This is a genomic window from Nocardia sp. NPDC047038 (assembly GCF_040644075.1).
GTDB lineage: Bacteria > Actinomycetota > Actinomycetes > Mycobacteriales > Mycobacteriaceae > Nocardia > Nocardia sichangensis.
Window position 1 is genome coordinate 1,325,270 of record NZ_JBEYVQ010000001.1, and the last position, 113,200, is coordinate 1,438,469.

Genomic DNA, 113,200 nt, shown 5'->3' on the forward strand with positions numbered 1-113,200 from the left:
TGTCCACTATCCGCGCGGGTGGGGCCAGGCGTCCAATACGCCGTTCCGCTTCTACAAGGGCCAGACCTTCGCGGGCGGCGTACGCGTGCCGTTCGTGATCTCCTGGCCCAAGGGGCTGCCGCGCGGCGCGGGCGACAACGGCATCCGGCACGAGTACACCTACGTCACCGATCTCGCGCCGACCTTGCTGGAACTGGCCGGATTGCGGCGGCCGGGCGTACGCAACGGGCTGCCCGCCAAGGAGTTCGACGGCGTCTCGGCCGTGCGGACGCTGCGTGACCCCCATGCGGTGTCCGAGCACACCGAGCAGTACTCGGAGATGGTCGGCAATCGCGGCTTCTATCGCGACGGATGGAAACTGCTGTCGCTGTACGAGCCCGGGACCGATATCGATGAGCCGAGATGGCAGCTGTTCGACGTTCGCGCCGATCCGACGGAGCTGCACGATCTTTCCGAGCGGTTCCCGGAGAAGGTCGCGGAACTGGCCGCCGCATGGGACGAATCCGCCTGGGCGAATACCGTGTTCCCCTTGCTCACGCGCCAGGATCTGGCACGGCGGCGGCCGGAGGAGGACCGATTCTCCGCGCCTGTCCGGCTGCTGCCGGGCACCCCGACCCTGGAGCGGTATCGCTCGCAGCGACTGATCGCCTATCGGGACTTCGTCATCGAGGCGGAACTCGCCGGGTACGCGTCCGGCGACGAAGGGGTTCTCGTCGCGCACGGCGACCCGCTGGGCGGCTATGTGCTCTACCTCGAGAACGGCCGGGTGACGTTCGGTGTCAACAGTTACGGCCGCTACGACAGCGTCACCACGCGCACCCTCGCGGAAGGAACGCGGCACATCACCGTGCACGCCACGGTGCGGCCCCGGCTGCGGTGGGATTTCGTCATCGAGCTCGATGGCGTCCAGGTCGCGCGGCTGGTGGATCGAGTCCAGCTGGTCGGTATGTCGCCGTGGACCGGGATTTCCGTCGGCGTCGACGCTCGCGGTCCTGTGGCGTGGGAACTGCGCGAACGCCGCGGCACTTTCCGCTACACCGGCGCGCTGCGAGCTGTCACCTACACGCCCGGTCCGATCCAGGTGCCGCGCCGGACCATCGAGGCGGTGGAGCGCGAGGCGGAGTTCGTCGCCGAATGAACCTTTGTGGCCGGGCGTTGGGGCACCGGTTCGATCAACTGGCAGCGGCGAGCATGTGCTCGGGGAAGGTGGGTGCATTCGGAGGGGATCGAGCGCACCCACCCTCGCGCCTCGGCGACAGCTGAGCAGCGGGCACAGCCGACGCGGGCAGCGTCGGGACTGACCGACGGAAACGAATGCGAAAACCCCCGGAAACCCCGACCCGTCACCGACCTTAACGCCGTCGGCCCGACAATGACAGAGAAACGCTTGCCTGAAACGGTTTTCAGGCGACTTCAGGCTGTCTTAAGCCTTCGCTTGCGAAGGTGATCTTCGTCTTCGAGATCACTACTCCCGCAGGAGGTTTTCCTATGAAAGTCGCTATTCGCCGCGTACTTCCCGGTCGGCGCGGGCTGCTCGCGGCGGCCGCCGTCGACGCGAACAGCGGGGCCGTGCTGGGCACGGTGCGGCAGGACTGACGGACATGGTTGTGCGCAAGATCGCCACGATATCGACGCTCGCTGTCGCGATTGCCTGCGTTCCGGCCGGAAACGTAGGCGCCGCACCACCGGAAGCCGGTGGGCAAGCCGTGAACTACACCGCGACCGCTTCCGCCGAGAGCGTGGTCGTCCGGATCGACTCCGGCTCGCTGCAGGCCGAGAACGGAGTGTTCGCGATCGCGGCGAACGACGGCACCGTGCTCGCGGGCACGCCGCTGGAATTCCGGGTCGACGACTTCGTTTTCCCGATCGCGGCCGACATCGGCGGCCGGACCGCCACGCTCACACCGTTGTTCGACCTCGAGCACGCGGCGTACCGCCCGGTCGCCCTGCCGTTCGAGGACTCGGCGCGTTGGCGCACGCCGTATGAGCGGGAGGTCGCGGCATTCACCCGGCTGAAGGACACCATCGCGACGGGCGCCGCGATCGGCACCGTCGCCGGTGGCCTCGGTGGCGGCCTGGTCGGCTGCGTGCTCGGCGGCATCGCGGGAGCGACCGTCGCGGCCGCGACGATCGTCGGCATGTTCGGCCCGTTCATCCCGGCCGCCGCCGTCGGCTGTCTGGGCGGAATCCTGGCCGTGGGGGCTCTGGGCACACTCGCCGGTCAGCTCTTCGTCACCGCGCCGATCGCCGTCGCCGCTCTGGTGCAGTACTTCACCACCGTCAACCAGCCCTTCGTCCCGCCGGCCCCGTAACTCTCCCGGCTGGATCACCGAACACGTGCCGCGCCGGGTCGTCCTGCCGGGTCCCGGCGCCTCGAACTGTTTCGCCCGTCCAGGACAGGGCAGCTATGTGATGTGAGCATGCGATTGCGTCGTAGCCGACCGTACGACGGCGGACTCCGACGCGTCCGGCGTGGACGCGGGTTCGGCTATCGCACCGTGCACGGTGAACCGGTGCGGGACGACGCGACACTGGAGCGCGTCCGCGGGTTGGCGATTCCGCCGGCCTGGCGAAAGGTGTGGATCTGCGCGCAGGAGAACGGTCACATCCAAGCCGTCGGCGTCGATGCCGCGGGCCGCCGCCAGTACCTGTACCACGAGCAGTGGCGCAAGGAGCGAGACGAGGAGAAGTTCGACCGGGTCCTGGCCTTGGCGGGTCGCTTGCCGGAGGTCCGCGCGCAGGTCCGGGAGGATCTCGCCCTGCGCGGCTCGGCCCGGCGGCGGGTGGAAGCGGTGGCCATCGATCTGGTGGATCGCGGAGTGTTCCGGGTCGGGGGCGAGGAGTACGCCGAGGAGCACGGCACCAGGGGAGTCGCGACATTGCTGCGCGAGCAGGTCCGGGTGTCGGGGGAGCAGATGCTCTTCGACTATCGCGCCAAGGGCGGTATCCGGCGACGAGTGAGCGTCCGAGACCCATTGCTGGCCAAAGCCGTTCGATCACTGCAGCGCGGCAGGACGGGATCCGATCGGCTCTTGGTGTACCGGGACGGCGACCGCTACGGCGAACTGCGCGCCGACGACATCAACGCGCGCTTCCAAGAACTCGCCGCCTGCGAGTGCAGCGTCAAAGACCTGCGCACCTGGCAGGCGACCGTCCTGGCCGCGGCCGCGCTCGGTTCGATCGAACGGCCGTCGAACCTCCGTGCGCGCAAGCGTGCGGTCCGGGAGGTCATGGACGAGGTCGCAGCCGCACTCGGCAATACCCCGGCCGTCGCCCAGGCGTCCTATGTCGATCCACGGGTGGTGACCGCCTTCGAGAACGGTACGACTGTCGCCGCGGCGCTGCGGCGCGCGAAGCGGGCCGGATCCGCCGACGCGGAGCGGGCGGTCATCGACAGCGCCGTCATCCGCATGCTGCGCCGGACACGGTGATACCGAGGTACCGGGAATGTGGCCGCCACCCGGTCTCGCTCATCGCTCGTCGAGTGAGGGCAGGACGGTCTCGCGCATGATCAACAGGACGGCCGCGGCGACGGGGATGGCCAGCAACGCCCCGATGATCCCGAGCAACGCGCCACCGAGCAGCACCGCCACCACGGTCACGAGCGCGGGTACGTGCACCGCGCGGCCGATGATGCGTGGCACCAGAACGTAGTCCTCGAACAGGCGCAACGCGATGAAGAACGCGACGGTCGCCACCGCGACCGGCAGGGAGACGGTCAACGCGACCAGCGCGACGATCACCCCGGCGAGCGTCGAACCGACGATCGGGATCAGGTCGAGCACAGCTACCAGCACCGCCAGCAGCAGTGGGTACGGCACGTCGAAGATGAGCAGCCAGATGCCGGTCAGGACGGCGGTGATCAGCGAGATGACCAGGTTGCCCAGGATGTAGCCGCCGACCTTGGCGAAGATCTCGTCGCCGATCAGAATGGCGCGGGAGCGGCGCGAGTGGGGGAAGAGCCGGTAGACCGAAGCGCGCACGCGGGTGAAGTTCGCCATGAAGTAGGCGGTCAGCACCGCGATGACGACCGTGCTGCTGACGATCGAGAACACCGCGCGCCCGGCGTCCAGCACCCCGGTGGTCAAGCCGGAGGAGTCCGATTCGAGTGTTCGACGCAGCCGGTCTTGCAGGTGGAATCGCTGGTCGAGGCCGGCGATGTAGGGATAGCGGTCGGCCAGATGAGTGACGTAATCGGGCGCATTGTGCGCGAGCGCCTCACCCTGCGTGACCAGCGGTGGTATCGCCGCGGCGAGGAATCCGGCGAACAGGCCGAGCCCGACCAGGTAGACGGTCGTCACCGCGGCCCAGCGCGGGAACCGGGGCCGTACCAGCCGGGACACCAACGGCTCCATCCCGACGGCCAGGAACAACGCCACCACGATCAGGATCAGCGTCTGGCCCGCCGCGAGCACGGTGCGAATGGCGGCGTAGGTCACCGCGACACCGGCGGCTCCGGTCATCCCGATCATGAACGGCGAGCGCCGATCGAAGGGACGCCCGGGTCGGCCCAGGGGGAACTCCGCACTGCGCGCACGGGCGGCTTCGGCCTCGGCGGCGACGATCGGACCGGATTCGTCGGTGCCGTGGGGTTGTGCGATGTCGCCGCTGTGTCCGCTGTCCGCGGCATCGGGGGCGGGATGTTCTTCGTCGGGGGTGTCTCTTTCGGACATACCTTCCGTCCGATCCGTGGGTGTGCTGGCCCGGTATGGCAGTGCGCGATTTACCCGCTGTGCGGCCGCCCAAACACGGCGTCCGGAGCGGTGATGGCCGGTCTACGCGCCGAGGGTGTCGCACCGGCGCGGAATCGCACCGCGGCGAAGGCACGTCCGCACGTCATCGGGGGTCCGCGGCCCGATGGAATCGACACCGTCGGATCGTTCGATCGGCACCGGCTGATCCCGCGCGTTCCCAGCCGTGGGCGAACACCGTGCACATCCGAAGCGGCACCCGAAAAGCGGCCTAAGCCACCGCTATAGGGCGGCCTGTCACCGCATCGAGCTGCCGGAATACAAGCTGCACAGTCGGTTTCCGCATTCTCGCGTGCCCTCGTCCGCCCGAATCAGCAACGTCGCAGCCATCGGCAGCCGATACTGGTGTACAGCCCGTGCACACTCGCGGTGATCCCTACGAGCCGATCCATCAGCGACGCTCCGAGAACCGACAGGATCCGGCGATGCCCAAGATCGCAAACCTGAACCCGCTGCCGATGGCCGACATCGGAGGCTCGGATCTGTTCATCCCCTTCCGCATGCCGAGCGGTGAGATCGGGTACCTGCTCGGTGACACGTTCTCCGGCGCCGAACCCGCGGTGGGAGGGCCGAATTGGCGTTCCCCGATGCTGTTGCGCAGCGGCACCCACGACATGTCCGCACCGATCGAATTCCGATCGGCGGCGCGGGATGCCCGGCAACTCTGGGACTACCCGCACGACAATCCCCAGTACTCCACGGTTCTGCCCTGCGACGCCATCACCATCGGCAGCCGGATCTATCTGTGGGTGATGGTCACCCAGGGATTGGCGAACGAGCGGTGGTGCGAGATCCGGTATTCCGACGACAACGGCGAGAGCTGGACCGATACCGCCGTGCGGTGGTCGACCAGCGCCTACGGCGGCAAACGCACGATGATCTCGTGGGAACGCGGTGGCGACGGCTACGTCTACGTCATCTCCACCGGCGGACTGGCCAGGAACAAGAACATGCTGCTGTGGCGAGTACGCGAGAGCCATGCCGCGCTCATCGACCCGGCGGCCTGGCAAGGATGGGGCTGGAACGGACAGGATTGGGGCTGGGGCCGGGATCCGGGCGGCGATCCGCGTTTCGGCATCCTGGCCGACGACACGAAACTAGGCGAGATCGGACTGCGGCGGATCCAAGGGAATTGGGTGATGTCGGGATTCGACGCCGGGGCCTACGGTGCCTTCGTCAAGGTGGCCAGGAGGATCACCGACAACTGGCGCACAGCCTGGACCTACCGCCCGGTGAAGGGATCTTTCTGGGCGCCGGGCGGTCCCGATATCGTGCCGCGCCTCTATGGTTGTTATGTCCACCCGGACAGCAGGTTCGACGGCGCGTTCTGCATGATCGTCAGCGAATGGGCGGAATCCGGTAACCCGTATCGGGGCATGCAATACCGGATCTACGGAGTTCGGCCCGCCGCTGCGCTCAGCGCAAGGCGGGTCCTCAGCCGGGAACGCGCCGGTTCGTCCCGCGCAACGGATTGGCCACCGGGAAGGTGATCGCGGGCAGCGTCACCGACATCCGCACGGTCGTCCCCGATTCCGAGTGGTCGATGTCGAGTTCCTCGGTCAGGGCGCGCATCATGTCGATACCGCGGCCGCGATACCCGGGATCGGATGCCCGTGGCTTCCAGCCGCCCGCGTCGGCGACCACGATGACGACGGTGTCGATGTCGCAGGTGGCCGACATCCGCACCCGGCCGGTGGCGTCGTTGCGGTAGGCGTGCTCGATGCTGTTGCTACACGCCTCGTTGGCCGCCGCGACCAGGTCGGCGGCCAGGTCGTGCGGCACCGCCGCGGCGGCCAGCCAGCCCTTCAGCGTGCGCCGCAGGGCCGCGAGCTCGTCCGCGCGCGCGGGCACGTCCAGCCGCAGCGGCGCGGGCGGCTGGCGGTAGACCACCATGGCGACGTCGTCGTCGTACCCCGCGGACGGCCGCAGGCGCGACAGCACCGCGTCGGCCACTTCGCGCGGCAGCCGTCCCGAGGTGTCGGCGAGGACCGCAGCGATCTTGGCGAACCCCTCGTCGATGTCGACGCCGCGCTGTTCGACCAAACCGTCGGTGAACAGCACCAGGGTCGAACCGGGTGTGAGCGCCGTGGTGGCCTCCGGCCTGCGCGGCGGATCGAAGGTCGCCAGCGGCACCGAGCGCCCGCCTTCCAGCAGCCTGCCGGTCCTGGCGACGTCCGCGAGGATCGGTGGCATGTGACCGGCGCTGCTGTAGCGGACCAGACCGCGCACCGGGTCCAGCACGGCGGCGCAGACGGTGGTGCACATGGCGCCGGGGATGCGCGCGGCGACGGTGTCGAGTTCGGCGAGCAGCTGCGCAGGTCCCGCGCCGCGCAGCAGCAGCGCACGGGCGGCGGTTCGCAACTGTCCCATCACGACCGCGGCGGACAAGCCACGACCCACGCAGTCGCCGACCACGACGCCGATGGTGCCGTCGCGCAGCGGCACCACGTCGTACCAGTCGCCGCCGATCTCCAGCGGCGGCAGCGCCGGCTCGTAGTGCACCGAGAAACGCGGCGGCAGATCGATCGGGCCGAGCATGGCGCGCTGGAGGGTCAGCGAGGTGGCGCGGGCCTGGTCGAAGTTGCGCGCCCGCTGCACGGCGAGACTGAGATGACCGATCAACAAGGAGAACAGCGTCCAGTCCGCGGCACTGATCGCCCGGGGTGCGGCGAAGCGCAACCACACCGCCGCGTCGCCGGTCTCGCCGAGCGGAGCGACGATGCCCTCGGAGCTCTCGGCTCCATCCGGAATGGCCAGCAGGCTGCGTGGCGGCCTGCGTCTGGCCCGCTCCAGCAGGGCGCGCGACCCGTCGTCGAGGGACGCGGCGCCGTCGTGCGAAGTGCGGTCGGCGCCTGTGCCGGAGACGTACACCTCCGGCACGGCGTTGCGGCTGGGCCACACCGCCACCACCGCCGTTTCCGCGCCCACGGTACGGCGCAGCTCGTCGAGCCCGACGGCGAGCACTTCGACCACACTGGTGGCCGCGCCGACAGCCGTGGCGAGCCGGGACGCGGCCTGGTCGCGCGCCTGCGCGTCGTGTTCGGCGGTGATGTCGCGGAGCGTGCCGACGAAGATCCGCTCGTTGTCCTCCGGCTTGATCAGGGCGCTGGTGCTCACCGCGAGCCATACATTGCGCCCGTCGCGGTGCCGGATCGGGATGACGAAGCGCTGTGCCTCGGTACCGAGGTCGGGATAGCGCGGACCGTCCGGGCTCGACCACGGATGCGGCAGCGGATAGGGGATGCCCGCGGCGCCGTAGCCGGTCAAGGCGCCGAAGGCGGTGTTGACCTCGATGATGGTGCCCTGCGCGTCGGCGACGAAGAAGCCGTCCTGCAGCGATTCCACCAGCGCCGTGCGGAACGCGTCGCGTCCGGCGAGATCGTCGGCGCGGGTGCGCTGCTGCTCGTAGCGGCGGGTGCCGTCCAGATAGCCGCGGGTCGCGATGTCCAGCGGAACCAGGGTCTGCAACAGGAATTCCAGCGCGGTTTCCGGTAGGCGTGCCGCGAGTTCGCCGCCCTCGGTGGCCGCGTCCTTCTGCCGCTGTTCCTCCGCTTCCTGGACCACGCGGAAGTGGTTCTCCGTGAGGTCGAGCAGGCTGATGCCTTCGACCAGGGCCCGCCTGCCCAGCTCGTAGCCCTCGGCGAGACCGGCCTGGGTCGGCGAATCCATGTGCCGCCGTAGCGCATCGCCATAGTCGTCCAGGAAGTCGGCCAGCAGGGCGCTCATTTGGCCGTCCCTCCCGCACCGCGGTGCCGCGCCGCGAGCACCAGCGCGTCGTCGGTGTCCTTGGCGTGCCGGGCGAGCATGTCGGCGGTGATGTCGGCGGTGGACTTGGAAAGGTCGATGGCCGAGGCGGATTCGGTGACGATACCGTCGGTGGACATCAACAGCAGGTCACCGGGACGGACCGCGACCGACTGCGGCTGGAGGTTGGCCGGAAGGCGATAGCCGACGATGCCCGCGGTCAGCAGGACGGTGGCGTGCACCTTCAGGCTGCCCGCCGGACCCGCGGTGAGCACCTGCGATTCGACATTGCCGACGCCGAGCCAGCGCACCGTGTCGCCCTCGTCGAACAGGGCCAGCGAGATCGCCGCCCCCCGGGTGTCGGCCATCGCCCGATGGCACAACACCATCAGCACGTCCAGCGGTTCGGCGCGGTTCTCCGACAGCACCCGCGCGGCGCGATCGGCCGCGTCCGCCGCGGCGGCGCCGTGCCCGAGCCCGTCGAGGACCGCGAAGAGGACGGTGCCGCCACCGGCGTCGAGGACGACACCGCGGTCACCGGAGACCTGTTGACCCGGCAGTGCGCGTCCGGCCACCGCCCACTCGATCCGGCCGATGAACCCGTCCTCATGCACCGTTCGGTACCCACTTCCACATCTCCACCAGCGTGCCGCGACCCGGCGCGGAATCCACGGTCAGCCGGTCCATCAACCGCCGGGCGCCGGGCAGACCGAGCCCGAGCCCGCGTCCGGTGGAGTAGCCGTCCTCCAATGCTCTGGCGATGTCGATGATGCCGGGCCCCTGGTCCTCGGCCTGCACCACCAGGGCCTGACGGCCCTCCCGGTCGTCGACGAGCAGACGGATCTCGCCGCTGCCCGCGTAACTGGTGATGTTGCGGGCGATCTCGGAGATCGCCGTGGAGATCATCGTGCGGTCGGTGAGGGTGAATCCGAGTTTCGCTGCCAGTTCGCGTCCGGCTTGACGTGCGGTCACGATGTCTCCGGACACCCTGACCGCGATCACCACGTTCTCAGCGGCCACTGTCACGACCGTCTCGCTGGCGACGGGCTGGGATCTTGCGGTCCAACCAGGCGAGTCCCTCTTCCAGATCGAGGGCGGTGTGCATGTCCTCGAAGGTGAGACCGAGCTGCACCATGGCGAACGCGACTTCCGGTTGCAGACCGACGATCACCGTTTCGGCGCCGCGCAGCTGCGTCATGTGCGCGATGGTACGCAACGATCTCGCGGCGAACGAATCCATCACGTCGATCGCGGTGACATCGACGATGATGCCGTGTGCCCGGTATTTGCTGACCTGTTTCATCAGGTCGTCCTGCAGGCGCTCGGTATCGGCGTCCGTCAGCGCCGACTGCACCGACGCGATGAGATACGTCCCTTGTTTGAGAATCGGAACCGGCATGTGGCGCGCCCGATCAGCGGCCGTCGCGTTCGGTGACCCGTTCGGTCACGCGGGAAACCTCGTAGCCCAGCAGCCGTTCCGCTTCTTCGATACCGCCCTGCAGGTCGCCGACCGCGTTCATCTTCGACAGATCCAGGCCGATGGTGACCAGGGTGAGCGCGATCTCCGAGGACAACCCGGTGATGATCACGTTCGCGCCCATCAGGCCGGACGCGTCGACGGTCTGCACCAGATGGTTGGCCACGGTGGAGTCGATCTGGGGGACACCGGTGATGTCGATGACGACGACCTTCGCGCGGTTGGCCCGGATGGCGCGCAGCAACTGCTCGGTGAGCTGGCGGGCGCGCTGACTGTCCAGCACGCCGATGATGGGCAGGATCAACAGCTGTTCGCGCACCTGCAGCACCGGCGTGGACAGCTCGCGAATGGCTTCCTGCTGCTGCCGGATGACGCGCTCGCGCTCCTGGACGAAGGACACGGTCACGGTGTTGGCGATGCGGTTGGCGGCCGGTTCGTAGGCGTCGAGCACCTTGTTGAGGAGTTCGAAGTCCGACTGGTACTTCTCGAAAAGGCTGCGTGCGAGCACGTCGCGCAGCAGAAGCACGATGCCGATGACCTCGTCGGTCTCGACGCCTCTCGGGATGATGCGTTCGGACAGGTCCCGCGCGTACGCCTGCAGCGCTTCGACGCTACCGGTCTCGAGCACGTCGACGTAGCCGTCGTAGATCGAGGTCGCCTCGGAGAAGATCTCCTCCGGGGTCATGGCGGTGAGCAGTTGGGCGTCGGCGATGCGGCGGGCCCACTCTTCGCGCAGCGCGGTGCGGTTCTGGCGCAGGTGCTCGACGAGTTGCGGGAGCAATTGATCGATCGGTCCCGCGGTCAGGGAATCCGCCGAAAGGCTCATGGACACCTCGGACATGGACTCCTGCCCCTTTCGACGGTTCAGTCGGGATCTCTGTGCATTCGGCGCGTGCCGATTCCGAGCCTAGTCATACCCCACCCGAGTCGCCGACGAAACCTGCCGGTTGTTCGCCTGATGTTCGAGTGCGGGAGTGCCTCACGGCACCGTAGCGAATCCGCGTTCCAGCGCTGCGAGCGCCTCGTCCAAATACACCGTGAGGTCCGCGTCCGCGCGGGTCAGCCAGGCGTCGAACGCGGCGCGCGCCGCCGCCAGCGTGGTCCGGCCGACGGCGAGCGGGATGAGCCCGTCCTCGGGTTCGCCGAGCCGGCTCGCAGCGAACGCGCTCACGGCGCGCTCCCAGGCGTCGTAGTGCGCGCCCGCGGTGGCGGCCAGCGCGGGGATGTTCGCGACCAACTGCATCCGGGTGCGCAGTTCCGGAACGTCCTCGGCGCGATAGTTGTTGGCTTCGACCACGACTCGGCGCACCGCGGTCATCATCGGAACGTCGTCAGGCACCGTCGCGAACGCGGCGCGCAGTGCGGCGACCTCATCATCGAACTGCGACCAGAGCACCTCCGCCTTGGTGGGGAAGTACCGGAAGAAAGTGCGTCCGCTGATGCCGGCGGCGACGGCGATCTGCTCGACGGTGGTCTCGTCGAAGCCCTGTTCGCTGAACAGTCGCATCGCGATCAGTTCGAGTTCGCGTTTGGTGGTGCCGCGTGGGCGGCCGCGCCTGGCCCGGTTCTCCAGCATTGTTCGATTGTGCTCGGCCGCCACGGCCCTTGATTTTGTCAGTGACTGACGATAATCTCGCCGCATGTTGGCGGATCTCACCTGGCCCGAGGCGGGCGTGCGCGCCACCGCGGGTGCGATCCTTGCCGTCGCGGTCGGCGCGACCGAGCAACACGGCCCGCATCTGCCGCTGTCCACCGACACCGACATCGCCGCGGCATTGTGCGCCCGGCTGGCCGCGGCGCGCGCGGACGTGCTCGCCGCACCGGCGATCCCGTACGGCGCAAGCGGCGAGCACGCGGGCTTTCCCGGCACGCTGTCGATCGGGCAGGCGGCGCTGGAACTGCTGGTGGTCGAGCTGTGCCGCTCGGCGACCGAAACCTTCGAGCGGATCCTGCTGGTCAACTGGCACGGCGGCAACATCGAACCGCTGCGCCGGGCCGAGGATCTGCTGCGCGCCGAATCGCGTGACGTGCGCGTGTACCTGCCGCGCTTCGACGGCGACCCGCACGCGGGCCGGTCGGAGACGGCGCTGCAACTGGCCCTCGCGCCCGAGCGAGTGCACGCCGACCGCGCCGCGGCCGGGGACACCCGCCCGCTGGCCGAACTGCTGCCGCTGCTGCGTAGCGGCGGAGTGCGCGCGGTCAGCGCCAACGGCGTGCTCGGCGACCCGGCGGGCGCGACCGCCGCCGAGGGCGCGGCACTGCTCGATCACCTGAGCACCGACCTGCTCGACCGAACCCGGCACTGGTGGCCGGAGAACTCCCCGGAAAGGACCGCAACATGAACCCGTGGTTCGAGACCGTCGCCGAAGCACAGCGGCGGGCGAAGAAGCGCCTGCCGAAATCGGTGTACGGCGCGTTGATCGCAGGCTCCGAGCGCGGCCAGACCATCGAGGACAATCAGCGGGCGTTCACCGAACTGGGTTTCGCGCCGCACGTGGCCGGGCCGATCGGCGCGCGCGACCAGTCCACGAACGTACTGGGGCAACAGCTTTCGATGCCGGTGCTGATCTCGCCGACCGGTGTGCAGGCGGTGCATCCCGACGGTGAGGTCGCCGTCGCCAGGGCGGCCGCGGCGCGCGGCATCGCCATGGGCCTGAGTTCGTTCGCCAGCAAGCCGATCGAAGAAGTGATCGCGGCCAACCCGACGACCTTCTTCCAGTTGTACTGGTGTGGCGGCAAGGACGCGATCCAGCAGCGGATGGACCGGGCGAAGCGGGCCGGCGCGGTCGGGTTGATCCTGACGCTGGACTGGTCGTTCTCGCACGGGCGGGACTGGGGCAGCCCGGTCATCCCGGAGAAGCTGGACCTGCGCACGATGCTGAAGTTCGCGCCGCAGACCCTGGCGCGTCCCCGGTGGCTGGCGACCTATGCGCGGTCGGGCAGCATTCCGGATCTCACCGCGCCCAACATGGCCATCGGCGACGCGCCCGCGCCGGGTTTCTTCGGCGCCTACGGCGAATGGATGGGCACGCCCGCGCCGGACTGGGCCGACGTGCGCTGGGTCTGCGAGCAGTGGGAAGGCCCGGTGCTGCTCAAGGGCGTCATGCGGGTGGACGACGCGCTGCGTGCGGTCGACGCGGGTGTGGCGGCGATCTCGGTGTCCAACCACGGCGGCAACAATCTCGACGGCACCCCCGCCGCGATCCGCGCGCTGCCGGTGCTGGCGGACGCGGTGGGCGCGCAGATCGAGGTGCTGCTCGACGGCGGCATCCGGCGCGGCAGCGACGTGGTGAAGGCCGTGGCGCTGGGTGCGCGGGCGGTCATGATCGGGCGCGCCTATCTCTGGGGCCTGGCCGCGAACGGGCAGGCCGGCGTGGAGAACGTGCTGGACATCCTGCGCGGCGGCATCGATTCCGCGCTGCTGGGTCTGCGCAAGACGAGCGTCGGCGATCTGGACCGCTCGGACGTGGTGGTGCCCGCCGGGTTCGAGCGAGCGCTCGGGCTGCCCGAAAACCGCTCCGCGGCAAGCGGTCCGGCGGACCACGCGGCCACGCCCGCCTGAGCGGTCAGTTCTCGGCCGCCGCCCGCCGGTGGTGCGCGAGCAAGGTGTCGTAGATGTCGGCCAGGGCGGCGAGCTGCTGGCGATCGAGGATGTCGATCATGTGCCTGCGCACGCTCTGCACGTGCGCGGGCGCGGCGTCGGTGAGCACATCGGCGCCGAACGGGGTGAGCTTGGCGGCGGTGCGGCGGGCGTCGTCGGGGATCGGCTCACGGACGACCAGCTCCCGTTTCTCCATCCGGGTGATCTGGTGGGAGAGCCTGCTCTGCGACCACTCGAGCTTGGCCGCCAGATCGGCGAAGGTGAGCCGGTGGTCCGGTGACTCGGCCAGATAGGCCAGCACCGAGTATTCGACGTAGGTGAGGTTGGACTCCTTGGTGGAATCCCGCCCGACCGCCGCGGCGATGAGGTCGCGGGTGCGCACGAAACCCAGCCAGGCGCGCATCTCGACGTCATCGAGCCATTGGGGATCGGTCACGACAGCGCTCCAAACTCCGATTTGTCCCAAGATCGTTCCGTGTCGCGATGTGCGGCGCGGAACGGTCCGCGCGCGGCCGGACTCGGCCGCCCGAACGCTTTCTCAGAGATGAGAGGTAGCATCACCGGGGTTGAACGTGCAACCTTTGCTGGCCAACTGTCCGAGATAGGGTTGCCTAACCAGCAGGGGCGTGCGCGGCGGTGACTAGGCTCGCTGTGCTCGTGACCAGCCCGGCCGTTCGCGGTGTTCGGGCCCGTTCGAAGGAGTGCGACTGGTGACCGCGCCGGAGTTCCGTTATTCAGACCTGCTGCCCATCGGCGCGGACGATACCCCCTACCGGTTGCTCACGACGGAGGGCGTCAGCACGTTCGAGCACAACGGGCGCACCTTCTTGCAGGTCGCCCCGGAGGCGCTGCGGCTGCTCACCGAAACGGCGATGCACGACATCAGTCACTTCCTGCGTCCGGCGCATCTGGGCCAGTTGCGCAAGATCATCGACGACCCCGAGTCCAGCGGCAACGACCGCTTCGTCGCGCTGGATCTGCTCAAGAACGTCAACATCTCCGCGGGCGGCGTCCTGCCGATGTGCCAGGACACCGGCACCGCGATCGTGATGGGCAAGAAGTCCGAGGGCGTGCTGACCGGCGCCGACGACGCGGAATGGATCAGCAGGGGCGTGTTCGACGCCTACACCAAGTTGAATCTGCGGTACTCGCAGCTGGCGCCGATCACCATGTGGGAGGAGAAGAACACCGGTTCGAACCTGCCTGCGCAGATCGAGCTGTACTCCACCGCGGGCGATCCGGCGAACCCCGCCTACAAGTTCCTGTTCATGGCCAAGGGCGGCGGGTCGGCGAACAAGTCGTTCCTGTACCAAGAGACCAAAGCCGTCCTGAACCCCGCGCGGATGCTGGAGTTCCTCGACGAGAAGATCCGCTCGCTCGGCACCGCGGCTTGCCCGCCGTACCACCTCGCTGTCGTGATCGGCGGCACCAGCGCCGAGTTCGCTTTGAAGACGGCGAAATACGCCTCCGCGCACTACCTCGACAACCTGCCCACCGAGGGCTCGCTGTCGGCGCACGCCTTCCGTGATCTGGAACTGGAGGAAGAGGTCTTCAAGCTGACCCAGTCCTTCGGTATCGGCGCCCAGTTCGGCGGCAAGTACTTCTGCCACGACGTGCGGGTCGTGCGGCTGCCCCGGCACGGCGCCAGCTGCCCGGTCGCCATCGCGGTGTCCTGCTCGGCCGACCGGCAGGCGCTGGCCAAGATCACCGCCGAGGGTGTGTTCCTGGAGCAGCTCGAGCGCGAGCCCGCGCAGTACCTGCCCGAGCAGACCGACGCGATCCTCGGTGGCGACGTGGTGCGCGTGGACCTGAACCGGCCGATGGACGAGATCCGTGCCGAATTGTCCAAATATCCGGTGAAGACCAGGCTTTCGCTGACCGGTCCGCTGGTCGTCGCCCGGGACATCGCGCACGCCAAGATCAAGGAGCGGCTCGACGCGGGCGAGCCGATGCCGGACTATCTGCGCGACATGGCCGTCTACTACGCGGGCCCGGCCAAGACGCCGGAGGGTTACGCGTCCGGCTCGTTCGGCCCGACCACCGCGGGCCGGATGGACTCCTACGTCGACCAGTTCCAGGCGGCGGGCGGCTCGTTCGTCATGCTCGCCAAGGGCAACCGTTCCGCGCAGGTCACCAAGGCGTGCAAGGAACACGGCGGCTTCTATCTCGGTTCGATCGGCGGGCCCGCGGCGCGGCTGGCGCTGGACTGCATCAAGTCGGTCGAGGTGCTCGAATACCCCGAACTGGGCATGGAAGCCGTCTGGAAGATCGAGGTCGAGGACTTCCCGGCGTTCATCGTCGTCGACGACAAGGGCAACGACTTCTTCGCCGAAACGCAGAAGCCGATCGCGCTGCGCGTGCGTACCCGCTCCAAAGAGCGCGTCTGAGTCGTGCTCCGGGCCTGCCTCGGCAGGCCCGGACACGACGATGTCACCCCGATCACCGGGGCGGTGGTGCGGTCGCAGCGGGCACGCTTAGCGAAGAACTTCGTCGATTTCCGCACCGATGCAGGTCGAGGAGAGCTATGAGCACGTCCAGGCCAGTACCGACGGCGTTGTGTATCACCGAGTCGGCCGCCTCCCGGTTGGCCGATCGCGCTGCCCGTGAGGGAACCAGCTGTACCACACTGCTCGATCGGCTGATCCACGAAGGCGTCGACCAACTCGACCACCCCGGAATCGTCTTCCGCGGCCCGCTGCACGACCGGCGCGCCGCGCTGACGGCCGGTCCGGAGGTTTGGGAAGTCGTTGCGCGCCTGCGCGAATTGGACGGACCGCTGGAACGCCGGATCGCCGTGCTCAGCGCCAAATCGGACCTGCACGCGAGCAAGATCAGGCTGGCGCTCGCGTATGCCCGCGCGCACGGCGGCGAGATCCTGGAGCGGATCGCGCGCAACAGGGAAGCGGCGGAGTCGATTCGCCGGGCAGGTGCGCGGATGACCGCGCCGCCGTCGCGTCCGAGCGCGCTGGGCGGCCCGCCGGGAGTGTGACCGGTCCGTATCGTCTGATGCGGCCGATCTTCACATGACTGGGGAGGGAATGTGAAATTCCCGACATCTGTGGATGATTCACCCGATTCACGGGCGGCTGGCGGCGCGAGCCACGGCCGCCCGCGGTGTGTCTACGGCTCGAAATGGTTCGTCGCGCCCGGATCGCGGGGATTCGCGGAATATGTCCGTACTGATGCCTTGGTCCGGGTATGCCTGACATACCGGCCGAAAGGGACACATCGCCTCGCGAAAGTTTCTCGCGGAGGCTCGATCTCATCCCTCCGGTTGTCCGCGACAGGGCACAAATCACCCAAAAGTCGCTTATCGGCGGCCAATTCGCGATTGGTAGCAGGTTGACTGCCGTAGTGATCCACAACACATCCACAGATTGTGGACATCACTCGTTCCAGGATGGGCGAAATGTTTGCCGCAAGAGGACAATTGGTCGCATAACGGACATAGCAGATGGGCATTATCCCAAGTTGTGGAGTTTTCTGTGGAATTCGCTGACTGTTGTCCACACGTGCAGTGCGCTGCATGTGGAGTAGTGCGCCAGTTGGATGCCCCGGCTGAAGTCGATCTTGTGTCTCACAACACGCCGAGGCGGAAGCGGACGATTTGTCCGCCCACGCACCGTTCGAAGCCGGAATGACCTTGTCCGCCTACTCTGAACCGTACGACTATGGCAGTAGATCGATATCTGCTTCATCGGTCGGACACAGGGGGGTGAAGTGTCGGAATTGCGGCGCGAAGACCGAGTCCGGTACCGCGATCTGGTCGCTCTACTGCGGCGGCACGCAAGGGAAGTCGGTGCCGGTGCCGTGCTGCTGCTGGCGGGTACCGGCGCGGGCCTCGTGCAGCCTTGGGTGACCATGCGGATCATCGACGCGGTAGCCGGTCGGCACGCGATAGCCGGGCTCGTGGCATCGCTCATCGTGGTGTTCGTCGCACAGGCGCTGTTCGAGACCTGCGGCGACTTTCTCGTATCGCGCACCAGCGAACGAGTGGTATTCGATCTGCGGGCGCGTGTCGTCGAGCGCTTGCTGCGGGTGCGAATGCCGGCACTGGACCGTATGCGGATCGGGGATCTGACATCCAGACTGGGCGCCGATACCTCGGCGATGCGCGAGCACGCGGTGACGAGCGTGGTGCAGTTGGGAATATCGGTGGTCTCGGCGATCACGGCGTTGGCGGCCATGGTCTGGCTCAGTCCGTTCATGACCGTGGTGACCCTGGTCACCATCGCCACGGCAGGATTGCTGGTGGCGGCTGCTCTGGCGGGGATCAGAACCGCCTCGGAGAGCGCACAGACCGGTGTCGGAGAACTCGCCGCCGACACCGAACGAGCCCTGAGTTCACTGCGAACGGTGCGCGCCAGTTCGGCTGCGGACCGGGAAGCGGCTCGCCTCACCGCGAAGGCGGCCGAGGCGTTGCACAGCGGTGTCCGCGCCGCGCGCATGGAGGCGATCATCCGCCCGGCGAGTTCGGCGGCGGTCAATGGGTCGTTTCTCGCTCTGCTGCTGATCGGTGGTATTCGCGTGGCAGGCGACCGGATGGAAGTCGGTGAACTGGTCGGGTTCTTGCTGTACGCCACATTTCTGGCCACACCGCTCGCCGGCGCCATCTCGCTGCTGGGATCGATACAGAAAGGGATGGGTGCGTTCCAGCGCGTCGCCGAAGCGCTTCGGGTCGCCATCGAAGACGACACCGGTACCGAGGGTCCCGCCACGCTGACCGGTCTCGGGAAAGTGGTGCACGATGGGCGGCGCAGACCGGCCACGGTAGAACTCCGTACGCTCACCTTTTCCTATGAGTCGTCCCGCCGGGCGCTCGACGAAGTGTCTTTCACGGTGCCGGGTGGCGAACAAGTCGCGTTGGTCGGTCGATCCGGCAGTGGTAAAAGCACGGTGTTGTCCCTGATCGAGCGTTTCTATGAGCCCGATGGTGGCGTGATCCTCCTCGATGGTCACGACGTGTCTCGCCTCCATCTGCCTCCCTATCGGCGTCGCATCGCCTTCGTGGAGCAAGGCGCTCCGATCCTGCACGGTTCGGTGCGGGAGAACCTCACCTACGCCCATCCGCACGCCACCCAGCGGCAGGTCGAGCGCGCGGTTGAGCTCGCCGGTTTCGAGGATGTCCTCGCCCGGCTCGACGGCGGCATGAACGCGCAGGTCGGCGAGCACGGACAGTCCTTGTCGGGCGGCGAGCGGCAGCGTTTGGCGATCGCACGCGCGTTGCTGACCGAGCCCGACCTGCTTCTGCTGGACGAACCGACGTCGAACCTGGACCCGATCAGCGAGGCGGCTGTCTTGCGGACGTTGCGCGAACTGCGCGGACGTTGCACCGTTCTCGTGGCCGCCCATCGGTATTCGACGATTCGGGATGTGGACAGTGTCGTGGTGCTCGACGGCGGACGTGTGGAAGCGATCGGAACCCATGACGAACTGATGGCCTCGAGCGAGTACTACCGCGAGCTCGCGAAGGACACGATCACCGCATCCGCGTGAAGCTTCCGCACCGCCCGTGCTGCCGAGCCGGCTCCGGTGCGGCGGCGACCTGCCTCCTGCCGTGCGCCGGTCACCGCGAGTCCTGCACCGGTAGCGCGGGAGCGGGTTGCGATCGGGGCATATCCGGCATAGGTGATCGCAAGCGATAGCATCGGCGCATGGTGTTCGGGAATGCTGGGCGGAGTCGGGTGGCGGCGGGACTATCGGTGGCAGTGCTTCCGGCGCTGGTCGCGGTAGGTTTTTCGGCGGGGGAGGCGCAGGCCGACATGGCAGTCGCCATCGAGCAGCGCGAGTCGGTGGGCTCGGCGACGGGGACCGAAGGGCTCGATCCCAAGCTGGCGCTGGCCTACACCTTGGCCGAACGCGAGGCGCACGCGCAGGGGGTGCCGCTGTCCATCACGTCCGGGTACCGGACGCCCGCCGAGCAGCAGGCGCTGTGGGAGGACGGTGTGGCGACCTACGGGCCGGACAACGCGCGCCGCTGGGTCCTGCCGCCGGAGGAGTCCACCCACGTGTCCGGAGACGCCATCGATGTCGGTCCGCAGCAGGGCGCGCGGTGGCTCGAGACGAACGGCTACCGATGGGGGCTCTGCCGCTCGTTCGAGAACGAGTACTGGCATTTCGAGTTGCAGACCGCGCCGGGCACACCGTGCCCGCCCATGCTCCCCGACGCCAGCGTGCGGTGATCGGGTCGGTTCGGCAGAATACGGCCACTTCGAAAACCATTGGCGGCGCTGCGAATCGCCCCATCCCGTACGCGAGCTGACCGGCGTGGGAACCAGCCGCGCACGCTGCCTGCCGCTGCGGCGGCGCGCCGGGTCGGGAACGGCGGTGAGCAGACTGCCGTCGATGAGCAGATCCCGACCGTAGTCGTTCCTTGCCCGACGCGGCCCGCTGCGACCTCCCGGACCGAGCCGTCGATCAACCCGGCCCGGAGGCGATCAGCTCACCGGCGTGAGTTCCAGCCCGCCCTCGATCGTGGTGGGAAGCCTGCGCCGATCGGGGGAGCCGAGCGCGGCGGTGAGATCCGTTCCGTCGTGTTCGGCGAGCAGGTCGCCGCTGTCCCACACCAGCAGTGTCGCGCTGACGGTGTTCTCGGCCGCCGAGTGCGCCAAGTCGTAGTGCGCGCACGCCGGGACGTGCGGATAGGTGATCCACAGGTCGTAGCCGGTCATGAACAGATCGAGGTCGAATTGCACACTCAGTCCGAGCAATTCGCTGCGGCCGTTGTCGTCGACGCCCGCGAACGCCTCGTCCAGGGCCAGTAGGCGCGGGGCCTGCGGGTCGGCGGAATCGAGCATGACGTGCGCCGCGGCGAACAGCGGCAGGTGCAGCGACACCGACTGCTCGCCGCCGGACAGCGCGCTGTGCCTGGCCACGGTGAGCTTGTCCTCGCTGCCGTCGGCGGAGATCAAAGTGAACGAGAACACCCGCCAGGTGCGATAATCCAGGGTCGCGGCCAGGATCTCGGGGTAGGAGCGTTCCGGGTGCGCCGCCCGCGCCGCCCTGATCTCGGAGGCGAAGTGCGCCCGGATCGCCGCGAGATCCTCCGCCGTCAGCGCCGACGCGTCCCGGTCGAGCAGCTTGCACATCGCCCGCGCCGCGTCGGACAGGCTGTCGGCCAGCACCCAGTGCACGCCGATGGTGTTGCCCGAGGACATCCGCCGCTGCTTCATCTCCGCGCCCATCCTGGCGATGAGATCGCGCGCGTCGCTGGTGCGTTCGTGGATCTGCTGAGCCAGGCCGGTCAACAGGGCATCCTCCAGGATGCGGCGCTCGGCGTCGGTCAGCAGCAGTTCCTGATCCCGCCGGGCGGCGTCGACGCGGGCGGCGAAGTCGGCCAGCGCGGAAACCCCGTGTTCGTCGTGCACCTGGACGACGGTGAGGCCGTCGGCGGCGTCCCATTGCAACCGGTAATCGCGGCCCGAGCCGGCCAACGCCGCGTCGAACTCCTGCAACGCCCCGGTCACCGCCGTGCGGGTGGACTTGCGCGTCGCCTCGCTCGCGCGCACCGCTGCCGTGGCCGCCGAGAGGCTGTCGAACAGCGCGGCGACTTCGTCCGGCAGCACCCGCGGTGATGCCTCCGGCCCCGCCGTCGCGATCCGGTACAGCAGTTGCTCGGGCGTCGACCACGCGGCGTCGCTGCTGGGCCAGCGTCCGTCGGCGGGAGCGCCGAGCAGCGTGAGCAGATCCGGCTGGGCGTACGGCGCGAGGGCTTTCACCTCCGCCAGCACCTCGGTCAGCGCGGTGGCCAGCGACTCGTGCGCGGTACGGTAGGCGGCTTCGGCGTCGCCGACCGCCTCGATGGCCTGGTTGGCGGCCTTGCGCGCGGCCTTCTGCTCGACCTTGGTCGCCTCGATCCGCTGCCGGGCCTGCTCCAATTCGCGGTCGATGTCGGCCGCGCCGGCGCCGAGGGCAGCGCGCAGGGTCTCGAGTTTGCGCAATTGCTCCTGGTATCCAGTGCGCGCGGCCTCGGCCTCTTCCGCGAACGCCTCGGCCAGGTCGGTGGCTTCGGTCAAGCGGTCGTCGGCTTCGCGTTCGCGCTCTCGTTCCCGCTCGTGGTCGCCGCGCAACCGCAACAATCCCGTGCCGGTGTTCTCGAAGTGCCGGATGGCGGCGGCGAGGGCGTCGATCTCGCGCGCCGTGCGCGGTGCGCGGTGTGCGGTGGCGGCGGCGCGTAGATTCTTCTCCGCGGCGGACACGTCCGCGACCGCCTGGTCGAGTTCGCGCTCGGCGTGGGCGGCGGCCTCCGCACGCGACCGCAGCACGCCCGCGGCCTCGGACACCGCGCGCAGCGCCGTGGTCACCGCGGTCGGACGCGGAAGCGCCTTGGCGGCGGCGGAGATTCGCGAGAGTTCGGCGGTGGCGGCGGCCTCCCGCTGTCCGGCGGCGCTCCGGTCCGCCTCGGCGGCCGCCACGGCCGCGGTCAACTCGGCCGAGCGGAGCTCGCGGCGTCTGGCTCGCGCGGTGGCGCCGATGAATTCCGCGTCGGTCTTGCGGTGGCGGCCGATCTGCACGCCTTGCCGGAACGCGCCGTTCGCTCCGATCGTCACCGCGCCGCTCGGCTCGCCCGCGTCCTCGTGCAGGGCGATGGAAGCGAGCACATCGGCCACGACCTGCCGCGGCACCGTCAGCGTGTCCGAATCGTCTTCCACGATGAGCACGTCGGCGAGCGTGCGACCGGCCGGGCGGTCCGATGCGGGCAGCGGCAGCAGGAACTGATCGGATTCGTAGTCCGGCGGCAGCTCGCCTTCCGGGCACACCCAGGCGTCCAGCAGATTCGCGGCGTGCAGCGCGGCCTCGATGCCCGCGGCGGTCTCGGGCGGCACGTCGTCGGCGAAGCGGACCAGCCGCCACAGTGCGGCGCCGGACCGGTCACCGGTCCGGCCGGAGCGGCCCGCGAATACCGGTGGCGCGTCGTCGCGCCGGGCCGCGACCCGCTCGAGTTCGGCGGTCAGCTCCTCGACGTGTGCCGTGGCCGAGGCCACCTGGGCGCGTGCCTCTTGGCGGCGGGTGCGGATCTCCTCGAGCAGGGGTTCCGTGCGATCGGCCAGCACCTCGGCCACGGTGGGCGCATCCGAACCGGCCTCGGCCAGCGCCGAGTTCAGCGCTTCCAACAGGCCGGTGCGCACCGGGGTGTAGACCGCGCGGTGCTCGTCCCACCAGGTCCGCAACGCGGCCGCGGCCTCGGAACGGGTCAAGGCGACCGTCGCTTCGGCATGCGCGACCTCCGCCGCGGCGGCATCACGCAGTTCCCGCGCGCGCTCGGCCAGTCGCTCGGCCCTGGTGCGTTCGGCGGCGGCGGTGTCCACCGCGCCCACCGCCTTGCGCACCGCGCGCACATCGACGTCGCGCTCCTCGGCGTGCCCGCGCACCGCCGCGGTGAGCTGCTCGGCCCGCGTCGACTCCGGCAGCGGCGTCCATGCGATCCCCGCCTCCTCGGCGGCGGCACGCAGATCGTCCTCGCCGCGGGCGAGCGCGGCGGCGGCGGTGCGCACCGCGGTGCGTGCGCGCTCGGCCTCCTGGGTCCGCTGGTCCAGGGTCTGGCGGGACTTGAGCGCCTTGTCGGCGTGCACGCCCGCCGAGGTCTCCAGGCGACGCACCGCGTCGGCCAGGTCGTCGAGCTGCTGTTTGCCCTCGTAGGCGCTGGAACGCTGGAGATTCTCCCGGTCGGCGATGGCCTGCTCGTAGGCGCGGTCGGCGTCCTCGGCCCGAGCCTCGGCCGTGGCACGCTCGGTCTCCCTGCGCTCGCGCAGCGCGGTGGCGGCGAACAGCGCGGTGCTCGCGTGGGTCACCGCGTCGAGCCGCGCCCGCACCTGGTCGACATCCGTCTTCGCTTGAACCGCAAGGTATTTGCGATACACCTCGACGAAAGCCCTGGTCGCCGTGTCGGCGTGCACCAAACCCTCCAGGGTCCTGCCGACCTCCTCCATATCGCTGAACGAGCGAGCGGCGTCCAGGATCAGTTGCTCGTCGAGCGGGCGCAGGCCGTCGGTGAGCGCCTGCGACAAACCGCGCGGGTCGAGGTTCTTGGCCAGCTGCGGGCGGCGCAGCGTGAGGATCAGATTGATCAGCTGGTCGTAGCGCTGCGTCCCGAGGCCGAACATGCGCGCGTCGATCGCGTTGCGATAGTCCACCGGCCGGTCGACGATCGAGTCGGTGCCGATCTGCTCGGCCAGCTGCTTGCGGGTGAACGGCCGATCGTCGGGGCCGATCAGGGAGAAGTCGATCCCGACCCGGCCGTCGGCGACGAAATACCAGCGGGTCACCTTGTCCGAGGAACGGGTGGCGCGCATGCCGATGCCGACGGTGACCGCCTCGGGGTCTTCCCAGCGACCGCGCGCGAACTCCATCCAGACATAGGAGTAGGCCGAGTCCTGCTTACGGTAGAGGAGGTTCGACTTCATCGTGCGTTCCTCGCCCGCGAACGGGTTCAGCCTGCGCGGCTCGATCCGTCCGTCCAGAACGAAGGGGAACAGCACCTCCAGCGCTTTGGTCTTGCCCGACCCGTTCGGCCCGCGCAGGACCAATCTGCCGTCCGCGAAACAGAACTCCTGGTCGCGGTAGTCCCAGAGGTTGACGATCCCGGCGCGGGTGGGGGTGAACCGCACTCCGCCGTGAATGAGCGACATTCGTCAGTTCCCTTCCGTCCCGGTGCCGCCGGGCCCGTAGGTGTCGGCCGCGGTGACGAACAGCTCCGCGGCCCGCTTGGTGCGGACCGTGACGACCGCGCCACGGTAGCGGGCCAGTGCGGGCAGCACGAGCAGTCCGTCCTCGACCATCCGGATCAGCCGCAGCCGTTCCAGCAGCGCCACCACCTCGGTGGTGAGGCGAGGAACGTCGGCCTGCCATTGCGCGGCGAACGTCGTGCCGTAGCGATCGGCCAGCGCCTGCACCGTCTCATACAGCCAGGCCCGGGCGATCAGCGGATAGCCTGTCGCGACAGACCGGTCTGTCTGCTCCGCTGCATCCGTCGCCGAATCCGGTTCGGGGGCGGACGGATCCGGCGAACGCGGCTCCGCGAGCGGCACGAACAGCGTGGATTCGGGAATGGCTTCATCGAGCTGGTCGGCCAGTGCCGCATCCGTGTCCGGGCCGGCGTGGCGCCGCGGCAGCGGGTGATCGATGTCCAGCACGCGGTCGGCGATCTCACCGGCCAGCAGCAAGGCGACCTGCGCGAGCGTCCCGGTCCCCGGAAAGCGGACGTCCGACAGCCGCCCCGAGGTGTCGATCAGCGCCACGCCCTCCGCGCGGCGTTCGGCGCGCAGCCCGGTGAACAGTTCGACCTCCGCGACGATCCGCTCCTGGGCGAGAACAGGACGCTCTTCGGGTGCGAGATCCTCTGCGTACACCACCGGCTGCTCCACCAGCGCCCTGCGTACCCGGCGGGCGATTTCGGCGGTGGTCGTCGCGTGCGCGGAAACACCGCCGACCATGGGCTCTTCGGTGAGCAACCCGCGCACGCCGTGCAGATGTTGCAGGGCCCGCGGCGGCCGGAACAGCGCGAAGACGACCGGCCGGTCGATGTCGTAGAGCGCCTCACCGGCCTCCGGATCGCTGGCCCAGCCGCCCGCGTCACCGTCGGCCAGGCCCAGCGCGCCGCGCACGGTCAGCCAGCCCACCGCGTCGACGAACGCGTCGCGGTCGGCGGCCCGGTCGGTGGCGAGTTCCAGTCCCTCCACCCGGTTCGCGTAGGCGGCGACCTGATCGGCCAGCTCCGACAGCGTGATCTGGTCCCCGGCGCGCCCCAGCGCGGCCAGCGCGAGAGCCAGGTAGGCGTAGCGGCGGCGGTCGAAGACGCGCTCGGCGGCGGTACGCGCGGGCCTGCCCGAGTCCAGGCGGTCGACGACCGGGAAGACCCGCGCGGTGGTCTCGGTGACTTCCAGGCGGTACCCGAACAATTCGGCGAGGTCCTCGCGCAGCTCGGTGGCCCAGCGCCGGATCAGCGGCAGTGCGATCCGGTCCGGATAGGCGCGGGTCACCAGGTGGTTGGCCAGGACGACTCGGGCGGCGCGTTGGTAGTTGTCCAGCGCGAGCGCATCGATGGTGCGTGCGTGCATCAGCCGTGCTCCCCGCGCGGGCGGGACCGTGTTCCGGCGGTCTGCTCGATCTTCAGTGACCGGTTGTTCAACCGCAGCAGTCCCCGGGTGGTGCGCACGACGGTCGGACCGTCGTGCTCGGACACCGTCAGGGTGACGCCGCTGTCGGAGCCGGTGGTGCCGGCCACCCGGCCGCGCACCGGAACCCACGCGGTGGACGCGGCGTCCAGCAGCCGCAGCAGCACCTCGGTCTCCCGGTCGTCCAGCACTCGTTCGTGCACGTCGCCGGAAGCCAGCGACCTGGCGGCCTCCGCGCGGGCCCGCTGCGCGTCCAACTGTGCCTCGCGCAGACGCCGGATACCCGCGTCGTTGCGGTGGATACGGGCGGGCGCACCCGCGGAGGGCGGGCGTCCGGTCTCGGCGAGCGTGCGCGAGATCTCCAACGGCGGTGCGTCCCACCAAGATCGAATCGCCGGAATCACGTCGGCGTCCGGGTGCTCCATCGCCAGGTGCCGCGGCTTGCCCAGCCCGAACACCGCGTCGAACAGCGCGTGGGCGCTGTCCACGGTCGGCGCCGCGGTGAACCAGCCGGCCAGATGCCGCAGCGCCGACTCCCGGCTGACCCCGCCGCGCCGCGTCTCGGTGACCCGCCGCAGCAGCGACAGCACCGCGGCGATCGCGCTCATGGTGGCCTCACGCAACCGCTCGGCCTCCGTCGTCCCCGTCTGTTCACCGCCGGACGCGACGAACCAGGTCCGCAGTCCGTCCCACCTGGCCTGCCAATCCGACCGGCGTTCCTCGACACTCAGCAGCACCCGCTCGTCGCAGCGCGCCGCCCGGCCGATCAGGTCGTCGACGCCGGTCTCCTCGATCTCGGCGATCGCGGCCGCCAGCCGCGGGGTGAACCGGGCCAGGTCGAGGCTGAACTCCCGCATGTGCGCCAGCAGCGCGTCCTTGTGCGCGAGAAACGATTCCGGGGTGATCTCGGTGGTGCGAACCAGGTCGCCGAGCCCTAGGTAGAAGTGCGCGGCGCGGGCGGCCAGGTCGGATAACGCGATGTCGAGACGGCGCAGCGTGCGGTAGACGCGTTCGGCGTCACCCGCCCGGTTGGCCTCGGCCAGGGTGTGCAGATCGGCCAGCAGTTCCGGCAGCACCAGGCGCGACAACGAAGCTTCGTCGAGGCGGGCGCTGAGCACACCGGCGACTGCCTGGTAGGCCTGGAAACCAGCCTGGGAGAACTGGTAAACGTAGTGCCGATTACGATATTCGGCCAGCGTCGCGGCGCGGGTTCCGTCGTAACTGCGCTCCAGCATGCCCCACTGGTGCAACTGGTCGAGCAACGGGCCGATCTCGGCCGCGGTCAGCGGTGGTGCCGGGGGTCGGCCGGGTGTCTCCGGGGACCGGTCCGGCGCACCGGTTTCCGGCTGGCCCCCGGGTGGATCCGACGGACGCGTGCGCGCTTGCGCCGGATCCACGCCGGCATTCGTGACCGGTTGGTTCGCAGTGCCCGGATCGGGCGTGTGCGGCGTGTTCCCGTTGCGGTCGATCCACTCCGCGACGTCGTCCGCGTGCAGCAGCACCACGTATGCTGCCCGCGCGCCGTCGAACGCGCGCAGCACCCGGAGGTAATCGGCGCGCCGCTCGGCGGTGGCGAAAGAGAACAGCCGCAGCCGGTCGTCCCAGTGGGCGTCGGCCCAGCCGTCATCGGAGTCGGTCACCGGGAACAGGGTAGTAGCGGGCCGATCGCCACCCGCACGACGTTCCGGTGTTCGGCGTGGCCGCGTCCGGTTCGTCACCGTTCGCCGCTGCCGCGGCGCAGGTCGGCTCACTCGACGGACAGTGAACGCAACTGGTCCAGATAAGCGCGGGTGCGCGGATCGCCGGGGAACCGCTCGATGATCTCGCGCGCGACTTCCCCCGCGATCCACATCAGCGAGGGCAACGACCGCCTGCTGCCCGCGAACGCGCGCATGCCCTCGGCGACCGCGAGTTCCAGGTCACGGTCGCGCACCGCGACCACGGCCAAGGTCAGGTGCGCCTCGGAGACCCGCATCGGATTGCGCACGCTGCCGTCCGGGCGGGTGGCGTTGCGGATCACTTCCCGCGCGTAGGTTTCGGCGAGCCGATCCTCGCCCGCGACCCGGCAGCAGTCCATCGCGTAGAAGTCGAACTTGTTCGCATCGATGACGAAATGGTTGTCCAGATTGGCCGGATGATCGAGTCGCTCCAAGATAGCTCGGCCTTCGTCGAGCGCCGCCTCCACCTCGCGCGGGTTGCCCAGCCTGGCCCAGGCTTTGGCGCGCTGGGCGGCGAGCTGGACACCGACGCGCAGGTGCTGGCTTACTTCCAGCGTCGGCTGCACGGTCTCGATGACACCGCGGTAGTTACCCTGGGTCAGCGCGAACCACGCGGTCATTTCCGCTGCCCATGCCGCGATCTCGATGTTCTCCGCCTCCTGCGCCAGCGACTGGGCGGCGCGGCGGGTCGCCTCCGCGGCGGTGCGCCTGCCGAGGTCGTAGTCGACGCAGCCGACCAGCAACGCCACCCATCCGGCGAGAACGAGTATTTCGCGGTGCTGCGCCAGGGTCAGGCGACCGTCCAGCAACGAGGTGATCCTGCGCAGCCACGCGGTGCCGTCGGCGTGCAGGTCGTGCGGGTCGGCGTAGGAGTATTCGCAGCACAGGCGTTCTGCGGTGATGCGGACGGCCTCCAGTGTCACGGAGGACACATCGGACATACGGAGTCGTCCGATGAACTCGAGCGTGTCCATGCCGGTGGCCGAGAGCAATTCGTCGTCCCGGTTCGGTCTGGCCTTGGGAAAGAACGCCGCGGTCACCGTGTCGAAGGTGGCGGCGATGATCGGCGCGTAGAAGTCGTCGGGGCGTGATTCGCCCGATTCCCAACGGCGCCAGTTGCGTAGGAGAGTACTGTCGGTCGGCAGGTTGTGCGAAGACTTTCCACGCATCACGCGAACAGCGTCGGCTTGCGACCACCCCCTCGCGTCACGCTCGGAACGCATTCGGACTGCCCAGACGGGTCGATCGTCGGTAGCGGCCACGTCTGTAGTATCGCACCAGTTAACGTTTGGTGGCCTTAAGAGGGCAGGCAGATGTCCGTGTGTTGACAGCTACTTTCGCGCCGCCGCGTTGTGCATGCTGAACATGGCGCCAGAAGTTAGCCAGCCCCTCCTGTAAGAGCAATTGCAAGTACATCTGCTCTTGCACGAAGCGCAAATACCCCGTAAAACGGGTGGATCCACATAAGAGAACAGCGATCCCAATCCAACGGAGGTTCGGGTGGAAGCGTTGATCTATGGATACTTGCGTGACGATCTGGCCGATGGCCATAGCAAGGAGCTCGAGGCCGCGATGAGCAGCCTCGCCCGCGAGGAAGGGCTGTGCTTCGCCGCAACGTTCCATGAATCGACCGGCGGTGACGGTGCGGCTTTCGCCGAGCTCACGGCGGAACTCAAGCGCGCGGACGCGCACCATGTTGTGGTTCCCTCACTCGATCACTTTGCCGGCCAGACGATTCCGCGCGACATCTTGATCGCCAAGCTGGCTCAGGAGGCGGCGGCGCGGGTGTGGACCGTGGAGAGTTGATCGCCGCGACCGAACTGCCCGGTACCGCCCCGAACCCCAGCGTCGCAGCCCGGTCACCGCGCCGGTGACGAGTACACCCGCTGCCAGGGAAGCGAGCAGCCCCGCGAGCCGGTGCTGTTCGAACAGCGGGTATACCTGCCAATGCAGCAGATAGACGAACAACGAGCCGTCAGCCAGCACCGCGGCGCAGACGGCGACGACGGCGGGAACGCGGACCGCGGACAACCACACCAGTGCGAGCAAGCCCGCCATGATCAAACGTTCCCGTTCGGGAACGCCGAAATAACCAGGCACCGTGATCAGTACGACGGCACTCACCGTCATCCGCTGCCACATCGACGTCGCCTTCGCCGCCGCCCAGCCGAGCGCGAAGAGCCACACCGCCAGCGGAGAGAACGGGATGTCCTTCGCCGAATACAGACCGAACGCTTGGTATCGAAAGACGAGGCTCAGCCCGACCAGCGCCATCGCGAACCAGAACGGCTCGGCACGTTGCCACCGGTCCACCACGGGGATCCGGATCAACAGCGCGGCGGCCAGCATGAAATACACGAGCACCTCGAGAAACCACAGGTGCCCGGCGGTGGCGCTGTCGTGCGGGCCGAGAATCTTGTTCAGTAACAGGACATTCTGCCAGCCGTAGTAGTCGGTGCGAGTCATGGTCAGCGCGACCCAGAGCGCCGTCGGCACCGCGATGTATGCCACGGTGCGTAACGTGTGGCGCAGTCGCTCGGCGGCTGGGGCCGTGGACACCCCGAACCGCGCGAAGTTGAAGCCGGCCACGCCGAGCAGCATGTGCGCCGCGCCCCAGAGCACGTACACTCCGGCGTGCGAGCTGACGATGAGCACGATGCCGACCGCGCGCAGCAGCGTTCCGGTGTCGAGTGCCCGTCCGAAACGCCTGCGGCCTCGTGGTATCCGTTCCAGTTCCGCCACGGACGTGTTCGGCCAGTCGGTGGGCAGGCGGCCGATCGCCCGCTCCAGCCGTGCCGCGGTGGTCACGTAGGTGAGCGAGTTGCCGCCGAGGTCGACGAACGTGCTGTCCGGGTGGACCCGCGCGGGATCGATGCCCAGCGTCGTTGCGTAGAGGGAGCGGATGTCACGTGTCTGCGGCGCGGATCCGGCCAGCCGCCGGATAGCGGGGTAGTCGGGTTTGCCGTTCGGTAGCCGCGGGATCCGTTCGACCACGTGGACCCGCACGGCGGCGGCGGGCAGGCCGGACAGTCGCGCGGCGAGCTCGGTGAGATCGGACCGCGGGGTCTCCACGGCCACGACGAGGTGCGTGTCGTCGTCCGCGCACCGTGCCGTGAATCCGGCCTCCGCCAGCCCGGATTCGAGACGCTCCAGATCGATGCGCAGTCCGAAGATCTTGGCGAACCGGCTACGCCTGCCGACCACCTGGTACAAGCCCTCGGGTGTGCGTCGTGCCAGGTCGCCCGTGCGCAGGGCATCGACCGTACGGCCGAGGGCGAGGTCTGCGGCGGACTTCGCGTATCCCATCATCACATTGGACCCGCGATAGACCAGTTCACGCGGTTCGTCCCCATTGTCGTCGGCTTCCTCGACCGGCTCGAGGGTGAATTCGCCGCCCGGAATCGGGATCCCGATGCAGTCCGGGTGCGCGCTCGCCAGATGCGCGGGCAGATAGGCCATTCGCGCGGTGGCCTCGGTCTGGCCGTACATGACCACGAACTCCCAGCCGTGTTCCCGGCCGAGCGCGGCGTATTCGCGTACCCGCTCCGGCGCCAGTCTGCCGCCCGCCTGGGTGACATAACGCAGGTGCGGCAGGTCCATACGGGCGAAACCGATGCGGTCCAGCAGTTCGATGGTGTAGGGAACCGCGGCGAACGACGTTGCGCGGCAGTCCCGGAACGCGTGCCAGAACTGCGTGTCCAATACCGACTGGTCGGTGAGCATGAGGCTCGCCCCGCGCCACAGGTGGCTGTGCACCACCGACAGCCCGTAGCAGTAGAACATCGGCAGGGTGGTGGCCGCGCAATCGCCAGGACCGATGGCCAGGTACTCGGCGATGGCCGCCGCGTTGGAACGCAGGTTCGTCGCCGAGAGCCGGACCAGTTTGGGCGAGCCGGTGGAGCCCGAGGTGCTCAGCAGCAGCGCCAGCTCCGGATGCAGGCGATGCGCCGAGTGTTCCCGGACCACCTCGGCGCGCCCGTCTTCGACGAGCACGTCCGGGTCGTAGGCGTCCCGCAACTCCGCAGTGATCTGCTCGGTCAACAAGACCACGCATCCGGCGCTGAGCGCTCCGAGGTACGCGACGAGCGAGGAAAGATCGTTGCGCGCGGCGAGCGCGACGAGGCGACGGGCCGGGCCGAGTTCGGCCGCGAAGGACTCGACGAGCACAGCAAGCCGAGCGTAGGTCACCTGCCGACTGGGTGGCGACCCGCCGCCGTCCGCGCCCGCACGGTCGGGGCAATGGACGGCGATCCGCTCGTCGAAGGTGCGCAGACGCTCGACGATCGGATGGACGGTCACCGGCGAAAGTGTAGGAGGGGGTCGTTTCCCGACCTGAAGGTGGCCCCCCGGCGAACTTCCGGTGAACCCCGCGGACGCCGGCCGCCCGCACCGAACGCGCCGACGCGCAACCGATCAGAGACCGAAGCTGCCCGGACCCCGTCTGCGCAGGTACTTCTCGAATTCGGCCGCGATGGCGTCGCCGTCGATCTTGGCCATCGCCTCGTTCACGTCGACCGCGGCGTCGCCGCGTTCCTCCAGCGAGCGCACGTACTCGCTGATCTCCTCGTCGCCCACGGTCATCTCGTTCACCGCGGTCTCCCAGTCCTCGGCCTGCTTGGGCAACTCACCCAGCGGCACCTCGATGTCGAGCACGTCCTCGACCCGGTGCAGCAGCGCGATGGTCGCCTTCGGATTCGGCGGCTGGGAGACATAGTGTGGAACGGCGGCCCAGAACGACACCGCCGGGACCCCCGCCTTCACGCACTGGTCCTGCAGCACGCCGGTGATCCCGGTCGGTCCCTCGTAGCGGGTCTGCTCCAGGCTGAACCGCTCGGCCGCTTCCTTGCTGTATGCCGAGCCGGTCACCGGTACCGGACGAGTGTGCGGAGTGTCCGCGAGCAGTGCGCCGAGAATGACCACGGTCTGCACCCCGAGCTGCTCGATGAACTCCAGCAGGTCGCCGCAGAAGCTGCGCCAGCGCATATTCGGTTCGATACCGCGCAGCAGCACCACGTCGCGGTCGCTGCCGGGCGGCGAGCACACCGACAACATCGTCGACGGCCACTGGATTTCCCTGGTCACACCGTCCACCTGACGCACCGTCGGCCGGTTGACCTGATAGTCGTAGTAGTCCTCGGAGTCGAGCTCGGCCAACGGCTCGGCGTCCCAGATCAGTTCCAGATGCTCGACGGCGCCGCTGGCCGCGTCACCGGCGTCGTTCCACCCCTCGAAGGCGGCGACCAGTACCGGATCCCGCAACGTCGGCAGTTCCGGATCGGGAGTTTCACTGGCGTTCACTCGGTCAGCCTACGGTGTGCGGCGATATGGCGTGTCGTAGAACGGCCGGACGGGGTGGCGTGTTCCGGCGCGCGGACGCGGCGGCTCCGCGCCGCGCGTGTGGTCCAGGACACCGAGCCTCCACGCCGTGGCCTGGATCGTCAGCCCCGCCCACTACGCTGGAACGCATGTCTGCGTCCGTCCCCGCCGAGTTCGACACCACGCTACTCGACACGCTGCGCCGCCGTGTCGTCATCGGCGACGGTGCGATGGGCACCATGCTGCAAGCTGCCGATCTGACCCTCGACGATTTCCGCGGGTTGGAGGGCTGTAACGAGATCCTCAACGACACCCGCCCCGAGGTCCTGCGCGGCATCCACCGCGCCTATTTCGAAGCGGGCGCCGACGCGGTGGAGACCAACACTTTCGGCTGCAACCTGCCCAACCTCGCCGACTACGACATCGCCGACCGGATCCGCGACCTCTCCGAGCGGGGAACCAGGCTGGCCCGCGAGGTCGCCGACGAGATGGGACCGTCTCCCGACGGTACGCCACGCTACGTGCTCGGCTCGATGGGGCCGGGCACCAAGCTGCCCACGCTCGGTCACGCCCCGTTCGCCGCGCTGCGCGACGCCTACACCGAGGCCGCCCTCGGCATGCTGGACGGCGGCGCCGACGCCATCCTCATCGAGACCTGCCAGGACCTGCTGCAGGTCAAGGCGGCGGTGACCGGCAGCAAGCGCGCGATGGCGAAGCTGGGCCGCCGGATCCCGATCATCACGCACGTCACGGTGGAGACCACGGGCACGATGCTGGTCGGCAGCGAGATCGGCGCGGCGCTCACCGCGCTGGAGCCCCTCGGCATCGACATGATCGGCCTGAACTGCGCGACCGGCCCGGACGAGATGAGCGAGCACCTGCGCCACCTGTCCCGGCACGCGCAGGTGCCGGTCTCGGTGATGCCGAACGCCGGGCTGCCGGTGCTCGGCGCGGACGGGGCGGTCTACCCGCTCACCCCCGAGGAACTGGCGGTCGCGCTGCGCGGGTTCGTCACCGAGTTCGGCCTGGCCCTGGTCGGCGGCTGCTGCGGTACCACGCCCGAGCACATCCGCCAGGTCACCGCCGCGGTGCGCGAAGTCGAGCCGGCCCTGCCGCCGATCGCGCAGCGGCGCGCGCCAGTGCACGAGCCGAGCGTGTCCAGCATGTACACCGCGGTGCCGTTCGAGCAGGACGCCTCGGTCCTGATGATCGGCGAACGCACGAACGCCAACGGCTCCAAGGCATTCCGTGAGGCCATGCTCGCCGGGGACTGGCAGAAGTGCTTGGACATCGCCAAGGACCAGACCCGTGACGGGGCACACATGCTCGACCTGTGCGTCGACTACGTCGGCCGGGACGGCACCCGCGACATGTCGGAGCTGGCGAGCAGGCTGGCCACCGCTTCGACGTTGCCGATCATGCTCGACTCCACCGAGGCCCCCGTACTGCGGGCCGGGCTGGAGCACCTCGGCGGGCGTTGCGCGGTCAACTCGGTGAACTACGAGGACGGCGCCGGTCCGGATTCGCGGTTCCAGCAGACCATGCGCCTGGTCGCCGAGCACGGCGCCGCCGTGGTCGCGCTGACCATCGACGAGGAGGGCCAGGCCCGCACCGCGGCGAAGAAGGTGGAGATCGCCGAGCGGCTGATCGCCGACATCACCGGCAACTGGGGGCTGTCGGAGAGCGACATCATCATCGACACGCTCACCTTCACCCTGGGCACCGGCCAGGAGGAGTCGCGCCGCGACGGGCTGGAGACCATCGAGGCCATCCGCGAGCTCAAGCGCCGGCATCCACGGGTGCAGACCACCTTGGGTCTGTCCAACATCTCCTTCGGCCTCAATCCGGCCGCCCGGCAGGTGCTCAACTCGGTCTTCATGCACGAATGCGTCCAAGCCGGTCTGGATTCGGCGATCGTGCACGCCTCCAAGATCCTGCCGATCAGCCGTATCCCGGAGGATCAGCGCGAGGTCGCGCTGGATCTGGTGTACGACCGCCGTGCGGAGGGCTACGACCCGCTGCAGAAGCTGATGGCGCTGTTCGAAGGCGTGTCCACCTCCTCGTCGAAGGCGTCGCGGGCGGAGGAACTGGCCGCGCTGCCGTTGTTCGAGCGGCTGGAGCGGCGGATCGTCGACGGGGAACGCGCCGGGATGGAAGCCGACCTGGACGCGGCCATGACCGAGGTGCCGCCGCTGCAGATCATCAACGAGACCCTGCTGGCCGGGATGAAGACGGTCGGCGAGCTGTTCGGGTCCGGTCAGATGCAGCTGCCGTTCGTGCTGCAGTCCGCCGAGGTGATGAAGGCCGCCGTCGCGTACCTCGAGCCGCACATGGAGGCCACCGACGACAGTGGCAAGGGCCGCATCGTGCTGGCCACCGTGAAGGGCGACGTGCACGACATCGGCAAGAACCTGGTCGACATCATCCTGTCGAACAACGGCTACGAGGTGGTCAACCTCGGCATCAAGCAGCCGATCGCCACCATCCTGGACGCGGCGGTGGACAAGAAGGCCGACGTCATCGGCATGTCGGGCCTGCTGGTCAAGTCGACCGTGGTGATGAAGGAGAACCTCGAGGAGCTCAACGCCAAGGGCGTGGCCGAGCAGTTCCCGGTGCTGCTGGGCGGTGCGGCGCTCACCCGCTCCTACGTGGAGAACGACCTGACCGAGGTGTACGAGGGCGACGTGCACTACGCGCGCGACGCGTTCGAGGGTCTGCGGCTGATGGACGACATCATGACCCGCAAACGCGGCGGCGACCTCGACCCGGACAGCCCGGAAGCCATCGCCGAGCGGGAGAAGGCCGCCGAGCGCAAAGCGCGCCACGAGCGCTCCAAGCGGATCGCGGCGGAGCGCAGGGCGAACGAGGCGCCCGTCGTGGTGCCGGAGCGCTCCGACGTCGCGGCCGACCTGCCGGTGTCGGTGCCGCCGTTCTGGGGCACACGGGTGGTGAAAGGCCTCGCGTTGCACGAGTATTCGGGCCTGCTCGACGAGCGAGCGCTGTTCCTGGGGCAGTGGGGCCTGCGTGGGCAGCGCGGTGGCGACGGTCCCGGCTACGAGGAACTGGTGGAGACCGAGGGCAGGCCGCGTCTGCGCGCCTGGCTGGACCGATTGAGCACCGAGGGCGTGTTGCAGCATGCCGCGGTGGTGTACGGCTACTTCCCCGCGGTGTCCGAAGGCGACGACGTCATCGTGCTGTCCGAACCGGAACCCGATGCGCCGGAGCGGTACCGGTTCACCTTCCCGCGGCAGCAGCGCGACCGGTTCCTGTGCATCGCCGACTTCATCCGTTCGCGGGAGTACGCCCGCTCGACCGGTCAGGTGGACGTGCTCCCGTTCCAGCTGGTCACGATGGGTCAGCCGATCGCCGACTTCGCCAACGAGCTGTTCGCGGGTGACAGCTACCGCGATTACCTCGAGGTGCACGGCATCGGCGTCCAGCTCACCGAGGCGCTCGCCGAGTACTGGCACCGCCGGATCCGCGAGGAGCTCGTCCTCGACGGTCACGCGGTCGCCGACTCCGACCCGGCCGACGTGCTGGAGTACTTCAAGCTCGGCTATCGCGGCGCCCGCTACTCGTTCGGCTACGGCGCCTGCCCGGAGCTGGAGGACCGCGCCAAACTGGTCGACCTGCTCGAAGCCGATCGCATCGGCGTCGTGCTCTCCGAGGAGTTGCAGCTGCATCCGGAGCAGTCCACCGACGCCTTTGTCCTGCTGCATCCGGAGGCGAAGTACTTCAACGCGTAGCCGTTCGCCGATGCGGCGCGGCGCCGACGCCCGAGGGTCTCGGCGCCGCGCTGTCAGCGCGAACGCGGCTGCCCGATCGTCAGGCGCGAGGCTTTGGAAGCCGTATCGGTACGTCGCCTTTGCCGCAGGTCGGCATCGCTGCTTCCGGACGCTCTCGACCGTCGATCGGTCTGCCGAGTGCCCGGGGCGCGCCATCTTCGTCTCGCGGATCGGGCGTAGGCGCGCGGAGTCCAGCGGACGTGAGCGCCTTTCTCGGCCTGTCCGTCCGTTCGTGGTCCGCAGCGGGCGTCGCGGCCGGACGGCGATCAGTGGTGGACTGTGAGCAATAGCGAGATGCTCTCGTGTGAAGGGCCTTTGCTACCTGCCCGGATGTCATGTCTCGCGTGCATCGGGGCGCTCGTCGGCGCGTCACAGTGGCGGGCGCGCGCGGTTTACCTGGGCGATCGTCCGTGCCCGCACCGGGAGGTGGCTGTGTGTCGGGTGGATGTGCCATTGTCGAAGGCGTTGTAACTGCATCCGGGGCAGTCGGCGGATGCGTTCGCGTCCCTGCTCAGTGGTGCAAAGCACCTCGGCGCGTACGCTTTCGGAATTCTTCCGGGCTTGCGTGTGGAGTGCGAGACGGCTAGGCGCGCAAGTAGGAAGAGGCACACCACGATGACGGCGGATCGATTGATCGCGGGACGTTACCGGCTCACGGATCCGATCGGCACCGGCGCCATGGGTGTGGTGTGGCGGGCCACCGACGTCCGGCTGCAGCGCACCGTCGCGGTCAAACAGGTTCTCCTCGGTCCCGGACTCACCGGATCGGCTGCGCTGGAGGCGAAACGGCGTGCCATGCGGGAGGGGCGGATCGCGGCGCGGCTGCACCACCCGAACGCCATCACCGTGTTCGACGTGGCCGAGGAAGACGGCCAGCCCTGGCTGGTCATGGAGTACCTGGACGCGCCGAGCCTGGCGACCAAGCTGTCGGGCAACCGGACGCTGCCGCCGCTGGAGGTCGCCCGGATCGGCGCGCAGGCGGCGAGCGCCTTGGCCGCGGCGCACGACGCGGGGATCATGCACCGGGACGTGAAGCCGGCGAATCTGCTGGTCGCCGACGACGGCACGGTCAAGATCACCGACTTCGGCATTTCCCGCGCGGTCGGCGACGTGACGGTCACGGCCACCGGGTTTCTCGCCGGGACGCCGGCCTACCTGTCGCCCGAGGTGGCGCGCGGCGAGGACCCGGAACCGGCTTCCGACGTCTTCGCTCTCGGTTCGACGTTGTACGCGGCGGTGCAGGGCGCTCCACCGTTCGGTGAGAGCGACAACCCGCTGGCCCTGCTGCACGCGGTGGCGCGGGGCGAAATCCCGCCGCCGGAGGCGGCCGGCTCGCTGGGGCCGGTGCTGATGTACCTGCTCGCCCCGGCCGTCGCCGACCGCCCGACCATGCGGGAGGCGAAAGCGGTCCTCGAAGCCGTCGCGGCGGGACGGGGTCTGGAGCTGCCCGCATCGGTGACCAAGGTGATTGCCGCCCCCGCCGCCGCGACGACCGTGCTGCCCGACCCCGCCGCTGCCGTATCGCCGGAGCAGTCGGACGACACCGGTGTCACCGCGGTCGTACCCGCCGCTGTGCCGGGTCCGGCCGTGCCGCAAGGAGTTACGTCACGGCCGGTGCCGAGGCGGGCCGGGGTGGCGACGACGTTGCGGAGTGTTCTGAGCGGCCGGCAGCGCCGCCGACTGATCGCCGTGGAAGTCGCCGCGGTGGTCGGGGTGCTGATCCTGGTCGGCATCATCGCAATGCTGGCCGGCGTGGACGGCGAGGGTGGCGACGCGCCGACGTCGTCGGTCGCGCCTCCGGCCGCCGTGGCGCCCGAGAACACGCAGGCGCCGGCCGACGCGGCCGGAACCGAGCCGCGACAGGCGCCGGTGCAAGCTCCCGCTCCAGCCCAGGCGCAAACATCCGCCTCTTCGGCGCCCGCGCCCACTTCTGGGCCCGTGCCGGGGCCCGCGCCCACTTCAGCGGGTGCCCCGCTGCCCCCGCCTGCCCCGGGAACCACCCCTCCGGCGCAAACGACGAACCCCGCGCCGAGCACCACTCCGCCGCCCAGCACCACGCCGCAGTCCACGTCGAGCCCTGCCCCGACCACCACGGGCCCGGCCACCACCGCGACGACGACCCCGTCCGGTCCGCCGACACCCGACCGGATCGCCTCGTTCATCCAGGGCTACTACGGCATGCTGCCCACCAACGTGTCCGGCGCCTGGACGCAGCTGGCCCCCGGATACCAGGCCAAGACCGGCTACGACTCATACGTGAACTTCTGGGGCACGATTCGCTCGGTGAGCGTGGGCTCGGTTACGCAGAACGGCGCGAATCGGGCGGTCGTCGCGTTGACCTACACCTTGAAGAACGGCACGACGACTTCCGAGAGCCGCTGGATCGAGGTCGTCGGCGACAGTGCCAAGTTGCAGATCGCCGCATCGGGTACCTAGGGGACACGGCCGAGCCTTGGCCTGCGTCATCGAGTAGCCCAGCCATCCGAGGGTGAGCAGGCTCGGCTGCGGAGCGGCTCCGTCCCGGCGGTACGGTTCGTGCGGCGGCCGGGTGATCTCGGAAGGTTCGCAACGGTGCCCGCGACATGGACGAGAGCTGGGAGAAGGACCGAAACGTGACAGCGCGACTGGCCGGAGTGCTCTGGGACATGGACGGCACGCTCCTCGACTCGGAGAAGCTCTGGGATGTCGCGGTGCGGGAACTGGCACGTGAGCACGGTCACGAGATGACCGATGCGATCCGGCACGCGCTGATCGGGGCGTCCGGCCCGAACGCGCTGCGGATCATGTTCACCGGCTTGGGCATCGAGCCGACGCCGGACTCGTTGCGTGCGGCGGGGGAGTTCCTGGAGCGGCGGGTGACCGAATTGATGACCGGCCCCATCCCGTGGCGGCCTGGTGCGAAGGATGCGCTGGCCATGGTGCGCGCGGCGGGGCTGGCCAGCGCGCTCGTCACCAATACCAAGCGGTCGCTCACGGAGTTCGGTCTCGACACGCTGGGCCGGGACTTCTTCGATGTCTCGGTCTGCGGCGACGAGGTGGCGCACGGCAAGCCGGAGCCGGATGTCTACCTGCGCGCTGCCGAGCTGCTCGGGCTCGATCCGGAACAGTGTGTGGCGGTGGAGGATTCGCCGACCGGTACGCGTGCGGCGCAGGCCGCGGGCTGTGCGGTGGTGGTCGTCCCGTGCGAGATTCCGGTGCCGCACGCGCCGGGGCGGGTGTTCCGGGATTCATTGATCGGGCTGACCGTCGCGGAACTCGAAAACGCTCTGCGCGTGCGGGATTGAGCCATCTGGGTGGCTGCGGCGCGCGACGTTCGCGCACGGGCCATGCCGAGAGTTACTGTGCCGCAACGGGTGTGCGTGCAGATGATAGGTGTGACCGTGATCACCGGCAATCTCGCCGAATCCCGGGCGTGTCGGCGACCGCTCCACCAAAATGACGCCATGGCAGCGTTGGGCGTCCTCGACGAGATCGTAGATACCGGACGGTATCCCCTGGCGGAGGCGGAAGGACCCGCGCTGCGGGAAGCGGTTCGGCGCGCCCGTGCGGAACTGGCCGACACCGGCTGCACCGTGCTGCGTGGCTTCATCCGCCCGGAACTGACCGAGACGTTGCGGGCGCAGGGCGAGCTGATGGCCCCGCACGCGCACTACGAGGTCGAGCGGGTCAACGCCTACAACATTCCGCTGGACGCCGACCTGCCGGAGGACCATCCGGGCCGGATCGTGCTCGAGCGGGGCAACGCCTTCGTGCCCCGCGACCGCATCCCCGCCGACGCGCTGATCCACCGGCTCTACACCGACGAACTGTTCCAGCGATTCGTCGCCGACTGCTTCGACCTGTCGGAATTGCACGAATTCGCCGATCCCCTGGCGGGACTGTGCCTGAACGTCGTCGCGCCGGGCATGTCGCACCCCTGGCATTTCGACACCAACGAATTCACCGTCTCGATGCTGACCCAGCCCGCCGAGGAGGGCGGCGTCTTCGAGTACTGCCCCAACATCCGCACACCCGAGGCGGAACACCTCGACGACGTCCGCGCCGTGCTCACCGGCACCGGCGAGCGCTTCGTCCAGCGGCTCGAACTGCGTCCGGGCGACCTGCAGCTGTTCCAGGGTCGCTTCTCGTTGCACCGCGTCTCACCCGTCGACGGTGCGCGTCAGCGCCATTCGGCCATTTTCGCCTACACCGATCGTCCCGGGATGGTCGGCACGGTGGAGCGCACCCGGCAGTTGTTCGGCCGCGTGCTACCCGACCACCTAGCCGCCGCGGCCGACGCCGTCCGGGGCGATCGACTGCTCGACTGAGCCGAACGGCTCGACTGACCGAGCTCGACCCGAGAGGACCGACAGTGCCAGTGCCGTTAGACACCACCGGGAAAGCGTCTTTCGACGATATCTACGTCCGCCCCGATCCGCGCGCCTACTACGCGCGCATGTCCGAATTGGACTACCGCATTCCGGAACTGGCGAAACCGTTCTTCCAGCAACAGATTCGGGAATACCGCGCGTCCGCCCGGGTCGCCGTGCCGACCGTGCTCGACCTCGGCTGCTCCTACGGTGTGAACGCCGCGCTGCTGCGCCTCGACACCACGATCGGCGAGCTGGCCGAGCATTACGCCGCCGCCGACACCGATCGGGCCGGTCTGATCCGGCGCGACCGAGACCGCGTCGCGGGGCGGGCCGCGGTGGAGGACGTCCGTTTCCTCGGTATGGACGCCGCCCGCCCAGCCCTGGAGTACGCGCGGGAGGCCGGGCTCCTGCACGACGTCGTGCACGCCGACCTCGAGTCCGGCGAGCCGACCGACGAGCAGCGCGCCCTGCTCGCGACCGCCGATCTGGTCGTCTCCACCGGCTGCGTCGGGTACATCACCGAGAAAACCTTGACCCGAGTGGCCACCGCGCACCCGCGCAGGCGGCCGTGGATGGCACACTTCGTACTGCGCATGTTCGACTTCGCACCGATCGAGGCGGAACTCGCCGCGCTCGGCTACCGGACCGAGCACGCGCCGGGGTTGTACGAGCAACGCAGGTTCGCCTCCACGGCCGAACAGGCGCAAGTGCTGAACACCCTGTCCGCCAACGGGATCGACACGACCGGCCGGGAAGACCAGGGCTGGCTGTATGCCAACCTGTACGTGTCGAGGCCGCTGCCGAAACATCACGCCGACACCGAGGACTCGCATTGACCGAACGCACCTTCGCCGCCGACGACCACCTTCCCCGGGTGCCCCTGCCGACGCTGGAGGACAGCTGTGGCCGGTTCCTGCAGTGGTGCGAGCCGCTGCTGACCGCCGACGAGATCGCCGCCACCCGGGCCGCGGTCGACGACCTGTTGCGACCCGACGGTCCGGGGCGCACGCTGCACGCGGCGCTCGCGGAGTACGACGCGACGCCCGGCGTCGGCAGCTGGCTCGACCTGTTCTGGCCGTCGCGATACCTGGGCAGGCGGGACCGGATCGCCCTGAACGCGAACTTCTTCTTCCTGTTCCGGGACGACACCCCACTGGCCGCCTCCACCGCCGCGACTCAGGTGGACCGGGCGGCGGGCATCATCTCCGCCGCCGTCGCCTACAAGCTGGCCCTCGACCGGGAGGCCATCCCGCCGGTGACCCAGCGCGGGCAGCAGCTGTCCATGTGGCAGAACAAATACCTGTTCTCCGAGACCAGGATTCCCGGCGTGGAGCAGGACACGGTCCGGGTCCCCTACAGCGCGGAATGGCCGGGTCACTCGCAGGCCCGGCACATCGTGGTGTTCTTCCACGGCAGCACGTTCCGGATGGACGTGGTCGGCCCGGACGGAGCGCCGTACTCGCCGGAGGATCTCGCCGACGGGCTGCGCGCGGTGCTGAAGGCGGGCGCCCGCCCGGCCCGCACCGACACCGCCGTCGGGCACCTCACCACCAAGGCCCGCGCGGAATGGGCCCAGAGCAGGCAGCGGCTGCTGGCCGAGCCTGCGAACGCCGCGGCGCTGGACACCATCGAGACCGCGCTGTTCGCCGTCTGCCTCGAGGACTTCGCCCCGCGCGACGAACTGCACGCCTGCGACGAGTTGCTGCACGGTGACAGCGCGAACCGGTGGTTCGACAAATCGGTGTCCTTCGTCGTCTTCGCCGACGGACAGGCGGGCATCAATGTCGAGCACTGCGGACTCGACGGCACCACCATCCTGTCGTTCGTGGACACCCTGCTGGAAACCTCGGTGCCGGAACACGCCGCCCACGCCGGCGCACAGGCGCAGGGACTGCCCGCGGTGGAGCCGGTCGAGTTCGTGCTCGACGAGGCGCAGCGCGGCGATATCGCCGCGGCGGCCGCCGCCTTCGCCCAGTACGCCGCGGCGAACGCCACCCAGACGGTGTCGTTCCCGGACTTCGGCACCGCCAGGGCCAAGCAGCTCGGCATCTCGCCGGACGCGTTCGCGCAGTTGAGCTACCAGCTGGCCCATCGGCGCAGCAAGGGGCTCACCGGCGCGACCTACGAGTCCATCGCGACCAGGCAGTACCGCAACGGCCGCACCGAGGCCATGCGGGTGATCACCCCGGAGATGATCGCCTTCGTGGACGCGATGCAGGACCAGGACGCGAGCGCCGAGGCGAAGCTCGCCGCGGCGCGGACGGCCGCGTCCGCGCACGTGGAGCGGGCCAAGCAGTGCCAGGCCGGGGACGCGCCCGAGCAGCACCTGTGGGAGCTGCAGTGGATCCAGCGCCGCCGCGGCGCGGAACTGGGCGTCACCGACCCGATCCCGCTCTACGACAGCCCCGGCTGGACGATCATGCGCGACGACTACCTGAGCACCAGCTCGGCGCCGTCGGTCAACATCCGCTACTTCGGTTTCGGCTCCACCAGTCCCCGCTGCATCGGCATCGCCTATGTCCTGCTGCCGGACCGCTGGAATCTCTACCTGGCCACTCCGAAACCGGTCGCCGACCAGATGCACGCGTTCGCCGACCACCTCCGCACGGCGGTCGCCGACCTGCAGGCGCTGCTCGCCGGGAACTAGCCGCTTTCCGCCCGGTTCCTCCGCACCCGGTCAGGGGTGGAGGAACCGGGCGGTCGCCGTTACCGGCCATCGTGGGCCGGAGCAACAGACCCGCATCCGGGTCTGAAACAATGGCTCATCGTGAAGAACTTCGAATCCCTGTTCGCCGAACTGCAGGATCGTGCGGTCAACCGCCCCGAGGGGTCCGGAACCGTTGCCGCGCTGGACGCAGGCGTGCATACCCAGGGTAAGAAGGTGCTCGAGGAGGCCGGTGAAGTGTGGCTGGCCGCCGAACACGAGAGCGACGAGTCGCTCGCCGAGGAGATCTCCCAGCTGCTGTATTGGGTGCAGGTGCTGATGGTGGGTCGCGGGCTGAAGCTCGAAGACGTGTACCGACATCTGTGATGACGGCCGTCCGACACCCCGTTTCTCCTCCCGAAAGGACTCCCTCCATGCTGCGCGTCGCAGTCCCCAACAAAGGCGCCCTCTCCGAATCCGCCGTCTCGATCCTCGCCGAGGCGGGCTACCGCAAGCGCACGGATTCCCGCGATCTGACCGTGCTCGACCCGGCCAACCAGGTCGAGTTCTTCTTTCTGCGGCCCAAGGACATCGCGATCTACGTCGGTTCCGGGGAGCTGGATCTCGGCATCACCGGTCGTGATCTCGCCCTCGATTCCGGCGCACCGGTGCAGGAACGGCTCGCCCTCGGCTTCGGCCGCTCCACCTTCCGTTACGCCGCCCCGGCCGGACGGGAGTGGAAGGTCGAGGACCTCGCCGACAAGCGCATCGCCACTTCCTACCCGAACCTGGTACTCGACGATCTGCGCGGCCGCGGCATCGAGGCCGAGGTGATCCGCCTCGACGGCGCGGTGGAGATCTCCATCCAGCTCGGCGTCGCCGACGCCATCGCCGACGTCGTCGGCTCCGGGCGCACGCTGCGCCAGCACAACCTCGTCGCGTTCGGTGAATCGCTGTGCGACTCCGAGGGTGTGCTGGTCGAGCGCAAGGACGCCGATCGCGGCGACCGGGCACGGAATCAGCTCGTCGCCCGGATCCAGGGCGTGGTCTTCGCCCAGCAGTACGTCATGCTGGACTACGACTGCCCGAAGAATTTGCTCGACGAGGCGTTCGTCATCACCCCCGGGTTGGAATCGCCGACCGTGGCGCCGCTGGCCGACACCGGCTGGGTCGCGGTGCGCGCACTGGTGCCGCGCAAGCAGAGCAACGAGTTGATGGACAAGCTGGCCGATCTGGGCGCGAAAGCCATCCTGGCCACGGACATCCGCTCCTGCCGCGCATTCTGAACGCCGGATTCGTCCGATACGCCTGATTCGTTCAGGCTGAGCGCAATCGGTGTGCCCTGTGACCGGGGGTTGCTACCGTGCGGCCTCTCGATGAGGAAACGCAAGGAGCCCCCGTGTCACAGTCACCACCCGAGGAGCAGTCGGGCAGCACATTCACCTGGAACGAGGACTGGCTGGCGGCGATCGCCGGGCTGATCCTGATCGCGCTGGTCCTGCTCGGCGCGATTCCGGATTGGCTGGTGCCGTGATGGCCGAGACCGGCGCCGAATCGGCGAAGGAATCGAAGGCTTTGGCGGACAAGGATTCCGGCGTGGCCGCACCCGGCGGAATCCCGTCATCCGAGACGGAAGCGGTGCAGGCGACGTCCCGGCCGACCGCCGGGACCATCGCGGCCGGTATCGCGGTCGTGATCGTGCTCGGCGCCCTCACCCGCTACTTCGAGACACACGTCCCGCAGTGGGCAGTGGGCACTCCGTTCCAGCGCGTCGCCAAGTCCGTCGAATACCCGGTGTACGCCATCGCCCTTGGTCTGCTCGGCAATGTCGTGCTGAGCAAACTCGCACTGCGCGACCGGCTTTCGGCGGGATTCCGCACCGAATTCTTCATCAAGACCGGCGTGGTGCTGCTCGGCGCTTCGATCAACCTGAAGGTCCTGGTCACCGCGGCGGGTCCGTCGATCCTGCAAGCGCTGCTGCTGATCACGGCCGTGTTCGGCTTCACCTGGTGGCTGGGCGGACGCCTCGGGCTGGACGACAAGCTGCGCGCGCTGCTGTCCTCGGCGGTGTCGATCTGCGGTGTCAGCGCGGCCATCGCCGCGGCGGGCGCGGTGCAGGCGCGGCGCGAGCAGATCGCCTACGCGGCCTCGCTGGTAATCGTCTTCGCGTTGCCCTCGATCTTCCTGCTGCCCTGGCTGGCGGAGGTGCTCGGCTTGTCGGACGCGGTCGCGGGCGCCTGGATCGGCGGCAATATCGACACCACGGCGGCGGTCGCGGCCTCCGGCGCGATCGCGGGGGAGAAGGCGCTGCAGATCGCCACCATCGTCAAGACCACGCAGAACGCGCTGATCGGTGTGGTCGCCATCGCGCTGACCGCGTACTTCACGCTGCGCGTCGAGCGGGCGCCCGGTGCGGTGCGGCCCTCGCCGCGCCAGTTCTGGGAGCGGTTCCCGAAGTTCGTGCTCGGCTTCATCGCCGCCTCGGTCATCGGCACGCTGTACCTGCAGGCGGTGGACAAGAAGTCCGGTGCGGCGCACATCGCGATCATCAACGATCTGCGCACCTGGTTCCTGATCTTCGCGTTCGTCTCCATCGGCTTGGAGTTCTCGCTGCGCGGACTGCGGGAAGCGGGCTGGCGGCCGGTCGTGGTGTTCGGGTCCGCGGCGGTCGTGAATCTCGCGGTGGGTCTCGGACTCTCGGTGCTGCTGTTCCACAATTTCACCGCCTGAGCGTCGGCCCCATGGATACGCAGCCGAAACTCGGGCACGCGGTGTCGCCCGGTCCTGGACATCGGGGCCGGGCGGCCCGCCGTTCGGGAAATGTTCACCGGCCGAATACGCGGGTCGGCTCGAAACCACCGGCCTCATCGGGAAGACTGTCGGGCGTGTCGGACAGGATCAACGACGAGAAGGCCGCGGCGGAGCCGGGCCGACGAGCGACCACCCCGGCGGCCGACGGTGTCCCCGCGCGCGGCACGGCGTGGACGCGGATACGAAACCTGTTCATCGTCGCGGGCGACGCGGTACTGGTCGTGGTCCTGATCGGAGCGGTTTTCCTGCTCGGCGAGCGCGGGACGTCATTGGACTTCCTGGTGGCCGCGCTGGGCCACTAGCTCGTCAGTCCGAGACGGCTTCGGCCAAGGTCTCGTCCGGGGATTCGGTGACGCCGCCGCTCGGCCAGCCAGGGTAGGGCGGCGGCGTGCCGCCGAATGCCGGGCACAAAGGCTTGTAGTCGCAGTACGAGCACAGCCAGCTGGTGTTCGGCTGGAAGTCCCCGGTGCGGCCCGCCTCGAGAATGGCCGCCCACAGTGCCGAGAGTGTGCGCTCGAAGCGCAGCAACTCCTGCTCCTCGGGGGCGTAGGTGAGGATCTGCTCGTCGGCGAGGTAGATCAGCCGCAGCTGGGCGGGCACCAGGCCGCGGGTGCGCAGTACGACCAGCGCGTAGAACTTCAACTGGAACAGCGCTTTGGTCTCTTGCGTCGGCCCCGGCGCACGGCCGGTCTTGTAGTCCACGACGCGCAGGGCGCCGCTGGGCGCGAGGTCGATCCGGTCGACGAACCCGCGCAGCGGCGCGCCGTCGGCCAGTTCCACCTCCACCCGCGCTTCGCGTGACTCCGGATCGAACCGGGTCGGATCCTCCAGCCGGTAGTAGCGGCGCACCAGCGCGCGCACCTCGTCGAGGAACGCGTCGAGTTGCCCCGCGGCGACCAGTTCCGCCACCTCCGGCTGTTGGGCGTGCACCCGCGCCCACGCCGTCGGCACCAGGGCCTCGGCGCGCTCGGGCACCCGCTCGGCCGCGGGCAGCCCGTAGAGGTCCTCCAGCACCGCGTGCACCACCGTGCCGCGCACCGCGTGCACCGAGGGTCGCTCCGGTATCCGATCGATCGCGCGGAAGCGGTATTTCAGCGGACACTGCTTGAAATCCATTGCCCGGGAAGGTGAGAGCGCGGGCCGGGCGCGGGTGGCCGTCGGATCGGGCCGGGCGGTCCGCGCGTCGTCGGCAGGGGGCGTGGACACGGGCGAGCACATACCTGGCAGGCTATCCGGCGGCACCGACACGCCGGTGCGTCACAGCACGATTCCGACAAGTGGAACGGAGATTCATGACGGCCAGACGGACCGGGCCATTCACCATCGGTGACCGGGTGCAGCTGACCGATGCCAAAGGACGCCTGTACACGGTGGTCTTGGAGCCGGGCAAGGAATTCCACACCCATCGCGGCGGGATCAAGCACGACAGCCTCATCGGCGCCGACGAGGGCAGCGTGGTGCATTCCACCAACGGCACGCCCTACCTCGCACTACGTCCGCTGCTGATCGACTACGTGCTGTCCATGCCGCGCGGCGCCGCGGTGATCTACCCGAAGGACGCCGCGCAGATCGTGCACGAGGGCGACATGTTCCCCGGCGCGCGTGTGCTGGAAGCCGGCGCGGGGTCCGGTGCGCTGACCTGCTCGCTGCTGCGGGCGGTGGGGCCGCAGGGGCAGGTGGTGTCCTACGAGATCCGCGCCGACCACGCAGAGCACGCGATCCGCAACGTCGAGACGTTCTTCGGCGAGCGGCCGGCGAACTGGTCGCTGACCGTGGGTGACGTGGCCGACTACACCGGGGAGCCGGTGGATCGCGCGGTCCTGGACATGCTCGCGCCGTGGGATGCGCTACCGGCGGTGTCCAAGGCGCTCGTGCCGGGCGGCGTGCTGATCGTCTATGTGGCCACCGTCACCCAGCTGTCGAAAGTGGTCGAAGCGCTGCGCGAGCAGGAGTGCTGGACCGAGCCACGCTCCTGGGAGTCGCTGGTGCGACCGTGGCATGTGGTCGGCCTCGCCGTGCGGCCCGAGCACCGCATGCAGGGTCACACCGCCTTCCTGGTCAGCGCCCGCAGGCTCGCCGAGGGCACCGTCACGCCCAAGCCGCAGCGCAGGCCCTCGAAGGGCTGAGCGCGGCCGGGCGGGCGAGGTGGTGGCCGACTCAGGCCGGGACGCAGGGCGCCTGCGCGAAGCCGAGCAGCAGACAGCCGCTCGCGTCCGACAGCTTCCAGGTGCCGTCGACGTTTTCCCAGCTCAGCGGCACGGCGGGGGCGGCGCCATGCGGGGAGGTGATGGTCACCTGCGCGTTCGCGGTGTTGCCCTGGGTGGTGATGTCGGCGACGGCGAAGGTGAGCGCGTAGCCCTGCAGGCCCTTGTTCATCTGGTCGATGTTCGCTGTGCGCTTTTCACCGTTGACGATCAGCTCGGCCTTCTCGGGGGTGGGTACAGTCGGATCGGTGAGCTTTACCAGCACAGCCTGCAAGGTATCGGCGGTCGGCGCACCGGTCGCATGGGCGGAGTGATCGTGGGTACCCGACGCGGCGGTGCTGGTGGCGGCCGAGGTCGCCGCGCCGGTGGAGTCGTCGTCGGAGCCGCACGCCGCCACCGCGCCGGAGATGGCCAGCGCCGCCGCGGCGGTGACGAGGGAAAAACGCAGGGTTCTCGCGGGAAGGAGCATGGTCGGCAACCTTTCGGCTCGAGCGGCGAGGAGGCTCGCCAGGGTCGGGTTAGGGCAGGCTAACATGGTGATCCGGCCGCCGATCGCGGCCCAGATGTGATCACCACGAAACCATGTCGGAAAGCGAGAACGGGTCGCGCCCGGTAGCGTTGATAGACCGGGACTGGGAGGAGCAGCACATGAGCCCCATCGAGAATTCGGATTCGGCGGCCTGGAGAGAGCTCGAGGCAGTGCGCGCCGAGGCGGCTGCACTCCGAAGGCAACTCGCCGATTCGCCGGATCGCACACGGGAATTGGAAGCCCGCATCGATTCGCTGACCATTCGCAACACGAAGCTGATGGACACCCTCAAGGAAGCGCGCCAGCAGCTGGTCGCGCTGCGTGAGGAGGTCGATCGGCTGGGTCAGCCGCCGAGCGGATACGGCATTCTGATCGGTGTGTACGACGATCAGACGGTCGACGTGTTCACTTCGGGTCGCAAGATGCGGTTGACGTGTTCACCGAACATCGAGACCTCGACGCTCGAATACGGTCAGACCGTTCGCCTCAACGAGGCGCTCACGGTCGTCGAGGCCGGGCACTACGACGCGGTCGGCGAGATCGGCACCCTCCGGGAGATCCTCGACGACGGTCGTCGCGCCCTGGTCGTCGGCCATGCCGACGAGGAGCGTGTGGTGTGGCTGGCAGGCCCGCTGGCGAAGGTCGCCGAGATGGACGACCTCGACGATCCCGATTCCCCCATCCGCAAGCTGCGGCCGGGCGACTCGCTGCTGGTCGACACGAAGGCCGGTTTCGCCTTCGAGCGCATCCCCAAGGCCGAGGTCGAGGACCTCGTGCTGGAAGAGGTGCCCGACGTCGACTACAGCGACATCGGCGGTCTCGGCAGGCAGATCGAGCAGATCCGCGACGCGGTGGAGCTGCCGTTCCTGCACAAGGACCTCTTCCGCGAGTACGCGCTGCGTCCGCCGAAGGGTGTGCTGCTCTACGGTCCCCCCGGCTGCGGTAAGACGCTCATCGCCAAGGCGGTGGCCAACTCGCTGGCCAAGAAGATCGCCGAGGCGCGCGGTGAGGATGCCAAGGAAGCCAAGTCGTTCTTCCTGAACATCAAGGGCCCCGAGCTGCTCAACAAGTTCGTGGGTGAGACCGAGCGTCACATCCGGATCATCTTCCAGCGGGCCCGCGAGAAGGCGTCCGAAGGCACGCCGGTGATCGTGTTCTTCGACGAGATGGATTCCATCTTCCGCACCCGCGGCTCCGGCGTCTCCTCCGACGTCGAGACCACGGTGGTGCCGCAGCTGCTGTCGGAGATCGATGGTGTCGAGGGCCTGGAGAACGTCATCGTGATCGGCGCCTCCAACCGCGAGGACATGATCGATCCCGCGATCCTGCGGCCGGGCCGCCTGGACGTGAAGATCAAGATCGAGCGTCCGGACGCGGAGTCGGCGCAGGACATCTTCTCGAAGTACCTCACCAAGGAGTTGCCGCTGCACGACGACGACCTGGCCGAGTTCGGCGGCGACAAGCTCTTGTGCATCAACGCCATGATCGAACGCGTCGTCGACCGGATGTACGCCGAGAGCGAGGACAACCGCTTCCTGGAGGTCACCTACGCCAACGGTGACAAGGAGGTCCTGTACTTCAAGGACTTCAACTCCGGCGCCATGATCCAGAACATCGTGGACCGCTCCAAGAAGTACGCCATCAAGGCGGTGCTCGACACGGGCAACCCGGGTCTGCGCATCCAGCATCTCTACGATTCGATCGTGGACGAGTTCTCCGAGAACGAGGACCTGCCCAACACCACGAATCCGGACGACTGGGCACGCATCTCGGGTAAGAAGGGCGAGCGGATCGTCTACATCCGCACGCTGGTCACCGGCAAGAACGCCAGTGCCAGCCGCGCCATCGACACCGAGTCGAACACCGGTCAGTACCTGTAAAGGTTCCGCCGACCACGATGGGCCGCGTCTCCCCGGAGACGCGGCCCTTTCGCTGTCCAGAGCGCAGGTGACGGTGCACGGCGACGGCCGCACATCACTCGTATCCGGATGACTCTCGACGGCGCTCCATTCGGCTCGTCGCTCACCAGCAGGCCTACAGTCCGCTCGTGCTAAAATTTGACCATGCGGCCAGAAAACAGTACGAGTGGCCAACGGCGGTCTTTTATCGAAGAGGCGCGACGGCGGCAGATCATCGCCTCCGCGGTGGAGGTGATCTCCGAGGTCGGGTACGCGAATGCTTCGCTGGCGCGGATCGCCGAGCACGCGGGCATCTCCAAGGGCGTCATCTCCTACCACTTCGAGGGCAAGGACGATCTGATGACGCAGCTGGTGGTCCAGCTCTACGTCTCGGCCGCGGAGTACATCGCGCCACGGGTCGGCGCGGCGGCCGGACCGCGCGCGAGCCTGCTGGCCTACCTCGAATCGAACCTCGGTTTCATCGATGCGAATACCACGTATGTGGCGGCGCTGGTCGAGGTGGTGACGAATCTGCGGGACGCGGACGGCAACCCGAAGTTCGCCTCCGCCGACGGTGAACGCGACATCATCGCGCCGCTGGTCGACATCCTCACCGAAGGGCAGCGCACCGGCGAGTTCGGCGAGTTCGATCCGCTCTTGATGGCCAAGTCCATCCGCGACGCCATCGATGGCGCCGCCGGACGGGCGGTCCGGGAACAGGACTTCGCGATGGACGCGTACGCGGCACACGTGTGCCGGTTGTTCGACACGGCGACCCGGAAAGCGGGTAAGGATGACTGAGGTACTGGACACCCCGCGGCGCCGGGACGATGCCACGACACCGTTGCCCTCGTTCGCCTTCGGCGGAGTCGGCGCGGTGGCGGCGCTGGGTGCGGTGGCGCTTCTGGTTTCCATCGGGCGGTACGGATTCTTCGGCGACGAGCTGTATTTCGTCGCGGCAGGCCGCAGGCTCGCGGTCGGCTACGCCGATCAGGGGCCGCTGCTACCGGCGATCGCGCGGATTACGGATCTGCTCGCCCCGGATTCGCTGATGGCACTGCGTCTTCCGGCCGTGCTCGTCACCGTGGCCGCGGTGGTGGTGACCGCCCAGATCGCCAGGGAGTTCGGGGGCGGTCGCCCGGCGCAGGTGCTGGCCGCGGCCGCGTATGCCACCTCGCCGTTCCTGCTGGTGCAGGGTGATCAGCTGGCCACCAATACGATCGACACGGCGTTGTGGGTGGTGGTGAGCTGGCTGGTGATCCGCTGGGTCCGCACCCGCCACGACGGTTTGCTGCTGGCCTCGGCGCTGTTCACCGCGGTGGATATGCAGGTCAAGTGGCTGATTCCCTTCTTCTGGCTCGCACTGGTGATCGGGGTGGCGATCTACGGACCGCGTGAGCTGCTGCGCCGCCCCGCCCTGTGGTGCGGCGCCGCGATCGTCATCCTCACCTCGGTACCCAGCCTGGTGTGGCAGGCGGCGCACGGGTGGCCGCAGCTGCGTCTGGGTGGTGTGGTCGCCGCGGAGCAGGCCACGATCGGCGGGCGCTACATCTGGCTGCCGCTCGCGCTCGCCTCCGCCGGATTGATCGGTGGATTGCTGCTGGTGTACGGGGTGTGGACCCTGTTCCGTGCCGAAAGCTTGCGGCCGTACCGTTTTCTCGGTGTCCTGCCGTTGGTGCTGATCGTGGTCTTCATCGCGACCGGTGGACGACCGTACTATGCGGCGGGTTGCTACGGAGCGCTGATCGCGGTCGGTGCGGTGCGGTGGATGGAGAACCGGCGGCGATCGCGTGTGATCCTCACCGTTGCGGTGGCCGCGATATCCGTTGCGCTGGTGATTTTCTCGCTGCCCCTACGCCCGGAATCCGACATCGACCCGGTCGACACCCAAGCCCAGGCGGGGCTGGAGATCGCGGTCTACGGTCGGTTCGGCTGGTCCGAACTCGCGGCCGGGACCGCGGCGGCCTACGCGGCGCTGCCGGAGCCGGATCGGGCTTCGGCCGTGGTGATCGCCGATTCCTATTGGCAGGCAAGCGCCTTGGACCTCGCGCGCGCGACGCATGGCCTGCCCGCCGTCTTCAGTCCGAATCGCGGGTTCGGCTACTTCGGCACCCCGCCGGACACGGCGACGACGGTGCTGTGGGTGGGTGGCACCGAGGCCGATGTGCGCGCGCACTGTGCCGAGGTGACCCCGATCGGGCAAGTCGACGCTCGTCTCGGGTTCCCGGGGGTCACCCGCGGCGTCACTGTCTGGCGTTGCGCGCGACCGCTCGTGCCGTGGTCGCGAGCCTGGCCGGGCATGCTGCGGCTGAACTGATCCGGTTCCGGCTCACCACCAGCCGAGGATCGGCGACAACTGCCTGCCGAGTTCCGGTGCCAGCGACCGCGAATAGCTGGCGGTGAGGTGATGCTCGTCGTGGTAGATCAGGACGTTGCCCTCGGTGACCGCGCACACGTCGCGTTCGCACAGCGCGTCGGACAGGTCCAGCGGGAACACGTTGGGGAACGAGGCGGCGAACTCCAGCGCCGGATCGACCGCGTTCAGCGCCTCCGCGCGCGGCATCCCGCAGCTGATCCGGTCGCCGTGCTGGGCGAGGCAATCGATGGCCCGGTACCGCACGCCGTCGCGGCGCAGCCACGGCGTGTCACGGATGGCGAGCACGTTGAGTCCGCGGTCGGCCAGGCGGGTCCAGACGTCCAGATAGTCGGCCGGGGTCTCGTCACCCGCGCCGTCACGAGGGCGGGTCGCTGTCGTGAACACCCACTCCGGGCGTTCGACGCCCAGGCGGTCGATCACCTCCACAGACCAGTCGCGGCAGTCCGGATTCGCTTCACCCTTGTACATCGGTTCCGCCGCCACGGTCAGCGGGCAGCCCATCTTCAGGTAGACCTCGACCCGGAAGGAGTGCTCGCGGGCGAGCAGGTCGAGCGCGGGCACCCAGTGCTCGGCATGCGAGCTGCCCACCACCGCGATGGTGCGCTCCGCGGCGGCGTCGCCATAGGTGCAGGTGATGACCTCGCGGGTATCCCAGTCCGCGATGCAGCCGTCGCGCGAGGGGTAGGCCGCGTCCGCCGGCGCTTCGTACATGCTCGGCCGCATCGGAGCCTCGGGCGCGCTCACGCCGTTGACCAGTGCTTCCGCGCCGGGATAGCGCGCCGAGTCCAGCCCGGCCACCGCTCGCGGCGGATTCGCCTTAATCACCACCTGCTCGCCCAGCGCCGCCGCGAGTACCGCGATGCCGAGCGCCGCGACCAGCCGGCCGGTGCGGCGTCCGCGGGCGGGCGTCTTTCCGGCCGGACGACCGGACCGCACTCGTAGCGGCTGCTCGATGAACCGGTTGGTCAGGTGGGCGAGTACCAGCGACGCCCCGACGACGCCCAGACCCACGCCGAGGCCCGCGGTCGCGGCTCCGGTCCGCGCCAGGACGAAGATCAGAATCGGCCAGTGCCACAGATACAGCGCGTAGGACAGTTCGCCGAGGCGCACCGCGGCCGGTGCGCCGAGCAGCCGGTTCGGTAGTGGCTGGTCGGCGGCGGCGAGATCGCCGCCCGCGACGATCAGCGCCAGTGTGGCCCCGACTGGCACCAGCGCGGCGGGACCGGGAAACCGATCGGCGCCGTCGATCAACCAACCGCACGTGAGCACCGCGACCGCGCCGAGGACGGCGACCGCGACCCGCACCGAACGCGGCGGTGACAGCCAGGGCGCGACGATCGCCAGCAGCGCCCCGGCGAGGAGCTCCCAGGCGCGGGCGAAACTGTCGTAGTAGTTCCAGCCCTGATGTACCGCGGTACCGTGCGCGGCGTAGACGAACGAGGCCACCGCGCCCGCGGCGAGCACGATCGCCAAGGCCGGACGCACTGCCCCCGGACGAGCGAAACGCAGGCACAGGCCCGCGACCGACGCCACGACGATCAGCGCGAGCAGGTAGAACTGCATCTGCACCGCCATCGACCACAGATGCTGCAACGGGCTCACCGACGGATCGGCGGCGAGGTAGTCCGACCAGGACAGCGCCAGATACCAGTTCTGGTAGTACAGCAGCGACGCCAGCGTCTGCGCCGCCATCTCGCCCCACTGGGTGAACGGGCGAAGCAGCACGGTCGCCGCGACCACGGCCGCCAGAAGCGTGACCAGGGCGGGCAGTAATCGGCGGGCGAGCCGGCGAGCGGTGTGCGCGACACGGACCGTGCCGGTGGCCGCCACGCCGCGCAGCAGTGAGCCGGTGAAGAAGAACCCGGACAGCGCCAAGAACACGTCGACGCCGCCCGACACCCGGCCGAACCAGATGTGGAACGCCACGACCAGCGCGATCGCCACGCCGCGCAGCCCGTCCAGATCGTGCCGGTACCCGCCGGCGCCCGCCCGCGGCACGGCCGCCGCGGTGGCGACCGCACCCGGCCGGAGCAACCGATTCACCGCTCGGGCGACCGTCACCGGACTCGCGCGGCGCGGTCGTCGCGGAAACGGAATCCAACGGCTCGGCGACGGAGGCATGAACGGGACACGTCATTTCTCTTACCACGGGCGGTGAACCGGGGTCCAACTCGCAAGGCCGGAGTGGCGTGCGGAAACGGCGAGAAATACGGACAATTCGGTCACCCGTCGACGGGTCGTAACGGGTGGGTCGATAGGGTGGGGTCGTGAATGTTGAGGTGACACCCCTGCCGGGTATAGGTGTGCGCAAGGATTTTCCGCTGACCAATACACGACGCCGGATAGGGGTGATCGACCATCGCGACGGCACGATGGACCTCATCGTGAGCAAGCCGGACAACCCCGACGAGACCGAACAGGTACCGCTGTCGGGGAAGGAGGCGGCCGTGCTGGCCAGCCTGCTCGGCGCGCCGCAACTGGTCGAACAACTGCGCGAGGAACACCGCGAGTTCACCGGACTGACCACCCGGCAGCTGTCCATCCCGGACCGCTCCCGCTTCGACGGACGCAGGCTGGGCGAAACTCAGATGCGCACCCGGACGAAGGCGTCCATCGTCGCCGTGGTCCGCAGCGGCCAGCCGATTCCCTCGCCGGGGCCGGACTTCACCTTCACCGCTGGAGACGTGCTGGTCGTCGTCGGCACAGTGGAGGGCCTCGAGGCCGCCGCCAAGATCCTGTTAGACGGCTGAGCGCATGGTCGCACACGAGACCGCGCTCGCGCTGATCCAGCTGGGCGCGGTGTTCTTCGGCCTCGGCCTGCTCGGGCGGATCGCCGCGCGCATCGGCATGTCGCCCATCCCGCTGTATTTGATCGGCGGACTGGTGTTCGGCACCGGTGGCCTCGTCGAGTTGCGGCAGGTGGACGACTTCATCCATCTCGCCAGTGAAATCGGCGTCGTCCTGCTGTTGTTGCTGCTCGGCCTGGAATACAGCGCGCCGGAACTGGTCACGGGCATGCGCCGATCGTGGGCCGCGGGCGTGGTGGACATCGTGCTCAACGCGACGCCGGGTGTGCTCGTCGCGCTCGGGCTCGGCTGGGGGTTCACCGGCGCCATCGCGATGGCCGGGGTCACCTACATCTCGTCCTCCGGCATCGTCGCGAAGGTGCTCAACGATCTGGGCAGGCTCGGTAACCGGGAAACGCCGGTGATCCTGTCCATCCTGGTGTTCGAGGACCTGGTGATGGCCGGATACCTGCCGGTGCTGACCGCGGTGCTGGCCGGAGTCGGTTTCCTCGCCGGACTGAAGACGCTGGCCATCGCCCTCGCGGCGGTCACGGTCGTGCTGATCGTCGCGCTGCGCTACGGCCGCTACGTCTCCGCGATCGTCGACAGCGCCGACCGCGAGATCTTCCTGTTGAAGCTGCTGGGTTCCGCGCTGCTGGTGGCGGGCGCGGCCTCCGCTGTGCAAGTGTCCGCGGCGGTCGGCGCGTTCCTGCTCGGCATCGCGATCTCGGACTCCACCGCGCACAACGCCACCAAGCTCCTGGAACCGCTGCGCGACCTGTTCGCCGCACTGTTTTTCGTGCTGTTCGGCCTGAGCACCGACCCGACGAGCATTCCGCCGGTGCTGGGCTGGGCGTGCCTGCTGGCACTGGTCACGACGGCCAGCAAGATCGCCACCGGATGGTGGGCGGCCAAGCGGGCCGGTGCGGGCCGCTTGGGCCGGGCGCGCGCGGGTACCGCCCTGGTCGCTCACGGCGAGTTCTCGATCGTCATCGCGGGTCTCGCGGTGGCCGCCGGCGCGGTCCCCGCCGAATTCGCCGCGCTGGCTACAACCTACGTGCTGTTGATGGCGGTGCTCGGGCCGGTCGTCAGCCGGTTCGTCGAACCGGCGATGGCGCTGCTGCGTCGGCGCGCCGCGGTGTCCTGACCGATTCGTTCGAGCCGGCCCCGCTGACGACCATGGTGGCGGCGTCCGATCGTCGCCGCCACCATGGTCGTCCGGAATTCAGTTGCGGACGGCGACGGAATCGAGCACCACGTCGGCGGCCGGTGCGCCGTCGGACGAGCCGTCCTTGACTCCGGCGGCGGCGATGGCGTTCAGCACGTCCATGCCCGCGGTGACCCGGCCGAACGGGGTGTAGTTCGGCGGCAGCGGCGCGTCCCGGTAGACCAGGAAGAACTGGCTGCCGTTGGTGCCGGGGCCCGCGTTCGCCATCGCGATCGTGCCCGCCGGGTAGGTCGCGCCCGCCAGGTTCTCGTCGGGGAATTGATAGCCGGGCCCGCCCATGCCGGTCGCGGTGGGGTCGCCGCACTGCAGGACGTAGATGCCGTCGGTGGTGATCCGGTGGCACTTCGTGTGGTCGAAGTACCGTTCCCCGGCCAGGAACGCGAACGAGTTGACGGTGCGCGGTGCGTGGGCGGCGTCCAGGGCGACGGTCACGGTGCCGCAAGTGGTGATCAGCGTCGCCGTGTATTGCGCGTTGGGATCGATGGTCATGCCGGGTTCGGCGGGCCACTGCTTACCGTTCGGCTGCCCCGCGGTCGGTACGCCACAGCCGGCCGGGCCCTGCTCCCGAGCAGGCGACGGGGTCGCCGAGACGACACCGGTCGCGGACGCGACCAGCGCCGCGCCGACGACGAGGACCCCGAGGATCCGCAGCGATCGCCACGGCACGCCGCGGCGCCCCGTGCGCCGGCCGTTGACGAGTTCTCGCGCTTGCACTTCGCTGCTCACCGCTGAAAATCTCCTTCACTCGGGGTTGCGCACCGGACGATGCAGCGCGAATCATTCCATCTCGCCCGACCAAGTGGGGGAGTACGGCTCGATTACTCGAGCACGGGCAGGTCGGGATGCCGCCGTAACCGCGGTTGCCACGGATTGGCTACAAAATGCCTCCCGGCACTCGTCGGACAACGGAACAGGTTCCCGGTGACGTATAACGGGGCATGGGAATCGTTCGAGCGGCGCTGGTCCAAACGAACTGGACCGGTGACAAGGAGTCGATGCTCGCGGCGCACGAGAACTACGCGCGCCGCGCCGCCGCGCACGGAGCCGCGGTGATCTGCTTCCAAGAACTGTTCTACGCCCCGTATTTCTGCCAGCGGCAGGACACGGAGTTCTACGACTACGCCGAATCCGTCCCGGGGCCGACGACGGAACGATTCGCGGAACTGGCGAAAGAATTGCGCCTGGTGATGATCCTGCCGGTGTACGAGCAGGAACAGCCGGGTCTGCTGTACAACACGGCGGCGGTGATCGACGCCGACGGCAGCTATCTCGGCAAGTACCGCAAACACCACCTTCCGCACGTCCACGGGTTCTGGGAGAAGTTCTATTTCCGGCCGGGCAACCTGGGCTGGCCGGTGTTCGACACGGCGGTGGGCAAGGTCGGCGTGTACATCTGCTACGACCGGCACTTCCCGGAGGGGTGGCGCGCGCTGGCCCTCGCCGGTGCGGAACTCGTGTTCAATCCGTCGGCCACGTCGCGCGGCTTGTCCGGTTACCTCTGGAGACTGGAACAACCGGCGGCCGCGGTAGCCAACGAGTACTACATCGGTGCCATCAATCGGGTCGGCGCCGAGGAGTACGGCGACGACGACTTCTACGGCACCAGCTACTTCGTCGACCCCGAAGGCAAGTTCGTCGGCGAGGTCGCCTCCGATACCGACCCCGAGCTGGTCGTCCGTGATCTGGATATGGATCTGATCAAGGTGGTGCGCGACCGCTGGGCCTTCTACCGCGATCGGCGCCCGGACGCCTACGGGCCGCTGGTGGCCCCCTGAGACCGGGGAGAACGACATGGCACGCACCTTCATCCACGGTGGCACGGTGGTCTCCGCCACCGGAGCGCAGCCGCTCGACGTGCTCGTCGACGGCGAGACCATCGCCGCCGTCCTGCGGCCGGGCTCCGTCGCGCTGGGCGCGGACCTCGCCGCGTCCGCCGATCGCGTGCTCGACGCGACCGGCAGATACGTCATCCCCGGCGGCGTGGACGGTCACACCCACATGCAGATGCCCTTCGGTGGGACCGAGGCCTCCGACACTTTCGAGACCGGCACCCGCGCGGCCGCGTGGGGCGGCACCACCACCATCATCGACTTCGTCGTCCAGCGGCAAGGGGAACGGGTCCAGGACACGCTGGCCGCCTGGCACGCGAAAGCGGCCGGGCAGTGCGCGATCGACTACGGCTTCCATCAGATCATCGGCGACGTCGACGACGAATCCTTGAAGGCCATGAGCGAATTGGTGGCCGAGGGCGTCACCAGCTTCAAGCTCTTCATGGCCTACCCGAGGGTCTTCTACTCCACCGACGGCCAGATCCTGCGCGCCATGCAGTCAGCGGCGGAACTCGGCGCGCTGGTGATGATGCACGCGGAGAACGGGATAGCCATCGATGTGCTGGTCGAACAGGCGCTCGCGCGAGGGGACAACGCGCCGTACTTCCACGGCACGACCCGACCGTGGCAGCTCGAGGAGGAGGCCACCCACCGCGCGATCATGCTGGCCGAATTGACCGGCGTGCCGCTGTACGTCGTGCACGTGTCGGCCGAGCAGGCGCTGGCTCAGATCGCCGCCGCCCGCGACGCCGGGCGCAACGTCTTCGGCGAGACCTGCCCGCAGTACCTGTATCTCTCGCTCGAGGATCAGCTCGGCGCGCCGGGTTTCGAAGGCGCCAAATGGGTGTGCTCCACGCCGCTGCGATCGAAGGCCGAAGGGCATCAGGACAAGCTGTGGCGCTACCTGCGCACCGGCGACGTCACGGCCGTCGGCACCGATCACTGTCCGTTCTGCATGAAGGGCCAGAAGGAGATGGGGCTCGGCGACTTCAGCAAGATCCCCAACGGTATCGGCGGCGTCGAGCATCGGATGGATCTGATGTTCCAGGGCGTCCGGTCCGGCCGGATCCCGCTGGAACGCTGGGTCGAGGTCTGCTGCACGACACCGGCCCGGATGTTCGGCATGTACCCGCGCAAAGGGGTGATCAGCCCGGGAGCGGACGCCGACATCGTCATCTACGACCCGGACGGCCACACCAGCATCGGTCTCGGCAAGACCCACCACATGAATATGGACTACTCGGCCTACGAGGGATTCGAGATCGACGGTCACGTCGACACGGTGCTGTCCCGGGGCCGGGTCGTCGTGGACGACGGCGGCTACCTCGGGCACGCGGGGCACGGCCGGTTCGTCGCGCGTGGACTCGCGCAGAACCTGATCTGACTTTCGATCCTCGGAACGGAGAAGTGCCGCATGGACATCGGTGTGGTGCTGCAATGCACGCCCCCGGCCTCGCGTGTGATCGAACTGGCCAGGCTCGCGGAGACATATGGGTTCTCCCACGTCTGGACCTTCGACTCGCATCTGCTCTGGCAGGAGCCCTATGTCATCTACAGCCAGATCCTGGCCGCCACCCGCAAGATCATGGTCGGTCCGATGGTGACGAACCCGGCCACCCGGGACTGGACGGTGACCGCGTCGACCTTCGCCACGCTCAACGAGATGTTCGGCAATCGCACCGTATGCGGGATCGGCCGCGGCGACTCGGCCGTGCGCACGCTGGGCGGCAAGCCCGCCACGCTGGCCACGCTGCGCCGATCGATCGAGGTGATCCGCGAACTGGGCAACGGTCGCGGCGCGCGAGTGGACGACACGGTCGTGCGGTTGCCGTGGGCGGCCGACTCCCGGTTGGACGTGTGGGTGGCGGGCTACGGGCCACGCGCACTCGAGCTGACCGGTGCCGTGGCCGACGGATTCATCCTGCAACTGGCCGACCCCGACATCACGGCATGGACCGTCGCCCGAGTGCGCGCCGCGGCCGAGCGCGCGGGCCGGGACCCGGCGGCGGTGCGGATCTGCGTCGCCGCACCCGCTTATGTCACCGACGGGACGGAGGCGGCGCAGGCGCACGCGCGGCAACAGTGCCGATGGTTCGGCGGGATGGTCGGCAACCACGTGGCGGAGATGGTGGCGAGATACGGTACGGCAGGCGACATCCCGGCTGCCCTCACGGACTACATCGACGGCAGGCGCGGCTACGACTACAACCTGCACGGACGCGCGGGCAATGTCCATGCCGAGTACGTGCCCGACGCCATCGTGGACCGCTTCTGCCTGCTGGGCACGCCCGACGACCAGCTGTCCCGGTTGCGGGAGCTGGAAAGGCTCGGTGTGGACCAGTTCGCCGTCTATCTCCAGCACGACGCGAAGAACGCGACTTTGGCGGCGTACGGTGAATCGGTGCTGCCTCGTCTCGCTTCCCTCGTGACCACGACCAAGTCGACCGAAGGGAGCGACTAGCGTGGCCGATCACGTCTTCTATCCGTGGAGCGCGCAGGCCGAATTGAACCCGGCTCCGATCACCGGGGCGTTCGGCTCCTACTTCTGGGACGACACCGGCAAGCGCTATCTGGACTTCTCCTCCCAGCTGGTCAACGTGAACATCGGCCACCAGCATCCGGACATCGTCGCGGCGATCGTCGCCCAGGCGCAGCGGTTGGCGACCATCTCGCCGACGGTCGGCAACGACGTCCGCAGCGAACTGGCCCGGCTGATCGTCGAGCGGGCTCCCGGGGAGCTGAACCGGATCCTGTTCACCACCGGCGGCGCCGAGGCCGTCGAGCACGCGGTGCGTTTGGCGCGAAGCTACACCGGGCGGACGAAAATGCTCGCCGCCTACCGCTCCTACCACGGCGGCACGGGCGTCGCGATCGGCCTGACCGGGGAACCGCGCCGCTGGGGCGCGGAACCGACAAACGTCGACGTGGTGCGGTTCTTCGGCCCCTACCCCTACCGGTCACCGTGGGGCACGACGACTCCCGAGGAAGAGACGGCCGCCGCGCTGCGGCACCTGCGGCAGGTCATCGAGCTCGAGGGCCCGCAGCACATCGCGGGGTTGATTTTGGAGACGGTGGTCGGCACCAACGGTGTGCTCGTCCCGCCGCCCGGTTATCTGGCCGGCGTGCGAGCGCTGTGCGACGAGTTCGGCATCGTCTACATCGCCGATGAGGTGATGGTCGGATTCGGACGGGTGGGCGAATGGTTCGCGGTGCAGGCGTTCGGCGTCGAGCCGGACATCATCACCTTCGCCAAGGGGGTGAACTCCGGCTACGTCCCGCTCGGTGGCGTGCTCATGGCCGAGCGGATCGCGCAGCGCTACGACCATGTGGTGTATCCGGGCGGTCTCACCTACGCGGGTCATCCGCTGGCCTGCGCGGCGGGTGTCGCCTCGATCGCGGTCTTCGAGCGCGAAGGAATCCTCGATCACGTACGGGCGGTGGGCGCCGATGTGCTCGGAAAAGGCCTGCGCGAACTCGCCGGTCGTCATCCGAGCGTCGGCGAGGTCCGTGGACTCGGCTTCTTCTGGGCGCTGGAACTGGTCCGGGACCAGCGCAGCAGACAGCCGCTGATCCCGTTCGCGGCGGCGGGCGCGGACGCCGAGCCGATGGCCGCGGTCACCGCTGCGGCCAAGGCACGCGGGCTGTGGCCGTTCAACGCGGGCAATCGCTTTCAGATCGCGCCGCCGCTGACCACGACGGCCGACGAACTGCGCACCGGCCTCGAGATCGTCGACGAAGTGCTCGACGTGGCCGACGGCTACGTCGCGAGCTGACCGGCCGCTCAGTGCGGCGTCAGTTCCACCACGACGCCGCCCTGCTGCCAGGTCTGGTAGATATCGGCCTTGGAGGGTGAACCGTCGGCGGTGAAGCCGATGCCGTTGTACTTGGCGTTCTGCTTGTTGTCCCGCGCGACGATCTCGTAGAGCCGCAGCACGTCGGCCTCGGAGGTGTGGACCACCGGGTCGAAGGTGCGCGGCTCGCCGCCGAAGGAGGCCCGCACCGGATCGCCCGCCCGCAGGTTCTTCACCCACGGGCGCAGGGCGGTGCCGATCAGCAGAGTGTCGCCGTGCCGGGTGTAGGCCAGCGGCACGTCGTAGACCTTCCCCGACTTGCGCCCGACGACGTGCAGGATCATCAGCCGCTTGCCGACGACGCCGGACAGCCCGGGTACACGCAGCAGCGCGCGCACGACCCGATTCATCACGCCCTGATACGAAGGGATGCGCTCGGGACCGGATGTGGTCGGTGTGCCGTAAGGGTTTTCGGGCGACGCGTGCTCAGTCATGGCTTCCAGTATCGGAGCACACGCGGCGCTCGGCAGCGCGACGTCCGAGATCCGCCAGTGGGCGCCGGGCGGCCCGGGTGCGCGTCCTCGGTACCCTGCGTACATGACTTCCGGGCAGACCGAGATCTGGCACAACCCGCGGTGCAGCAAGAGCCGCAACGCCACCGCGTTCCTGAACGACGCCGGTGTCGACTACACCGTGCGCAAGTATCTGGACCAGCCGCCGACGGCCGCCGAGCTGCGTGAGGTGTTGCGGCGGCTGGACGCCGAACCCTGGGACATCACCCGCACCGGCGAACAGCTCGCCAAGGACCTCGGCATGGCGAGCTGGGCGCGGACCGCCGCGGACCGGGACCGTTGGATCGAAGCGCTGGTCGAACATCCCGGGCTGATCCAGCGGCCGATCGTGCTCACCGCCGACGGCGGGGCGGTGGTGGCCCGAGACGACGACGCACTGCGCGATCTGCTCTGACACCCGTTCCCGCCGTGTGGGATTCGGCGGTAGGGTCGGCGGACATGAAAGTACAACTGCGCCACAGTCCCGCCGCCGCCGTCGCGCGGTGCTTTCTCGCCGGGGGCGAGCCGATGCGGGTCGAGAGCGGCGCCATGGTGGCTCATTCGGCGGGAGTCACGTTGCAGGCCAAGGCCGAGGGCGGCATCCTGGCCGGACTGAAGCGGTCGGTGCTGGCCGGGGAGTCGTTCTTCGTCTCGACGTTCACCGCGCCGCCGCAGGGCGGGTGGGTCGACGTGGCGCCCGCGCTTCCCGGCGACATGTTGAACTTGCAGATCACGCCGGATCGGCCTTTCTTCATCAGCCGCGGGGGGTGGATCGCCAATTCGCACGGTGTGCAGGTGGAGAGCAAGTGGGGCGGGTTCGCCAATCTGTTCGGCGGCGAAGGTGGATTCGGTCTGCGCGCGCACGGCGAGGGTGAGATCGTGGTGGGCGTGTTCGGCGCGATCGATGTGATCGATCTGCAACCGGGCGAGCCGATCACGATCGACACCGGGCACGTGGTCGCCTACGACCTGGCGATGAATTTCAGCATCCGGCGAGCGGTCTCGGGTCGATCGATCCAGTCGTTGAAGTCCGGCGAGGGTTTCGTCTTCGATTTCACCGGCCCCGGCCGGGTGCTGTTGCAGACACGCAATCCCGGCGCGTTCGCCGCCTGGGCCGCCTCCGTCGCCTCGTCCAGCTGATCAGGGCCTCGTCCCGTCGTCTGCCGCTGACCGGGCGCCGACCAGCAGATCCGTGATCAGCAGGCGGGTGTCCGGGACGAACGGCCAGTCCGGATCGGCCAGACGCGCCAGCAGTTCGGCGTCGGTCCACCACCATCCCGCGGCGATCTCGTCGGGTTGGTGGCGAACCGGCCCGTCGTAGCGCGACTCGTACGCGAACAGATGACACCGCATCGGCCGACCGGCCCATTCGCCGTCCCAGGAGACCGTCGCCAGCGGTTCGGGCGAGACGTCGGCGGGGTTCGGCGTGACGCCCAGTTCTTCGGCCAGTTCGCGCAGGGCCGTCTCGCGCGGCGCTTCGCCCGGCGCGACCACACCACCGGCCAGGCAGTCGTGCATGCTCGCGAAAACGAGCTTGGTGTCGGTGCGGCGGTGCACGTAGACGCGCTCGCCGTCACCGGAGCGCAGAAGCACCCCCGCGCTGGCGTGCCACAATCCGTCGCGGTAAACCGTGGCCCGCTCGGCGGCCCCCACCGGGTTGCCCGCCGCATCGTAGATGGCGATCGTTTCCGCGCTCGGATCTCCGGTGTGGGGCGGCTCGCGATGAGGCGGCGGAGCGGACATGGGTCGAGAGTAACGTGAACACCGCAGGCCACAGGGAGAGAGGATCGCCGCCCATGGTGCTTCCGCACGCACTGGCGAATTTCAACCGGCATGTCACCAATCCGACCGCGGGCCTGGTCGCGGGACGCGCGCCCGGGTTCGGCATCGTGCTGCACAAGGGCAGGAAGTCGGGCCGGTCCTACCGCACCCCGGTCATGGTCTTCGAGCAGGACGGCGCCTACCGGATCGCGCTGACGTACGGCCGGAACGTCGACTGGGTCAAGAACATCTGCGCGGCGGGTGGTTTCGCCCTGGAAACCCGCGGCCATGTGGTCGAGCTGACCGATCCGGTCGTGCGGCACGACCCCTCCGCGGTATGGGCGCCACTCGGCGTGCGGCAGATGCTGAAGACGATCTCGGCGGACTATTACGTCGAGTCCCGTCCGGCGGACTGATACGGAACGTGAGCCGTCCCGGCCGCTATGCGTCCGGGACCGATTCGCTGGTGCGGCTGAGCACCGATGGAGACAGCCCGAACGTCCGGCGACAGGTGCGGGTGAGATCCGCGCCATCGGAGAAACCGGCCGCGTGCGCGGCGGCCGTGAGGTCGTCTCCGGCCAGCGCGCGGGTCCGCGCTATGTGCAGCCGCAGCCAGAGGATATAGCGGCGCAACGGAATTCCCATCTGCTCGGTGAACAGGTGGGACAGTCGGGGCGCGGGAATACCCAACTGTCGTGCGACATCCGCGCCTCGCACCGACCCGGTGCGCACCAGTGCGGGCAGCAGTTGCAGGGCCGCCGTGATCACCGCGTGCCGCTCGCTCGCGCCGGACGCGCCGTCCTGCGGCAGCAGATCGTCGACGACCGCGGTGACCTGCGCGGTCAGGTCTCCACCACCGGCGGTGATGCCGAGGGCGTCGGCGCTGTCGACCCAGCCGTTGAGGTGCGCTCTGCGATCCGCCGCCGCACCGGCGGCCGTCTCGGGGTCGAGGTAGACGGCCGTGCCGTGCGCGGCGCCTACGTCGATCCGGTGCGGCGCGTCGGTCGGCACGATGACGTGGGTGCCCTGTTTGCGGACGCCGCTACCGTCCACCACCACGATCGGCGTGCTCGCGGCGACGATCTGCACCGCGTGATGCGCGTGTAACTCCGTCGGACCGACCGATCCGGCGAAAGCCAGCACCCCCGGCCGGAGCAGCGCGACACCCGCTCGCGCCGGTTCGTCCGCCGCGCCGCCAGGCGCCATCGAGAAGCCGTTGGTGACCAGAGCCTTCATCATGGGATGCTCCCGGCTGAGACACTCGCGCTGAATCCTGGGATGAGCGTATCGGTTTCGCGCAGGCGGTATTCCCGATTCCTCCGATTGCCGCCGTTCGCCGGGGCAGTGCGGTCCGAGCCGCCGCCCCGGCCCGCCGATCACCGCGCGGCCGCGCCTACGACCGGATTCCGGCATCGATCATGAGTTCGCCACTCGATTGCTCGCAGCGAAAGGCGACGCTCAGCTCTCCGTCACCTCGACGCCGCGCCAGAACGCGACATAGTCCTTGATCTGCGCGGCCTTGGTCTTCGGCTCCGGGTAGAACCAGGCGGCGTCGGTATTGCTGTCTCCGTCGACCACTACGGTGTAGTAGCTGGCGGTGCCCTTCCACGGGCAGTAGCTGTGCGTGTCGGAGGGCTGGAAGAACTCCGGCCGGATCGAGTCCGGCGGGAAGTAGTGATTGCCCTCGACGATGATGGTGTCATTGCTGGTCGCGAGGACGCGGCCGTGCCAAGTTGCCGTTGCCATCCTTCGATTCTGCCCCGATCCCACCGGTGGGCGGGCGCCGAGTATGTGCGGCCGGCCGCCTACATCACTCGGGACGCTCCGGCCGGTGGAGTTCGACCGCCAATGCCACCAGTTCGCTCAGGTGCTCGCCGTCGGATCCGGCCCGTCGCATCGCTTCGGCTACGGGAAAGGTGCACACCTCGAGGATCTGCTCGGCGTCGTCGGGATTGGTCGGGGCGGATTCGAGCACCACGTCCGCGGTGCACCACAGCCACGCCTTGTGCGGATGGGGCTGCCACTCGCGATACGGTGCCGGACCGTTGCTCGTCGCATGGTGCGCGCCGAACCATCGGATCGGTCCGACCGGGCGTGCGCCCGCCTCCTCCCGCAGTTCGCGGTGCACGCAGGCGTCGATCGACTCGCCGCGTTCCCTGGTGCCGCCCGGAATCAGCCAGACGTCGCGATCGTCGCGACAGAGCACGATCTCGTCGCCGACGAAACAGACGACGTGGATATTGGTGACCAGTTCGTCGGACGGGAGTGTGGTGGAGAACCGGACATCCAGGTCGCCCCACGCCCAGTGAGCCGGTGTGTGCAGCAAGGGGTAGCGGTCGGCAAGCGTCACAGCACGACGGTAGCGGCCGCCGCGCGCCGGGGCCGCCGGATTTCGCGGCATGTGCGGGTACGACAAGCCCTGCGCCACAACGGAGCCGGTCGGCATGGGCACGCCCGTATCCCCGGCCCGGGGATACGGGCATCATGGCGTTTCAGCGTTCCCGCGCCAGCGTTCGGAAACTCACGTTCCAGAACCACTCCACCGGCCCGCGCTCGAAGCGTCGTAGCCACAGGTGCGCTCCGCAGGCGATGATCAGCGATACCAGCACGTAGACACCGACGGTGAACGGGACACGGTCATCGGGCGAGACGCGCGCCGCCAGTCCGAAACCCCAGCCGTAACAGAGGATCGATGCCACCAGGTTCTGCAGGATGTAGCAGCTGAGCGCGGTGCGGCCGATCTCGGTGAACCGCCGCCCGGCGAACCCGGCGCCTGGCCGCCGCAGGTACCACTCGGCGACCGCGGCCAGAATGCCGAGAGAGACGAACGGCGCGCTGCCGTACCGGGTGAACAGGATGAGGTCGCCACCGCCCAGTATGCCGACGCCCAGGTCGATCGGCGCGGCGACGCCGAAGCCGAGGATCATCAGCCGCTTGCGCAGTCGCGCGCCTTCCGGGCCGAACACGCCCGTCCGGAACAGCAGTGCGCCGGTCAGGAACAGCGCGACCGACATCGCGAAGACGAAGATCGTCTCCATCCGGAACAGCCCGGCGTTGCCGAGCCGGAACGCCGCGAGCTCCCAGAACGAGCCGTCCGCATACGGATTCGGGTCCAGCGCAAGACGCGCCTGCGCGTCCTGGCTCGGCGCGAACGCCAGAGCGAGCCCGATGAGCGTCAACAGCGACACGTGCACGGCCGCCGCGCCCACCAGCCAGCGCCGCCGCGCCCGCGCACCGGTGGCGAGCACGAATGCGACCACGAGTCCGGTCACCGCGTACCCCATGAGGACGTCGAACTCGGCGACGAAAACGAAGTTGACCAGACCGTCCAGGAACAGCAAGCCCGCCCGCCAGGGGTACTTCCCCGGCCAGCGGCGCCCGGCCTCGGTCGCGGAGCGTTGCTGGATGGCCAGGCCGATGCCGAACATGACGGTGAGCAGCCCGAGGAACTTGCCCTGCGCCAGCTGCTGGAGCACGCGCTCGGTCCACGTCCATCCGCCGGCCTCGCCACCCATGTCGTGCAGATACCCGACCAGCCCCTCCGGGTTGGTGATGATCCAGATGTTGGTGGCGAGGGTGCCGAGAATCGCGATCCCGCGTAGCACGTCCAACGCGACGAGCCGGGCGGGCGCGGGTGGTGGGGGAGGCGACGGGCGATGCTGCTCGGCGGTCTCCAGGCGGCGGGCTGCGATCGATTCGGACATGTCCCGACTATCGCGCCGACCTGCGCCGCGAGGGGTCCTCCGGAAGTACCACCTGCGGTATGACATTGGACTCCGCCGGTCGCGGGGGGTCGGGCCGGGTGCGTGACTTAGGCTCGATGCCATGCAGCGCATCATCGGAATAGAGGTCGAATACGGCATCTCGACCCCGACCGAGCCGTCGGCCAACCCGATCCTCACCTCGACCCAGGCGGTCCTGGCCTACGCCGCGGCGGAGGGCGTGCCGCGCGCCAAGCGCACGCGCTGGGACTACGAGGTGGAGTCGCCGCTGCGCGACGCCCGCGGATTCGACCTGAGCCGGATGAACGGTCCCGCGCCGGTGATCGACGCCGACGAGGTGGGCGCCGCGAACATGATCCTCACCAACGGCGCCCGGCTCTACGTCGACCATGCCCACCCGGAATACTCCGCGCCCGAGGTCACCGACCCCCTGGACGCGGTGATCTGGGACAAGGCGGGCGAGCGGGTGATGGAGGCCGCCGCGCGGCACGCCTCGAGCGTGCCGGGGGCTCCGCGGCTGCAGCTGTACAAGAACAACGTCGACGGCAAGGGCGCCTCGTACGGCACCCACGAGAACTACCTGATGAGCCGGGACACCCCGTTCAACCAGATCATCGTCGGGCTCACGCCGTTCTTCGTGTCCCGCCAGGTGGTGTGCGGCTCCGGCCGGGTCGGCATCGGCCAGTCCGGCGACCACGCGGGCTTCCAACTGTCCCAGCGTTCGGACTACATCGAGGTCGAGGTCGGCCTGGAGACCACGCTCAAACGGGGCATCATCAACACCCGCGACGAACCGCACGCCGATGCCGACAAATACCGCAGACTGCACGTCATCATCGGTGACGCCAACCTGGCCGAGATGTCCACCTACCTCAAGGTCGGCACCACCGCCTTGGTCCTCGACCTGATCGAAGCGGGCGAGGACCTGTCGGATCTGCAGCTGGCCCGCCCGGTCACCGCGGTGCACACCATCAGTCACGACCCCACGCTGCGGGCGACGGTCGCGCTCGCCGACGGCCGCGAGCTGACCGGTCTCGCGTTGCAGCGCGTCTACCTGGATCGGGTGATCAAGTTCGTCGACCGCACCGGCAACGACGACAAGCGCGTCCAGGACATCATCGAGAACTGGGCCATGGTCCTGGACCTGCTCGAACGCGATCCGATGGAGTGCGCGAACCTGCTCGACTGGCCGGCCAAGCTGCGCCTGCTCGAGGGCATGCGCAGCCGCGAGGGTCTCGGCTGGGCGGCCCCCAAGCTGCACCTTATGGATCTGCAGTACTCCGACGTGCGCCTGGACAAGGGGCTCTACAACCGCCTGGTCGCCCGCGGCTCGATGAAGCGGCTGGTCACCGAGCAGCAGGTCCTCGACGCCATGACCAACCCGCCCACCGACACCCGCGCCTACTTCCGCGGCGAATGCCTGCGCCGCTTCGGCGCCGACATCGCGGCGGCCAGCTGGGACTCGGTGATCTTCGACCTGGGCGGCGACTCCCTGGTCCGCATCCCCACCCTGGAACCCCGCCGCGGCACCAAGGCCCACGTCGGCAAACTCCTCGACGGCGTGACCACCGCCGCGGACCTGGTGGAGCAGCTGACGACATAGTCCACCTGCGCGAGACCAACACCGCCACACAAAATAGGCACACTGTCGGTGCTGGTAGGTAGTGTTGAGGGACGAGCACGGACAATGCTCATGATCGGGACCGTGCTCACCATGGGTCCCGATCATGGTGAGGACAGAGGAGGTCGGCTGCCATGGCACAAGAGCAGACCAAGCGCGCCGGGGGTGGCGACGAGGACGAGGGCCCCGACGGTGTAGACGCCGCCGGACAGGAGCGCCGCGAAAAGCTGGCGGAGGAAACCGACGACCTGCTCGACGAGATCGATGACGTGCTCGAGGAGAACGCCGAGGACTTCGTCCGCGCGTACGTGCAGAAAGGTGGCCAGTGACAGTCGGTGACCCCTCGCGTCTCCACCTGGGGTACGCCCTTTCTTCCTTCTCCGACTATCTCCGCATGCATGCTCCGGATCTTTTGCCCAGCAACAGGTTCGGACAGGGTGCCGCCGGAATCCCCGGCGGCACTTCCGCGAAGGAGATCGCTCCGCACGGCACCACCATCGTGGCGGTGAGTTATCGCGGCGGTGTGCTGATCGCCGGTGACCGCCGTGCCACCCAGGGGAACCTGCTGGCCAGCCGGGATATCGAGAAGGTCTACATCACCGACAGCTATTCCGCGGCGGGCATCGCAGGCACCGCGGGCATGGCGGTGGAGATGGTGCGGATCTTCGCGGTGGAACTGGAGCACTACGAGAAGCTCGAGGGTGTGCCGCTGACCTTCGACGGCAAGGCCAACAAACTGTCGAAGATGGTGCGGGAGAATCTGCCCGCGGCCCTGCAGGGTCTGGCGGTGGTGCCGATGCTGGTCGGCTACGACCTGGACGCCACCGATGCCGACAAGGCGGGCCGCATTGTTTCGTTCGATGTGGTGGGTGGACGCAGCGAGGAGCGATTCGGGTACGCCGCGGTCGGTTCCGGCTCGATGTTCGCGAAGTCCTCGCTGAAGAAGTTGTACGCCAAGGGAATCGATCAGGATCGCGCGTTGCGCATCGCTGTCGAGTCGCTGTTCGACGCGGCCGACGACGACACCGCGACGGGTGGCCCGGATCTGGTGCGCGGCATCTTCCCGACGGCGATCGTGATCGATGAGGAGGGTGCGGTCGAGGTGACCGAGTCGCGGCTGGCGGAGATCACCCGCGGCATCGTCGCCGACCGCGAGGCCGCCGAAGAAGGGAGCGCCTGATCATGACGTTGCCGTACTACGCGTCGGCCGAGCAGATCATGCGCGACAAGACCGAGCTCGCGCGCAAGGGCATCGCTCGGGGGCGCAGCGTCGTGGTCTTGACGTATGACAAGGGTGTGCTGTTCGTCGCGGAGAACCCGTCCGCGACGCTGCACAAGGTGAGTGAGCTCTACGACCGCATCGGGTTCGCCGCGGTCGGCAAGTACAACGAGTTCGAGAATCTGCGCAGGGGCGGCATCCTGCAGGCCGACATTCGCGGGTATCAGTACGACCGCCGCGATGTCACCGGCCGGGCGCTGGCCAATGCCTACGCGCAGACGCTCGGCACGATCTTCACCGATCAGCTCAAGCCGTACGAGGTGGAGATCTGTGTGGCGGAGGTGGGTTATCCGGAGCAGGCCGCGCAATCGGTGCTGTACCGGATCACCTTCGACGGGTCGATCGTGGACGAGCGCGAGTTCGTGGTGATGGGCGGCACCACGGAGCCGATCGTCACCGCGCTGAAGTCGTCGTACCAGCCGGGTCTGGACCTGGCCTCCGCGGTCGGCGTCGCGGTGCGCGCGTTGCAGGCGGGCGTTCCGGAAGGCGCGGAGAAGGAGAAGCGGGTGCTGGGCGTGAGCTCGCTCGAGGTCGCGACCTTGGAGCAGGCGCGTCCGCGCCGGGCGTTCCGGCGGGTGCCCAACGCCACGCTGGAGCGTCTGCTGAGTCCGGCGGAGGCGGCCGAGAAGCCAGCGGTGGAGGAGACCGGCTCCGAGCCGAAGGATGAGAAACCGTCGGCGAAGGAGACTCCGTCGGCGGAGTGATCCGCCGGGCCGACGACCTCGACGGCCCGCGAACGACGCTTGGTTCGCGGGCCGTATCGGCATGTCCGGGGCCGGGCCGAACTGTGCATCCTCCGGCGAAACCGGCGTTTCACCCGGGCAAATTCCGACAAAGCGGGCCAAATCGTTGTGAAGACGTATGCATACGGGTTGTTCGGTGCCCCACGCAAGACCTCGACTTGGCTGTAATGTCGATGGTGTGCAGCGACGAATTATGGGGATCGAGACCGAGTTCGGTGTGACATGCACCTTCCACGGTCACCGTCGACTGTCCCCCGACGAGGTGGCCCGGTATCTGTTCCGCCGGGTGGTGTCCTGGGGCCGTAGCTCGAACGTGTTCCTCCGCAACGGTGCCCGGCTCTACCTCGATGTCGGGTCGCATCCGGAGTACGCGACCGCGGAATGCGACAACCTGGCGCAATTGGTGACCCACGACCGTGCGGGCGAACGGGTCCTCGAAGAGTTGCTGATCGACGCCGAGCAGCGTCTGGCCGAAGAAGGCATCGGCGGCGACATCTATTTGTTCAAGAACAACACCGACTCGGCGGGCAACTCCTACGGCTGCCACGAGAACTTCCTGGTGGTGCGCGCGGGCGAGTTCTCCCGGATCTCCGATGTGCTGCTGCCGTTCCTGGTCACCCGTCAGCTGATCTGCGGCGCGGGCAAGGTGCTGCAGACGCCGAAGGCCGCCACCTTCTGCCTGTCGCAGCGCGCCGAGCACATCTGGGAGGGCGTCTCCTCGGCGACCACTCGCTCGCGGCCGATCATCAACACCCGCGACGAGCCGCACGCCGATGCGGAGAAGTACCGCCGCCTGCACGTGATCGTCGGCGACTCCAACATGTCCGAGACCACCACCATGCTCAAGGTCGGCACGGCCGCCTTGGTGCTGGAGATGATCGAGGCGGGTGTCTCGTTCCGCGACTTCGCGCTGGACAATCCGATCCGCGCGATCCGCGAGGTGAGCCACGACCTGACCGGTCGGCGCCCGGTGCGCCTGGCAGGCGGTCGGCAGGCCAGCGCCCTGGACATCCAGCGCGAGTACTATGCCCGCGCCGTGGAGCATCTGCGCAATCGGGACCGCGATCCCCAGATCGATCAGGTGGTCGACCTGTGGGGCCGCACCCTGGACGCGGTCGAGGCGCAGGACTTCGCGAAGGTCGACACCGAGATCGACTGGGTGATCAAGCGCAAGCTGTTCCAGCGCTACCAGGACCGGTACGGCATGGAGCTGTCCGATCCCAAGATCGCCCAGCTGGATCTGGCCTATCACGACATCAAGCGCGGACGCGGCGTCTTCGACCTGCTGCAGCGCAAGGGGCTGGCCAAACGGGTCACCGAGGACGAGGCCGTGGACGCCGCGGTCGACACCCCGCCGCAGACCACCAGGGCCAAGCTGCGCGGTGACTTCATCACCGCGGCCCAGGAGGCGGGCCGCGACTTCACCGTCGACTGGGTGCACCTGAAGCTGAACGACCAGGCGCAGCGCACCGTGCTGTGCAAGGACCCGTTCCGTTCGGTCGACGAGCGCGTAGATCGTCTGATCGCATCGATGTAATTCCGACGCTGCGGGCATGATCGAGGCATGATCATCGCCTTCTCCGTCACACCGCTCGGGACCGGCGTCGATGTCGGGCGCGCCGTCGCCGAGGCGGTCCGCGTGGTGCGCGCCAGCGGACTGCCCAATCGCACCGATGCCATGTTCACCACCGTCGAGGGCGAATGGGACGAGGTGATGGCCGTCGTGAAACAGGCGACCGACGCCATCCTCGCCGTCGCTCCACGCTGCAGCTTGGTGTTGAAGGCCGACATCCGTCCCGGCGTGACGGATGCGATGACCGCCAAGGTGGAGAAGGTCGAGCGCTACTTGTCGGAAGACTGATGGCCCGCGCATTTCAATGACTGTGTCGCGGCGGCTCAACGATTGTCGAGCCCTCAACGACTGTCGAGCCACCTAGCGGAGCGCCGTTCGGTCTGCTGTTTCCATAACTTCGGCCACACCGACAAAGTCGTACCTGCGCGCAGCTCGCTCGTAACGGCGGATGCCGAGGTCAGTACGTTGCTCACCGACGCGCCCAGCGCACCTCGACCACAGGTTTCGAGCGAAGCCAGACCGAGCATGCGCCGTTCGCGGCCCGGCGCGCGCCTACGCGGCCGCCGCGTAGGCGACGAAGGAGCAAGCGGCGGTCGCGCGAACGTGAGCGATGAGAGGGCCGCGAACACGCCGCTACGAAGTAGCGGCCGAACCAACACAGCCCGGCTGCGCAGATTACCCTCTATCGGGTGGCGATATCCAAGGTCGAGCGGCTGATGAATCTGGTCATCGCGCTGCTGTCGACCCGGCAGTTCCTGACCGCCGAGCGGATCCGGGTGAGCGTGGCCGGATACGAGGACTCCGCCAGCGACGAGGCGTTCAGCCGGATGTTCGAGCGGGACAAGAACGAACTGCGTGATCTGGGGATTCCGCTGGAAGTCGGTCCGGTGAGCCGGTACTCGACGGTGGAGGGCTACCGGATCAACCGCGACGCCTACGAGCTACCCGACATCGATCTGAGCGATCAGGAGGCCGCCGCCGTCGCGGTGGCCGTGCAGATGTGGGAATCGCCGGAACTCGCCGCCGCCGCGGAGGGGGCGTTGCTCAAACTGCGCGCGGCGGGCATCCACGTGGAAACCGACGCCGCGGTGGCGTCCGTGCCCGCGGTTCCGGCCCGCGCTCGGGGCTCCGAACCCGTGCTCGGCAAACTCCTCGCCGCGATCGACGTGGGCCAGGCGGTGCGGTTCGAGCACCGCGGCGCGATCAACGCCCCCTATCTCATGCGCGACGTCGAACCGTGGGGCGTCGTCACCCATCACGGCCGCTGGTACCTGGTCGGGCACGACCGGGACCGGGACGCGGTGCGCAGTTTCCGGCTGTCCCGCATCGGCGACGACGTGACCGCGTATGGCCCGCGCAACGCCGTCCACAAGCCGGAGGGCGTCGACCTGCGCGCCATCGTCGACCAGGTCACCAGCACCGCGCCGGTCAGCGGCTCGGCGACGGTGTGGGTGGCCGAAGGGCGCGGGCGGGAGATCCGCAGGCTCGGCCAGGTGACCGGTGAGCGCGTCGTCGGCGGCCGTACGGGCGCCGTCGTCGAGCTTCCGGTGCGATCCCGCGATTGGCTGGCCCGGCTGATCACCGGCCTGGGCCCGGACGCCGTGGTACTCGCCCCCGAGTCGCTGCGTGCCGATGTCATCGCGCGGCTGCGTTCGGTGTTCGACCGCACGGAGGTGCGGGCATGAGCTCGCGGCTCTCGGTCCGGCTGTCCCGGCTGCTCAACATGATCCCGTACTTCATCGCCCACCCGGGCATCAGCGCGGCCGAGGCCGCCGCCGACCTGGGCGTGACCACCAAACAGTTGATGAGCGACCTCAATCAGCTGTGGATGTGCGGACTTCCCGGGTACGGTCCGGGCGACCTGATCGACTTGTCGTTCTCCGAGGAGAGCATCGAGGTCACCTTCTCCGCAGGCATCGACCGTCCGTTGCGGTTGACTTCCACCGAGGCGACCGCGTTGCTGGTCGCGCTGCGCTCGATCGTCGACATGCCCGGCATGGTGGACCCGACGGCGGCCCACGCGGCCATCGCGAAGATCGAAGCGGCGATCGCGGGCGGCGCGGAACTCGCGGAGAACGGGCGGTCGCGAACCCCGCCGCCGGAGGCGCCCGCGGTGGCCGCCGTGCGGTCGGCGCTGGCGCTCGGCCGTGCGCTGCGGTTGGTGTACTACTCCGCCAGTCGCGACGTGGTGTCCGAACGCATCGTCGACCCGATCCGCATCGTCCTCGTGGACGACAACAGCTACCTGCAAGCGTGGTGCAGGCAGGCCGAGGGGGTGCGGCTGTTCCGCTTCGACCGGATCGAGGCCGCGACCGAGCTGGACGAACTCGCCCGGCCGCCCGTGCATGCCACCGACGCGACGGCGGGCCTGGACCTGTTCCAGGATGATCCCGCGGTCGCCTTGGCGCGCTTGCGGATTCACGCCGATTACGCTTGGGTGCTGGATCAGTACCCGATGCATCGGCTGGCGGTGCATCCCGACGGCAGCCTGGAGGCGACCATGCGGTTCGCCACGCTGGACTGGATGGCCCGCCTGCTGCTCGGTTTCGGGGCGGGCGTCACCGTCCTCGGCCCGCCGGAGCTGGTGGCGGCGGTGCGTGAGCGGTCGAACGCCGCGCTGGCCGCCTACGAGGAAGCCGGATACCTGGAGGCCAGATGAGGAAGGCAGAGGCCCTACCGGCATGAACAGTCGTGTGCTGGTGGTAGGCGCGGGCAGCATCGGCAACTTCGTCGGCGGCAAGCTCGGTGTAGCGGGCGCGGAGGTCACCCTGGTCGGCCGCAGGCGCGTGCTCGACGAACTCGGCGCGTCCGGGCTCCGGCTCACCGACCTCGACGGCGGCGACGACGCTTTGCCGCCGGATCGATTCCACCGCGCCACCGAACCGGATGACGTCGGCTCGGCGGACCTGGTGCTGGTCACGGTGAAATCGGCGGCGACGGCGGAGGCGGTGCGCGACCTCGCGGGCAAGATCCGGCCGGGCACCGTCGTGCTCAGCCTGCAGAACGGCATCGGCAACGACTCGGTGATCCGGGAGATCCTGCCGCACTGCGTGGTCCTGGCCGGAATGGTGATGTTCAACGTCGTGCACCACCCCGGCGGGCGTTTCCATCGCGGCACCGAGGGCGGTCTCGCGGTACAGGACGATCCGGCTCTGGCGCCGTTCCTGGACGTATTCGAGCGAGCGGGGCTCGGCCTGCGCCGGTATCCCGACCTGCGGCCGGTGCAGTGGGCGAAGCTGCTGCTGAACCTGAACAACCCGGTCAACGCGCTGTCGGGGCGCCCGCTGCGGGAAGAACTCGCCGACCGGGACTACCGCCGTTGCCTCGCGCTCACCCAGCGCGAAGCGCTCGAGGTGATGAACAAGGCGCGAATTCGCCCCGCCCGGCTGACCCCACTGCCGCCACGGGTGATGGCCGCGCTGCTGACCGTTCCCGACGGCCTCTTCCGGCGGGTAGCCGGGCAGGTGCTGGCCATCGATCCGATGGCGCGTTCGTCCATGGCGGACGACCTGGAGCTGGGCCGTACCACCGAAATATCCTGGCTGTGCGGGGAAATCGTCGAACTGGGCGCAATGGTCGGGATGCCGACGCCGGTGAATCAGCGGCTGATCGAATTGATCGTCGCGGCCGAGCAGGGCGGCAGGCGCGCGTGGACCGGACGGGAGCTGCTCGGCCAACTGCGGGCCGCAGCGGCGGGCGCCCCGCCCGAACGCAGGGCGAACGAGCGGTGACGGCGGCGTTCGCGCACGTCACCCTCCGGTAGCATCGAAACATCACAGTCTTGGGAGGTAGATCATGGGCAGTCTGAGCATCTGGCACTGGCTGATCATTGCGGTGGTCTTCGTGATGTTCTTCGGCGCGAAGCGGATGCCCGACGCGGCCCGCAGTTTGGGCCGATCGTTGCGCATCTTCAAGAGCGAGGTCAGTCAGATGCAGAACGAGAGCAACGCGCCGACCAGCGGCGCGCAGGCTCAGCAGCCCGCACCGCAGTTGCCCGCCGCGCAGCAGCCGACGCAGCAGGCCACCGAGCCCCGCACCGAGCAGAAATCGGTCTGAGCGGAGCCGCTCGCGCCGGAGTGAGGAAGAACTCACTCCGGACTCAGTGCTGTTGCCGAGCCGTGCGAGGCACGTGAACCCAGGGGCGATCACCAACCATGCGAATCCCGTTCGATCCGCGGCGCAGTAAGCGCAGGACCAATCCCGACGGCACCATGTCGTTGGTCGAGCATCTGCAGGAGCTGCGTTACCGGTTGCTCGTGTCGATCGCCGCGGTGATCGCGACGACGGTGCTCGGGTTCCTGTGGTACGGGCACGGGTTCCTCGGGATCGAGAGCCTCGGTGAGATCCTGCGCGGGCCGTATTGCTCGCTGCCCTCGTCGGCCCGTGCGTCGTTGACCCCGGACGGCGAGTGCCGTCTGCTGGCGACCGCGCCGTTCGAGCAGTTCACGCTGCGGTTGAAGGTCGGCCTGACCGCAGGCGTGGTGCTGGCGGCGCCGATCTGGCTGTACCAGTTGTGGGCGTTCATCACCCCCGGGCTGTACGCGAAGGAGCGCAAGTACGCGGTCGGGTTCGTCTCCTCGGGCACGGTGTTGTTCGCCGCCGGCGCGGTGCTGGCCTACGTGGTGATCGCGCACGCGTTGAGCTTCTTGCTGACAATCGGCGACAACGTGCAGATCACGGCGTTGAGCGGGTCGCAATATTTCTCGTTCATCATCCAGTTGCTGATCATCTTCGGGGTCAGTTTCGAGACGCCGTTGCTGATCGTCGGGTTGAACCTGGTCGGCGTGCTGACCTACGAGCGCCTGAAGGCGTGGCGGCGGGGGATCACCTTCGGGTTGTTCGTCTTCGCGGCGATCGTGACTCCGCAGGATCCCTTCTCGATGCTGGCGCTGGCCTTGGCGTTGACGGTGTTGTTCGAGGTGGCGATCCAGTTCTCCCGGGTCAACGACCTGCGCCGGGCGCGCAAGGAGCGCGAGGGCTGGGGTGCGCTGTCGGACGAGGAGGCCTCCGAACTCGGCGCCCCGTCACCGATCGATCCGGCCGGGTCGATCGGTACGCCCGCGGAGAAATCCGCACGACCGGTGTCGGACTACTCCGATACGCTCTGACGAGTGACAGTTGACCGGTCGCAGACGGGCGAGTTGACCGCATTTTCCGCCGAGCTGAAATTCCGGCTGGATCCGTTTCAGCGCGAAGCCTGTGCGGCGCTCGAAGAAGGCCACAGCGTACTCGTCTGTGCCCCCACCGGCGCGGGAAAGACGGTCGTCGGTGAGTTCGCCGTTCACCTGGCGCTGGCGGCGGGCGGGAAGTGCTTCTACACCACACCCATCAAGGCGCTGTCGAACCAGAAGTTCGCCGACCTCACCGAGCGTCACGGTCGCGACCAGGTCGGACTGCTGACCGGCGACCAATCGATCAATCCGGACGCGCCGGTGGTCGTCATGACCACCGAGGTGCTGCGCAACATGCTCTACGCCTCCTCGGACGCGCTGCGCGGGCTTTCCTATGTCGTGATGGACGAGGTGCACTACCTCGCCGACCGGTTCCGCGGCGCGGTGTGGGAGGAGGTCATCCTGCACCTGTCCCCGGACGTGCGGCTGGTCAGCCTTTCGGCCACGGTGAGCAACGCCGAGGAGTTCGGCGCCTGGATGGAGACCGTGCGCGGCGACACCGCGGTGGTGGTCGACGAGACCAGGCCGGTTCCGCTGTGGCAGCACGTCATGGTGGGACGGCGGATGTTCGACCTGTTCGACACCAAATCCACCGAGCAGAAGGTGCTCGTCGACGAAGACCTGGTGCGGTTCATCCGCCACCGTGAGGCGGCCGACCGGATGAACAGCTGGGGCGCCCCGCGCAACGGCCGCGGTGGCCCGCGCCGGGATTTCCGCCCGCTGCCGCGGCCGGAGGTGCTCGCCAAGCTGGACGAAGAGGGCTTGCTGCCCGCGATCACGTTCATCTTCAGCCGGGCGGGATGCGACGGCGCGCTCGCCCAGTGCCTGCGCTCGCGGCTGGATCTGAGCCGTCCGGAGGAGCGCGACGAGGTCGACGCGATCATCGACAAGCACACCGGCGATCTGCCCAAGGCCGATCTGGAGGTGCTCGGCTACTGGGAGTGGCGTGAGGCGCTGCACCGCGGCCTCGCCGCGCATCACGCCGGGATGCTGCCCGCGTTCCGGCACACCGTCGAAGAGCTGTTCGTCAACGGGCTGGTGCGTGCCGTCTTCGCCACCGAGACGCTGGCGCTCGGCATCAACATGCCCGCCCGCACGGTGGTGCTGGAACGGCTGGTCAAGTTCAACGGCGAGTCGCACGCGGAGCTCACGCCCGGGGAGTACACCCAGCTGACCGGGCGTGCGGGGCGGCGCGGCATCGACGTCGAAGGCCACGCGGTGGTGTTGTGGCAGCCAGAGGTGGACACCAGCGCGGTCGCCGGCCTGGCCTCGACGCGCACCTATCCGCTGCGCAGCTCGTTCCGGCCGGGCTACAACATGTCGATCAACCTCATCGATCGGATGGGTGCCGACGAGTCGCGCGCCCTGCTGGAGCGATCGTTCGCCCAGTTCCAGGCGGATCGGTCGGTGGTCGGGCTGGTGCGCGGCATCGAGCGCAACGAGGGAGCGCTGCGCAAGTTGCGCGACCAGCTCGGCGGTGCCGAAGGCGGGTTCCTCGAGTACCTGTCGCTGCGCGAGCGGATCAAGCAGCGGGAGCGGCAGTTGGCCCAGCAGAGCCGTGCCGACCGGCGCGGCGCCGCCGTAGACGCGCTCGGCGCGCTGCGGCGCGGTGACGTGGTGGCGATTCCGTCCGGCCGCCGCGCCGGGCTCGCGGTGATCCTGGAGCCGGACGCGACGCCGGGCGATCCGCGGCCGCTGGTGCTCACCGAGGACAAGTGGGCCGGACGGGTTTCGGTCGCCGACTTCCCGGTGCCCGCCGAGGCGCTCGGGCACATGCGGCTGCCGCGCCGGGTGGATCACCGCACCGCGCGCATCCGCCGCGACCTGGCCTCCGCGCTGCGCAGCACGGGAATCTCGGTGCCGGGCAGGCCACGTCGCGGCAGGCAGTCCGCCGCGGCCGACGACCGGGAACTGGCCACCTTGCGCCGGAGCCTGCGTGCCCATCCGGCGCACTCCAGGCCCGATCGCGAGCAGCTGGCCCGGATCGGCGAGCGCTACAACCGGTTGCAGCGCGAAACGGAGGCGATGCGCCAGAAGGTTGCCGCGACCACCAATTCGCTGGCGCGCACGTTCGATCGGATCCTAGGTCTGCTGGAGGAACGTGGATTCGTGCACGAGAGCGAGGTGACCGCGGACGGACGCCGGTTGGCGCGCATCTACGCGGAAAGCGATCTGCTGGTAGCCGAATGCCTCAGGAAGGGGTTGTGGCGCGGTCTCGGCCCGGCCGAACTGGCCGGTGTGGTCTCGATCCTGGTGTACGAATCACGCCAGGAGGGCGGCTATCTCGGCGCGACCGGACCGACGGCTCCGATCCGGCGCGCGGTGGGCGCGACCATCGGCGTCTGGTCCGAGCTGCGCTCCGACGAGGCGCGACACAAGCTGCCGCCGACCAGGGAACCCGATCTCGGTTTCGTCGACGGCATTTACAAGTGGGCACGCGGCGACGGGTTGGCCGAGTCGTTGCTCGCCAGCGGCGACCAAGGCTCGCCGCTGTCGGCCGGTGACTTCGTGCGTTGGTGCAGGCAGGTGATCGATCTGCTCGATCAGATCCACGGCACCGCCGACGATCTCGAGGTCGCCGCCACTGCGGCCAAGGCGGTGCGGGCGATCCGGCGCGGCGTCGTGGCGGTGGACGCCGCCTGAGCGGCGTGAGCGCCGGGCACGCGGCGGGCGGCAATATCAACACGGCGGATTCGATTGTGATTTGATTTCTTTCGCGTACCGACCGTGGCGGAGTAGTCGTGTCATGCGACGAGGCCCACGCGGGGGGCTACCGTGTGTACAACGATGCGAGTGGAGGCAAGCAAATGAGCGGCCCTTACGGACCGAACGACCCCGGGGAGGGACGCAACGATCCCACCCAGCAGTGGGGTGGACAGCAGGCGCCGGGCGGGTCCGGTCCCACGCAGCAGTGGAGCGGTCAGCCGCAGACCCCGGCCTCGGCGCAGCCGACCCAGCACTGGGGTGAGCAGCAACCTCAGCAACAATGGGGACAGGCCCAGCAGCAGTGGGGCCAGCAGCCGCAGCAACCGCAGCAACCGCAGTGGGGCCAGCAGCCCGCTCAGGGCCAGCAGCCGCAGTGGGGCCAACCGCAGCAGCAGGACTGGGGCCAGCAGGGGCAGCAGCCGCAGTGGGGGCAGCCGCAGCCGCAGTGGGGCGCTCCCGGACAGCAGCCTCCGCAGCAGGGCGGCAAGAACAAAGGCCTGATCATCGGGCTGTCGGTGCTCGGTGTCGCCGTGGTCGGCGCGATCGTCGCGCTCGTGCTCGTCTTGACCGCCAAGGACCAGTTGGACCAGGCCGCCGTGCAGGACGGCGTGAAGAAGGTGTTGTCGGATTCCTACGGCATCCAGGACATCAGCGACGTCTCCTGCCCCTCCGGCCAGGAAGTCAAGGTCGACGCCACCTTCGAATGCAGCGTGAAGGTCAGCGGCGAGGCCAAGAAGGTGAGCATCAAGATCACCAAGGACGACGGCACCTACGAGGTCGGTCGCCCCAGCTGAGCTGTTTTCGTTTCTCCAGCGCCCGCGGCGCTGGGTGTTCGCGGCCCTCTGATGGCTCGCGTTTGCGCGAGCCGGGCCGCGGACGGCGGATGCTCGGTCTCGCTTCGCTCGGAACCTGTGGCAGAGGTGAGCTGGGAGTGTCAGGCTGTGCGCGGACCTCGGCGTTCGCTTTCGCCAGCGGAGGGAAGCCATACCGCCGATTGGTGGCGGACCTCAGAGTGGTTTCGGCGACGGTAGTGCAGACGGGGGTGAGCAGGAGTGGTCGCGTGCAACTGCCGCCGATGGCTTCGGTAGCGGACACCGATGCTGGTCGAGGCGGGTGTCAGAGCGGATGCCGCTCTCGTTCGGCAGCCACGAGCCGCGAGTCCGAACGTCGAGTGCTCGGTTGCGCATCGGATGGCTCTTCGCGACGGGTGCGACCAGCTTCCGGGTCAGGCGGTGCGGGTGGCGAGTGCCGTGATCAGGCGGGTGACCGGGCTTTCCGCGTTGTAGGCGGTGGCGAGGGCGTGTAGGCGGGCCGGGTCGGCCGGTTCGGTGGGGAGGACGTCGTCGCGGGACAGGGCTACCTCGGCGTCGCAGACCACCCGCACGACCGGTGCGGCGGCCTTCAAGTAGTCCTCGGCGGCGCGCAGCCGGGCACGCACGCCTTGCGACAGGTCGGCGCCGGGGTCCTCGACGGCCGCGACGAGGGCGTCCAGGGAGCCGAAACGGGAGATCAAGGCGGCGGCGGATTTCTCGCCGATGCCCGCCACTCCGGGCAATCCGTCCGAGGCGTCGCCGCGCAGCGTCGCCATGTCGGCATAGGCCGGGCCTGCGTTCCGCTGCGGCACACCGTACTTCGCCGACACCTCGGCCGGGCCGAACAATTCCGCCTTGGCCAGCCCCCGTCCGGCGTAGAACACCCGTACCGGTGGCGCGGGCTCGTCCCGGACGAGCTGCAGCAAGTCACGATCGCCGCTGACCACGACCACCTCGTCGGCGCGCTCACGAGTCGCCAGGGTGCCCAGCACGTCGTCGGCTTCCAAGCCCTCCGCCCCTCCGGTCGCGATCCCTGCGGCGTCGAGCACCTCGAGGATCATCTCGACCTGCGGGGTGAGCCTGTCGGGAACGGTCTCGGCGCCGGGTGCGGCATCGGGCGACGTGTCCAGCCGGTGTGCCTTGTAGGACGGGACCAGCTCGACTCGATACGCCGGGCGCCAGTCCAGATCCAGGCACACCACCAGTCGGCTCGGGGCGAACCGGGTGATCAGCGACGCCACCATGTCGGTGAAACCACGCAGCGCGTTCACCGACCGGCCGTCGGGTGCGGTGATCTTGTCGGGGATGGCGTGGAAGGCGCGGAACCACAGACTGGCTCCGTCCAACAGCAGCAAGGGCCCACCGGAAGCAGAGGTCACGGGCTGAGGCTACTCGGTCGCACCGACACCACCCTGGCGAAGTTCGGCGTTCGCCGGGCCCGCCCGGCGGGTAACGTCGGACGAATGAGCTCGCATACGGATTCGAGGTTCGCGGCGGACGTCTACGGTGCACGGCTGGAGCGGGCGGTGGAGCTGATGCGGGCCGCCCACCTCGATGCCCTGCTGATCACTCCCGGCCCCGACCTGCGCTACCTGATCGGCTCGGCGGCCGAGTCGTTCGAGCGACTGACCTGCCTGGTGATCCCCGCCGACGGTGCGACGCCGTCGGTCGTGATCCCGAAATTGGAGCTGGCGTCGCTGGAGGGCTCCGCGGCGGGCGAACTGGGTCTGCAAGTGCTGGACTGGGTCGACGGAACCAACCCGTACGCGCTGGTGAAGTCAGCGCTGCACGTGGGTTCCCGGGTGGCCGTGGCCGATGTCATGCCCGCACTGCATCTGCTGCCGCTGGCCGAGTCGTTCACCGGCCTGCCGGTGTCCGCCACTCCCGTCCTGCGCGAACTGCGCATGATCAAGGACCCGGCCGAGGTGGACGCGCTGCGCCGGGCGGGTGCGGCGATCGACCGGGTGCACGCGCGGATGGGCGAGTTCTTGCAGGTGGGGCGTACGGAGGCGGAGGTCGGCCGCGATATCGAGGCCGCGATCGTGGCCGAGGGGCACACCGAGGCGGCGTTCGTCATCGTCGGCAGCGGTCCGCACGGGGCGGACCCGCATCACGGCGTGTCCGAGCGCCGGATCGAGGCAGGCGACGTGGTGGTCGTCGACATCGGCGGTCCGGTCGAACCCGGCTATTACTCCGATTCCACCCGGACCTATGTCCTGGGCGAGCCCGATCCGGAAATCGCCGCCCGGTTCGCCGAGCTGGAACGCGCGCAGGCTGCGGCGGTCGCGGCCGTCCGCCCGGGCGTCACCGCGGCCGCGGTGGACGACGCGGCGCGAAACCCCTTGACCGAAGCCGGTTTCGGGCCCGCATTCGTGCACCGCACCGGACACGGCATCGGCCTGTCGGTGCACGAGGAGCCCTACATCGTCGCGGGCAACGACCTCGTCCTGCAGCCCGGCATGGCATTCAGCGTGGAGCCCGGCATCTACTTCCGCGGCGAGTGGGGCGCGCGCATCGAGGACATCGTGATCGTCACCGACGAAGGCGGTGAATCCCTGAACAAGCGGCCGCACGGCCTGACGGTGCTGTGATCGACGGCTGACGGCGGCGAGGAAGGCGTCCGGCGGAGGCGCTAAGCGCCCGCGCCGTTCCCGCCCGCCGCGCCGTCCCCGGCCGGTGCGACCAGCGTGCTGCTGGACAGGACGCGCCGGACCTGGATGGCGATCACCACGCGGGTCGGGTTCTCCCGGGGCACACGATAACGACCCGCGTACCGCTCGACCGCCTCGGCCACCTCGTCGGGTGCCTCGAGCACGGTGGCCGGGCCCTCCAGCGTGAGCCACCGGATGCCGTCGACCTGGCTGACCGCCGCGTAGCCGGAGCGGCGCACGTTGCGTACCTTCACCGACCCGTCGTTGGTGATCACGCGCGCGATCCCGGCCTCTTGGTCCCAGGTGAATCCCACCGCCACCACATGGGGCGTTCCGTCCGCACGCAAGGTCGTCAGCGTGGCGAGGTGCCGTTCGGCGACGAACTCGAGGGCGGCGGGCGAGAGCTCAGCAGTACTCGTCGGCATCCTCCGACCGTAGCCGTCGGCGCCCGCCCCCGCCGCACCAGCCCGAACCGCGCCGGTGCGCGATGACGAGCTCCGCCCGTGCCAATGACAGACTGAGGCGCATGGGAACGCGTGGTTTGTCCGACGGGACCGTGCTGCTGCTGGGCGGGCGGAGCGAGATCGGACTCGAGGTGGCGCGACGGCTGGCGCCGGGACGAGCGGTGGTTCTGGCGGCCCGGCGCAGCGGCGAATTGGACGAGCAGCGCGCGGAGATCACGGCGGCGGGCGCGAGTGAAGTGCACACCGTCGAATTCGACGCCGACGACATGGCGAGTCATCCGGCGTTGCTGGAAAAAATCGCCGCCGAGCACGGGCCGATCGGGATCGCGGTGCTCGCCTTCGGTGTGCTCGGCGATCAGCAGCGCGCCGAGCGGGATCCCGCCCACGCGGCGGCGATCCTGCATACCGACTTCGTCGCCCAGGCCGGCGTTCTCACCACGGTGGCGAATCTGCTGCGCGCGCGGGGGGCGGGACAGATCGTCGTGTTCAGCTCGGTCGCCGGTGTGCGGGTCCGGCGCGCGAACTACGTCTACGGTTCGGCCAAAGCGGGACTCGACGGATTCGCCTCCGGTCTCGCGGACGCCCTGCACGGCACTGGCGTGCGGTTGCTGCTGGTCCGTCCCGGGTTCGTGATCGGGCGGATGACCGAGGGGATGTCCCCGGCGCCGTTCTCCAGCACCCCGGATCAGGTTGCCGACGCGGTGGTCAAGGGTCTGCGCCGGGGCGCGAGCCGAGTCTGGGTGCCCGGAATCCTGCGGCCGGTGTTCTTCGCGATGCGACTGCTGCCACAACCGATCTGGCGCCGGATGCCCCGATGAGCGCCGCGCCCGGGTCGTGGACAGGAACACCGGTCACGGTCGTCGGAATCGGCGCCGACGGCTGGGACGGCCTCGGTCGCGCCGCGCGGGAGGCCGTCGGTGACGCCGAGGTCTTGTTCGGTTCCGTGCGCCAGCTCGCGCTCGTGCCGCCCACCGTGGCGGCGCACCGGGTGACGTGGCCGTCGCCTCTACTGCCTGCGCTGCCCGGCCTGCTCGAACGGCATGGCGGGGCGCGGTTGTGCGTCCTGGCCAGCGGCGATCCGATGTTCTACGGAATCGGCGTCACCTTGGCTCGATTGCTGGGCGCGCAGGCGCTGCGGGTGCTGCCGCAACCGTCTTCCGCCTCCCTGGCCTGCGCCCGCCTTGGCTGGCCGCTGGCCGAAACGCCGGTGGTCAGCGTGGTCGGGCGTCCGTTGGCGACGGTGCTGCCCGAGCTGGCCGACGGCAGGCGGCTGCTGGTGCTCAGCGCCGACGAGCACACACCGCGGGATCTGGCGCGACTGCTCGGAGGCCACGGTTTCGGCGGTTCGGAGCTGACGGTCCTCGAGCAACTGGGCGGTTCCGCCGAACGGCGCCGCGCCGGAATCGCGCAGCAGTGGGAACACCCGCCGGGCGACCCGCTGAACGTCGTGGCGATCACCTGCTCGGCCGACCCGGACCGGCCGCGCGCCACCCGCCTGCCCGGACTGCCGGACGAATTGTTCGGCGGCGACGGCCAGCTCACCAAGCACGAGGTCCGCGCGCTGACGCTGGCGGCCCTGGCGCCCGCGCCCGGGGAATTGCTGTGGGATGTGGGCGGCGGTTCGGGCAGCATCGCCATCGAATGGTGCCGGGCGCATGCGGGGAACCGGGCCGTCGCGTTCGAGCGGCTCGAGCGCAGGCGACGCCAGATCGCCGACAATGCCACGGTTCTGGGCGTGCCGCACATCCAGGTGCGCGGCGAAGTGCGTGGCGAACTCGCCGCCGATACCGGAATCGCCGCGCCCGACGCGATTTTCGTCGGTGGGGGCCTGACCCAGGATGGCGTGCTCGAGACATGCTGGGCGCAGTTGCGGCAGGGCGGCAGGCTCGTCGCGAACGCGGTCACGGCGGAATCGGAATCGTTGCTGCTCAACTGGTCGAACGCCCAGGGCGGCATATTGCGGAAGTTCCAGATCTATCGCGGGGAACCACTGGGCTCCTTCACCACCTGGCGTCCGCAGCTTCCGGTCACACAGTGGTCGGTGGTGAAAACCGCGCGATCCTTCCCCGCGGAGGCGTGAACACGTTACCGGTCACGCGGTAGGGTCGGGACCGAGTTCCGATCATTGATCGGAAATCCGATTCCTGTTGGGGAGATAGATGAGATACAAGAAGTTCGCCGCTACCGCATTGCTGGCTGTCGCCGCTACCGGAGTCGCCGCCGGTACTTCCTACGCCGCCCCGGTGCCGCCCGCGGTGCAGGACCAGGCCGCTGCGGCGCCCACCGTCACCGGCAGCGATCAGGGCGTCGGTTACGCGCTGCAACTCGCCGACGCGGGCAAGTCGGTGGTCACCAGCGTGACCGGTGGCGCGTTCAGCGTCGACACCGACAACCGGGCGGTCACGCTGAAGAACTCCGCGGGCGAGACCGTCACCAGCATTCCGCTCACCGCGACGGCCAAGGGTCAAGAGGTCCGGATCGCCGCGGCCGTCGCCGACGAGGGCAGGCAGCTCACGCTGACGCCGCAGGTCGCGCCGACCGCGAACGCGCCGGTCGCCGCCGAGTTCATCGGCGCGCAGGAGTGGTTCTTCGCCGAACTTCAGCGCGCCTCGCTCGGCGCTCTGGTCGGTGGCCTGATCGGCGCCGCCATCGGCATCGTGTTCTTCGGTGTCGGTATCCTGCCGGGCGCGGTGCTCGGCGCGCTGATCGGTCTGGCCGTCGCGGGCGGGCCGTCGCTGCTGAACGCGGGTATCGCCTACTTCAGCGGCCAGCCCTGAGAGTTCTGATTCTGGGCGGCACCCGGGAAGCGCGGGAGCTGGCCCACATCGCTTCCGGCGAGCGAGGATTCGAGATCGTGTCCTCGCTCGCCGGTCGTGTGCGCGCACCCTTGCTGCCCGAGGGCGAGGTCCGCGTCGGCGGCTTCGGGGGCGCCGAAGGACTGCGCGCCTGGCTCGCGGCCAACGACGTGGCCGCGATGGTCGACGCCACCCATCCGTTCGCGGCGGCCATCAGCGCCAACGCGGCAGTCGCCGCGCGAGCTTCGGGTGTGCCGCTGGTGCACCTGCGCCGGCCCAGGTGGGTCGAGCAGGCAGGCGACCGCTGGATGCGTGTACCTGATCTCCCCGCGGCCGCGACGGCAGTCGGCACGTTCGGCGAGCGCGTGTTCCTGACCATCGGCAGACAAGGCGTCGACGCCTTCGCGGGACTCGACCGGCCCTGGTTTCTGATTCGTGCCATCGACCCGCCGGAGGGCGCGCTGCCGCCGCGGCACGAATTGCTCCTCGCCCGTGGGCCGTTCGCGGTGCAGGACGAAGCGCGGCTGCTCGCGGAGTATCGGATCGACGCGCTCGTCACGAAGGACAGCGGCGGGGAGCAGACGGAGGCCAAACTCGCCGCCGCCCGCGCCGCGGGCATCCCGGTGGTCGTGGTGGACCGCCCGCCGCTGCCCGAGGGCGCGCGGATCGTGGAATCCTCTGCGCAAGCGCTGGATTGGCTGCGCATCCGGCGAGCCCGGCGCGGCTGAGACGTTCCGGCTCGCGACGAGCCGGAGAGATCAGCCGCCGAGAATTTCCGGCAGATGATCGAACCAGTCCAGCACCGTGCGCTCGTAGCGAATCCCGAAATCCAAGGTGGCGCGGGCGAATGCGGTCTTACCTTCCGGGTCTTCGGCGAGATACCGGGTGAGCCGGGCCTGATGGATCTCCCGGTTGGCGGCGATGATGCCGTCGAGCCGATCGCGATCGAGATGCTCGCCGAAGGAGAGCGTGAGCAGCAACGGCACCCGGATGGTTTCCCCGCCGGGATCGCGGACGACCCATTCCAGGAACGCTTCCCGGCCCGCGTCGGTGATGTGGTAGGGGGTGCGCTCCCTGGCGCCGGTCTCGCCCTTCTCGACGAGTCCCGCCGCGTCCATGGTGGCGAGTTCCCGGTAGACCTGGCTCTGGGTGATGGTCCAGAAGTCGCCGATGCGCTCCTGGGCCTCGGTCACCAAATCCCATCCCGACATCGCGCCTTCGTGCAGAAATCCGAGCAACGACGCCGCCGTCGAGTTCAGTGGTTTGCGCTTGGTCGCGGTGTTGGTCAACGACTGCTCCCTTCGCTCTCAACATTCCATAATGGAATGTTACCGGAACGTGGTGGGTCAGGCGTCGCCGGTCAGCTTGTCGAGCCGGGCGAGCACCTGCGCCATTCCCTGCTCCAGCCGTGCCTGTCCTTGTTCGAGCTGCGCCTGGCCGCGAGCGAGCGCGGCTTGGCCCTGTTCCAGACGGACCTGTCCTTGTTCGAGCACGGTCACCCTGCGGTTGAGTTCGCCCACATTCTCGCGCAGGTCTCCGACGTCCTGGCGCAGCTCGCCGACGGCTTCGTCGAGGGTTTCCGCGCGCAGGTCGATCCGGCCGATGCCGTCGAGCGTCTTCCTGGTCAGCACCGCGAGTTCGTTGAGGACCTCGCCCTGTTCGTCGAGTGCCTGTTCGCTCGCGGTGGCCCTGGCCTCCAAGGCTCGGGCGCGCAGCGTCAGCTCCGACAGTGTCGCGGCCAAGGTCCCTCCGATCTGCTTCGGTGCGTCAGGCGATACTACGCGTCGCCGGCGGCCGCGTCGCGCGTGCGGCCGTAGCGGCGGGAGGTGAAGACCCGGGTGCCCGTACCGGTTTCCAGCGCCGTGGTGGTGGACGCGCCGACGATCAGCAGCGTCCGCATGTCCACCTCCGCGGGGTCGAGGTCGCCCAGCGGCACCACCCGGACCGACTCGGTGGGCCCGCCGACGTCGCGCCCGATGACGACGGGCGTGTCGGGCTTGCGATGCTCCAGCAGCAGATCCCGCATCGCGCCCACCTGCCAGGTGCGTTGCGAGGATGCCGGATTGTAGATCGCGATCGCCATGTCGGCCGCAGCGACCGCCGAAAGGCGCTGCGCCACAACCTCCCACGGCTTGAGTCGATCGGAGAGCGAGATCATCGCGTAGTCGTGCCCGAGCGGCGCGCCCACCCGGCTGGCCACCGCGTTGGCCGCGGTGAGCCCGGGCAGCACCCGCACCGGCACCGCGCGCCACTGCGGGTCGGCGGATTCCTCCAGCACCGCCGCCGCCATCGCGAAGACACCGGGATCCCCCGAGGAGACGACCGCGACCCGCGCGCCACGCTTGGCCAGATCCAAGGCCATGGCCGCGCGCTCGGACTCGACCCGGTTGTCGCTGGGATGACGACGCTGGCCCGGGCGTTCGGGCACCCGGTTCAAATAGGTGGTGTAGCCGACCAGGTCGGTCGCCTCTGCCAATGCCGCGCGCACCTCGTCGGTGGTCCACTCGGGCGCGCCGGGACCCAGGCCCACCACCACGACCTCACCGACCCCCTCGGCATCGCGGTCACGCTGAACGGTCTCCTCTTCGAGGCGGGGCAGCGGCGTGGTCGGCTCGGGACCCGGCACGAGGGTGATGGCGAAGTAGGGCACCTCGGCGTCGTCCACCGCGCCCGCGTGCAGCACGCGCTGTTCGGTGGTGCTCGCGCGCTCGATGTAGTACGCGCCCGCGAGTCGGCCGGAATCTGTAAGAGCCTGGCGCACACCGGGATACGTGCGTCCGAGTTTCATGATCGCGGCGGCGTCGGTGCTGCGCAGCCGCCGGGTGAGCTCGTCGACCGGCATGGTGCCCGGCAGCACGGTGAGCACCTGCTCGCCCTCGACCAGCGGTGTGCCCAGCGCCGCCGACGCCGCGCTCACGGACGTGATGCCGGGGATGATCTCGGCTTCGAACCGGTCGGCCAGGCGCCGGTGCATGTGCATATAGGAGCTGTAGAACAGAGGGTCGCCCGCGGCGAGCAGCGCGACCGAGCGGCCCGCGGCGAGGTGCTCGGCCAGCCGCTCGGCGGCCTGTTCGTAGAACTCGTCGATCGCACCCTGATAACCGCCGGGATGGTCGGTTGTCTCGGTGGTCACCGGGTAGACGAGATGCTCTTCCAGTTGGCCGGGGCGCAGGTACGGCGCCGCGATACGGCGGGAGATGCTGCGGCCGTGGCGCGCGCTGTGGAACGCGATCACGTCGGCCGCGCCGATCACGTTGGCCGCCTTGACCGTCACCAGTTCCGGATCGCCCGGACCGAGTCCGACGCCCCACAGCTTGCCCGGAGTGCTCATTCCTGTTCGCTCGCAATCGCGTTCAGCGCGGACGCGGTGATGGCGCTGCCGCCGCGCCTGCCGCGCACGGTGAGGTATTCGACGCCGCCGAACTCGATCAGCGCGTCCTTCGATTCGGCCGCGCCGACGAAGCCGACCGGAATGCCGAGCACGGCGGCGGGCCGGGGCGCTCCCGCGTCGAGCAGGTCGAGCAGGTGGAACAGCGCCGTGGGCGCGTTGCCGATCGCGACGACGGCGCCGTCGAGACGGTCGCGCCACAGTTCGAGCGCGGCGGCGGAGCGGGTTGTGCCCCTGGCGGCGGCCAACTCCGGCACGCGCGGGTCGGCGAGGGTGCACACCACCTCGTTGTCGGCGGGCAGTCGTTTCCTGGTCACGCCGGAGGCAACCATGGTGGCATCGCAGAGAATCGGCGCGCCCGCGCGCAGCGCCGCCCGCGCCGAGGCGACGACGCCGGGGGAGAAGGCGATGTCCGCGGCGAGATCCACCTGACCGCAGCCATGGATCATCCGCACTGCCACCTGCGCCACGTCCGGCGGGAATCCGCTCAGATCGGCCTCGGCGCGGATCGTCGCGAACGAGCGACGGTAGATCTCGGCCCCGTCGGTCAGATAGCTGGCACGTACGTCGGACATGCGGTCCACCATATGGGTGCGGGTCCGGACAGATCGGTCCGGGTCGGGCGCTTCGCATCCCGGGCCCGGCGGCCGGACACCGAGGGGCGGGGCCGCCGGATCAGGTCCGCGGACGCTCGAGAATCCGGGACATGACGATGGCGCTGCGGGTACGCCCCACGCGCGCGTTCTCCCTGATCCGTTCCACGGTCACCTCGATCTCGGCCATGTCGGTGGCCATCACGTGCACCAGCGCGTCGGCCTCGCCCGCGATCGTCCACACGCCGACCACCTGCGGGATCGGTTCGAGACTGCGTTTGAGTTCGGCCGGGGAGATGTTGTCGCGGTAGTACACCTCGACGTACGCCTCCGTCTTCCAGCCCAGCGCGGCGGGATTGACCAGCGCGGTGAACCCGGTGATCTGCTTGCCCGCCACCAGCCGGTCGACTCGCCGTTTCACCGCGGGCGCGGACAATCCGACCACGCCGCCGATCTCCTGGAACGAAGCCCGCGCATTCTTCAGCAATTGCTCGAGAATCCGCCGGTCGAGGTCGTCCACGTCACACCTTCTCTCGCCTTGCACAACAATTCGCTGATTTTTGCCTTCCATACGCAATGAATCGTCATTTCTAGCGCAATGCTAGGCGACTTACCGTCATGACAGCTGAAAGTCCACGCTCACTGCCGGGAGTTCCGTTGACGTCTGTAGCCACCCTCCCCCTCGAGTCCACCGCCCGACGTTCGTCGCCGCGCCGGTTCGTGATGTGCCGTCCCGACCACTTCGACGTCACCTACTCCATCAATCCCTGGATGAATCCCGCCGAGCCCGTCGACCGCTCGCTGGCCATCACGCAGTGGGAGAGATTGCGCGCCACCTACGCCGAACACGGGCACACCGTGGAGGTGGTGCCCGGTGTCGCGGGCCTGCCCGACATGGTGTTCGCCGCCAACGGCGGGTTGATCGTCGGCGACCGCGCCATGTCGGCTCGCTTCACGCACCCCGAGCGTGCCGCGGAAGGCCCGGCCTACCACGCCTGGTTCGCCCGGTCCGGCGTGGCGAACCTGGTGGCCGCCGCGGAATGCAACGAAGGCGAAGGCGACTTCCTCCTGGTCGGCGACCGGCTCCTGGCCGGAACGGGATTCCGCAGCTCACCTGCCGCGCACGAGGAGGTGTCGCGCCACTTCGGTCTGCCCGTGGTGTCGCTGGAACTGGTCGATCCGCGCTTCTACCACTTGGACACGGTGCTGCTTCCGCTGGACGCCGCGACCATCGCCTACTACCCGCCCGCCTTCAGCCCGGCGGCGCGCGCGGTGCTGGCGGAGCTCTACCCCGACGCGATCGTGGCCACCGACGCGGACGCGGCGGTGCTCGGGCTGAACGGGGTCTGCGACGGCGCGAACGTCTTCCTCAGCAGCGCGGCCACCGACCTGAGTGAAGCCCTGCGTGCCCGTGGCTTCCATCCGGTGGGGATCGAGATGTCCGAGCTGCTCAAAGCTGGCGGCTCCGTCAAATGCTGCACCCTCGAGATCCATGGCGGGTGACCTGCCGGAATCTCAGGGAACGCGGGGCGGCCGGTCGACGCGATAACCCTCGCTCGTGGCGACGATGTCGGTGACCTCCCCCTGGGGACGGCCGCAGCGACGATCGCAGCCGGACCAGTGCTGGCGGCCGGCCACCGCGACCTCCGCGGCGGACATCGTCCGCGGGAGGCCGAGCGGATCGGCGGGCCCCGGCAGCACCCGGCCTGCGCCGACGGCGTCCGCCGCGTCGGCTCGGACGTCGGTGTGCGACTTCGCGCAGCCCGGCTGCCCGGCGCAGGCGCTGACCAGCAGCCAGGGCGAGTCGGCGTCGAAGATCAAGCCCATCGGCGCGAGCACGCGCACCACCTGCTCGGCGGTCCACTCCGGCAGGTCGGTGACCACCAGGCTGCGCCACGGCGTGAGGAAGACCGGTCGTTCGACCGCGGCGAGGAATTCGGCGGTGCGGGCGGGCAGGGAGCCGAGGCGAACGCCCATGCCGAGGGCGACCGATCCGTCGTCCTGCTGCAGCCAGCCGATCGGAATGTCCGGTGTGGCGGGGAATTCGAGTTCATCGGCGCTCGGTGCCGAGCCGAGGCGATCGATGACGCGTTCGGCGCCGTGTTCGATCTCGTGCAGCCGCCACCGGCCGCGGTCCGCGCCGCGCAGATCCAGGAATGCTTGCGCGGCGGCGAGTACGACGTCCACAGCGTCGGCTGCGGACAGCCGCAGGCCGCTGTCGCCGCCCGCCAGCAGCAGCGCGAACTCGTCTGCCCCGACCGCGTGCACGCCGATGTCGGGGCCGAGGCCGCTGACATCGCCGCGTCCGTCGTCGAGGGTGAACAGCACCCGGCCGGGCAGGTCGGCCAGCCGCGGCGCCGCGAGCAGGCCGGTGTCCAGCGCGCGAACCAGCGGGCGCACGTCCGCCAGGCCGCCGATCCGGCCGGACAGCGGCGAGGCGATGATGTTGCGCACCCGTTCGTGCGTGGTGCTCGGCAGGAGACCCGCGGCCACGAGCCGGTCGGTCAACGCTGCGGCATCGCTCACCCGGCGCAATTGGACGTTGCCGCGCGAGGTGAGCTCGATATTGCCGTCCGTCAGGTCGTGCGCGGCCTCCGCCAGTGCCTGTAGCTGTGCGGGCTCCAGGCGACCGCCGGGCACGCGAATCCGGGCCAACGGCCCGTCGGCCGCCTCGTGCAGCCGCAGTACGCCCGGGCAGGAATCAGGAGCACGTCGTGTCATAGCGACTCCAGCCTACGGACGCGGCTGCCGGGCGGAACGGCCGGTCACTGCCCGATCGAACGCACCCAGTCGACGACGGCGGCCCGGTATTCGGCGGTGTTGCGCGCCAGATTGACCGAATGCCCGCTGCCGGGCAGCACGAAGGTGCGCAGTCGTGCCGCCGGGCCGAAGAACGGCGCTTCGGTGGCGCGCAATGTCTCGGCATCCGCGCAGACGGCGTACGCGGGGCCGCACGAGAGCCGGTCCCGACTGCCGTTGACGACGAGAACCGGGACATCGATGAAGTTGCTCATCGGGGGAAGGGTGGAGGTCAGGCCGTCGGGATACTCGGTCGGCGAGAAGACCTCCTTGGTGGCCTCGTCCACCGCGAGAACTTCGGGGTCGGCAGTCTCGGGAGCGAAGAAATCGGCCGCGCGGGTACCGGGCCGCGTCGCCAGATAGCCCGCGTCGTAACCGCGCCCGGCGAATTGTGGATCCTCGGCGGCCTGGTGGTAGGTGGAGATGACGCCGAGCACCTCGGACACGTTGAGCGCGTGGGAGTAACCGGTGAGCAGGACGCCGTCGACGTCCTGGTAGGTGGTCGCCTCCAGGACATCGATGCCCGAACTGAGGGAATGACCTCCGGTGATGACCTTGCCGAACGGGGGCGCGCCCGCAAGTCCGGCGCGCAGGGACCGGACGATGTCGTGCAGGGCGCGGGCGGAGACCGTCGCCGTCACCTGCGCGCTCGGTGGGCGGGTGCTCGCACCGTTGCCGAGCCGGTCGACCACCAGCGTCGCGATGCCCGCGGCGTTCATCGCCCGCCGGAAGCTGTAGGTCTCCGGAGCGTAGGGGAAATCCCAGTACGTGGCGTTGTAGTTGGAACCCGCGATCAGCACCATGACGGTGTCGGTGGCGCGCGCCGTGGGGGTGCACAAGGATCCGGCCATCTCTCCGAGCGGAACGGGGATGGAGACCGCTGTGCAACGACCCGGCGCGGTGTCTTCGGCGTGGGCAGTGCTCGGTGTCAGGCAGAGAAGTATGGCCGCCGCGGACACGGCGATCGACCGTAGCGAGGTTCGCACGCGACGCAGGCTATGCGTGAACTTCGCCGCGCGCAATACCCGCGGACGCCGGATCCGGTCCCGCGTGGCGTCCGTAAAACATTTTCCAGCAGGCGATTTCGGTGTGCGACCCACGTGCTGCCTCGGACGCCAACGGGCTCCGGATATTCGTGAACGCCGTCGATCGCGAGTGCTGCCCATGGCCGTATGCCGCCAGTCCCGGCGGATCGTGCCGCTGGTTGCCCGGCGAACGGCGATACCGCGCACAATGTTCCGTGGCTATCGCATAGTTGATGCCGCACGCGTGTACTCGGCCGCGCCCGATATCGCTTCGGGACAGCGGATGTCCGGGACGACGCGATGGACAAGGAGCGCGGAAACGTGGGTGCGACGGGACAAGGGGCGGGTACGCGGACGGTGCACTTCGTCGGAAGTTTTCCGGCCGAAAGCACGGACGTCGCGATGCGGGCCATGCTGGACAGTGCGGGGACGCGACTGCGTACCCTGCCGACGGGGGAGACCCGGCGCTACGAGTTCTACATCCAGCCGATCATCGAAGACCTGGTCGACCAAGGGGTCCTGGCGGTGAAGAAGCAGGGGACGTGGGGCTCGAGCAGGCAGCGGACGATCCACCGCGTGGCGCGGGGCGCCGAATTGCCCAGCGAAGCCATGGATCTCGGCTATCTCGGCGAGGCCGAGGAGGCGCTGCCGATCTTTCGCGCACTGCGCGCCGAGCACGACCTGCCCGGTCTCGCACTCCAGATCGGCATGCCGACCGATTTCACGCTGACGTTCATCGCGATGGGAGCCGCCGGCGTACGGCGGCATCGACGCGCCTTCCTCGACGCCACCGTGCGGGACATCACGGCCATTCGCGAGCTCGCCGGTGACGACGTCGTCGTGCAGCTGGAAGCCACCGCGGAACTGGTGCTCATGGCGAAGTCACAGCCGTTGCACCGGCTGACCGATCGGGTGCTGGGGCTGGGGGAGGGGATCGCGGCCCTGGCCGCGGCCGCCCCCGAAGGCACCCGTTTCGGGGTGCACCTGTGCCTCGGCAGTTTGCGCAACAAGGCACGAGGCCGGTTGCGCGATGCCCGGCCGCTGGTCGATCTGGCCAATTCCGTCGTCGGCCATTGGCCGCCGGGGCGCGTCCTGGAATACGTGCACGGTCCGCTCGCGGCGGGCGACGTACCTCCATCGGAGAAAGCGGAATTCTATGCGCCTTTGGCGAAATTGGCCCTCGATGCCGGTACGAATTTCTACGCGGGGTTCGTGCACGACGTTCCTACCGAGGCACAGCAGACGGAGACATTGCGGATCATCGAGAACGCGCTGGGCCGTCCGATCGACGGCCTCGCTTGCGCGTGTGGTCTGGGTCGCCGCCCCCGCCCGGTGGCGGATGAGCTGATGGCGCGAACGGAGTTGCTAGCGGCGGGCGGCGAGTGAGTCCGTGCGCGCGTGCTCGACAGCGCCTGAAACAACGTTCCCCGCAATGTCATTCGGTACGCGAGTGCCTTTTCAGGGCCGAGAACCGAGGCGACGGCCCGCGACTGTTTTGTTAGGATCATGATCGGGGCGATCGGGAGGTACGGTGTCCGGCATGGAGCGAGCACCGCGCGGCGTCGATCCGAACCTGCCGAATTCCGCGCGGGTATACGACTATCTCCTGGGCGGCAAAGACAATTACGAGGTGGACCGGGCGGTCGCGCACCGCATGCTGTCCATCGCCCCGGATACCCGAACCTTGGCCTGGTTCAGTCGCCAGTTCCTGGTGCGTGCGGTCCAGTCGGCCGCCGAGGCGGGGATCCGGCAGTTCATCGATCTGGGCGCGGGTATCCCGACGTCACCGAACGTGCACGAGGTCGCCCACAAGACCGACCCTTCGGCGCGGGTGGTGTACGTCGATTTCGACCCGGTCGTCTACGCGCACTGCAATGCCCTGCTGGCGCAAGCGGACGGGGTGACGGCGATGCTGGGTGACGTTCGCCGTCCGGACGACATCATCGACCGGCTGCGCAGCGGTGGTTCGATCGACTTCGACGAGCCGGTCGCGATCACGCTCGTCGGGGTCCTGCATTTCGTGATGGACGACGAAGGCCCGGCCGAGATCGTCGCTCGGCTGCGGGAGATCATGGCTCCGGGAAGCTATCTGGCGTTCACGCACGGCTCCGACGACAGCAATTCGGACTTCATCGACCAGTCGTCGTCGGATACCGCCAAATCCTCGGCCCAGGTGGTCTATCGGTCTGCGGCCGTGGTCGAGTCGTTCTTCGAGGGGTTCGAGATACTCCAGCCCGGTGTGGTTCCCCTGCAACAGTGGCTCGGCGACGACCTGCCGGAAACCGGGCTGGTACTGCTCGGCGGGGTGGTCCGCAAGGCATAGGACGGGCCCGCCGACTAAGGTCGGCGTATGTCCGAAATTTCCACTCTCGCCGACCGGCTCGCCATCGTCGATGTGATCACCAAGATGTTCGTGTACACCGACCAGAAGCGCTGGGAAGACTTGTCGGCGGAGGTGTTCACGCCGACCGTCGATTTCGACGGCGGTTTCGGCGGGCCGGTAGGGGAGCGTGCCACCGCCGACATCATCGCGGATTGGCGCACCGGGCTCGCCGACCTCGACGGGGTGCACCACCAGTCGGGCAACCATCTCATCGATCTGGACGGCGACGCGGCGCGCGTGCACGCGGACGCCATCGCGGTGCACGTCAAGAATGCCGCGACCGAGGGCAAGACCCGTACCTTCGTCGGCAGCTACTCCCTCGGCGTCGAGCGCACATCGCAGGGGTGGCGGGTCAACCGGTTCCACTACCACCTCAAGGTGATCGACGGGAACGCCGACCTGGTCTAGGCCCGCGCGAATCCTGCACGGCCGTCGTGTGATCGGTCGTGCGGGTGTCACCGGCGCGCGGTCGTCACGGTGTCGTCGTCGGTGGCGTCTCCGGTCGAGTCGGCGCCGGTTTCGCCGTCGCGCGTGAGCGCCCCGGCGCCCACACCCCGATCAGGGCCGCGGCGACGAAGGTGACAATGCCCAGCGCCGGCGCGGACTGCTGGGCGCCGTGCACGAAGGCCGATTCGGCGAAGTCGGCCAGGGGCGCGGCTTGCGGGCCGATCCGCTCGGTGACCTGCAGCGCCGCGTCCAGCGAGTCGCCGACCGGTTCGCGAATCTGCTCGGGCAGCTGCGGCAGGGCGGGTGCGATGCGGTGGCTGTACCCGGCGGCCAGGATGCTGCCGGCGATGGCGATGGCGATGCCGACCGCCGCGCCCACTTCGCGCGCCGCGTCGTTCACCGCGGCGGCGACGCTGTGTTTCTCCACCGGGGTGCCCGCGATGATCGCGGCCGTCGCGGGCGCGGTGCACAGGCCGGTGCCGGTGCTCATGACCAGGAACGGCCAGAGCAGGTCGACGTAAGTGGTGTCGACCTCGACGCGGGAGAGCGCGACGAGCGCTATCCCGATGTCACCAGCCCGCCCGCGATCGGGAGCCGCGACCCGACCCGCTCGGCGAGGCGCGGCGCCACCGCCGAGACCGCCACCATCATCGGCGCCATCGCCAGCGCCGACACGATCGGCCGGTACCCGAGGATCAGCTGCAGGAACTGGACCATCAGCAGGAAGGTCCCGAAGCATATGCAGAACTGCAAGGTCACCGACGCGGTGCCGGAGCGGGACCCTCGATCGGCGAACAGACGTAGATCCACCCGGTGATCGAGGCGCCGGGCCGCTGCGGCAACGGCTGATCGAATTGCTCAGCAGGCAGGCGGCGGTCGTCAACGAGGCCCCGTTGCAGATATCCACGCCGGCGTGGCTGGCCACCGGCGAGCGCGGCGAATCCGGGGCGGGTCCGGACTTCACCTCGCTGCGCAGGCGGCTCATCGAGCAGTACCGCAAGCCGTTCGACCAGCTCTTCGGCGATTCGGACGTGCGCGCCCAACTCGGCGATCCGGACGTGACGTTCGCGCTGACCCAGCTCGTCGGTCCGATCGTCTTCGCAAGGCTGGTCGGGCTCGAACCGATCGGCACCGCCGACTGCGCACGACTCGTGGACGACTTCTTGGCAGCCGGGGCGAGCGACCGCGACCGTCGCGGCTGATCGAGCGGGGCGCGTGGACGAGGACGATCCGGACGGCAGGTAGCATCGGCGTGCTCGGCGGACGACGAGGAAACCGGTGAAAGTCCGGTGCGGTCGCGCCACTGTGGAAAGCCAGACCCTCCCCGGCGAGCAGCGAACCCCCGATGGGCGCGTCACCCGAGGAAGGCTGCCACCCGTGATTGTGCTGTTGTCCACATCCGACACCGATCTGCTCAGTGCCCGCGCCAGCGGAGCCGACTATCGGTGGGGAAATCCGGCTCGCCTGCTGGTCGACGACCTGCCCGGCCTGCTCGACGGCGCCGATCTGGTGATCGTGCGCATTCTCGGCGGCAAACGGGCCTGGGAAGAGGGGCTGGAGGCGCTGCGCGTTAGCGGGATCCCGCTCGTCGCCCTCGGCGGCGAGATCGCCCCGGACGCCGAATTGATGGAATGCTCCACCGTCCCGGGCGGCGTCGCGGCCGACGCGCACAACTACCTGGCCGCCGGTGGCCCGGAGAATCTGCGCCAGCTGCACAATTTCCTGTCCGACACCGTGCTGCTGACCGGCCACGGCTTCGAGCCGCCGATCCAGCTGCCCAGTTGGGGCGAGTTGGATCGGGTCGCCGCTGAGCATCCCGATGGGCCGACCGTGGCGGTGATCTACTACCGCGCCCAGCATCTGGCGGGCAACACCGCCTACGTCGACGCCCTGTGTACCGCGATCGAACAGGCGGGCGCGCGGGCGCTGCCGCTGTACTGCGCGTCGCTGCGCACCGCCGAACCCGCGTTGCTCGAAACGTTGCGCCGCGCCGACGCGCTGGTGGTGACGGTCCTGGCCGCGGGCGGCACCAAGCCCGCCATCGCGTCCGCGGGTGGCGAGGACGAGGCGTGGGACGTCGGCGCGCTCGCCGACCTGGATGTGCCCATCCTGCAAGGACTGTGCCTGACCACGGGCCGCGCCCAGTGGGAGGCCAACGACGACGGGCTGTCACCGCTGGACGTCGCCACCCAGGTGGCGGTGCCGGAATTCGACGGGCGGATCATCACGGTCCCGTTCTCGTTCAAGGAATTCGACGCCGACGGCCTGTCCACCTACGTCCCCGACGCCGAGCGCGCCGCCCGTGTCGCGGGCATCGCGACGCGCTACGCGCGGCTGCGTCACATCCCCGCCGAACGCAAGCGCATCGCCGTCATGCTGTCGGCCTACCCGACCAAGCACGCCCGCATCGGCAATGCCGTCGGTCTGGACACCCCGGCCAGCGCGATCCGCCTGCTCACCGAAATGCGCTCCGCCGGTTACGATCTGGGCGCACCCGGCGAGATTCCCGGCCTGGACGAACAGGACGGGGATGCGCTCATCCACGCCCTGATCGCCGCCGGAGGCCAGGATCCCGACTGGCTGACCGCCGAACAGTTGGAGGGGAACCCGATCCGCATCGGCGCGGCGACCTACACCGCCTGGTTCGACACCCTGCCCGGCGACCTGCGCGAGGCCGTCGTCGAAGCGTGGGGCCCGCCGCCGGGCGAACTCTACGTCGACCGATCCGCCGACCCGGCCGGTGAGATCGTCATCGCCGCATTGCGTTTCGGCAACGTCGTGCTCATGGTGCAGCCGCCGCGCGGTTTCGGCGAGAATCCCGTCGCCATCTACCACGACCCTGATCTGCCACCCAGCCACCACTATCTGGCGGCCTACCGGTGGCTCAGCGCGCCCGAGGGTTTCGGCGCCGACGCGATGGTGCACCTGGGCAAGCACGGGAACCTGGAGTGGCTGCCCGGCAAGACGCTGGGTATGTCGGCCTCCTGCGGCACCGATGCCGCTCTCGGTGATCTGCCGCTGATCTATCCGTTCCTGGTGAACGATCCCGGCGAGGGCACCCAGGCCAAACGACGCGCGCACGCCACCCTGGTGGACCATCTGATCCCGCCGATGGCTCGCGCCGAAACCTACGGCGACATCTCGCGACTGGAGCAGCTGCTCGACGAGCACGCCAACATCTCGGCCCTGGACCCGGCCAAGCTGCCCGCGATCCGTCAGCAGATCTGGACGCTGATGCGCGCCGCGAAAATGGACCACGACCTCGGCCTCGCCGAGCGTCCGGACGAAGAATCCTTCGACGACATGCTGCTGCACGTCGACGGCTGGCTGTGTGAGATCAAGGACGTGCAGATCCGCGACGGCCTGCACGTCCTCGGCTCGGCTCCGGCCGGGGAGAGCGAACTCGACCTGGTGCTGGCCATGCTCCGCGCGCGTCAGCTGTGGGGTGGCGAGCGCACCGTGCCCGGCCTGCGCGAAGCCCTCGGCCTCGACGAGTCGGGAGGCGAGGCGCGTGAGCGCGTGGATGCCGTGGAGGCTCGCGCCCGCGCGCTGGTCGCGGCGTTGCAGGCGGCGGACTGGTCGCCGGAGGCGGTCGACGGTATCGCCGATGACCCGCAGGTGCGCCTGGTGCTGCGGTTCGCGGCCACGGAGGTGGTGCCGCGCCTGCGGCAGACCGGCGTGGAGATCGACCGCGTCCTGCACGCGCTCGACGGGGGGTTCATCCCGGCAGGCCCGAGCGGGTCGCCGTTGCGCGGCCTGATCAACGTCCTGCCGACCGGGCGCAATTTCTACTCGGTCGATCCCAAGGCCGTGCCGTCCCGGCTGGCCTGGGAGACCGGGCAGGCCATGGCGGAATCCCTGCTGGAGCGCTACCACGCCGACCACGGTGAATTCCCGCGGTCGGTGGGTCTGTCGATCTGGGGTACTTCCGCGATGCGCACCTCCGGCGACGACATCGCCGAAGTGCTCGCGCTGCTGGGCGTGCGGCCGGTCTGGGACGAGGCCAGCCGCCGCGTCCGCACGCTCGAGGTGGTCTCGCTCGCGGAACTCGGCCGCCCTCGAATCGATGTCACGGTGCGCATCAGCGGCTTCTTCCGCGACGCCTTCCCGCACGTGCTCGCCCTGCTGGACGACGCGATTCGCCTGGTCGCCGATCTGGACGAGCCGCACGAGGACAACTACGTCCGCGCGCACGCCCAGGCCGATCTCGCCGAGCACGGCGACCAGCGGCGCGCCACCACCCGCATTTTCGGTTCCAAGCCCGGCACCTACGGGGCGGGCCTGTTGCAGCTGATCGATGCGAAGAGCTGGCGGACCGACGACGACCTCGCCGAGGTCTACACCACCTGGGGCGGCTACGCCTATGGGCGCGATCTCGACGGCGCGCCCGCCGCGGAGGACATGCGCGGCGCGTATCGCCGGATTGCCGTGGCGGCCAAGAACACCGACACCCGCGAGCACGACATCGCCGACTCCGACGACTACTTCCAGTTCCACGGCGGCATGGTGGCCACGGTGCGTGCGCTGACCGGCAAGAACCCGGAGGCCTACATCGGCGACAGCACACGCCCGGACGCGGTGCGCACCCGGACGTTGTCGGAGGAGACGGCACGGGTGTTCCGGGCCCGGGTGGTGAACCCTCGTTGGCTCGAAGCCATGCGCAGGCACGGCTACAAGGGCGCGTTCGAAATGGCCGCGACCGTCGACTATTTGTTCGGCTACGACGCCACGACCAACGTGGTGGCCGACTGGATGTACGAAAAGCTGACGGAGAGCTACGTTTTCGACGAGGCGAACCGAAAGTTCATGGAGCAGTCCAATCCCTGGGCGCTGCACGGGATCACCGAACGGTTGCTGGAGGCGGCCGAGCGGAAACTGTGGGAACGTCCCGAACAGGACACGCTCGATCGGCTGCGGCAGGTCTACCTGGAGACCGAAGGGGAGCTGGAGTAGGGTCCGCCATCCCATTTTCCGGATTCGTCACGAAATGCGCTGTCGTGCAGGGCATCTTGGGAATGCCAACTGTCCGAAGCAGTGATGTGTAACGTCTATAATCGCTGATGTTCCATGGCTGTACCCAGGTAACGACAGATCGATTCTGCTGAGGATGGGAAAGCTCATGAAGTTCAGGAAATTGGTAGCGACCACGCTGCTGACCATTGCCGCCACCGGCGTCACGGCGGCTACCGCCTACGGGCAGGCCGAAATCTACGATCCCGCGCTCGGCGACGACGTCGTGGCCTCCTCCGTCGTCGTCGCGCCGGACCGGTCGAGCGCGACGCTGACGCTCGCCTCCGGCACGTTCGCCGTCACACCGGACGTGATCACCGTGCTCGCGCCGGACGGCGAGGTGGTGGCGACGGTGCCGACCACTCTGCGATCCGCGATGGGGCAACAGGTCGCGGTTGCTCCGGAAATCAACGCGGACGCAACGACTTTGACCCTGACTCCGGTCGGCGCCGCCATTCCGGAGCCGGGTGCGCCGCAGTTCGTCGGTGATGCCGGGAGTGCCCTGGGCGGCGTGCTGATCGGCTGCGCCATCGGCGCCGTGGTCGGTCTGATCTTCCTCATCATCGGCGTGTTCCCCGGCTGCGTGCTCGGCGGCCTCATCGGCGGTGTCGCGGGCGCGGTCCGGTAGTCGCGTCTGCGTGAGTGGTGCGATCGGCCGCTCCCGGTCTCCGTCCGGTGGCGCGGCCGATCGTGCCTCCGTGCCGAGCGCCTAGCCCGCTTGGGTCATGCACGGCTCGACGGTGAAGTCGAGCCCGAAATTGTTCAAAGTCACCGGCAGTGGAGCGTCCGGGTTGGGGCGCGGCGTGGACCGCAGCCGGAAGTCGGCCGACGTCAGCAAGTGCGCGAGCAGCGTGCTGGTGACGAACAGCACCAGGTTGCGGCCGGGGCAGTCGGCGGGGCCCGCGCTGAACGGCACGAGTTGGGGATACTGCTCCGCGCGGCCGTCCAGCCAGATCTCCGGGACGAACTGGTCGGCGAAGGGCAGCAGTTCGGCATCCCGGTGGAACGCAGGGACCGCGATCATCAGCGCGGCGCCCGCGGCGATGGTGAAGCGCTCGTCGCCGTCGCGCCACTCGGTATCGGCGGTGATGTCGCGCAGCAGCATGGGTGTGGTCGGCCACAGCCGCACCGACTCGAGGACGCAGGCGCGCAGATAACCGCGCAGGTCGACGCGTTCCGGATCGACGGCGTCGGCGAGTGCGCGGGCCTGGTGCTCGGGGTGAGTGCTCAGCACCGCCAGTGCCCGGCTCAGCGCGATGCCCGCCGCGTCGAAGGCGAACAACCAGTGCGGTATCTGCCCGACCGGATCGGTGGCGCCGCCCGCGGGCACCGCGGCCAACGCTCCGGCGAGACTGTCCGGCGAAGCGGACTCCACGTGGCGGTACAGCCGGTTGGTGAACTGGTCGCGCTGCCTGCGATGCGCAGGCGCGAGGAACGACCAGTTGCCCGCCGAGCGCAGCCGGGAGAGTTCGTCGGTGAGCACGGTGTCGTCGCGTCCTCGCTCGCCGAGCACGATCCGCCGCACCAGCCGCCACCAGCGCGTGGTGAACTGCCGCGCGTCCAGGTGGCCGCGGTGCAGGGCGGACAGGATCAACTCGCGCGCCTCCTCCGCGATCGCCTCGGCGAACGGACCGGCCAGGCGATGCAGCGGCTCGGCCGAGTCCAGCGCGGCCTCGTTCACGGCGCGGCGCTGGTCACGGATCGGTCCCTCCGAGAGCAGGACGCCGTGCGGCTGGAACTGGCGCAACGCGGCGCGCTTCTCCCGATTCGCCGGACTGAACGGCGTCGGCGCGTCGGCCAGCACCCGTCCCACGTCATGTGGATCGAGAACGACCACGATCCGGCGACCCGGCACCACGAGCTCGACCGGGCCGGCGCCGAACTCGCGCCGCAACTGCCGCACGCGCTCGATCGCCCTGGAATCGGCTCCGGTGCGTTCCAGCAGGCCCAGCACCGGCCTGCGCCGGGCGATGACACCCGAGGCGACCGAGGCGAATCCGAGATCCGCCAACGCCGCCACCGCGGGCACTCCCACCAATCGGTGTTCGCGGGTTTCTGCCATACGGCCTCCTCCCGGTGCGCTCAAGTCGACACGGTGCCGACGACCGGTCACATACCCGGCGACACGGGGTCGAAACCGCGTCGCGGGCTGAGCGGCACCGATGCGGTGCCGGGAAGCTCAGTTCGGCGCCTGGGTCTCGTTCACCGCGAGCGCGTCCTCGACCGAGTCGAACACCGTGAGCAACCGGTCCAGCGCGGTCACCTCGATCGGCCTGCGCGCGGCGTCGCTGGGGACGACGCGCAAGCCACCGGAGCCGGTGGCTTCCGAGGCCGCCAGCAGGACGCTCAGCCCGGCGGAGCCGAGGAACCCGACGTTGGTCATGTCCACCACGACGGCGGCGGGTGCGTCGCGTAGCGCCTCGTCGAGAGCCGATTGCAAGCGCGGCGCGGACGCCATGTCTATCTCGCCGTGCACGGTGACGACCACCGTGTCCTCCGCCGACCGCACCTCGACCTCCAGCGCCCGGGGCGCGCTTTCGGAACTCACAATCCACCTCCCGTGCCGGCGACGCGTCCTCGGCAGTACGCCACGTCGACCTCCGCTCCGGTTCACGTCTCTTGCGCACGGCTTCTCGGCGCAGAGAGCGACCACTCCGCGGCCAACTTACCCCATCCCGTCGTGCGCTAATCACACTGTGCGCCCGCTCGCGCCTCCGACCAGGCGGTCTCGTGCGGCCGGACAAGCTCCTTGCGCCGGTCCGACAGCTCCCCCGACCGTCGCTCGGCGGCGCCGTGACACAAGAGCCGACCGAAGGGGCCGATCCCATCAGCGGCCCGACGAAGCATGCCCGTCGTGCACCGCCGAGGCGGACGATCGACCTCGGTGACCGGTGCGGCTTCACGATAATGCCGGGATGCGGACGCACACCGAATTGCCGCCGTGACTCGAGAATGTCGAGTCACGGCGGCAGTGATTTCGAGCTGCGGCGATGCGCCGCGTTATTCCGGCCAAGTGCCGGTGAGCGATTCGTAGCCCGTCGCGCCCGCGCGGTCGATCGCGGCCTTGACCAGGCCGAAAACCGCGCCCTGCAATGCCGCGGCGAAAAGCACCTCGCGCCAGGAATGATCCCGCGCGGTCGACGTCGGGGCCTGCCGCTCACCGGTGATCTGCTTCCACACCTTGGTGAACACGGCGTTCGCCGCGAGGCCGCCGAGCACGCTGATCAGCAGGCCGAGTGGTTTGTAGAGCGTCTTCATCGCCGCCTCCGCACGATCTGCCAGACCACGGCCGCGAGCACCGCCGCGCCGAGGGCCGCGGGAATCGGATGGGCGCGCAGTGCGCCACCGGCCTGCCTGCCGCGTTCGGCCACCGGCTCCGGCGTGGCCGCCGCCACTCGGTGGACGAGCTCGGCCGCGCCCGTCCTGGCCTGCTGGGCCTTGTCCGCGACGGTGAGCGCCGCCTCGGACGCCGCGTGCTGACTCGCCTCGACGGCGTCGTGCGCCTTCTCCTTGCTGCGCGCGGGCACATCGAGTTTGTGGCCGAGCTCTTCGACGGTGCGCCCGAGATCTGCCCTGGCCTGGTCGCGGTCGCGCCGCAGGGCCGCGACGTCGTCGGTGGGCCGCTCGGCCCCGGGTCGGCTGTCACTCATCCCCGCCTCCTGTCCTTGATCACCTCGATGTCCTCGCGAACGCCCTCGACCGCTTCCTGCGGGATCGGCGGATTCGCCTCTTCGACGCTCTTCTTCCCGGCCAGACCGAGCACCGCCGCGACCACCAGCAGCGCGCCCGCGACGATCAGCGCGGACGCCCAGCCCGGCAGCACCTCGGTGAGGCCGAGCACCGCCGCGGCGACCAACGCCGCCCCGCCGTAGAACGCCAGTAGCGCCGCCACGCCCGCCAGGCCCGCTCCGAGGCCGAACCGTTTGCCCTTCTCCCGCATCTCGACGCGAGCGAGCTGGAGTTCGTCGCGGATGAGCCGGGACACCTGGGTGGTGGCGTCCTCGACCAGTTCGCTGACCGACCGTGCGTTCGTGGGCGGGCGAACCTGTGTCGTCCCGGTCATGAGACCTCCTTCGGCATGTCACACCTCCTGCCCGGCGACTACCCGCGCGTCCGAATTCCAATCGGACGCCGCGGCCGGTCCGGCGGGGGAGGGGCGTGCGACGCGCGAAGCGGCCGGCGCCGGACCGTAGCTCGCGATGAAACCGAAGCCGTTGCGGCGCAAGCCGAATCGCTACGAGGTCATTCGATGTACGGGCCGAGCAGCGGAATCGCCTCGATCGGGTGCCGCGCCCGCAAGCCCGCGCCGACGTCCTGGAAGTGCCAGGCGCCCTCGGTGCGACGCACTCGGCCGAGCACCAGGCCGGTGTGCGAGCCGCCGCCGGTCAGCTCGTGGCGGGCGAGCTGGGTGCCCGCCACGGTGTCGATCACGCGGCAGTACGCGTTCGCGATCCGCTCGAAGGTCTGGCCGGTGTAGCAGGTGATGAGGAACAACACCGTCGTCACCTGCGCGGCGAGACGGGACAGATCGACGCTGATGATCTCGTCGTCACCCTCGCCTTCACCGGTGATGCTGTCGCCGTGCAGGCGGACGGCCCCGTCGGTCGAGCTGAGCTGCTCGTGGTACACGACGTCGACGAGCCGGTCCGCGGCGAAGAGCAAGGCCGCGACGTTGAGATCGATCTCCTCGCGCCGGCCGAAGAAGCGCGAACGGGCGGCCGGATCCCAGCCGAGCGCCACGGTGACGTGTTCGAGCGGGACGCCACGCTCGTCGCGGAGCTCGGTGCGCATCGGTGATCTCCTCTGCGTCGGAAAGCGGGCGCGGGCGCGGCGGCCCCCGGCGCGTCCGCCGACGTTCCGGGCCGTAACCATCGGAAGGACTTCGGCGGACGAGGAGCGTACCCGTTTTCGGTGCGAATATGGCGAGAATCCAATCCGCGAGACGGTGCGCCGCGAAGTCAAGGCATGCGGGTTGGCACGAGGCAGGTGCGCCGAGACCGCGGTGCGGGTCCATCCACGCATGGTCGTACGCCTGCGGAGTCGGCGGTCCGTTCGTGCGTCGAGGTCGCGGCGAGGCCGCGATCGGCGCACCCAGGGCTGCCGGTCGGGTCGGTCGAAGGTGACCGGCGATGACCGGCGCCGAGCCGTGTCGCGCGAATCTGCTCGATCTGGCGTACCCGTACGCGATGGACGCGGTGGCCGAGATCGAGCGCAGGCGCATCGAAAACCGCGTCGCGACAGCCGAATCCGGCACCGCAGCGGCGTTCGCCGGCGCGGTGCGGCGTATCCGGGGCACGTTGGCGGCACTGAGCGCGACCGCCGCGGTGAATCCGCCAACCACCCTCGAGTCGAAGATCCTGCGGGCGATCGATGATTCGAGTTCGAGCGCGGACCAGCGCGGCCGACCACGCAGCGCATAGCCACCGTGGTGCTCAGCTGAGCGGCGCTCCGGTCGCCGGTGTCGCGCGGGAACTTCCCGGCTGGTCGCAGCCTTCGAGGGTCGAGCGCGCCACCTCCTCGACGACGTCATCGATCTCCCCGCGCGCCCGCAGCGCCGCGATCTGTCGGTGCGCGCCGTTGCCGCGCGCGAGCAGGCGGCCGAACGCCTCGTCGACGAATCGGCGGTCGCCCGCGTCCTCCAGCGCGGGCGCGGCGTAGTCGATCAGCCGGCACAGCAGGTCGCGCACGGGCGCCACCGTGCCGTCACGAGGGTCGACGCCGTCTCCGGCCAGCCCCGAACGCGCTGCCTTCCAGTACGCCGCCCGCAACATCTCCGCGGGCACCTGCGGCGCGAGCTGCCGCGCCGCCAGCGATCTCTCCGCCATCACGACGACGGCGCGCACCAGCGCGGCCAAGAGCGCGGTCTCCTCGACGGTGGCCGGAATGTCGCTGACCCGTATCTCGACGGTCGGGAACGAGACCGAGGGGCGGACGTCCCAATAGACCATCTGCTTGTCCAGGATGCTGCCGCTGTTGAGCATCATCGCGACCATCGCCTCGTAGTGCCGCGCGGATTCGAAGTACGGAGGTGGTCCAGCGCTGGGCCAGCGCCGCCACAGGATGCTGCGCCAGCTGGCGAAGCCGGTTTCCGTGCCGCGGTAGATGGCGGAGTTCGCGGTCATCGCGAGCAGTTGCGGCAGCCACGGCCGCAGGTGGTTGCTGACCTGGATCGCGGTTTCGACGTCGGGGATGCCGATGTGCACGTGACAGCCCGACAGCCCCTGCTCGTGTGCGAGCATGCCGAAGTTCTCTTCGATGCGCTGGTAGCGCGGGGTCTCGGTGACCGGGAACTCGTGCGGGACGGTGGGCGGGATGCCGACCGCGAGCAAGCGGGCGTCGTTGCGCTCGGCGCAGGCGGCGATGCCGCGGCGCAGGTCGCGCAACTGCTGGTGCAGTGCGCCGATATCGGTGTGGACCGCGGTGCTGGTCTCCACCTGACAACGGGTGAGTTCGAGTTGCAGGTCGATGCCGAGTTCCTCGGCGGTACGCGCCACCTCGACATTGCGTGCCAGCGGTTCGCCGGTGCGCGGGTCGACGAGCAGGAACTCCTCTTCCACCCCGATGGTCAGCCGCCCATCGTCCATGGATTGGCATTACCCACGGGCCGACGGGCTAGTCAACCGAACGAGTCGCGTTCGCCGATCAGTTGCCGGTCGGCTTCGACGCGGTTTGAACGGCCGGAGGGCGGCAACGCGAACGACGACGGGGGCGCAGGAGAAGGGGTTGTCGCATGTTTCGGATCGCTGCACGTGTCGCCGCTACCGGGGGCTGCGCCGTGATCGTCGCCGCTGCTGGCGCGGGGGTGGCCGCCGCGGGACCGACGTTGTCGGCGGACAGCCAGGAGGAGGGCGCCATCGCGGTGGGCAGCCAGCGGCCGTCGGAGAACTGGAACTGTGTGTTGATCGGCTCGGCCGAGGCGGCCGGTCCCCGGGTGGACATGGCCGGGACCGGCGAGAGCCGGGGCGGGTTCGCGGAGGGCAGTACCGTGGCCGCGGCCTGTGCCGGGCCGCAGTGGCCGGTGGTGGCCATGACGACCGGTGTCACATCGCTCGACGATGCCGACTGATCGATCCGCCCCTCCCATGGGCGGTGCTGCGGGAACAGCGCTGGGCGGGTAGGGCTCGATACTCTCGCTCCCATGCGGATCGTCGTCCTCGGCTCGGGCATCTCGGGTCTGTCCACCGCGGCCGAACTGCTCCGAGCCCGGCACGAGGTCATCGTCGTCAGCGCCGAGCCGATCACGGCGACGACGTCCTTCCTGGCCGCGGCGGTCTGGTTTCCGACGGCCGCCGGTCCCGCCGATCGCGTGCTGGCCTGGAGCGAGACGACTTTCGAGCACTTGGCGGCGCTGGCCGCCGCCGGTGCGCCGGGCGTGCGGATGTGCGCGTCCATGGCGCTGTATCGCGACGAGCCCGCGATTCCCGCGTGGTCGCGGTCGGTGCGCTCGTTCCGGCAGGCCGATCGGGTGGACCTGCCTCCTGGCTACGGATTCGGATTCCGTTTCGAGGTTCCTTTGGTGGAGATGCCTACCTACCTGCCGTTCTTGAGCGCGCAGGTGCACGCGGCAGGCGCGCGTCGCGTGCCGCGTGCTGTGCGGAGCCTCGATGATCTCGCGGACCTGTCGCCGGACGTCGTGGTGAACTGCGCCGGTCTGCGGGCCGCCGAGTTGGTGGGCGACCCGGAGGCGTATCCGATCCGCGGCCAGATCGTGCGGGTCGCGAACCCCGGGCTGTCGGTGTCGGTCCGCGACGAAGCCCATCCGCTCGGTCGCGCCTACGTCCATCCCCGCGCGAACGATTGCGTCCTTGGCGGTTCGCTGGACACCGGCGAGTGGGACACCGCGCCCGACCCCGACCTCACCCGATCTATCCTGCGGCGCTGCCGCGATCTGGTCCCAGGGCTCGACGGCAGTGAGGTGCTGGACGCCGTGGTGGGACTGCGCCCCGGTCGCCGGGAGGTCCGCGTGGAACTCGACACCGCCGTGCTACCCGGCACGCCCGTCGTCCACAACTACGGCCACGGCGGCTCCGGCATCACCATCGGCCACGGATGCGCGCTGGAGAGCGCCGCGCTCGTAGCGGCGTTGTGAGCAGCGGCCGGTGCGTCGGTCGCGCTCAGTTGGCGTAACTGCGCGCCACCACCGAGTTCAGCGTCTCGAGGAATTCGCTGAGCACGCCGGGCTCGACCCGGTCGCGCGCGGTGCGCCGTCCGGGGGAATCCGTGGCGGGTGCGGCGAGGCCCGCGTCGACGCTGTCGCGCAGGACGGCGTGCACCGCTTCGATCGGGATGCCCGCCTGGGCGCATCGGGTCGCCGCGTGCTCGAACCGGCCCAGCGCGAGACTGCCCGCCGCCTCGGCCGCGTCGACCAGGACGAGGGCCAGTTCCAAGCCCATTCTGATCAGCGCGTCGGGACCGCCGCGATGGGCGCCACGAGTGAATCTCGCGGACACTTCGGTGATGTCCCGATCTTCTTCGTGCGGGCCGATGTTCATGGCCCTCCCTCCGCGCGGCGACCCTGCTGCCACCGACGTTACGACGGGGATCGAAAGAATTCGACCGCGCGATGACGACTTGTGAGGCTTCACAGACGCGCGTCGCCCGGTTCGGGTGGTGTCCCCAACCAGGGGCTTGGACCTCGGCACGCCGACCCGGTCAAGTTACCGTGGAGTACTTTCCGCGATCGGGGAGGGAAGGAGTCACATGTCCATCACCGATTCGGCAGGCCCGGATCTGACCCTGTCGGGCCGCCCGG

The 113,200-nt window shown here is 69.2% G+C and carries 107 protein-coding genes (2 of these 107 cut by a window edge); 64 read left to right on the top strand and 43 right to left on the bottom strand.

Annotation, left to right across the window (positions count from 1 at the left end):
* From ABZ824_RS06400 to ABZ824_RS06410, 3 genes are all read left to right on the top strand, one after another.
* Nucleotides 1-1,138, top strand: the end of a protein-coding gene (locus ABZ824_RS06400) for an arylsulfatase (RefSeq protein ID WP_356962001.1). 1,175 nt of this gene lie to the left of the window's left edge; 1,138 of the gene's 2,313 nt are visible here — the last part of the coding sequence; the start codon falls outside the window, past its left edge; the stop codon is at nucleotides 1,136-1,138.
* 463 nt (nucleotides 1,139-1,601) lie between these two features.
* On the top strand, nucleotides 1,602-2,312 hold the full coding sequence (locus ABZ824_RS06405) for a hypothetical protein (protein ID WP_356962003.1): 711 nt from the start codon (nucleotides 1,602-1,604) through the stop codon (nucleotides 2,310-2,312).
* A 108-nt stretch (nucleotides 2,313-2,420) separates the two neighbouring features.
* Entirely contained in the window at nucleotides 2,421-3,431 is a 1,011-nt protein-coding gene (locus ABZ824_RS06410; RefSeq protein WP_356962005.1) for a DNA topoisomerase IB, read from the top strand.
* 39 nt (nucleotides 3,432-3,470) lie between these two features.
* Here the strand turns inward: ABZ824_RS06410 and ABZ824_RS06415 are convergent, their stop codons facing one another.
* Nucleotides 3,471-4,673: an AI-2E family transporter gene (locus ABZ824_RS06415; RefSeq protein WP_356962007.1), complete on the bottom strand. Its 1,203-nt coding sequence runs from the start codon at nucleotides 4,671-4,673 to the stop codon at nucleotides 3,471-3,473.
* 503 nt (nucleotides 4,674-5,176) lie between these two features.
* Between ABZ824_RS06415 and ABZ824_RS06420 the strand changes: the two genes are divergently transcribed.
* Nucleotides 5,177-6,241, top strand: a complete 1,065-nt coding sequence (locus ABZ824_RS06420) for a DUF4185 domain-containing protein (protein WP_356962009.1) — start codon at nucleotides 5,177-5,179, stop codon at nucleotides 6,239-6,241.
* On the opposite strand, the gene ABZ824_RS06425 is transcribed toward ABZ824_RS06420, so the two are convergent.
* The 6 genes from ABZ824_RS06425 to mftR all read right to left on the bottom strand — a co-directional run bounded on the left by ABZ824_RS06425 (nucleotide 6,186) and on the right by mftR (nucleotide 11,548).
* Nucleotides 6,186-8,477, bottom strand: a complete 2,292-nt coding sequence (locus ABZ824_RS06425) for a SpoIIE family protein phosphatase (RefSeq protein ID WP_356962010.1) — start codon at nucleotides 8,475-8,477, stop codon at nucleotides 6,186-6,188. The two genes, ABZ824_RS06420 and ABZ824_RS06425, sit on opposite strands and share 56 nt — an antisense overlap.
* Nucleotides 8,474-9,109, bottom strand: coding sequence for a SpoIIE family protein phosphatase (locus ABZ824_RS06430; protein ID WP_355077479.1), 636 nt, complete (start codon nucleotides 9,107-9,109; stop codon nucleotides 8,474-8,476). Before ABZ824_RS06430 ends, ABZ824_RS06425 begins: the two co-directional genes overlap by 4 nt.
* The gene (locus tag ABZ824_RS06435) at nucleotides 9,102-9,515 is read right to left on the bottom strand and encodes an ATP-binding protein (RefSeq protein WP_051020806.1); all 414 of its coding nucleotides are present in this window, start codon (nucleotides 9,513-9,515) and stop codon (nucleotides 9,102-9,104) included. Before ABZ824_RS06435 ends, ABZ824_RS06430 begins: the two co-directional genes overlap by 8 nt.
* Entirely contained in the window at nucleotides 9,505-9,894 is a 390-nt protein-coding gene (locus ABZ824_RS06440) for an STAS domain-containing protein (RefSeq protein WP_039798459.1), read from the bottom strand. The genes ABZ824_RS06435 and ABZ824_RS06440 overlap by 11 nt, the downstream gene beginning before the upstream one ends.
* Nucleotides 9,895-9,907: 13 nt before the next feature.
* Nucleotides 9,908-10,813: an STAS domain-containing protein gene (locus ABZ824_RS06445; RefSeq protein ID WP_039798458.1), complete on the bottom strand. Its 906-nt coding sequence runs from the start codon at nucleotides 10,811-10,813 to the stop codon at nucleotides 9,908-9,910.
* A gap of 138 nt (nucleotides 10,814-10,951) precedes the next feature.
* A complete protein-coding gene (gene mftR, locus ABZ824_RS06450; RefSeq protein WP_356962012.1) occupies nucleotides 10,952-11,548 on the bottom strand; it encodes a mycofactocin system transcriptional regulator in 597 nt (198 codons plus the stop codon).
* 64 nt (nucleotides 11,549-11,612) lie between these two features.
* On the opposite strand from mftR, the gene mftE reads away from it, so the two are divergent.
* Nucleotides 11,613-12,314, top strand: coding sequence for a mycofactocin biosynthesis peptidyl-dipeptidase MftE (gene mftE, locus ABZ824_RS06455; protein ID WP_355077482.1), 702 nt, complete (start codon nucleotides 11,613-11,615; stop codon nucleotides 12,312-12,314).
* Entirely contained in the window at nucleotides 12,311-13,534 is a 1,224-nt protein-coding gene (gene mftD, locus ABZ824_RS06460; RefSeq protein ID WP_356962014.1) for a pre-mycofactocin synthase MftD, read from the top strand. Before mftE ends, mftD begins: the two co-directional genes overlap by 4 nt.
* 4 nt (nucleotides 13,535-13,538) lie before the next feature.
* On the opposite strand, the gene ABZ824_RS06465 is transcribed toward mftD, so the two are convergent.
* A complete protein-coding gene (locus ABZ824_RS06465) occupies nucleotides 13,539-14,009 on the bottom strand; it encodes a MarR family winged helix-turn-helix transcriptional regulator (protein ID WP_355077485.1) in 471 nt (156 codons plus the stop codon).
* Nucleotides 14,010-14,283: 274 nt separating this feature from the next.
* Between ABZ824_RS06465 and ABZ824_RS06470 the strand changes: the two genes are divergently transcribed.
* The 4 genes from ABZ824_RS06470 (at nucleotide 14,284) to ABZ824_RS06485 (ending at nucleotide 19,755) form a co-directional block, all read left to right on the top strand.
* Entirely contained in the window at nucleotides 14,284-15,960 is a 1,677-nt protein-coding gene (locus ABZ824_RS06470; protein WP_356962016.1) for a fumarate hydratase, read from the top strand.
* A 137-nt stretch (nucleotides 15,961-16,097) separates the two neighbouring features.
* Nucleotides 16,098-16,562 carry a hypothetical protein gene (locus ABZ824_RS06475; protein WP_356962017.1) on the top strand — a complete coding sequence of 155 codons (465 nt, stop codon included), beginning with the start codon at nucleotides 16,098-16,100 and terminating at the stop codon, nucleotides 16,560-16,562.
* A 731-nt stretch (nucleotides 16,563-17,293) separates the two neighbouring features.
* On the top strand, nucleotides 17,294-19,069 hold the full coding sequence (locus tag ABZ824_RS06480) for an ABC transporter ATP-binding protein (protein WP_356962019.1): 1,776 nt from the start codon (nucleotides 17,294-17,296) through the stop codon (nucleotides 19,067-19,069).
* A gap of 266 nt (nucleotides 19,070-19,335) precedes the next feature.
* The gene (locus ABZ824_RS06485; protein WP_355077684.1) at nucleotides 19,336-19,755 is read left to right on the top strand and encodes a M15 family metallopeptidase; all 420 of its coding nucleotides are present in this window, start codon (nucleotides 19,336-19,338) and stop codon (nucleotides 19,753-19,755) included.
* 255 nt (nucleotides 19,756-20,010) lie between these two features.
* Here ABZ824_RS06485 and ABZ824_RS06490 read toward each other — a convergent pair whose 3' ends face one another.
* The 4 genes from ABZ824_RS06490 to ABZ824_RS06505 form a co-directional block, all read right to left on the bottom strand.
* Complete coding sequence (locus ABZ824_RS06490) at nucleotides 20,011-24,201, bottom strand: TIGR02680 family protein (RefSeq protein WP_356962021.1); 4,191 nt, start codon at nucleotides 24,199-24,201, stop codon at nucleotides 20,011-20,013.
* 3 nt (nucleotides 24,202-24,204) lie between these two features.
* Nucleotides 24,205-25,629 (bottom strand): TIGR02678 family protein, encoded by a 1,425-nt coding sequence (locus ABZ824_RS06495; RefSeq protein ID WP_356962022.1) that lies wholly within the window; start codon nucleotides 25,627-25,629, stop codon nucleotides 24,205-24,207.
* Nucleotides 25,629-27,326 (bottom strand): TIGR02677 family protein, encoded by a 1,698-nt coding sequence (locus ABZ824_RS06500; RefSeq protein WP_356962024.1) that lies wholly within the window; start codon nucleotides 27,324-27,326, stop codon nucleotides 25,629-25,631. The genes ABZ824_RS06495 and ABZ824_RS06500 overlap by 1 nt, the downstream gene beginning before the upstream one ends.
* A 107-nt stretch (nucleotides 27,327-27,433) precedes the next feature.
* The gene (locus ABZ824_RS06505; protein ID WP_355077686.1) at nucleotides 27,434-28,573 is read right to left on the bottom strand and encodes an XRE family transcriptional regulator; all 1,140 of its coding nucleotides are present in this window, start codon (nucleotides 28,571-28,573) and stop codon (nucleotides 27,434-27,436) included.
* Between the two features lie 331 nt (nucleotides 28,574-28,904).
* On the opposite strand from ABZ824_RS06505, the gene ABZ824_RS06510 reads away from it, so the two are divergent.
* Nucleotides 28,905-29,210, top strand: a complete 306-nt coding sequence (locus ABZ824_RS06510) for a hypothetical protein (RefSeq protein ID WP_350901430.1) — start codon at nucleotides 28,905-28,907, stop codon at nucleotides 29,208-29,210.
* Here ABZ824_RS06510 and ABZ824_RS06515 read toward each other — a convergent pair.
* Nucleotides 29,112-31,703: an AMP-binding protein gene (locus ABZ824_RS06515; protein WP_356962026.1), complete on the bottom strand. Its 2,592-nt coding sequence runs from the start codon at nucleotides 31,701-31,703 to the stop codon at nucleotides 29,112-29,114. The two genes, ABZ824_RS06510 and ABZ824_RS06515, sit on opposite strands and share 99 nt — an antisense overlap.
* Before the next feature lie 114 nt (nucleotides 31,704-31,817).
* The gene (locus ABZ824_RS06520) at nucleotides 31,818-32,702 is read right to left on the bottom strand and encodes a PAC2 family protein (protein WP_063018039.1); all 885 of its coding nucleotides are present in this window, start codon (nucleotides 32,700-32,702) and stop codon (nucleotides 31,818-31,820) included.
* A gap of 167 nt (nucleotides 32,703-32,869) precedes the next feature.
* Between ABZ824_RS06520 and metH the strand changes: the two genes are divergently transcribed.
* The 11 genes from metH (at nucleotide 32,870) to ABZ824_RS06575 (ending at nucleotide 46,614) form a co-directional block, all read left to right on the top strand.
* Nucleotides 32,870-36,466 (top strand): methionine synthase, encoded by a 3,597-nt coding sequence (gene metH, locus ABZ824_RS06525; protein WP_356962028.1) that lies wholly within the window; start codon nucleotides 32,870-32,872, stop codon nucleotides 36,464-36,466.
* A 654-nt stretch (nucleotides 36,467-37,120) separates the two neighbouring features.
* Nucleotides 37,121-38,941, top strand: a complete 1,821-nt coding sequence (locus tag ABZ824_RS06530) for a protein kinase (protein WP_356962029.1) — start codon at nucleotides 37,121-37,123, stop codon at nucleotides 38,939-38,941.
* Between the two features lie 146 nt (nucleotides 38,942-39,087).
* The gene (locus tag ABZ824_RS06535) at nucleotides 39,088-39,789 is read left to right on the top strand and encodes an HAD family phosphatase (protein ID WP_355077503.1); all 702 of its coding nucleotides are present in this window, start codon (nucleotides 39,088-39,090) and stop codon (nucleotides 39,787-39,789) included.
* Between the two features lie 159 nt (nucleotides 39,790-39,948).
* Nucleotides 39,949-40,812, top strand: coding sequence for an arpA protein (locus ABZ824_RS06540; RefSeq protein ID WP_355077505.1), 864 nt, complete (start codon nucleotides 39,949-39,951; stop codon nucleotides 40,810-40,812).
* Nucleotides 40,813-40,856: 44 nt separating this feature from the next.
* A complete protein-coding gene (locus ABZ824_RS06545) occupies nucleotides 40,857-41,693 on the top strand; it encodes a class I SAM-dependent methyltransferase (protein WP_356962031.1) in 837 nt (278 codons plus the stop codon).
* A complete protein-coding gene (locus tag ABZ824_RS06550; RefSeq protein WP_356962032.1) occupies nucleotides 41,690-43,504 on the top strand; it encodes a choline/carnitine O-acyltransferase in 1,815 nt (604 codons plus the stop codon). Before ABZ824_RS06545 ends, ABZ824_RS06550 begins: the two co-directional genes overlap by 4 nt.
* Nucleotides 43,505-43,624: 120 nt before the next feature.
* Complete coding sequence (locus tag ABZ824_RS06555) at nucleotides 43,625-43,888, top strand: phosphoribosyl-ATP diphosphatase (RefSeq protein WP_039798430.1); 264 nt, start codon at nucleotides 43,625-43,627, stop codon at nucleotides 43,886-43,888.
* A gap of 47 nt (nucleotides 43,889-43,935) precedes the next feature.
* The gene (gene hisG / locus ABZ824_RS06560; RefSeq protein ID WP_356962033.1) at nucleotides 43,936-44,787 is read left to right on the top strand and encodes an ATP phosphoribosyltransferase; all 852 of its coding nucleotides are present in this window, start codon (nucleotides 43,936-43,938) and stop codon (nucleotides 44,785-44,787) included.
* A gap of 113 nt (nucleotides 44,788-44,900) precedes the next feature.
* Complete coding sequence (locus tag ABZ824_RS06565; RefSeq protein WP_355077510.1) at nucleotides 44,901-45,035, top strand: hypothetical protein; 135 nt, start codon at nucleotides 44,901-44,903, stop codon at nucleotides 45,033-45,035.
* Nucleotides 45,035-46,231, top strand: coding sequence for a putative sulfate exporter family transporter (locus ABZ824_RS06570; RefSeq protein ID WP_355077512.1), 1,197 nt, complete (start codon nucleotides 45,035-45,037; stop codon nucleotides 46,229-46,231). The genes ABZ824_RS06565 and ABZ824_RS06570 overlap by 1 nt, the downstream gene beginning before the upstream one ends.
* 155 nt (nucleotides 46,232-46,386) lie before the next feature.
* On the top strand, nucleotides 46,387-46,614 hold the full coding sequence (locus ABZ824_RS06575; protein WP_356962035.1) for a hypothetical protein: 228 nt from the start codon (nucleotides 46,387-46,389) through the stop codon (nucleotides 46,612-46,614).
* Between the two features lie 4 nt (nucleotides 46,615-46,618).
* Here ABZ824_RS06575 and ABZ824_RS06580 read toward each other — a convergent pair whose 3' ends face one another.
* Nucleotides 46,619-47,530: a RecB family exonuclease gene (locus ABZ824_RS06580; protein WP_356962036.1), complete on the bottom strand. Its 912-nt coding sequence runs from the start codon at nucleotides 47,528-47,530 to the stop codon at nucleotides 46,619-46,621.
* A 74-nt stretch (nucleotides 47,531-47,604) separates the two neighbouring features.
* Here ABZ824_RS06580 and ABZ824_RS06585 point away from each other — a divergent pair, with 74 nt between their 5' ends.
* The gene (locus ABZ824_RS06585) at nucleotides 47,605-48,438 is read left to right on the top strand and encodes a tRNA (adenine-N1)-methyltransferase (RefSeq protein WP_355077516.1); all 834 of its coding nucleotides are present in this window, start codon (nucleotides 47,605-47,607) and stop codon (nucleotides 48,436-48,438) included.
* A 31-nt stretch (nucleotides 48,439-48,469) separates the two neighbouring features.
* Here the strand turns inward: ABZ824_RS06585 and ABZ824_RS06590 are convergent, their stop codons facing one another.
* Nucleotides 48,470-48,985 carry a hypothetical protein gene (locus ABZ824_RS06590; RefSeq protein ID WP_356962038.1) on the bottom strand — a complete coding sequence of 172 codons (516 nt, stop codon included), beginning with the start codon at nucleotides 48,983-48,985 and terminating at the stop codon, nucleotides 48,470-48,472.
* 179 nt (nucleotides 48,986-49,164) lie between these two features.
* On the opposite strand from ABZ824_RS06590, the gene arc reads away from it, so the two are divergent.
* The 3 genes from arc (at nucleotide 49,165) to ABZ824_RS06605 (ending at nucleotide 53,260) form a co-directional block, all read left to right on the top strand.
* Nucleotides 49,165-50,925, top strand: a complete 1,761-nt coding sequence (gene arc / locus ABZ824_RS06595; RefSeq protein WP_355077520.1) for a proteasome ATPase — start codon at nucleotides 49,165-49,167, stop codon at nucleotides 50,923-50,925.
* Between the two features lie 183 nt (nucleotides 50,926-51,108).
* A complete protein-coding gene (locus ABZ824_RS06600) occupies nucleotides 51,109-51,744 on the top strand; it encodes a TetR/AcrR family transcriptional regulator (RefSeq protein ID WP_356962040.1) in 636 nt (211 codons plus the stop codon).
* Nucleotides 51,737-53,260, top strand: coding sequence for a glycosyltransferase family 39 protein (locus tag ABZ824_RS06605; RefSeq protein WP_356962041.1), 1,524 nt, complete (start codon nucleotides 51,737-51,739; stop codon nucleotides 53,258-53,260). Before ABZ824_RS06600 ends, ABZ824_RS06605 begins: the two co-directional genes overlap by 8 nt.
* A 12-nt stretch (nucleotides 53,261-53,272) precedes the next feature.
* Here ABZ824_RS06605 and ABZ824_RS06610 read toward each other — a convergent pair whose 3' ends face one another.
* Nucleotides 53,273-55,354 (bottom strand): acyltransferase family protein, encoded by a 2,082-nt coding sequence (locus ABZ824_RS06610; protein WP_356962480.1) that lies wholly within the window; start codon nucleotides 55,352-55,354, stop codon nucleotides 53,273-53,275.
* 233 nt (nucleotides 55,355-55,587) lie between these two features.
* Here ABZ824_RS06610 and ABZ824_RS06615 point away from each other — a divergent pair, with 233 nt between their 5' ends.
* Nucleotides 55,588-56,070 (top strand): TrkA C-terminal domain-containing protein, encoded by a 483-nt coding sequence (locus ABZ824_RS06615; protein ID WP_355077526.1) that lies wholly within the window; start codon nucleotides 55,588-55,590, stop codon nucleotides 56,068-56,070.
* A 4-nt stretch (nucleotides 56,071-56,074) separates the two neighbouring features.
* Complete coding sequence (locus ABZ824_RS06620; RefSeq protein WP_356962043.1) at nucleotides 56,075-57,253, top strand: cation:proton antiporter; 1,179 nt, start codon at nucleotides 56,075-56,077, stop codon at nucleotides 57,251-57,253.
* A 78-nt stretch (nucleotides 57,254-57,331) separates the two neighbouring features.
* Here ABZ824_RS06620 and ABZ824_RS06625 read toward each other — a convergent pair whose 3' ends face one another.
* Nucleotides 57,332-58,060 carry a peptidylprolyl isomerase gene (locus tag ABZ824_RS06625; RefSeq protein WP_355077530.1) on the bottom strand — a complete coding sequence of 243 codons (729 nt, stop codon included), beginning with the start codon at nucleotides 58,058-58,060 and terminating at the stop codon, nucleotides 57,332-57,334.
* Nucleotides 58,061-58,272: 212 nt separating this feature from the next.
* On the opposite strand from ABZ824_RS06625, the gene ABZ824_RS06630 reads away from it, so the two are divergent.
* The 4 genes from ABZ824_RS06630 to ABZ824_RS06645 are packed head-to-tail and all read left to right on the top strand — an operon-like array spanning nucleotide 58,273 to nucleotide 62,936.
* On the top strand, nucleotides 58,273-59,109 hold the full coding sequence (locus tag ABZ824_RS06630) for a nitrilase-related carbon-nitrogen hydrolase (RefSeq protein ID WP_355077532.1): 837 nt from the start codon (nucleotides 58,273-58,275) through the stop codon (nucleotides 59,107-59,109).
* 16 nt (nucleotides 59,110-59,125) lie between these two features.
* Nucleotides 59,126-60,547 (top strand): dihydropyrimidinase, encoded by a 1,422-nt coding sequence (gene hydA, locus ABZ824_RS06635; protein WP_356962045.1) that lies wholly within the window; start codon nucleotides 59,126-59,128, stop codon nucleotides 60,545-60,547.
* A 30-nt stretch (nucleotides 60,548-60,577) separates the two neighbouring features.
* A complete protein-coding gene (locus ABZ824_RS06640) occupies nucleotides 60,578-61,624 on the top strand; it encodes a TIGR03842 family LLM class F420-dependent oxidoreductase (protein ID WP_356962047.1) in 1,047 nt (348 codons plus the stop codon).
* Between the two features lies 1 nt (nucleotide 61,625).
* A complete protein-coding gene (locus ABZ824_RS06645; RefSeq protein WP_355077538.1) occupies nucleotides 61,626-62,936 on the top strand; it encodes an aspartate aminotransferase family protein in 1,311 nt (436 codons plus the stop codon).
* Nucleotides 62,937-62,944: 8 nt separating this feature from the next.
* Here the strand turns inward: ABZ824_RS06645 and ABZ824_RS06650 are convergent, their stop codons facing one another.
* Nucleotides 62,945-63,448: a nitroreductase/quinone reductase family protein gene (locus ABZ824_RS06650; protein WP_356962048.1), complete on the bottom strand. Its 504-nt coding sequence runs from the start codon at nucleotides 63,446-63,448 to the stop codon at nucleotides 62,945-62,947.
* Nucleotides 63,449-63,551: 103 nt separating this feature from the next.
* Here ABZ824_RS06650 and ABZ824_RS06655 point away from each other — a divergent pair, with 103 nt between their 5' ends.
* Nucleotides 63,552-63,920 (top strand): arsenate reductase family protein, encoded by a 369-nt coding sequence (locus ABZ824_RS06655; protein ID WP_356962050.1) that lies wholly within the window; start codon nucleotides 63,552-63,554, stop codon nucleotides 63,918-63,920.
* Nucleotides 63,921-63,964: 44 nt separating this feature from the next.
* Nucleotides 63,965-64,645: a TIGR00266 family protein gene (locus tag ABZ824_RS06660; protein ID WP_195080044.1), complete on the top strand. Its 681-nt coding sequence runs from the start codon at nucleotides 63,965-63,967 to the stop codon at nucleotides 64,643-64,645.
* On the opposite strand, the gene ABZ824_RS06665 is transcribed toward ABZ824_RS06660, so the two are convergent.
* Nucleotides 64,646-65,248, bottom strand: coding sequence for an NUDIX domain-containing protein (locus ABZ824_RS06665; protein ID WP_356962051.1), 603 nt, complete (start codon nucleotides 65,246-65,248; stop codon nucleotides 64,646-64,648).
* A gap of 53 nt (nucleotides 65,249-65,301) precedes the next feature.
* Here ABZ824_RS06665 and ABZ824_RS06670 point away from each other — a divergent pair, with 53 nt between their 5' ends.
* Nucleotides 65,302-65,682 (top strand): nitroreductase family deazaflavin-dependent oxidoreductase, encoded by a 381-nt coding sequence (locus ABZ824_RS06670; protein ID WP_355077548.1) that lies wholly within the window; start codon nucleotides 65,302-65,304, stop codon nucleotides 65,680-65,682.
* A gap of 25 nt (nucleotides 65,683-65,707) precedes the next feature.
* Here ABZ824_RS06670 and ABZ824_RS06675 read toward each other — a convergent pair whose 3' ends face one another.
* The 4 genes from ABZ824_RS06675 to ABZ824_RS06690 form a co-directional block, all read right to left on the bottom strand.
* Entirely contained in the window at nucleotides 65,708-66,505 is a 798-nt protein-coding gene (locus ABZ824_RS06675) for a helix-turn-helix domain-containing protein (protein ID WP_355077550.1), read from the bottom strand.
* Nucleotides 66,506-66,724: 219 nt separating this feature from the next.
* Nucleotides 66,725-67,012 carry a DUF427 domain-containing protein gene (locus ABZ824_RS06680; RefSeq protein ID WP_355077552.1) on the bottom strand — a complete coding sequence of 96 codons (288 nt, stop codon included), beginning with the start codon at nucleotides 67,010-67,012 and terminating at the stop codon, nucleotides 66,725-66,727.
* Between the two features lie 64 nt (nucleotides 67,013-67,076).
* Nucleotides 67,077-67,616 (bottom strand): NUDIX domain-containing protein, encoded by a 540-nt coding sequence (locus ABZ824_RS06685; RefSeq protein ID WP_356962053.1) that lies wholly within the window; start codon nucleotides 67,614-67,616, stop codon nucleotides 67,077-67,079.
* A 142-nt stretch (nucleotides 67,617-67,758) separates the two neighbouring features.
* Nucleotides 67,759-68,970 carry a DUF418 domain-containing protein gene (locus ABZ824_RS06690; RefSeq protein ID WP_356962055.1) on the bottom strand — a complete coding sequence of 404 codons (1,212 nt, stop codon included), beginning with the start codon at nucleotides 68,968-68,970 and terminating at the stop codon, nucleotides 67,759-67,761.
* A gap of 121 nt (nucleotides 68,971-69,091) precedes the next feature.
* Here ABZ824_RS06690 and dop point away from each other — a divergent pair, with 121 nt between their 5' ends.
* The 13 genes from dop to ABZ824_RS06755 all read left to right on the top strand — a co-directional run bounded on the left by dop (nucleotide 69,092) and on the right by ABZ824_RS06755 (nucleotide 82,875).
* Nucleotides 69,092-70,591, top strand: a complete 1,500-nt coding sequence (dop, locus tag ABZ824_RS06695; RefSeq protein ID WP_039798407.1) for a depupylase/deamidase Dop — start codon at nucleotides 69,092-69,094, stop codon at nucleotides 70,589-70,591.
* Between the two features lie 152 nt (nucleotides 70,592-70,743).
* Nucleotides 70,744-70,938, top strand: a complete 195-nt coding sequence (locus tag ABZ824_RS06700) for a ubiquitin-like protein Pup (RefSeq protein ID WP_014986166.1) — start codon at nucleotides 70,744-70,746, stop codon at nucleotides 70,936-70,938.
* Nucleotides 70,935-71,789, top strand: a complete 855-nt coding sequence (prcB, locus tag ABZ824_RS06705; protein ID WP_355077558.1) for a proteasome subunit beta — start codon at nucleotides 70,935-70,937, stop codon at nucleotides 71,787-71,789. Before ABZ824_RS06700 ends, prcB begins: the two co-directional genes overlap by 4 nt.
* A gap of 2 nt (nucleotides 71,790-71,791) precedes the next feature.
* On the top strand, nucleotides 71,792-72,592 hold the full coding sequence (prcA, locus tag ABZ824_RS06710) for a proteasome subunit alpha (RefSeq protein WP_356962058.1): 801 nt from the start codon (nucleotides 71,792-71,794) through the stop codon (nucleotides 72,590-72,592).
* Nucleotides 72,593-72,809: 217 nt separating this feature from the next.
* Nucleotides 72,810-74,168 carry a Pup--protein ligase gene (gene pafA / locus ABZ824_RS06715; RefSeq protein WP_174186519.1) on the top strand — a complete coding sequence of 453 codons (1,359 nt, stop codon included), beginning with the start codon at nucleotides 72,810-72,812 and terminating at the stop codon, nucleotides 74,166-74,168.
* Nucleotides 74,169-74,195: 27 nt separating this feature from the next.
* On the top strand, nucleotides 74,196-74,492 hold the full coding sequence (locus tag ABZ824_RS06720) for an MTH1187 family thiamine-binding protein (protein ID WP_356962060.1): 297 nt from the start codon (nucleotides 74,196-74,198) through the stop codon (nucleotides 74,490-74,492).
* A gap of 401 nt (nucleotides 74,493-74,893) precedes the next feature.
* Complete coding sequence (locus ABZ824_RS06725) at nucleotides 74,894-75,889, top strand: YafY family protein (protein ID WP_356962062.1); 996 nt, start codon at nucleotides 74,894-74,896, stop codon at nucleotides 75,887-75,889.
* Nucleotides 75,886-76,863, top strand: a complete 978-nt coding sequence (locus ABZ824_RS06730; protein ID WP_355077564.1) for a YafY family protein — start codon at nucleotides 75,886-75,888, stop codon at nucleotides 76,861-76,863. Before ABZ824_RS06725 ends, ABZ824_RS06730 begins: the two co-directional genes overlap by 4 nt.
* 22 nt (nucleotides 76,864-76,885) lie before the next feature.
* On the top strand, nucleotides 76,886-77,935 hold the full coding sequence (locus tag ABZ824_RS06735) for a 2-dehydropantoate 2-reductase (protein ID WP_356962063.1): 1,050 nt from the start codon (nucleotides 76,886-76,888) through the stop codon (nucleotides 77,933-77,935).
* A 64-nt stretch (nucleotides 77,936-77,999) separates the two neighbouring features.
* Complete coding sequence (gene tatA, locus ABZ824_RS06740) at nucleotides 78,000-78,260, top strand: Sec-independent protein translocase subunit TatA (protein WP_355077567.1); 261 nt, start codon at nucleotides 78,000-78,002, stop codon at nucleotides 78,258-78,260.
* Nucleotides 78,261-78,358: 98 nt separating this feature from the next.
* Nucleotides 78,359-79,312, top strand: a complete 954-nt coding sequence (tatC, locus tag ABZ824_RS06745; protein WP_355077569.1) for a twin-arginine translocase subunit TatC — start codon at nucleotides 78,359-78,361, stop codon at nucleotides 79,310-79,312.
* 3 nt (nucleotides 79,313-79,315) lie between these two features.
* Nucleotides 79,316-82,018 (top strand): RNA helicase, encoded by a 2,703-nt coding sequence (locus ABZ824_RS06750; RefSeq protein ID WP_355077572.1) that lies wholly within the window; start codon nucleotides 79,316-79,318, stop codon nucleotides 82,016-82,018.
* A gap of 164 nt (nucleotides 82,019-82,182) precedes the next feature.
* On the top strand, nucleotides 82,183-82,875 hold the full coding sequence (locus tag ABZ824_RS06755) for a DUF4333 domain-containing protein (RefSeq protein WP_356962065.1): 693 nt from the start codon (nucleotides 82,183-82,185) through the stop codon (nucleotides 82,873-82,875).
* 431 nt (nucleotides 82,876-83,306) lie between these two features.
* Here ABZ824_RS06755 and ABZ824_RS06760 read toward each other — a convergent pair whose 3' ends face one another.
* Entirely contained in the window at nucleotides 83,307-84,272 is a 966-nt protein-coding gene (locus ABZ824_RS06760) for a 5'-3' exonuclease (protein WP_356962067.1), read from the bottom strand.
* 84 nt (nucleotides 84,273-84,356) lie between these two features.
* Here ABZ824_RS06760 and ABZ824_RS06765 point away from each other — a divergent pair, with 84 nt between their 5' ends.
* Entirely contained in the window at nucleotides 84,357-85,484 is a 1,128-nt protein-coding gene (locus ABZ824_RS06765) for a Xaa-Pro peptidase family protein (RefSeq protein WP_356962069.1), read from the top strand.
* A 41-nt stretch (nucleotides 85,485-85,525) separates the two neighbouring features.
* Here ABZ824_RS06765 and ABZ824_RS06770 read toward each other — a convergent pair whose 3' ends face one another.
* Complete coding sequence (locus ABZ824_RS06770) at nucleotides 85,526-85,969, bottom strand: PPOX class F420-dependent oxidoreductase (RefSeq protein WP_355077580.1); 444 nt, start codon at nucleotides 85,967-85,969, stop codon at nucleotides 85,526-85,528.
* A gap of 101 nt (nucleotides 85,970-86,070) precedes the next feature.
* On the opposite strand from ABZ824_RS06770, the gene ABZ824_RS06775 reads away from it, so the two are divergent.
* From ABZ824_RS06775 to ABZ824_RS06790, 4 genes are all read left to right on the top strand, one after another.
* Nucleotides 86,071-86,826: an SDR family NAD(P)-dependent oxidoreductase gene (locus tag ABZ824_RS06775; protein ID WP_356962070.1), complete on the top strand. Its 756-nt coding sequence runs from the start codon at nucleotides 86,071-86,073 to the stop codon at nucleotides 86,824-86,826.
* On the top strand, nucleotides 86,823-88,088 hold the full coding sequence (cbiE, locus tag ABZ824_RS06780) for a precorrin-6y C5,15-methyltransferase (decarboxylating) subunit CbiE (RefSeq protein ID WP_356962072.1): 1,266 nt from the start codon (nucleotides 86,823-86,825) through the stop codon (nucleotides 88,086-88,088). Before ABZ824_RS06775 ends, cbiE begins: the two co-directional genes overlap by 4 nt.
* A gap of 79 nt (nucleotides 88,089-88,167) precedes the next feature.
* Nucleotides 88,168-88,785, top strand: coding sequence for a hypothetical protein (locus ABZ824_RS06785; RefSeq protein ID WP_356962073.1), 618 nt, complete (start codon nucleotides 88,168-88,170; stop codon nucleotides 88,783-88,785).
* Nucleotides 88,782-89,531: a cobalt-precorrin-6A reductase gene (locus ABZ824_RS06790; protein WP_356962482.1), complete on the top strand. Its 750-nt coding sequence runs from the start codon at nucleotides 88,782-88,784 to the stop codon at nucleotides 89,529-89,531. Before ABZ824_RS06785 ends, ABZ824_RS06790 begins: the two co-directional genes overlap by 4 nt.
* 30 nt (nucleotides 89,532-89,561) lie before the next feature.
* On the opposite strand, the gene ABZ824_RS06795 is transcribed toward ABZ824_RS06790, so the two are convergent.
* The 5 genes from ABZ824_RS06795 to ABZ824_RS06815 all read right to left on the bottom strand — a co-directional run bounded on the left by ABZ824_RS06795 (nucleotide 89,562) and on the right by ABZ824_RS06815 (nucleotide 93,304).
* Nucleotides 89,562-90,092, bottom strand: coding sequence for a PadR family transcriptional regulator (locus ABZ824_RS06795; protein ID WP_355077587.1), 531 nt, complete (start codon nucleotides 90,090-90,092; stop codon nucleotides 89,562-89,564).
* A gap of 57 nt (nucleotides 90,093-90,149) precedes the next feature.
* The gene (locus ABZ824_RS06800) at nucleotides 90,150-90,545 is read right to left on the bottom strand and encodes a hypothetical protein (RefSeq protein ID WP_356962075.1); all 396 of its coding nucleotides are present in this window, start codon (nucleotides 90,543-90,545) and stop codon (nucleotides 90,150-90,152) included.
* A 35-nt stretch (nucleotides 90,546-90,580) separates the two neighbouring features.
* The gene (gene cobJ / locus ABZ824_RS06805; RefSeq protein WP_356962077.1) at nucleotides 90,581-92,134 is read right to left on the bottom strand and encodes a precorrin-3B C(17)-methyltransferase; all 1,554 of its coding nucleotides are present in this window, start codon (nucleotides 92,132-92,134) and stop codon (nucleotides 90,581-90,583) included.
* Complete coding sequence (locus ABZ824_RS06810; RefSeq protein ID WP_356962079.1) at nucleotides 92,131-92,766, bottom strand: precorrin-8X methylmutase; 636 nt, start codon at nucleotides 92,764-92,766, stop codon at nucleotides 92,131-92,133. The genes cobJ and ABZ824_RS06810 overlap by 4 nt, the downstream gene beginning before the upstream one ends.
* Nucleotides 92,767-92,866: 100 nt before the next feature.
* Nucleotides 92,867-93,304, bottom strand: a complete 438-nt coding sequence (locus tag ABZ824_RS06815; RefSeq protein ID WP_043726335.1) for an Lrp/AsnC family transcriptional regulator — start codon at nucleotides 93,302-93,304, stop codon at nucleotides 92,867-92,869.
* Between the two features lie 137 nt (nucleotides 93,305-93,441).
* Between ABZ824_RS06815 and ddaH the strand changes: the two genes are divergently transcribed.
* The gene (gene ddaH, locus ABZ824_RS06820; protein WP_356962081.1) at nucleotides 93,442-94,287 is read left to right on the top strand and encodes a dimethylargininase; all 846 of its coding nucleotides are present in this window, start codon (nucleotides 93,442-93,444) and stop codon (nucleotides 94,285-94,287) included.
* 12 nt (nucleotides 94,288-94,299) lie between these two features.
* On the opposite strand, the gene cobG is transcribed toward ddaH, so the two are convergent.
* The gene (gene cobG, locus ABZ824_RS06825) at nucleotides 94,300-95,505 is read right to left on the bottom strand and encodes a precorrin-3B synthase (RefSeq protein ID WP_356962083.1); all 1,206 of its coding nucleotides are present in this window, start codon (nucleotides 95,503-95,505) and stop codon (nucleotides 94,300-94,302) included.
* A gap of 44 nt (nucleotides 95,506-95,549) precedes the next feature.
* Nucleotides 95,550-96,434 (bottom strand): alpha/beta hydrolase, encoded by an 885-nt coding sequence (locus ABZ824_RS06830; protein ID WP_356962085.1) that lies wholly within the window; start codon nucleotides 96,432-96,434, stop codon nucleotides 95,550-95,552.
* Nucleotides 96,435-96,929: 495 nt separating this feature from the next.
* On the opposite strand from ABZ824_RS06830, the gene ABZ824_RS06835 reads away from it, so the two are divergent.
* The 3 genes from ABZ824_RS06835 to ABZ824_RS06845 all read left to right on the top strand — a co-directional run bounded on the left by ABZ824_RS06835 (nucleotide 96,930) and on the right by ABZ824_RS06845 (nucleotide 99,399).
* A complete protein-coding gene (locus ABZ824_RS06835; protein ID WP_356962086.1) occupies nucleotides 96,930-97,994 on the top strand; it encodes a hypothetical protein in 1,065 nt (354 codons plus the stop codon).
* 154 nt (nucleotides 97,995-98,148) lie between these two features.
* On the top strand, nucleotides 98,149-98,931 hold the full coding sequence (locus ABZ824_RS06840) for an SAM-dependent methyltransferase (protein ID WP_356962088.1): 783 nt from the start codon (nucleotides 98,149-98,151) through the stop codon (nucleotides 98,929-98,931).
* Between the two features lie 27 nt (nucleotides 98,932-98,958).
* Nucleotides 98,959-99,399 (top strand): nuclear transport factor 2 family protein, encoded by a 441-nt coding sequence (locus ABZ824_RS06845; RefSeq protein WP_355077603.1) that lies wholly within the window; start codon nucleotides 98,959-98,961, stop codon nucleotides 99,397-99,399.
* A 64-nt stretch (nucleotides 99,400-99,463) separates the two neighbouring features.
* Here ABZ824_RS06845 and ABZ824_RS06850 read toward each other — a convergent pair whose 3' ends face one another.
* Together ABZ824_RS06850 and ABZ824_RS06855 are read right to left on the bottom strand one after the other, a co-directional pair.
* Nucleotides 99,464-99,928, bottom strand: coding sequence for a hypothetical protein (locus ABZ824_RS06850; protein WP_356962089.1), 465 nt, complete (start codon nucleotides 99,926-99,928; stop codon nucleotides 99,464-99,466).
* Nucleotides 99,929-99,996: 68 nt separating this feature from the next.
* Entirely contained in the window at nucleotides 99,997-100,248 is a 252-nt protein-coding gene (locus ABZ824_RS06855) for a hypothetical protein (protein ID WP_356962090.1), read from the bottom strand.
* Between the two features lie 83 nt (nucleotides 100,249-100,331).
* Here ABZ824_RS06855 and ABZ824_RS06860 point away from each other — a divergent pair, with 83 nt between their 5' ends.
* From ABZ824_RS06860 to ABZ824_RS06870, 3 genes are all read left to right on the top strand, one after another.
* Nucleotides 100,332-100,640, top strand: a complete 309-nt coding sequence (locus tag ABZ824_RS06860; protein ID WP_356962092.1) for a hypothetical protein — start codon at nucleotides 100,332-100,334, stop codon at nucleotides 100,638-100,640.
* 175 nt (nucleotides 100,641-100,815) lie between these two features.
* A complete protein-coding gene (gene cobN / locus ABZ824_RS06865) occupies nucleotides 100,816-104,391 on the top strand; it encodes a cobaltochelatase subunit CobN (protein ID WP_356962093.1) in 3,576 nt (1,191 codons plus the stop codon).
* Nucleotides 104,392-104,557: 166 nt separating this feature from the next.
* On the top strand, nucleotides 104,558-105,076 hold the full coding sequence (locus tag ABZ824_RS06870) for a hypothetical protein (RefSeq protein ID WP_356962095.1): 519 nt from the start codon (nucleotides 104,558-104,560) through the stop codon (nucleotides 105,074-105,076).
* Between the two features lie 81 nt (nucleotides 105,077-105,157).
* Here ABZ824_RS06870 and ABZ824_RS06875 read toward each other — a convergent pair whose 3' ends face one another.
* The 6 genes from ABZ824_RS06875 to ABZ824_RS06900 all read right to left on the bottom strand — a co-directional run bounded on the left by ABZ824_RS06875 (nucleotide 105,158) and on the right by ABZ824_RS06900 (nucleotide 109,239).
* A complete protein-coding gene (locus ABZ824_RS06875; RefSeq protein WP_355077609.1) occupies nucleotides 105,158-106,510 on the bottom strand; it encodes a cytochrome P450 in 1,353 nt (450 codons plus the stop codon).
* Between the two features lie 117 nt (nucleotides 106,511-106,627).
* Nucleotides 106,628-106,996: an STAS domain-containing protein gene (locus ABZ824_RS06880; RefSeq protein ID WP_355077611.1), complete on the bottom strand. Its 369-nt coding sequence runs from the start codon at nucleotides 106,994-106,996 to the stop codon at nucleotides 106,628-106,630.
* A gap of 452 nt (nucleotides 106,997-107,448) precedes the next feature.
* Nucleotides 107,449-107,706 carry a DUF4235 domain-containing protein gene (locus ABZ824_RS06885; RefSeq protein WP_355077613.1) on the bottom strand — a complete coding sequence of 86 codons (258 nt, stop codon included), beginning with the start codon at nucleotides 107,704-107,706 and terminating at the stop codon, nucleotides 107,449-107,451.
* Nucleotides 107,703-108,098: a DUF3618 domain-containing protein gene (locus ABZ824_RS06890; RefSeq protein ID WP_356962096.1), complete on the bottom strand. Its 396-nt coding sequence runs from the start codon at nucleotides 108,096-108,098 to the stop codon at nucleotides 107,703-107,705. Before ABZ824_RS06890 ends, ABZ824_RS06885 begins: the two co-directional genes overlap by 4 nt.
* Nucleotides 108,095-108,511 carry a phage holin family protein gene (locus tag ABZ824_RS06895; protein ID WP_356962097.1) on the bottom strand — a complete coding sequence of 139 codons (417 nt, stop codon included), beginning with the start codon at nucleotides 108,509-108,511 and terminating at the stop codon, nucleotides 108,095-108,097. The genes ABZ824_RS06890 and ABZ824_RS06895 overlap by 4 nt, the downstream gene beginning before the upstream one ends.
* 179 nt (nucleotides 108,512-108,690) lie before the next feature.
* Nucleotides 108,691-109,239, bottom strand: a complete 549-nt coding sequence (locus tag ABZ824_RS06900; protein WP_356962098.1) for a TerD family protein — start codon at nucleotides 109,237-109,239, stop codon at nucleotides 108,691-108,693.
* A 338-nt stretch (nucleotides 109,240-109,577) separates the two neighbouring features.
* On the opposite strand from ABZ824_RS06900, the gene ABZ824_RS06905 reads away from it, so the two are divergent.
* Nucleotides 109,578-109,868, top strand: a complete 291-nt coding sequence (locus ABZ824_RS06905; RefSeq protein ID WP_356962099.1) for a hypothetical protein — start codon at nucleotides 109,578-109,580, stop codon at nucleotides 109,866-109,868.
* Nucleotides 109,869-109,880: 12 nt separating this feature from the next.
* Here ABZ824_RS06905 and ABZ824_RS06910 read toward each other — a convergent pair whose 3' ends face one another.
* Nucleotides 109,881-111,032: a glutamate--cysteine ligase gene (locus ABZ824_RS06910; protein WP_355077621.1), complete on the bottom strand. Its 1,152-nt coding sequence runs from the start codon at nucleotides 111,030-111,032 to the stop codon at nucleotides 109,881-109,883.
* Between the two features lie 146 nt (nucleotides 111,033-111,178).
* Between ABZ824_RS06910 and ABZ824_RS06915 the strand changes: the two genes are divergently transcribed.
* Together ABZ824_RS06915 and ABZ824_RS06920 are read left to right on the top strand one after the other, a co-directional pair.
* Nucleotides 111,179-111,514, top strand: a complete 336-nt coding sequence (locus ABZ824_RS06915; protein WP_356962101.1) for a hypothetical protein — start codon at nucleotides 111,179-111,181, stop codon at nucleotides 111,512-111,514.
* 72 nt (nucleotides 111,515-111,586) lie between these two features.
* The gene (locus ABZ824_RS06920; RefSeq protein WP_356962103.1) at nucleotides 111,587-112,537 is read left to right on the top strand and encodes an FAD-dependent oxidoreductase; all 951 of its coding nucleotides are present in this window, start codon (nucleotides 111,587-111,589) and stop codon (nucleotides 112,535-112,537) included.
* A gap of 25 nt (nucleotides 112,538-112,562) precedes the next feature.
* On the opposite strand, the gene ABZ824_RS06925 is transcribed toward ABZ824_RS06920, so the two are convergent.
* A complete protein-coding gene (locus tag ABZ824_RS06925) occupies nucleotides 112,563-112,940 on the bottom strand; it encodes a hypothetical protein (protein ID WP_355077627.1) in 378 nt (125 codons plus the stop codon).
* Nucleotides 112,941-113,148: 208 nt separating this feature from the next.
* On the opposite strand from ABZ824_RS06925, the gene ABZ824_RS06930 reads away from it, so the two are divergent.
* Nucleotides 113,149-113,200, top strand: the beginning of a protein-coding gene (locus tag ABZ824_RS06930) for a helix-turn-helix domain-containing protein (RefSeq protein ID WP_355077629.1). The gene runs 1,214 nt beyond the window's last position; 52 of the gene's 1,266 nt are visible here — the first part of the coding sequence; it begins with the start codon at nucleotides 113,149-113,151; the stop codon falls past the right edge of the window.

Bases quoted from the DNA above. Each gene is read 5' to 3' on its own strand.
- ABZ824_RS06405 (WP_356962003.1), top strand. From the start codon at position 1,602: ATGGTTGTGCGCAAGATCGCCACGATATCGACGCTCGCTGTCGCGATT.
- ABZ824_RS06410 (WP_356962005.1), top strand. From the start codon at position 2,421: ATGCGATTGCGTCGTAGCCGACCGTACGACGGCGGACTCCGACGCGTC.
- ABZ824_RS06415 (WP_356962007.1), bottom strand. From the start codon at position 4,673: ATGTCCGAAAGAGACACCCCCGACGAAGAACATCCCGCCCCCGATGCC.
- ABZ824_RS06420 (WP_356962009.1), top strand. From the start codon at position 5,177: ATGCCCAAGATCGCAAACCTGAACCCGCTGCCGATGGCCGACATCGGA.
- ABZ824_RS06425 (WP_356962010.1), bottom strand. From the start codon at position 8,477: ATGAGCGCCCTGCTGGCCGACTTCCTGGACGACTATGGCGATGCGCTA.
- ABZ824_RS06440 (WP_039798459.1), bottom strand. From the start codon at position 9,894: ATGCCGGTTCCGATTCTCAAACAAGGGACGTATCTCATCGCGTCGGTG.
- ABZ824_RS06445 (WP_039798458.1), bottom strand. From the start codon at position 10,813: ATGTCCGAGGTGTCCATGAGCCTTTCGGCGGATTCCCTGACCGCGGGA.
- mftR (WP_356962012.1), bottom strand. From the start codon at position 11,548: ATGCTGGAGAACCGGGCCAGGCGCGGCCGCCCACGCGGCACCACCAAA.
- mftE (WP_355077482.1), top strand. From the start codon at position 11,613: ATGTTGGCGGATCTCACCTGGCCCGAGGCGGGCGTGCGCGCCACCGCG.
- mftD (WP_356962014.1), top strand. From the start codon at position 12,311: ATGAACCCGTGGTTCGAGACCGTCGCCGAAGCACAGCGGCGGGCGAAG.
- ABZ824_RS06475 (WP_356962017.1), top strand. From the start codon at position 16,098: ATGAGCACGTCCAGGCCAGTACCGACGGCGTTGTGTATCACCGAGTCG.
- ABZ824_RS06485 (WP_355077684.1), top strand. From the start codon at position 19,336: ATGGCAGTCGCCATCGAGCAGCGCGAGTCGGTGGGCTCGGCGACGGGG.
- ABZ824_RS06490 (WP_356962021.1), bottom strand. From the start codon at position 24,201: ATGTCGCTCATTCACGGCGGAGTGCGGTTCACCCCCACCCGCGCCGGG.
- ABZ824_RS06495 (WP_356962022.1), bottom strand. From the start codon at position 25,629: ATGCACGCACGCACCATCGATGCGCTCGCGCTGGACAACTACCAACGC.
- ABZ824_RS06505 (WP_355077686.1), bottom strand. From the start codon at position 28,573: ATGCGTGGAAAGTCTTCGCACAACCTGCCGACCGACAGTACTCTCCTA.
- metH (WP_356962028.1), top strand. From the start codon at position 32,870: ATGTCTGCGTCCGTCCCCGCCGAGTTCGACACCACGCTACTCGACACG.
- ABZ824_RS06530 (WP_356962029.1), top strand. From the start codon at position 37,121: ATGACGGCGGATCGATTGATCGCGGGACGTTACCGGCTCACGGATCCG.
- ABZ824_RS06535 (WP_355077503.1), top strand. From the start codon at position 39,088: ATGGACGAGAGCTGGGAGAAGGACCGAAACGTGACAGCGCGACTGGCC.
- ABZ824_RS06540 (WP_355077505.1), top strand. From the start codon at position 39,949: ATGGCAGCGTTGGGCGTCCTCGACGAGATCGTAGATACCGGACGGTAT.
- hisG (WP_356962033.1), top strand. From the start codon at position 43,936: ATGCTGCGCGTCGCAGTCCCCAACAAAGGCGCCCTCTCCGAATCCGCC.
- ABZ824_RS06570 (WP_355077512.1), top strand. From the start codon at position 45,035: ATGGCCGAGACCGGCGCCGAATCGGCGAAGGAATCGAAGGCTTTGGCG.
- ABZ824_RS06580 (WP_356962036.1), bottom strand. From the start codon at position 47,530: ATGTGCTCGCCCGTGTCCACGCCCCCTGCCGACGACGCGCGGACCGCC.
- ABZ824_RS06585 (WP_355077516.1), top strand. From the start codon at position 47,605: ATGACGGCCAGACGGACCGGGCCATTCACCATCGGTGACCGGGTGCAG.
- ABZ824_RS06590 (WP_356962038.1), bottom strand. From the start codon at position 48,985: ATGCTCCTTCCCGCGAGAACCCTGCGTTTTTCCCTCGTCACCGCCGCG.
- arc (WP_355077520.1), top strand. From the start codon at position 49,165: ATGAGCCCCATCGAGAATTCGGATTCGGCGGCCTGGAGAGAGCTCGAG.
- ABZ824_RS06600 (WP_356962040.1), top strand. From the start codon at position 51,109: ATGCGGCCAGAAAACAGTACGAGTGGCCAACGGCGGTCTTTTATCGAA.
- ABZ824_RS06605 (WP_356962041.1), top strand. From the start codon at position 51,737: ATGACTGAGGTACTGGACACCCCGCGGCGCCGGGACGATGCCACGACA.
- ABZ824_RS06620 (WP_356962043.1), top strand. From the start codon at position 56,075: ATGGTCGCACACGAGACCGCGCTCGCGCTGATCCAGCTGGGCGCGGTG.
- ABZ824_RS06630 (WP_355077532.1), top strand. From the start codon at position 58,273: ATGGGAATCGTTCGAGCGGCGCTGGTCCAAACGAACTGGACCGGTGAC.
- hydA (WP_356962045.1), top strand. From the start codon at position 59,126: ATGGCACGCACCTTCATCCACGGTGGCACGGTGGTCTCCGCCACCGGA.
- ABZ824_RS06640 (WP_356962047.1), top strand. From the start codon at position 60,578: ATGGACATCGGTGTGGTGCTGCAATGCACGCCCCCGGCCTCGCGTGTG.
- ABZ824_RS06650 (WP_356962048.1), bottom strand. From the start codon at position 63,448: ATGACTGAGCACGCGTCGCCCGAAAACCCTTACGGCACACCGACCACA.
- ABZ824_RS06655 (WP_356962050.1), top strand. From the start codon at position 63,552: ATGACTTCCGGGCAGACCGAGATCTGGCACAACCCGCGGTGCAGCAAG.
- ABZ824_RS06660 (WP_195080044.1), top strand. From the start codon at position 63,965: ATGAAAGTACAACTGCGCCACAGTCCCGCCGCCGCCGTCGCGCGGTGC.
- ABZ824_RS06665 (WP_356962051.1), bottom strand. From the start codon at position 65,248: ATGTCCGCTCCGCCGCCTCATCGCGAGCCGCCCCACACCGGAGATCCG.
- ABZ824_RS06670 (WP_355077548.1), top strand. From the start codon at position 65,302: ATGGTGCTTCCGCACGCACTGGCGAATTTCAACCGGCATGTCACCAAT.
- ABZ824_RS06675 (WP_355077550.1), bottom strand. From the start codon at position 66,505: ATGATGAAGGCTCTGGTCACCAACGGCTTCTCGATGGCGCCTGGCGGC.
- ABZ824_RS06680 (WP_355077552.1), bottom strand. From the start codon at position 67,012: ATGGCAACGGCAACTTGGCACGGCCGCGTCCTCGCGACCAGCAATGAC.
- ABZ824_RS06690 (WP_356962055.1), bottom strand. From the start codon at position 68,970: ATGTCCGAATCGATCGCAGCCCGCCGCCTGGAGACCGCCGAGCAGCAT.
- dop (WP_039798407.1), top strand. From the start codon at position 69,092: ATGCAGCGCATCATCGGAATAGAGGTCGAATACGGCATCTCGACCCCG.
- ABZ824_RS06700 (WP_014986166.1), top strand. From the start codon at position 70,744: ATGGCACAAGAGCAGACCAAGCGCGCCGGGGGTGGCGACGAGGACGAG.
- prcA (WP_356962058.1), top strand. From the start codon at position 71,792: ATGACGTTGCCGTACTACGCGTCGGCCGAGCAGATCATGCGCGACAAG.
- ABZ824_RS06720 (WP_356962060.1), top strand. From the start codon at position 74,196: ATGATCATCGCCTTCTCCGTCACACCGCTCGGGACCGGCGTCGATGTC.
- ABZ824_RS06730 (WP_355077564.1), top strand. From the start codon at position 75,886: ATGAGCTCGCGGCTCTCGGTCCGGCTGTCCCGGCTGCTCAACATGATC.
- ABZ824_RS06735 (WP_356962063.1), top strand. From the start codon at position 76,886: ATGAACAGTCGTGTGCTGGTGGTAGGCGCGGGCAGCATCGGCAACTTC.
- tatA (WP_355077567.1), top strand. From the start codon at position 78,000: ATGGGCAGTCTGAGCATCTGGCACTGGCTGATCATTGCGGTGGTCTTC.
- tatC (WP_355077569.1), top strand. From the start codon at position 78,359: ATGCGAATCCCGTTCGATCCGCGGCGCAGTAAGCGCAGGACCAATCCC.
- ABZ824_RS06755 (WP_356962065.1), top strand. From the start codon at position 82,183: ATGAGCGGCCCTTACGGACCGAACGACCCCGGGGAGGGACGCAACGAT.
- ABZ824_RS06765 (WP_356962069.1), top strand. From the start codon at position 84,357: ATGAGCTCGCATACGGATTCGAGGTTCGCGGCGGACGTCTACGGTGCA.
- ABZ824_RS06770 (WP_355077580.1), bottom strand. From the start codon at position 85,969: ATGCCGACGAGTACTGCTGAGCTCTCGCCCGCCGCCCTCGAGTTCGTC.
- ABZ824_RS06775 (WP_356962070.1), top strand. From the start codon at position 86,071: ATGGGAACGCGTGGTTTGTCCGACGGGACCGTGCTGCTGCTGGGCGGG.
- cbiE (WP_356962072.1), top strand. From the start codon at position 86,823: ATGAGCGCCGCGCCCGGGTCGTGGACAGGAACACCGGTCACGGTCGTC.
- ABZ824_RS06785 (WP_356962073.1), top strand. From the start codon at position 88,168: ATGAGATACAAGAAGTTCGCCGCTACCGCATTGCTGGCTGTCGCCGCT.
- cobJ (WP_356962077.1), bottom strand. From the start codon at position 92,134: ATGAGCACTCCGGGCAAGCTGTGGGGCGTCGGACTCGGTCCGGGCGAT.
- ABZ824_RS06810 (WP_356962079.1), bottom strand. From the start codon at position 92,766: ATGTCCGACGTACGTGCCAGCTATCTGACCGACGGGGCCGAGATCTAC.
- cobG (WP_356962083.1), bottom strand. From the start codon at position 95,505: ATGACACGACGTGCTCCTGATTCCTGCCCGGGCGTACTGCGGCTGCAC.
- ABZ824_RS06830 (WP_356962085.1), bottom strand. From the start codon at position 96,434: ATGGCCGGATCCTTGTGCACCCCCACGGCGCGCGCCACCGACACCGTC.
- ABZ824_RS06840 (WP_356962088.1), top strand. From the start codon at position 98,149: ATGGAGCGAGCACCGCGCGGCGTCGATCCGAACCTGCCGAATTCCGCG.
- ABZ824_RS06845 (WP_355077603.1), top strand. From the start codon at position 98,959: ATGTCCGAAATTTCCACTCTCGCCGACCGGCTCGCCATCGTCGATGTG.
- ABZ824_RS06850 (WP_356962089.1), bottom strand. From the start codon at position 99,928: ATGAGCACCGGCACCGGCCTGTGCACCGCGCCCGCGACGGCCGCGATC.
- ABZ824_RS06870 (WP_356962095.1), top strand. From the start codon at position 104,558: ATGAAGTTCAGGAAATTGGTAGCGACCACGCTGCTGACCATTGCCGCC.
- ABZ824_RS06875 (WP_355077609.1), bottom strand. From the start codon at position 106,510: ATGGCAGAAACCCGCGAACACCGATTGGTGGGAGTGCCCGCGGTGGCG.
- ABZ824_RS06885 (WP_355077613.1), bottom strand. From the start codon at position 107,706: ATGAAGACGCTCTACAAACCACTCGGCCTGCTGATCAGCGTGCTCGGC.
- ABZ824_RS06890 (WP_356962096.1), bottom strand. From the start codon at position 108,098: ATGAGTGACAGCCGACCCGGGGCCGAGCGGCCCACCGACGACGTCGCG.
- ABZ824_RS06895 (WP_356962097.1), bottom strand. From the start codon at position 108,511: ATGACCGGGACGACACAGGTTCGCCCGCCCACGAACGCACGGTCGGTC.
- ABZ824_RS06900 (WP_356962098.1), bottom strand. From the start codon at position 109,239: ATGCGCACCGAGCTCCGCGACGAGCGTGGCGTCCCGCTCGAACACGTC.
- ABZ824_RS06905 (WP_356962099.1), top strand. From the start codon at position 109,578: ATGACCGGCGCCGAGCCGTGTCGCGCGAATCTGCTCGATCTGGCGTAC.
- ABZ824_RS06910 (WP_355077621.1), bottom strand. From the start codon at position 111,032: ATGGACGATGGGCGGCTGACCATCGGGGTGGAAGAGGAGTTCCTGCTC.
- ABZ824_RS06915 (WP_356962101.1), top strand. From the start codon at position 111,179: ATGTTTCGGATCGCTGCACGTGTCGCCGCTACCGGGGGCTGCGCCGTG.
- ABZ824_RS06920 (WP_356962103.1), top strand. From the start codon at position 111,587: ATGCGGATCGTCGTCCTCGGCTCGGGCATCTCGGGTCTGTCCACCGCG.
- ABZ824_RS06925 (WP_355077627.1), bottom strand. From the start codon at position 112,940: ATGAACATCGGCCCGCACGAAGAAGATCGGGACATCACCGAAGTGTCC.